The organism is Streptomyces sp. S07_1.15 (assembly GCF_020739505.1).
GTDB classification, from domain to species: Bacteria; Actinomycetota; Actinomycetes; order Streptomycetales; family Streptomycetaceae; genus Streptomyces; species Streptomyces xinghaiensis.
In genome coordinates, this window is sequence record NZ_JAJBZK010000001.1 from 621,670 (window position 1) to 734,260 (window position 112,591).

A 112,591-nucleotide genomic window follows, 5' to 3' on the forward strand; every position below is an offset into this window, starting at 1 on the left:
TCCTCCTCGGCCGCCATGTGGAGGCGCTGGTCCTGGACCCGGCCTACCGCGGTACGGAGGTGGAGACGGCGGCCCGCCGGCTGCCCTGCCCCGTCGCATGGCACGCCGGATTCCGGCTCACCGTAGAGGAGTTGCGGCGCCACCCGGACTACCGGGGACGGGAGTACGTCGAACTCGGCGCCGCGATCGCCGAGGACGGTCTCCTCGATCCCCGGATCATTGGTGACGCCGCCCGCACCGGACGCCACGGCCTCCAGGCGCTCAAGATGGTCTGGCACTGCCTGGCCCGGTTCGGCGCGCCGCTCGCTCCGGACGGGGACGGGCCGGGCGTCGCCACGTCCTCCCCCACGGCGGAAGTGGCGGGCCGCTGAGGGGTGGCTCGCCACCGCGGGCCGCCCGGGGCGCTCAGCGGGGGAAGACCTCGAAGACCGCGGCCGGGCGGCCGCCGAAGCGGAGGGAAGCGGCCTCGGCGTTGCCGGTCAGAAAGGCGCGGGCGTAGCTTTCCGGATCCTCGTCGGTCAGCCCTTCGATATAGGCCCGGTGCGCCAGCAGGGACCGCACGCCCTTCTCCAGCCCGTCGGTCACGTCGACCGCGTGGGTCGGCCGCGGGGAGGCGGCGACGGCGACCCAGCGCACCCCGGCCCAGGGCTGGAGCCCCCGCTCGGTCAGTTCGGGGAAGATCCAGCGGTTGCCGGCGTCGCCCACCGCGTCCAGGGTGGCCAGGCCGACGGCCCGGTGGTCCGGGGTGTTCCAGAAGGTGCCGCCGAAGGTCTCGCGGTGGTTGAGGGTGAGCACCAGCTCCGGCCGGTGCCGCCGGATCGCGGCCGCGATGTCCCGGCGCAGCGCCGTGCCGTACTCGATCACCCCGTCCGGGTAGCCGTCGAGGAACTCCACCGACGACACCCCGACCACGGCCGCGCTCTCCCGCTGCTCCCGCTCGCGCAGCGGCGCGCAGTCCGCGGGTGCCATCCCGTCGATGCCCGCCTCGCCGCGGGTGACCAGGAGGTACGACACCTCCGCGCCCCGGTCGACCCAGCCCGCGATGGCCGCGGCGGCCCCGTATTCGAGATCGTCCGGGTGGGCGACGACCGCCAGGCAGCGCTCCCAGGACTCCGGAAAGGCCGCGAGCTGCTCCGCCGTCTCCGGTTCTTCCGTCATCAACGTCTCCCCATCTGTTGTCGAACCCCCGATGCGCCGCCACGATGGTGACACTCCAGCTCCGCTCCGCTCATCCATTCCGGGAAGCCGCCGTGGTCAATCCTTGGGTCGCTCTCGAACCGGGCGCCGATCCCGCACAGCGGGCCGGCGCGATCCGCCGCGCGCACGACGCCTTCACCACCGGGCAGGCGGCAGGGGCCCCCGGCAGCGGGGGCCGGCCCGGCCCGCCCGGTTCGTCCGTGCGCTCGGTCGTCGCCGACTCCTGGCGGCGCTCCGCACGGGCCCGCGTCAGCCCGGACGGCACCGCGCCGGTCGAGCTGTCCGACGGCGACCTCGACGCCTACCGCGCCGAGCACCCGCTGGCGCGCGTCATGCCGCTGTTCCGCGATCTGATGGGCACCTTCGCCATGGACGGGGAGCATCTGCTCGCCGTCTGCGACGCACAGGGCAGGCTGCTGTGGGTCGAGGGCCACACGGCCGCCCGCCGCCGCGCGGACCGGATGAACTTCGTGCCCGGCGCGGCCTGGTCCGAGTCGGCCGTGGGGACCAACGCGCCCGGCACGGCCGTCGCCGTCGACCGCCCCGTACAGGTGTTCGCGGCCGAGCACTTCAACCGCACCGTGCACACCTGGACCTGCGCCGCCGCCCCCGTACACGACCCGCACAGCGGGCGCCTGCTCGGCGCCGTCGACATCACCGGCGGCAACCGGCTCGCCCACCCGCACAGCCTCGCCTTCGTCCAGGCCGTCGCGCGGGCCGCCGAGTCCCAGCTCGCGCTGCTCGGCCCGCCCCCGGCCGCATCGCGGACCGCCTCCCCCGCCGTGGAACTCCGCGCCCTCGGCCTGGACGAGGCCCTGCTCACCACGGGAGGCCGCACCCTCCGGCTCAGCCGCCGCCACAGCGAACTGGTGGTGCTGCTCGCCTGCCATCCCGAGGGCATGACCGGCGACGAACTGCTCGTCGCCCTCTACGAGGACGAGCACACCACCCCGGTCACCCTGCGCGCCGAGCTCTCCCGGCTGCGCCGCGCCCTCGGCGACGGACTCCTCCGCTCCCGCCCGTACCGGCTGACGGCACCCGTGACGGCGGACTTCGACACGGTGCTGCGCCACCTCGCGGGCGGGGCGCCCGCGGCGGCCGTCACCGCGTACCGCGGCCCGCTGCTCCCCTCGTCCCGGGCCCCGGCCGTGCTCCGGCTGCGCGACCGCGTCGACGGCCAGCTGCGCGCGGCCCTGCTGGCCCGCCGCGACCCGGAGCTGCTGAGCGCCTGGACGGGCAGCCCGTGGGGCGCGGAGGACCTGGAGGCGTGGGCGGCGCTGGCGGCCGTCCTTCCCCAGGGTTCGCCGCGCGCCCCGCTCGTCCTGCAGCGCGTCCGCGAACTGGACGCCGAACAGAGCGGTTTCCCCGTCCGCTGACGGGAGCGGTCCGGCCGCGTGGGGCGGCAGCCCGGATACCAGAGGCCGGCGCAACGTGGTTGCAACCTTCCGGTCACTAGCCTCCGCCGGACCGGCCGATGACAGCCGGTGCGAGCCCGCACGCGCATCCCAGGAGGCCATCGACATGACCCGCTACTCCGCGCCCGGAACCGACGGCGCGATCGTCTCCTACCAGCCCCGCTACGACCACTGGATCGGCGGGGAGTACGTCAGGCCGAAGCTCGGCCGGTACTTCGAGAACCCCAGCCCGGTGAACGGCCGCCCCTTCACCGAGGTCGCGCGGGGCACCGCCGAGGACGTCGAAGCCGCCCTCGACGCGGCGCACGCGGCCGCCCCGGCCTGGGGCCGGACCCCCGCGGCCGAGCGCGCCACCGTCCTCAACCGGATCGCCGACCGGATGGAGGCCCATCTGGAGGAGCTGGCGGTCGCCGAGAGCTGGGAGAACGGCAAGCCGGTCCGCGAGACGCTCGCCGCCGACATCCCGCTCGCCATCGACCACTTCCGCTACTTCGCCGGTGCGCTGCGCGCCCAGGAGGGCAGCCTCAGCGAGCTGGACGACGACACCGTCGCGTACCACTTCCACGAGCCGCTGGGCGTGGTCGGCCAGATCATCCCGTGGAACTTCCCGATCCTGATGGCGGTCTGGAAGCTGGCGCCGGCGCTCGCCGCGGGCAACGCGGTCGTCCTGAAGCCCGCCGAGCAGACACCGGCGTCGATCCACGTCCTGATGGGCCTGATCGCCGACCTGCTGCCGCCGGGTGTGGTCAACATCGTCAACGGCTTCGGCGTGGAGGCGGGCAAGCCGCTGGCCTCCAGCGCGCGCGTCGCGAAGATCGCCTTCACCGGTGAGACCACGACGGGGCGGCTGATCATGCAGTACGCCAGCGAGAACATCAAGCCGGTCACGCTCGAACTCGGCGGCAAGAGCCCGAACATCTTCTTCGACGACGTGTCGTCCGCGAACGACGACTTCTTCGACAAGGCGCTGGAGGGCTTCACGATGTTCGCCCTCAACCAGGGCGAGGTCTGCACCTGCCCCTCGCGGGCGCTGATCCAGCAGGGCCACTACCGGGAGTTCCTCGACGCGGCGGTGGCCCGTACGGAGAAGATCGTCCCCGGGCACCCCCTGGACACGGACACGATGATCGGCGCCCAGGCGTCCAACGACCAGCTCCAGAAGATCCTCTCCTATCTGGACATCGGCCGGCAGGAGGGCGCCAAGGTCCTCACCGGCGGCGAACAGATGTCCGCCGGCGGGGACATGGAGGGCGGCTACTACGTCCAGCCCACCATCTTCGAGGGCGGCAACCACATGCGGATCTTCCAGGAGGAGATCTTCGGGCCGGTCGTCTCCGTCACCTCCTTCAGCGACTTCGACGACGCCATGAAGACCGCCAACGACACGCTCTACGGACTGGGCGCCGGCGTCTGGACCCGCGACATCAACACCGCCTACCGCGCGGGCCGCACCATCCAGGCCGGCCGCGTCTGGACGAACTGCTACCACGCCTACCCGGCGCACGCGGCCTTCGGCGGCTACAAGCAGTCGGGCATCGGCCGGGAGAACCACCGGATGATGCTGGAGCACTACCAGCAGACGAAGAACCTCCTGGTGTCGTACTCACCGAAGAAGCTCGGCTTCTTCTGATCCCCGGGAAGGGCGCCTGAACAGGGCGATGGCCCGTCAGGCGCCCTTCGCGGCGTGCCGCCTCCCGCGCCCCGGACGCCCGCGCGTCGCCGAACGGGGCCGGGCACCGGGCCCCGCCCACGCGTTCCGCCGGCCGAGGCTGACGTGCTGATCGGCGCAGCGTACGGTGGGACGCGTGACCGGAGAAGAGTCGCTGCGACCGCAGTCCCTGATGCTGACCTTCCTCGGCGACCAGGTGCTCGGGCGGGACGTGTGCGTGTACTCCGGCAGCGTCATCGATGTCTTCGCCCGGGCCGGCGTCGGCGAACAGGCCACACGCTCCACCCTGACCCGCATGGTGAACCGCGGCCTGCTGCGCCGCCAGCGCGAGGGCCGCCGGATGTACTTCGGGCTGACCGAGCACTCGGCCACCGTCCTGCGCGACGGCGAGCGGCGCATCTGGCAGGCCGGCGCGGTCAACCGGCAGTGGGACGGCACATGGACCCTGCTCGGTTTCTCCCTGCCGGACTCCTGGCAGCGCCAGCGGCACGACCTGCGCTCGAAACTGACCTGGAGCGGCTTCGGCCCGCTGTTCAACGGACTGTGGATCGCCCCTGGCGAGGTGGACGTGTCGGACCTCGTCGACGAGCTGGGTCTCGCCGCGCACGTGAAGGTCTTCCGCGCGCACGCCGACCCGCGCACGGACGTCGGCGCGATGATCGAGGAGACCTGGGAGCTGTCCGGACTGGCCGCGCGGTACGAGGCGTTCGCCCGGCGCTGGGAGAAGTGGGAGGCCGAGGTGCCCGAGGCCGACGACGCGCTCGCGCTGCGGCTGGTCCTGCAGACGGAGTGGCTGCGGATCATCCGCCGGGACCCCCGGCTGCCGGTCGTGCACCTGCCGGACGACTGGCCCGCCGACGCGGCCGAGAAGACGTTCCGGACCGTGTTCGACCGGCTCGCCCCGCTCGCGCGGACCGCGGCGGAACGTCTCCTCGACCTCGTGCCCGTGCGGCACGCTCAGGCGTAGAACCGCGACAGGCTCTGCAGTACCGCGGCCGGCTTCGCGCCGCCCTCGATCTCGATCGTGCCCTCGACGGCGACCTGGACTCCGCCCGCCACGTCCGACACGTCCGCCAGCCGGCCGGCCAGCCGGATCCGCGAACCCGCCCGTACCGGGGCGGGGAAACGCACCTTGTTGAGGCCGTAGTTGACCTTCGTCGTCACGCCCCGGACGTCGAGCAGTTCGGTGAAGAGCGGGATGAAGAGGGAGAGAGTCAGATAGCCGTGCGCGATGGTCGCTCCGAAAGGTCCGTCCTTGGCCTTCTCCGGGTCGACGTGGATCCACTGGTGGTCGCCGGTGGCATCGGCGAAGGTGTTGATCCGTTCCTGGGTGACCTCGATCCATTCGCTGGTGCCCAGGTCGCTGCCGGCCAGCTTCTTCAGTTCGCCGAGACCGTTGACAGTGATGCTCATGTGGGGTCCTTGACGTCGGGTTGGTTGCCGAAACGGGAGCGCACCTGGGGCTTGAGGAGCTTTCCGGAAGCCGTGCGCGGGAGTTCGTCCGCGATCACCACGGACTTGGGGATCTTGTACCGGGCGAGCCGCCCGGCCAGTGAGCCGAGCACTTCCCCGGGGTCGAGGACGGCCCCTTCGCGCGGGACGACCACCGCCCGCGGCACCTCGCCCCACTTCTCGTCGGCCACGCCGATCACAGCGCATTCGACGATGTCGGGGTGCGCGAGCAGCGCGTTCTCGATCTCGGCGGGGTACACGTTCTCCCCGCCCGAGATGATCATATCTTTGAGGCGGTCGACGACGTAGACGTAGCCGTCCTCGTCGACGCGGGCCGCGTCCCCGCTGCGGAACCAGCCGTCCGCGAAGACCGCGGCGGTCTCCTCGGGCAGCCCCCAGTACCCGGGCATGACGTGGGGTCCCCGGACGACGATCTCCCCGGTCTCGCCCGCGTCGACCGGGGTGAAGTCCGGCCGGACGACCCGGACATCGCTGAAGAAGTGCGGTACGCCGGCCGATCCGGCCTTGCTCACGGCGTGCTCGGCATCCAGGAACAGGGTGCCGGGGGCGGCCTCGGTCATCCCGTAGCCCTGGAGGAAGGTGAGCCCCCGCGCCTGGTACGCGGTGATCAGCGGAGTCGGCACGGGCGAGCCGCCGCAGGTGAGCGTGCGCAGACTGGAGAGGTCGGCGTCGGCCCACCGCGGGTGCCGGGCCATCTGGTCGAACATGGCCGGTACACCGAACATGAACGTGATCGCGTGCCGCTCGACGAGGTCCAGCGTGGCACCCGGGTCGAAGGACTCGGCCAGGACGCAGGTGCCGCCCTTGAGCAGCACCGGGAGCGTCAGCATGTTCAGGCCCGCGGTGTGGAAGAGGGGGGCGGAGACGAGAGCGCGCTCGCCGGCGGTCAGATCCTGGTCGACGAGGACGTTGACCGCGTTCCACGTCAGATTGGCGTGTGTGAGCATCGCGCCCTTGGGACGGCCCGTCGTGCCCGAGGTGTACATGATGATGCAGATGTCGTCCGGGGTGACGGGCTCGTCGAGGGCCTCGGCGGAGCCGGCGGCGAGCGCCCGCTCGTACTCCGGCCCGACCTCGACGTACGTCCGGACGTCGAGGTCGTCCGGCAGCCCCGCCACCAGTCCGGCACACGACGGACCGTGGATGAGTGCCTTGGCACCGGAGTCGGCGAGTTGGTAGGCGATCTCGGGGCCGGCCAGGCGGATGTTGAGGGGGACGAAGACCGCGCCGAGGAGGCCGGTGGCGAACAGCGTCTCCAGGTAGGAGGGGTGGTTCGGGCCGAGGTAGGCGACGCGGTCCCCGCGCCGGATGCCCGCCGCGCGCAGGGCGTGGGCGAGACGGGTGGTGCGGGAGTGCAGGTCCGCGTAGGTGACGGTGACGTCGTCGTGGACCAGTGCGGGGCGGTGCGGGGTCTTGCGGGCCCGGCGCGCCGGCCAGGACCCCAGTCCCTCATTGCGCATCGGTCCGCCCCCGTCCGTGGTCGTGCGGGGCGGAGCGCGTGGGAGAGCACATGGGGTGCCCCTTCACGGTGTGGTGAGGCCGAGCAGGCGGGCGGCGTTCTCCTTGAGGATCTTCGGCCTGACCTCGTCCTTGATCGCCAGCTTGCCGAAGTCGGCGAGCCAGCGGTCGGGGGTGAGGACGGGGAAGTCGGAGCCGAAGAGGACCTTGTCCTTGAGCAGCGTATTGGCGTACTGCACGAGCTGCGGCGGGAAATACTTGGGCGACCAGCCGGACAGGTCGATGTGCACACCCGGTTTGTGCGTGGCGACGGCGAGCGCCTCGTCCTGCCAGGGGAAGGACGGGTGCGCGAGGATGATCTTCAAGTGCGGGAAGTCGGCGGCCACGTCGTCCACGTGCAGCGGGTTGGAGTACTTCAGGCGGATGCCGCCTCCGCCGGGGACGCCGGCGCCGATGCCGGTCTGCCCGGTGTGGAACAGGGCGATCGTCCCCGTCTCCTCGATGACCTCGTACAGGGCGTAGGCCACCGCGCGGTCGTTGGGGAAGAAGCCCTGGATGCTGGGGTGGAACTTGAAGCCCTTCACCCCGTACTCCTCGACCAGGCGGCGGGCCCGCCGTACACCCGCTCTGCCGCGGAAGGGGTCGATGGAGGCGAAGGGGATCAGCACGTCCGCGTTGGCGGCGGCGGCCTCGGCGACCTCCTCGTTGGGGACCGGCTCGGTGCCGGTGGCGGACTCGGCGTCCACCGTGAAGAGCACGGCGGCCATCCTCCGCTCGCGGTAGTACGCGGCCGTCTCCTCCAGGGTCGGCTTCCGCCTGCCCTCGACCTTGAAGTAGGCGGCGGAGGCGTCGTGCAGGTCGTCGTCCAGGGACGCGTGCCCGGTCGACGACACCTCGGCGTGCGTGTGGACGTCGATCGCGGCCAGTTCCTCGACGTTCATCATGCCTCCGGGATCCTGGGCGCGGGGATGCCGACGGTCTCGGGTTCGGCGCCGACCGACGTGTGCCAGGCGTCGGCCAGTGCCTCGGGGCGCCAGCCGCCGTCGGCGTAGGCGGCCCTGATCTCCCGGGGGTGGGACCAGAGCGTGACCCGGTCGCCGCCGATGCCGATGCACTGGCCGGTCACGTCGCGGGCCGCCTCGGAGGCGAGGAAGGGAACGAGGGCGGCGCAGTCCTCGGGGGTGCCGAAGCCCTCCCCCTTGCGCAGGAAGCCGGGCAGCGCTTCACCGTTCTTCATGGCCTCGATGTACGGGGCGAAGGCGGGGATGGTCTCCGTCATCGCCGTGGCCGCGACGGGCACGATCGCGTTGACGGTGATGCCGGCGCGAGCCAGCTCCATGGACCAGGTGCGGGCCATGGCGGCGATGCCGGCCTTGGCGGCGGCGTAGTTGGTCTGGCCGAAGTTGCCGCGCTGCCCGGCCGGGGAGCCGACCAGGACCAGGGTGCCGCCCCCGCCCTGTTCGCGCATGCGGACGGCGGCGGCCCGGGCGCAGGTGAAGGTGCCCTTGAGGTGGGTGGTGAGCACCGCGTCGAAGTCGTCGTCGGTCATCTTCCACAGCACCTTGTCGCGCAGGATGCCGGCGTTGGTGACGAGGATGTCCAGCCGGCCGAACTCGGCGACCGCACGGTTCACCAGCCGGTCGGCGGCCTCGGCCGTACCGACCGCGACGGCCTCGGCGACGGCGGTTCCGCCCGCCTCGGTGATCGACTTCGCGGCCTGCCCGGCCACGCTCTCGTCGATGTCGTTGACGACCACGGCCGCGCCGTGGGCGGCCAGAGCCCGTGCGTAGGCCAGGCCCAGGCCCCGGCCGCTGCCGGTGACGACGGCGGCCTTGCCGCTCAGATCGATCAGGTGCACAAGCGAGTCCCTTCACGGAGTGGTGCGGAGCGTGGAGACGCAGCGACCGCGCAATCGAAGCTAAGAGCAATGATTGTTGACGTCAATAGTTGTTGTCACTCGGCAAGGTGCGCGAGACTGCCCCCGTACGCCGCACACCCCGGACCCCGGAGCCCGCCATCACCCGCAAGCCGCACACCGAGAAATCCGCCGGCACCCCGATCGACGCGCACGAACCGTGGATGCGCGGACTGCACGCGGACACGGGCTACCTGCTCTATCGCCTGGGCCTGCGCTCGGGGCAGTTGTTCAACGCCTCCCTCCAGGAGTCGGGGCTGCGCCTGCGCCATTACGCACTGCTGCGCTTCCTGACCACCTGCGAGGGGGCCCTCCAGCGGGAGCTGAGTACCCGGCTCGGCTACGACCCCAGCGCGATCGTCGGGCTGGTCGACGACCTGGAGAAGCTGCACCTGGCCGAGCGCCGCCCGTCCCCCGAGGACCGGCGCAGCCGGATCGTGGCGCTCACCGAGGAGGGCCGCGCCTTTCTCCGCGACAGCGACGAGGCGAGCAGGCGCGTGACGGGCGATCTGCTGGCCCCGCTCACCACGGACGAGCGGGAGACGCTGCACGGCCTGCTGCTGCGCCTGGCCGAGGATCGGCTCGAATAATGTTGTGCAAATGATTGACGAGCATGTAATTGCTGCCTAGGTTCCTCGGGCATCCGGCCCCAGCCTCAGGAGCTCACCGTGCAGCCGTCCCCCTCTTCTTTCCCGGCCCGTCAGAACTCCGAAGACCAGCGGCAGTTGCGCCGCGTGGCCCTGTCGAGCATGCTCGGCACCGCCATCGAGTTCTACGACTTCCTCGTGTACGGAACGGTCGCCGCGCTGGTCTTCGGCGGCCTGTTCTTCCCCGGCGCCGACCCCGCCGTCGGCACGATCGCGGCCTTCGGCACCTTCGCCGCGGGCTATGTGGCCCGTCCGCTGGGCGGCATCCTCTTCGGCCACTTCGGCGACCGGATAGGCCGCAAGTCGATGATGCTGCTGACCATGACCCTGATGGGCGTCGCCAGCTTCCTCATCGGCGTCCTGCCCACCTATGACGCGATCGGCGTGTGGGCGCCCGTCCTGCTGGTCGCCCTGCGCGTGGTGCAGGGCCTCGCCATCGGCGGGGAGTGGGGCGGCGCGACCCTGATGGTCGTCGAGCACGCCGAGCGGACCCAGAGCTCCCGGCGCGGCCTCTGGTCCAGCGCCACCCAGCTCGGGGCCCCGCTCGGCTCGGTCCTCTCGGCGGGCGTGGTCACGCTGGTCGCCGCGCTGCCGGACGACGACTTCCGCTCATGGGGCTGGCGGGTGCCGTTCCTGCTCAGCATCGCACTGCTGGCCGTCGGCCTGTTCGTCCGCCTGAAGGTCGCCGAGAGCCCGCTGTTCGCCCGGACGAAGAGGGAACCCGCCACCCGGCCGCCGGTCGTGGAGGTGCTCCGCCGCCCCGCTCCGGTGCTGCGCGCGGCGGGCATCGGCATCGGCGCCTTCACGGCGCAGTCGCTGCTGACCAGCTTCATGATCTCCTACGCCGTCGACCAGGGCTACAGCCGCCCGCAGGTCCTCACCGGCGTCGTCCTCGCCTCGTGCACGGCCCTGCTCGTGCTGCCGGCCGCCTCCGCCCTGTCCGACCGGATCGGCCGCCGTCCTGTCGTGCTGGCCGGGGCCATCGCCTCCGCCGCGCTGGCTTTCCCGGTCCTCGCCCTGGTGAACTCCGGCTCCCCCGGCCTGCTGATTCTCGCCCTCGTTCTCGGCCACGGGATCGCCCAGTCCCTCATGTACGCACCTCTCGGCGCCCTGCTCAGCGAGATGTTCGGCACCCGCGTCCGCTACACCGGCGCCTCCCTCGGCTACCAGGGCGCGACACTGATCGGCGCGGGCTTCTCCCCGCTCATCGCCAGCAGTCTGCTCGCCTCGTCCGGCGGCGACAGCACTCCGGTCTCCCTGCTGCTGTGCGGCGGTGCGGCGATCACCGCGCTCACCGTGTGGCGGACGCGCGAGACGCGGACGAACACCCTCGGCGAGGCCCCCGCCACCCGTGCCCCCAGCCCGGAGGGAACCCCTCGCTGAACACCCGGCACGCGGCGCGGCAGGGGCATCCGGGCCGGCGGTGTGCGCACCGTGCGGCATGGAACCCGGCGGCACCGGGCAGCTCATCGGCAAGGCAACCCCTTGCCGATGCAGCGCCGAAGCCGCCGGGGAGGGCCCGCCGCCGTTCCCCGGCACGGGCGTGTCCCGCGGCGGCATCCGGCACCGGCGCACCGGGGGAAGGCGGCCGTCCCGCACCCCGCACCGGTTCCGGTCCCCGGCTCCCGGCCCCGTCACCCTCCGGCCGGGGGCGGCACCCGGGGCCCGGCACGGCCGAGCCCATCGGGCAAGCCGGGGCTTAAACGGAGAAGTCACCGGACATGATGATTCCCGTACGGTTGTCCGGGCGGCCGGCAGCCGTACGAGGTGCCGTCCGGTCTCCGGCGACGCCGCCGGCCAGGGGGAGGGGTTTGTCGTGCGCGTGCCCTTATATCTGCGACCACGACTGGAGCCACCACTCAGCTCACTGCTGGCGGACGCCGCCTTTCTGCACTCCCTCGCCGACGCCCTCGGCTCCCCGCTCAACCTGCTGCTCCCCGACCGGATCGCCGAGAACGCCGACCGTTTCCGCGGCGTCTACCGGGAGCACCGGCTCTCCGGACGGGTGTACTTCGCGCACAAGGCGAACCGGTCCGGTTCGCTGCTCCGCCGGCTGGCGGTGGCCGACCCGGCGGCGGTGGGCGTCGACGTCGCCTCCCTGGGCGAGCTGCAACACGCCCTCGCGTGCGGCGTCACCCCGGACCGGATCATGGCCACCGGCCCGAAGGACCCGGAGTTCCTGTGGCTCGCCGCCCGCACCGGCGCCGCCGTGAGCCTCGACTCGCCCACCGAACTCGGCCAACTGGCCGATCTGGTAAGGAAGTACACCCTGCCCCGGGTCGACGTCCTGCTGCGGCTGTCGGCGTTCGAGACCGCCACCGGGCCCGGCGTGTCCGGGGTGAAGGCGCTCTCCCGCCGCAGCCGCTTCGGTTCACCGCTGCGGGAGGCGGGCTCGCTCCTCGACGCGGCCGAACGGCACCGGGACGCGGTCCGGCTGACCGGTGTCGCCTACCACCTGGACACCACCGGCCTCGCGGAGAAGGCCGCCGCCCTGGAACAGAGCATCGCCGTCCTCGACGAGTGCCGCGCCCGCGGCCTGGATCCGCGCGTCGTCGACATCGGCGGCGGCTTCGGGGTCGGCTACGTCGCGGAAGCCGGCCAGTGGGAGCGCTACACCACCGAGCTGGCCAACGCGGTGCTGGGCGCCCGCCCCGCCCTGACCTGGCGCGGCCACGGCTACGGCCTGCGCAACGAGGGCGGCACGCTCCGCGGGGCGCTCGGGCTCTATCCGGCCCACCGCCCCACCGCCGGGCCCGGATACCTGGACGAGCTGCTCTCCCACCCCTCCCCCGCCTCGGGCCGCCCGCTCGCCACCCTCCTCCTGGAACACCTCTACGACCTCGTCTGCGAACCGGGCCGCGCGCTCACCGACCAGTGCGGGCTGTCGCTGGCACGGGTGACCGACGTCCGCCGCGCCGGCCACGACTCCGAGGACCTTCTGGTGCGCCTCGGCATGAACGCCGGGGACATGAGCCTGGAGGAGCACGGCGTCCTCGTCGACCCGGTCCTCGTCCCCCGGACTCCCCTGCCGGAGCAGGCGGACGGCGACGGACCCGCGGAGGTCTACCTGGCCGGAAACCTCTGCCTGGAAGCCGATCTGATCACCCGCCGGAAGGTGTTCCTGCCGAGGCGGCCCCACGCCGGCGACCTGCTGGCGTTCGCCAACACGGCGGGCTACGCGATGGACTTCCGCGCCCACCGGGCCCAGCGGCAGCCGGTCGCCCGCACTGTCGCCGTCACCCGGGAGGGGGCCTCCTGGCGCTGGTGCCCGGACGAGGACTACTGGCCGATCGCGGGAACGGGGGGACCGACGTCATGAGGTACGACAGCATCACCGAGGCCATCGGCAACACACCACTGGTGCGCATCGACCCGGCGGTGCACGGCCTGCGCCACACCGACCTCTACGCCAAGCTGGAGATGCTCAACCCCTTCGGCTCGGTCAAGGACCGGGCCGCCTGGAACATGGCACGGCCCGGTCTCGCCGATGCCGCGGAGCGCGGGGCGACGGTGGTGGAGCTGTCGAGCGGCAACACCGCCAAGGCCCTGGCCCTGCTCGCGGGGATGCACGGACTGCGGTTCAAGAGCGTCACCAACCGGATGCGGGTGCCGGAGATCAAGGAGCTGCTTCTCCTCTTGGGCGCGGAGATCGAGGAACTGCCGGGGCAGAGCGAGTGCCTCGACCCGACCGACACCGAGGACCCGCTGACCCGCTTCCACCAGGCGCTCGCGGGACCGGGCAACGCCCATCTCCACACCGACCAGTACTTCAACCAGCGCAACACCGAGGCGCACGCGTCGGGCACCGGCCCGGAGATCGTCAAGGACCTGGACGGGCGGGCCCCCGACTGGTTCATCGCCTGTGTGGGCACCGCGGGTTCCTCCACGGGGGTGGCCCGGGTCCTGCGCGAACACGACCCCGAGGTCCGCGTCCTCGGGCTGGTCTCCCACAAGTCGGACTTCATCCCCGGTATCCGCACGATCGACGAGGTCCAGCAGGTGGGGCTCTTCGACCCGGCGACGTATGACGCCATCGAGCCGGTGACGGCCGACGAGGCCATCGACGGCATGCTGACCCTGATCCGCCGCTGCGGCCTGCTGGCCGGGCCCACCGGCGGAGCCGCCTACCACGGCGCGGTGCGCCGTCTCCGCGCCCTCGACGAGCCCCCGGGCGGGCGCCGGACCGCGGTCTTCATCGTCTGCGACCGGGCCGAGAGCTATCTCGGCTACGTGCGGCAGCGCCGCCCCGAGCTCTTCGGCCGGCCGCCCCGGAAGAACTCGGCCGCGGCCCTGACCGAGGCCGAGATCCGGACGGAGGCCCGGACCGTCACGACCGGCGACGCCCGGCGGTGGATCGCCGGAGAGGATCCGCGGCCGCTGGTGATCGACCTGCGCGGTCCGCGGGCGTATGCCGCGCTGCACATCGAGGGGTCCGTCAACATCCCGGACGAGCTGTTCGACGAACTCGTCCGCGGCGGCCTGCCGTTCGGCACCCGCCAGCCGGTCCTGCTGGCCTGCCCGGTCGGCGAGAAGTCCGCCCGCTACGCCGCGCTGCTGCGCCGCATGGGCCATCCGGACGCGCGCAGCCTGTCCGGGGGCATCGTCGCGTGGCGGGACGCCGGCGCCCCGCTGGTCCGGGACTGACGCCCATGCCGGACGGACTGACGCCCATGCCCGACGCGCGGACGGACGGCACGCCGGGGGACACGACGGCGGACACCCTGGAGGAACTGAGCGGCTGGCAGCGGGAGCTGAGGGAGCAGTTCCCCATCATCACCGCCCACCCGGACCTGGTCTATTTCGACAGCGCGGCCACCTCGCAGAAGCCGCGGGCCGTCCTCGGCGCCGTGTCGGAGTACCTGACGACCTCCAACGCCAACGCCGGGCGGGGCGCCTACCCGTGGGCCAACCGGACGACGGCGATGGTCGAGCGGGCCCGGCGCCGGGTCGGGGAGTTCCTCGGCGACACCGGCCGGGAGGGCTCGGGCGTCCACTTCACCAGTGGCACCACGGAAGGGCTGCGGAGCGTCGCCCGCGACTGGCTCACCGGCCTGCTGGCCGACGGCGACGAGATCCTCGTCCCCTTCGCCGACCACCGGGCGAACCTGGAACCCTGGCTGGAGACCCAGCGGCTGCTGCGGCGGCAGGGCGTCGCCGTGCGTCTGCGCGGCCTGCCGTACCAGGAGGTGTCCGGTGACTACGACCACCGGGCGCTGGCCGCGGCGGCCGGACCGCGGACCCGCTTCGCCGCCGTCACCCACGTCCACCACGTCTACGGCGGTGACATGGACGTCCGCCGCGTCCGGGAGGCGGTCGGACCGGATGTGCCGATCTGCTTGGACGCCGCCCAGAGCATCGGCCATCTGCCCGTCTCCGTGCGGGAGCTCGACGTCGACTTCGTGGTCTTCTCCGGGCACAAGGCGCTGGCCCTGCCCGGTACCGGAGCCGTCTGGGCCCGCGACACCCGCGGCCCGGAGTTCCGGCCCGGCGGCTGGCGGGGCACCCCCAACACCGCGGGGATCGCCGCTCTGACGGCCGCCCTGGACTGGCTGGACGCGGCGGGCACGGACCGGATCGCCCGCTGGACCACCGCCCTGACGGCCCGGCTCACCGACCGGCTCCACCGGCTGTCCCCCTACGAGATCCTGGGCTGCCAGGCCAGTCTGCCGGCCGGCTCCGCCGTGCGGCGGCGCCACGGCATCGTCACCTTCCGGCACCGCGACATCCCCTCCGACGACCTCGGTTTCATCCTGTTCAGCCACGGGTTCATGGTGCGGGCGGACAGCCTGTGCCAGGCGGGGGCCGGGGACCGCGAGGGCTCGGTACGGGTCAGCCTGCACGTCTACAACACGGCGGAGGAGGTCGACCGCCTGCTGGCCCTGCTGGAGACACTGCGGTGAATGCGAATGGAAACCGTTTCCATCTGTAGATTACCGTAGGTCCCCGCACGGTGAGAGACGGAAGGGGCGGCACGGACCTATGGGCGTGAGCATGGCGACTGCCAGGCTGTGGGTGGAGCGCTGGGAGCACCAGCAGGAGCACTACGCCACCGACCGGGAAGAGCGGTTCACCGTGATCGCCGACGTCGTCGAGCACGTGACCGCCGGCCGCTCCCGGCCGTACCTCCTCGACCTGGGCTGCGGACCGGGCTCCCTCGCCGCCAGGCTCGCCGCGCGGCTGCCCCGCGCGGAGATCGTCGCCGTCGACATGGACCCCGTCCTGCTGGAGCTCGGCCGGGTCCACCACGCGAACACCGCGCGCTACGTGGACGCCGTGATCGGGGAGGACGGATGGACCGGCGCTCTCGGCCTCGACCGCCCGCTCGACGCGGCCGTGTCCACCACGGCCCTGCACTACCTCCCCGAACCGGATCTCCTGCGCACCTACCGGCAGCTCGCCGCACTGCTGCGTCCGGGCGGCGCCCTGGTCAACGGCGACCGCCTCCCCCCGGCGGATGCCCGCTGCGCCGCCCTCACCGCGCACGTGGGCCGCCGCCGGGCCGAACGCCGGCACACCTGCCACCACGAGGACTGGACGTCCTGGTGGACCGCGGCCGCGCGGGAGCCCGAACTGGCCGACCTGTTCAGCCGCCGTGAGCGGCGCCGCCCGGCCCTCGGCGGCAACGGCAACGGCCTGACACCGGCCCGCCACACGGAACTGCTGCGGCAGGCGGGTTTCCGCCGCGTCACGCCCGTCTGGCAGTTCGGCGACAGCCACGTCCTCACGGCACTCCGGGACTGAACGCGCCGGGCACCCGCCGGGCGGCCGTGACCGCGGGCCGGGGCGGACGGAACGGGTCAGTCCGCGAAGCGCCGGACGTACCGCCGCTGCCAGGGGGTCTCCACGGCGCGCCGGTCATAGGCGCGGCGTACGAACTCCACGGCGCGGCCGGCCGGTACGCCGTCCAGGACGGCGAGACAGGCCAGCGCCGTGCCCGTACGGCCCCGGCCGCCACCGCAGGCGATCTCGACGCGCTCACCCGCCTCTCCCGCACGCGTCCACGCCGCGCGGAGGACGGCCCGGGCCTCCGCCCGGTCGGCGGGCAGCCGGAAATCCGGCCAGCGCAACCAGTGCGCGTCCCACGGGACTTCGGGGGGACGACCGCCCAGCAGATACACGCCGTACGTGGGCTCCGGGCCGGCCGGAAGCGGCCGCCGCAGCCCCCGGCCCCGGACCGCGCGTCCGGAGGGGAGCCGCAGCACGCCCGCGTCCGTGGGCTGCCATGTCCGGGTCACCCGTCCACCGTATCCGCGGCCGGCGGCTCACGGGTGCGGAAGAAGGCGGTCCCCCGGCACGGTGACCGCCTCCTCCACGGCGTGCGGCCGGGGCGGCGGCCGCGCCGGAGGAACCGCCCCCGGCGCGGCCGGCTCCCGGCCGGGCGCCATGACGCCGTGCGGACCGCGGTGCGGCGGCTAGCCGTTCACCGAGGCGGAGAAGGACTGCACGCCCAGTCCGGCACCGCCGCTCCACGGTTCGAAGCCGGCCTGGATGCTGGTCATGTACCAGTTGTTGCCGGCCATGCCGCGGTTGACGGTCTCCTCGACGAAGTCCATGACGTCGAAGCTCCAGCTGGGGAGCGCGGACGGCGACACGAAGGAGATGACGTCGTTGCCGCCGTTGTTGCCGGTCCACACCTCCCAGCTCCGCCCGCCGACGTTCGCCGTGCCGGTCTGCGAACCGATGGGCTGGATCGGCCCCACCCGGTTGAACCAGATCATGATCTCCGTCCGGTTGACGCCGGTCCGCTTGGGCTCCGGGTCGAGCCAGATGTCGTAGGACGCGTTGTAGACCGCATCGGAGGTGAACTGGTACGAGATGCTGCTCGGCGCGCTGCTGATGGAGCCGATCTGCATCGGCAGTCTGGTGCCCGGTGAGCAGTTGGCGTAGTGGCAGCCGGTGTAGATCGACGGGTAGGACTTGGGCGCGCCGTCGGTCGAGACGCTGCCGTCGGCCTGGGTGAGCCGGAAGCCGTTGCCGGTGACGTCGATGCACTGAGTGGCGCTGGTGCCCCAGCGGTTGTTCTGCACGACGTACTGCCCCTGGACGGTGGAGGTCCCGTACTGGTCGCAGATCACCGGGTCCGCCGCGGCCGACGGCGCCGTGACCGCGGAGCCGGCCAGCAACCCGAGGGCCACCAGGAGCGCCGTTGCGGCGGAGCGTATGCGGAGTTTCATGAGATCCCTTCAGCGGTTGCGGATGGAGGGGGGTGGAGCGTGGGAGCGCTCCCATTCACATGCGCCGGAGCGGACTGTATGACTCCGGCGGAAGACTGGCAAGAGATGCCACCATGTGGCCCACACGGTCCCGCGCCGCGCGGCCGACCGCTCCGGCCGCCCGGAACCCCGCACCTCCGGACCGAGGGCGCGCCCCACGCTCGCGGGCCGGCCGTGCGGCCCCGCGGCGACCGCGGCCCGCACAACGGCCACAGCGGCCACAACGGCTCACCACGGCAAGGAGGCCGGCATGACCGGAGAGACCCGGGGCGAGACCCGGCGGGACGGCGTCCGGCTCGTCCACACCGCCCATCTGGACGCCGCCTCCCGGCGGGCCGCGCGAGCCCTGCTCGACGTGGTCTTCGAGGGGGACATGGCCGACGACGACTGGGAGCACGCCCTCGGCGGCTGGCACGCCCTGGTCTGGGAGAACGCCGAACTGATCGGACACGCCTCCCTCGTCCAGCGGCGGCTGCTCCACGGCGGCCGGGCGCTGCGCGCCGGATACGTCGAGGGGGTGGGCGTCCGCCCGGACCGGCAGGGCCGCGGCCACGGCTCGGCCATGATGACGGCGCTGGAGGGCGTGCTCCGCGGCGCCTACGAGCTGGGCGCCCTCGGCTCGACCGACGAAGGCGAGCGGTTCTACGCGAGCCGGGGCTGGCAGCGCTGGCTGGGCCCCCTCTCCGCGCTCACCCCGGACGGGGTCGTCCGCACCGAGGAGGAGGACGGCTGTGTGCACGTGCTGCCGCTCTCCACCCCGCTGGACCTCACCGGGGAACTCGTCTGCGACTGGCGCGACGGGGACGTCTGGTGAGCGGCCGGCCGGCGCCCCGGGCGCGGTGGGTACGAGACGGGGGCGCGGAGCCGTGGAACCGGCTCCGCGCCCGTCACCCCGCCGGGCGCGGCCGGCGCGCACGGCCGTGCCCAGCGGGGAGTTGCTGCTGTGCCAGATGGATCGGAAAGGCCCGTTCCGGTCAGTCGCGACGGCCGGGCGGGCCGGTGCCGTCCGGGGTGATCAGCCCTCAGTCGTCACCCGGCTCGCACCGCTTCCAGGCCATCTGGTAGGTGGTGTCGACGGAGCCGTCGGTGGAGTCCATCGTCATCAGACTGGTGGTCTCCTTGGTGTTGGACGTCCCGGCGTTGACCCGCAGCTCCGTGTTGATGTTGAAGTTGCGGATCTCGCCACACGGGGCCCAGACCAGCGCGGGCAGCTCGGTGGTGTGCGTGACCTGCCAGTTGTCGTCCAGCGGCCCGACGAACTGCTCCTGGCGGGAGTCCGTGTTGGACGCCCCCTGGAAGTAGTACGACGCCTTCTGCATCGCGTTGGCGCCGTCCTCGAGGTACGCGTAGCCGCGGTAGTCCACCTTGGCGATGGCGTACGTGAAGCCCTGCGGGACCTTCATCGCCAGGTTGAGCTGGCAGTTCTTTCTGAAGTCGGTCGGCTTGGCCCCGACACCGACCTGCGCGAGGTATTCGCTGTAGGTCACGGTGAAGGCCGTGTTGTCCTCGGAGACGGCGACGGCGGCCGTCCCCGCCGGGCAACCCGAGCCATTGACGGTCGCAACCGTAATGATCATCTTGTCGGTCGGCACATCCGTGAAATACGGCGGCGTCGCGATCGGGCCCGGAATGAATGAGGTGGCGAACAACGCTGTTGCCGCGCCGGCCGCTGCGAGTACACCGGACATGGTTCTCCAATCGGTCTGCTGTGGACCGCGCCGGGATACAGGGATGCCCCGGCGCCGTTTGCTGTATGGAACCCGCCGAACCCTTCGCCGGCTCCGCCACGGGATTTCCCGATTCCAATACTCGGAATGCGCTCGGGGAAGTCCTGTGCTTCGGCACGGAAAAGGGCTCGGAAGAGAAGACCCCGTGTTCTCGTATCGCATGGCCCGTCCCCTCCGCGAACCAAGGGCATTCCGAGGGGGTGGGGTGGTCCCCGCGCACCGACGGCAGCCGCCGTGGGGGCGCGGGGATGTCAACCCGGGCCGTTCGAGTTCCGCAACCGTGCGGCACCTGGGTTCCGCAGGTCCGGAGTGGGGGGTGCTGGTATCCGGTCACCAGTCCTCTGGTCTGGATCACCGGTTGTGCGTCCCGCGGTGTTCCTTCTCCCGCTCGTGAACCACGCCCCGTGGTCCACGGCCGGCTCCCGGGCCGTGAACCCCGGCGAGTGCCCGGGACGCCACCGCGCGGGGTGCGCGCGGAGCCCGTCAGCTACCGCATTCCTTCCAGGCCATGTGGTAGACCGTGCTGACCGCGGCGTCCGTGGAGTCCATGGTCATGAAGCTGGTCGTGCTCTTGGTGTCCGAGTCGCCACCGTCGACCCGCAGTTCGGTGTTGATGTTGAAGTTGCGCTTCACACCGCAGGGGGCCCAGACCAGCTCGCCGTACTCCTTGCTGACCGACGCCTGCCAGTTGTTGTCGAACGGGCCCTTGAACGTGCGCGAGGTCGTGCCCGTGTCGGAGGAGCCCTGGTGGTAGTACGACGCCTTCTGCAGGCCGGTGGCACCGTCCTCCAGGTAGCCGTAGCCGCGGTAGTCGACCTTCGCGATCGCGTAGGTGAAGCCCTGGGGCACGTACACGTCCAGGTTGAGCTGGCAGTTCTTTCTGAAGTCGGTCGGCGAGGCGCCGACGCCGACCTGAGCGAGGTAGTCGCTGTAGGTCACGGTGAAGGCCGTGTTGTCCGGGGAGACGGCGACGGCGGCCGTCCCGGCCGGGCAGCCCGAGCCGTTCACGGTGTTGACGGAGAGCTGGATCTTCTCCGGCGGGACGGTCTCCTCCTGAGCGGAGACGGTGGAAGCGGTGAGGGTGGAAGCGAGTAACGCTGCGGCAGCCCCACTTGCCAGAAGTACACCGGACATGATTCTCCAATCGATCGTCGTGGACCATGACGGAAGGGGGACGATCCCGAATCCGCCCACACTGAACGAGGCCCGGAGAGTCGCGGCGGAACGCCGGCGTGTCAGAGCCTCATCCGGGCAGCGCGCCGGCCCCGGGCAGCGACGCGACACGGCGCGTCACGGATCAGGGTGGGAAAGCTGGCGCTGCTGTCCGAACTCCCGGAGGTCCTCTGCGGAGACAGGGGCACGACGATACGGATCGGAACTCCGCGGCGGCCCGCTGGCGCATTCCGCCGGCCCGGCTGCCTCGACGCGACGGGGTGCCTTCAGCCCGGTTACGGATTCCACCGGTGCATTCGGCGCACCGCCAGGGGGTGCTGAGTTCCAAAACGTACGGCCTGCCGGATCGGGAGGCCAGGTGATGTCTTCAACCATTCCGGTGTCATTACCTGGCCTCCTGCTGACCCGTGGGGGGGCAGGGGTGGGAGCGCTCCCACAATAGGAGGTCCCCAGGACCATGACAAGGGTGCGCGTCTCACCCGGGAAACACGGCCGAAACAAAGCGATCCGGGGCCCGCAGGCAACTCAGGGGCCCGGCCGCATCGTCCGGTGAGGAGACCATGGCGTACCGGAATATGGCCACGCGGCTCACCGAAAGCCCCTTCCGGCGCCCTTTCGGCCGGAAACCGGTCAGTGAGTTCGCGCCACGGCCCGGAAGCGGCGGCCGGGCCATTCGTTCCATTCTGGATTAATGCAGTGGCCACCGAATCCGCTGAGCGAGTCGGGAAACGCGGGATGCCCTGCCCTCACAGGTCGTTGAACGGCCCGGCGTAGGTGAACGGCCCGCGCAGTGCGGGGTCGTAGGCCGTGAGGGCGCGGGCCTGGAAGTGCTCGGTCCACGCGGGGACGGGCGGGACGATGCCGTACTCGGCGGCCGGCCGGAAGCCGAAGCGCGGGTAGTACCCGGTGTGGCCGAGGAGCACGACGAGCGGCTCGCCGAGCGCGTCGGCGGCACCCAGCACGGCGTGCATCAGGGCGGATCCGACGCTCTGCCGCTGCAGGGCCGGCAGCACACCGAGCGGCCCGAGACCGAGAGCGGGAGCCGTTCCGACGCGGCCGCGGGTGCACACGACGTGTCCGGCCACCTCTCCCCCGGCGCCCACCGCCACCAGCGACAGCTCGGGGATCCATGCCCCGTCCACCCGCAACGCGTCCACCAGGCCCACCTCGACGGGCGGTTGGCCGGGTGCCGTGTCCGGCCCGGCGAAGGCGGCGCGGTGGACGGCACGAATGCCCTCGAGGTCTGCGGGTGTCTCGCGTCGGATCAGCATGTCCCGATCCTTTCCGGCGGCTGCCGGGCCCGGCAACGCATTTCCGCGCGGCCCGGCGTGCGCGGGGCTTGCCGCCCGGCCGTCGCCGGTGTGACGGTGGAACGGCGGCACCGTGCGGCACGGAGCCGCGGCCATCGGCGAGGGCCGTCCGGGGACTTGCCGAACCGACGACTGCGGAGCGGACATGAGCGACAGCACGGACACGGCCAGGGTGGAGCTGACCGGGCCGGCGGCGGACCTGCTGCGGCGCCTGCGCGAGGCTCACGGGCCGCTGATGTTCCACCAGTCGGGCGGGTGCTGCGACGGCAGCGCGCCGATGTGCTATCCGGCCGGGGAGTTCAGGACGGGCGGATCCGATGTGCTGCTGGCGGAGCTGGCGGTCGAGGGGGTGCCGGAGCGGGTGCCGTTCTGGATGTCGGCCAGTCAGTACGAGCGGTGGAGCCACACCCGGCTGATCGTGGACGTGGTGGAGGGCCGGGGCAGCGGGTTCTCGCTGGAGGCCCCCGACGGCGTCCGGTTCCTCATCCGGTCCCGGCTGCTGGCGGCGGAGGTCTGAGGAGCCGGGCGGGACGGACGCGGCCCTGGGGATGCGGAGGGACGGTACCCCTTTCGGGCGCGGGGCCCGGACCGGGGCCGTGAGGCGCCGCCCGGACCGCCCGCCGCCCGGCCCCCGACCGACCTGCGCCTTCCTGCTCGACCTGCGCCTTTTCGGGTTATCCACAGGCCCGGACGGATGTCCTCTCCTCGCGCTACGGTCGTCACCAAGAGTGATGAGGTGGATGCGCATCGGGAGGGCGGCGGCATGGTGGCGGAAGCGGACGTCCGGGGCCGGATGGGGCCATGGAGCCGGGGAACAGCGGCGAGCGGGCCCGGGGTGCCCTCCCGGGAGGGCCGGCCGGTCGCGCGGCGGGCTCCGCGGTCAGGGGCGGATGCCGCTGACGAGCTGCGCGGTGGCCGAGATCCCGTTGTACACGGAGGGGGCCACGCCGGTGCCCGCGATCAGGAATCCCACCACGGCGCACAGGATCGCGTGCGAGGTCTTGAGGGATCCGCTGCGCAGGAAGATCAGCGTGATGATCAGGAGCAGCAGGAGCACGGAGATGGATACGACCATCGAGGACAACCTCCTCGGCCGGCCACCCGCAGGTACGGCCGGGACGCGGTACGGAGCGGCTCTGGGGCGTCAGTGTGGCCCATGGCGCGCTCCGCACCGGCTGTCCGTCCGTCCGCCGATCGGGTGCTGACCGAGAGTTATCGCCGCTGTCCGGCGTGGCGGTCGAGGAACGCCTCCAGACCGGCCAGGTCATCGGTGTTGATGTGGTCCGCTCCCGCGGTGAGGAGTTCCGACCAGACGGCGTCGCGCGCCGGGCCCGGCGTGTCGGGGGTGGCCCAGAAGCGCACCCGTCGGCCTTCGCCGTGAGCGGCGGTGACGATCTCGTGGAGTCTTCCGCGCTCGGCGGCGGGCATCGGTCCCACCCCGCGCCAGCCGAAGCTCTGGGTCCAGTTGCTGCTGATCAGCGGGGCGAGCGAGGCCGGGGAGCCGCCCCCGAGGTCGTCGAGACGGCCGTCGTAGAAGGCGTACCGCAGACGCTGTGCCTCCAGGGGCCCGCGGGCCGCGCGGTCGCCGGAGATCACGGCGGTGACCGCGCCGGGGCGGACGCGGCCGTCCACTGCCACGCTCATCATCCGCCGGTAGCGCCGGAGCCGGCGGTGGAGTTCGAGATAGCTCGCCTCGCCGGTGTTCTTGAGGTCGACGAGGAGTTGCACGGGCCGGTGGTGGCCGGGATACACCGCGCCGTGGTGGGCGCGCACCCGGCGCATCAGAGGGTCGAGGTAGAGCGTCTCCAGGGTGCGTTCGGGGGTGAGGTCCTCCGCGTCGTGACCCACGAGGAGTTGTCCGTCGACGAGCCAGATATCGGCCTCGACGCTGGTGAACCGGTGATCGAGGGCGTCGAGAAGGGGGCGGGGATGTTCGTAGTCGTTGTGCGCGTGTGCCCGGCGCAGGGGCGCGGGGCCACGGCGGGCCGGGACCGGTGCGGCCGCCGCCCGTGCGGTGGCCGGTGCGGCGGCGGTGCCGGCGAGGGCGGCGGCGAAGGACGTGACGAGCGTGCGGCGGGTGGGGCGTACGAGGGCCATGGAGCCTCCCGGGCGGACGGCGCGGCGAACCGGCCGCGTGGCGGCCGCGGTTCGCGGTGCTCACGGGCCGGGGTCGGGTGTCGGGTGGACCGTGCCCGAGTATCGCCGCTCCGGTGGCTATCGGTCATCGCAACGTACCTGCCTCCACCGAGAGTTGATGCGCCGTTTCCCCGGTGGTGGCCCTGGGGTCGGACGCGGGCGGCGGACCGGGACGCCGCCGTGCGGGATGCGGCGGCGGGGGGAGGGCCCTCCCCCCGCCGGGGCCCTCCGCGCCGTGCCCGGCTCCGTCCGCTGTCAGTGGGACGGTGCGGGGAGGTCCACCAGGCCGGCGAGGGCCTCCCGGTGCCGTCCCGCGGTGCCGAGCGCCGTGGCGTCCGCCTTGGCCCGCTTGAGGTAGAGGTGCGCGGGGTGTTCCCAGGTCATGCCGATGCCGCCGTGCAGCTGGACGCACTCCTCCGCGGCGCGGACGGCCGTCCGCGAGCAGTGGGCCTGGGCGACGGCCACGGCCACGGGCAGGTCCGGGGAGCCGGTGGCGAGGGCGTCGGCCGCGTTGCGGGCCGCGGCACGGGCCGAGACGATGTCGAGCCAGAGCGCGGCGAGCCGGTGCTTGAGCGACTGGAAGGAGCCGACGGGCCGGTTGAACTGGTGCCGCTCCCGGGTGTGCCGGACCGTCTCGGTGAGGCACCATTCGGCGATGCCGAGCTGTTCCGAGGCGAGCAGTCCCGCTCCGGCGGACAGCGCGCGGCGGATGGCGGCCTCGGCCCGGTCCGGACCGGCGACGGGCCGGGCGGGCGCGTTGTCGAAAGCGGCGTCGGCGAGGGGGCGGGTGAGGTCGAGCGGCACCAGCGGGGTGATGGTGACGCCCGGCGCCGCCGCCTCGACGGCGTAGAGCCCGAGCCCCCCGGGCCCCTCGGCGGGGACGAGCAGCGTCCGGGCCTCGCCGGCGTCGGCGACACCGCGCACGGTGCCGGTGAGCGCCGCGCCGTCACCGGCCCGTACGGTCGTGGCGGGCCGCGAACCGGGGGCGGTGGACCAGGGCAGGGCCAGGGCCGCGGTGGACCGGCCGTCGGCGAGGCCGGCCAGCAGCGCCGCGGTGTCCGTGCCCTCCTCCGGTTCGGTGGAGAGCAGGGCCTCGACGGCGATGACGGCACTGGTGAGATAGGGGGACGGGGCCGCGGCTCGGCCGAGTTCCTCCAGGACGACGGCCGCCTCACGGGCGGAGGCGCCCTGACCGCCGAGGCTCTCCGGTACGAGCAGTCCGGCGGCGCCCATGCCGGCGCCGAGCGCTGTCCACAGGTCCGGGTCGTACGGCCGGCCGGTCTCGATCCGGGCGAGGACGGCGGCCGGCCCGCAGCGGTCGGTGAGCAGGGACCGTACGGCGGAGCGCAGGTCCTCCTCCGCCTCGGAGTACAGCAGGTCCGGTACGGGCTGCTCCGCGGGGGCGGTGGTGGCGTGACCGGTGGTGGCGGCGCTCATCGGGCGAGTTCCTTCCAGGGGACGTCCTTGTCGGTGCGCGGTTCGCCGGGCAGGCCGAGGACGCGTTCGGCGACGATGTTGAGCAGGACCTCGGAGGTGCCGCCCTCGATGGAGTTGCCCTTGGCGCGCAGATAGCGGTAGCCGGCGTCGCGTCCGGTGAAGTCGACGTGCTGCGGGCGGACCATCGTCCAGTCCTGGTAGGTGAGTCCCTCGTCGGCGAGGAGCTCGACCTCCAGACCGCTGATCTCCTGGGCGAGCCGGGCGAAGCCGAGTTTCATGGCCACGCCCTCGGGTCCGGGCTGGCCGGTGGCGAGCTGCTGCCCGAGGCGGATGGCGGCGAGGCGGGCCGCCTCGGCCTCGACCCACAGCCCGAGCAGTCGCTGGTGCAGGTCGTGGGTGCGCAGTTCGGGCCGTTCCCGCCAGCTGGCGGCGGCCTTGCCGATCATGCCGCCCTCACGCGGGATGCGTCCGCCGCCGATGGCGACGCGCTCGTTGTTGAGCGTGGTCTGGGCGACCTTCCAGCCATCGCCGATCTCCCCCAGCCGGTGGCTGTCGGGGATGCGCACCCCGGTGAGGAAGACCTCGTTGAACTCGGCCTCGCCGGTGATCTGGCGCAGCGGGCGCACCTCCACACCCGGGTCGGTCATGTCGCAGAGGAAGTAGGTGATGCCGCGGTGTTTGGGCTGGTCCGGGTCGGTGCGGGCGATGAGGATGGCCCAGCGGGCGACGTGGGCGCTGGAGGTCCACACCTTCTGGCCGTCGACCACCCAGTCGCCGGTGCCGTCCTCGCGCACGGCGCGGGTGGCGAGGGCCGCGAGGTCGGAGCCGGCGCCGGGCTCGCTGAAGAGCTGGCACCACACCTCCTCGCCGGTCCACAGCGGCCGCAGGAAGCGTTCCTTCTGCTCCTCGGTGCCGTACCGCAGGATGGTCGGCGCGGCCATGCCGAGGCCGATACCGATCCGGCGGGGGTCGTTGTCGGGGGCGCCGGCCGCCTCCAGTTCGGTGTCGACGACCCGCTGCAGGGAGCGCGGAGCGCCGAGGCCGCCGAGGCCTTCGGGGAAGTGCACCCAGGCGAGTCCGGCGTCGAAGCGGGCCCGGAGGAACTCCTCGCGGGGTGTGGTGGCGGGGTCGTGGGCGTCGAGCAGGTCCCGGACGCGGCGGCGCAGCCCGTCGGCGTCCGGTGCCGGCTGCGGTGCGGCGGCGTTGCGCGGCATGTCGCGGCTCCTTGCGGTCAGTTGGGGGTGATGACGACGCGGCCGGTGGTCAGGCCGTCGGCCACGCGCTGGACGGCCGCGGCGGCGCCGTCGAGCGGTACGCGCTCGCTGACCAGGGGTTTGATGGCACCCCGGGCGGCGAGTCCGGTGAGTTCCTCGTGGCAGGCGCGGACGGCGGCCGGGTCCTTGGTGTTGTAGAGCCCCCAGTGCAGGCCGAGGATCGAGTAGTTCTTGACCAGGGCGTGGTTGAGGCCGGGAGCGGGGACGGTGCCGCCGGCGAAGCCGACGACGATCACCCGCCCCTCGAAGGCGATGCATTTGACGGACTTGGCGTAGGCGTCGCCGCCCACCGGGTCGTAGACCACGTCGGCGCCCCGGCCGCCGGTGGCCTCCTTGACGGTGGCGACGATGTCGTCGGTGTGCCGGTCGATGACGAGGTCGCAGCCCAGTTCGCGGGCCACGGCGGCCTTCTCCGCTCCGCCGGTGACGCCGATGACGGTGGCTCCCGCCGCTTTGCCGAGCTGGACCGCGGCGCTGCCGACCCCGCCCGCGGCGGCGTGCACGAGCAGGGTCTCCCCGGGCTGGAGCCGGGCCCGGCGGTGGAGACCGAACCAGCCGGTCTGGTACCCGATGTGCAGGGCGGCGGCCTCGGCGTCGTCGAGTGCCTCCGGTGCGGGCAGCACGGTGGCGGAGTCGGCGACGGTGAGTTCGGCGAATCCGCCGCCGGGCAGCGGCGGCTGGGCGAGGACGCGGGCGCCGGGCCGGGCCCCGGTGGCGTCACCGGCGGCGACGACCTCGGCGCAGACCTCGACGCCGGGGGTGAAGGGCAGCGGTGGCCGGACCTGGTACTGGCCGCGGCAGAGCAGTGCGTCGGGGAAGTTGACGTTGGCGGCGCGGACCCGCAGCAGCAGCTGCCCCGGGCCGGGCACGGGGTCGGGCACCTCGTCGAGGCGCATCACCTCGCGCGGTTCGCCGTTCTCGTGTACGCGCCATGCCTTCATCCGGTGGCCTCCGTGAACCGTTCCGTACAGCGTCGACAAGTGACAGGGGACTGAGGGGGGCGGAAGCTGCGGACCACCCGCCAGCGGCATACTAAGCGGTCGCTCTGCTCCGGGAACAGAGGCGGGGCGAGATCCCTGCCACCATCCCCCGGCCGCCCCCGCCCACGGACGCCCGCCCGGCCGGGCCGCCGGAACACGCAAACCCCGCCCCGAACCGGCACGGCCGCCGTGGCGACAAGACGGGCAACACCGGCCAACACCCCTGACAGAGGGCCGCGTTCGGCCCCTGCCCGGAGAAAAAAAATGGTCTAGACCTTGACTGGTGTAGACCAGTGCGATTGAGTGCCTGACCAACCCCCCATCGGCCGGCCCGGCGGGCCGCCCGGCCGCGGCGCCCCCTGCCCGCGGCCCGAGGCGCGGACCCGTGCCGGGGCCGGCCCAAGGCGGCGCACTGCCGCATAAGGAGTGATCGCGTGTCGCGACGTCTTCTGGCGTCACTCACCACCCTGCTCGTCTGCGGCGGACTGGCCGCACCCGTGGCCGCCTCGGCCGCTCCCGGTTCCGCGGCCCGGACCGCGGCCTGCTCCGCGCAGAACTGGACGGCCGGGCAGTGGTACCCGGCGGGCTCGGTCGTCCGCTACACCGACGGCCGGTACTACCGCGCCGAGCACGACAACCCGGGATACGACCCGGTGATCAGCACCTGGTACTGGGAGCCGTACTCCTGCGAGGGCGGCGACCCGGCACCCAGCGGCTTCGTGGTGAGCGAGGCCCAGTTCGAGCGCATGTTCCCGAACCGGAACTCCTTCTACACCTACAGCGGTCTGAAGGCGGCGCTGAGCGCCTACCCCGGCTTCGCCAACACCGGCAGCGACACCGTCAAGCGGCAGGAAGCGGCCGCCTTCCTGGCCAACGTCGCCCACGAGACCGGCGGCCTGGTGCACATCGTCGAGCAGAACACCGCCAACTACCCGCACTACTGCGACACGTCCCAGCCGTACGGCTGCCCCGCCGGGCACGACGCGTACTACGGCCGCGGGCCCATCCAGCTGAGCTGGAACTTCAACTACAAGGCGGCCGGTGACGCCCTCGGCATCGATCTGCTGAACAACCCGTTCCTGGTGCAGAACGACGCGGCCGTGGCCTGGAAGACCGCCCTGTGGTACTGGAACACCCAGAGCGGTCCCGGCAGCATGACCGGCCACGCCGCGATGACCGGCGGTCACGGTTTCGGCCAGACCATCCGCAGCATCAACGGCAGCCTGGAGTGCGACGGGAGGAACCCGGCGCAGGTACAGAGCCGCATCGACAAGTACCGGCAGTTCACGGGCATCCTCGGCACCGACCCGGGCGGCAATCTCTCCTGCTGAGAGGCTGCCCGCCCACCCCCGTACGCCCGCCACGGCACACCGCCGCGGCGGGCGTACCGCTGTGCACGAGGCCTTCACCCCCATGCTCCGGGCCCGTGCAGCCCACGTCCCACCGGGCACTTCTCGTCAATTCTCTGTCCCCTTGAGGCAATCCGGGCCGCCGTACGTAGGTGATGGGTGAACAGGCGCACGGGGAGCCGAGCACCGCGACCGCTCGCGTCTGTCCGCACGGCAGGAGGACCCGCTCGCGGTGTCCGCCCCGCCGCAGCCCCACAAGCCGGACCGGCCGGACCCCCAGCGGCCGGTCCGCCCCCCGATGGAGGTCAGTCAGTTGAGCCACCGACGAGTCAACAAGCGGACGGGCGCCATAGCCGCGGCCTCCGCAGCCGCCCTCGCGGGAGCGGTGATCCTGCTGCCGAACGCGAACGCCAGTGACGAGAAGGAGGCCACCCCCAGAACGTTCGCCGGCCCGGCCGCGGCCAAGACCGGCACCGCCCTCGCGGCCGACCTGGGCGCCGACGCCGCTGGCTGGTACTTCGACGGCGAGTCCGGGCGGCTCGTCATGAACGTCCTGGACGAGGAAGCCGCGGAGACCGCCCGCGCCAAGGGCGCCGAGGCGCGGATCGTGGACAACAGCATGACCGAGCTGAAGGCGGCCACCCGGACACTCGGCGACAAGGCGTCGATCCCGGGCACCGCCTGGTCGATCGACCCCAAGACCAACAAGGTGTCCGTCCTCGCCGACCGCACCGTGACGGGCGACAAGCTCGCCGCACTGGAGCAGGCCACCGACGGCATGGCGGGCCTGGTGACCGTCAAGCGCAGCCAGGGCGAGTTCAAGCCCTTCGCCGACGGCGGCGACGCCATCTTCGGCGGCGGCTCGCGCTGCTCCCTCGGCTTCAACGTGGACGTGAACGGCGCCCCGGGCTTCCTGACCGCCGGTCACTGCGGCAACGTCGCCGCCGCCTGGACGAACGACCAGGCCGGCGCCGAGCCGCTCGGCACGACGGCCGAATCCGTCTTCCCCGTCAGCGACTTCGCCCTGGTGATGTACGACGACCCGGCGACGGAGGCCCCGAGCACGGTCGATCTGCAGGACGGCACCACGCAGGAGATCACGGAGGCCGCGGAGGCCAGTGTCGGCATGGCGGTGCAGCGCTCCGGCAGCACCACCGGTCTCAGTGACGGCACGGTCACCGGCCTCAACGCCACCGTCAACTACGGCAACGGCGACATCGTCAACGGCCTGATCCAGACCGATGTCTGCGCCGAGCCGGGCGACAGCGGCGGTGCCATGTTCTCCGGCAACGCGGCCGTGGGCCTCACCTCGGGCGGCAGCGGTGACTGCACCGTCGGCGGCGAGACCTTCTTCCAGCCGGTGACCACCGCGCTGGAGGCCGTGGGCGCGACGATCGGCGCCGGTGGCGCGGGAGCCGGCGGCGAGGCCGGCGAGGGAGCCGGTGCCGGTGACGAGGCCGGCGCGGGCGGCGAGGCCGGTGACGGCGCGGCCGGCGAGGAGGCCGGTGACGCGGGTGACATCGACGCCGGTGACGAGGGCCTCGGCGAGGAGGACGGCTTCGGCGGTGCCGCGGACGGCCGGGCCGGCCACGGCGCCCGGGACGACTCCACCGACACCCGGACGGGCCACCGCTCGTAACGGCGGTCCGGGGGCGTGGCCGCCGGCCGGCCGCCTCCCCGGGCCCCCTCGCACCTGACGCGTGATCCGGGCGCGGGGCCCGGGTACCTCTCCCCTGGTACCCGGGCCCCGCGCCCGTCTTCCGCTCCCACCACGGGGCCCTGCCGCAGAGCTTCCGCCCTCTCCCGGAGCCCTGCTCCCCGCCCGTTCGCCCGTGCCGAAAGTCCGCCGGTGCCGGGGGCGGGACTTCCCGCCGCTCACCGGGTGCCGGGAGACCACGCCGGCACGGCGGCACCTCCCCGCGCCGTCCCCCGTCCCGCAGCGCCCCCCGTCCCGCGGCGCCACCCCTCTCCGCCGCCCGGCGCGCCCCCGTCACGCTCCGTCTCCCCTCTCCCCCGGCCCCCGGGCCGCGCTTCCCGCCCTTGGGGAAGGAGGGCCGGAGAGGCACTCTTGAGTACATCCGCCGCAGCGGGTTAGGTGATGCGGGACGGCACCGGTTCACCTACCGTGAGCAGGTGCCGCCGCCACACCGGGAGGTACCGGACATGACCGATGTCTTCGACGCGCCCATCCCTCCGCCGGAGCCCCGCGCCCGGCCCGTCACCGCCGCCGAGGTCGACGCCCAGGTGCGTGGCGTCTGCTTCAAGACCGGGCCGCCGCGCAGGCTCGGGGTGGAACTCGAATGGTTCATCCACGATCCGCGCGATGCCCGCTCCGCCGTCGAGCCGTCCCGGCTCTCCGCCGCCCACGCCGCCCTGCGCGGCCTCACCCTCCGCTCCGCGCTCACCTTCGAACCCGGCGGGCAGATCGAGCTCAGCTCTCCCCCGGCCGGCTCCCTCGCCGCCTGCGTGGCGGACGCGGCCGCCGATCTGCGCCGCGTACGCACCGCCCTGGCCGCCCGCGGCCTGGCCCTCGCCGGGCACGGCCACGATCCGTGGAACCCCCCGCGCCGGCTGCTCACCGCTCCCCGCTACCGCGCCATGGAGGCGTACTTCGACCGCGCCGGTCCCGCCGGCCGGGCCATGATGTGCGCCACCGCCTCCGTCCAGGTGTGCCTGGACGCCGGTCACGAGGAGCCCGGCCCGCTCGGCCACGCCCGCCGCTGGCGGCTGGCGCATCTGCTGGGCGCCGTGCTCGTGGCGGCCTTCGCCAACTCCCCGCTCCGGCAGGGCGCCCCCACCGGCTGGCGCTCCACCCGGCAGGCCCTCTGGGCCGAGCTCGACCCCGGCCGCGCCCTGGCGCCCCCCGACGGTCCGGAGCCGCGCACCGCCTGGGCGTCGTACGCCCTCGACGCACCCGTCATGTGCGTCCGGTCCGACAACGGCGGGCCGTGGACCCTTCCCCCGGACGGGCTGACGTTCCGCCACTGGATCGCGGGCGGCGCCCCCCGGCCTCCGACCGCCGACGATCTCGCCTACCACCTGACCACCCTCTTCCCCCCGGTCCGGCCGCGCGGCCATCTGGAGCTGCGCATGATCGACGCGCAGCCGGGCGAGGACGGCTGGATGGTGCCGCTCGCGGTGACCGCCGCCCTGTTCGACGACCCGGCCGCCTCCGCGGCGGCCGCACGGGCCGTCGAACCGCTCGCCGCCACCGCCGGCACGGACCCCCCGCCCGGCAACCCGCTGTGGCGGACCGCGGCCCGCCACGGCCTCGCCGACCCCGCACTCCGGGCCGCCGCCGGGACCTGCTTCGCCGCCGCCCGCGAGGCGCTGCCCCGGCTCGGGGCACCGCCCGCCGTACGCGACGCGGTGGCCGATTTCGCCGAACGCTATGTCGCCCGGGGCCGCTGCCCCGCCGACGACCTGCTCGACCTGCACGGACAGCCGGCACCAGGGAAGGAGAGCCGCCCATGACGGCCACCGAACGGACCAGCCCCGCCGCCCGCGACACCGCGGAGAGCGTCCTCCCCGCGACCGCCCCGGACGCCTTCCGCCGCCGGGCCGCCGACGCCCTCACCGCCGCCCGCGACCGGACCGCTCTGCTCACCTCCTGCGTCGACGACCCCGAACTCACCGCGCAGCACTCGCCGCTGATGTCCCCGCTCGTCTGGGACCTCGCCCACATCGGCAACTTCGAGGACCAGTGGCTGCTCCGCGCCGTCGGCGGCCGCGAAGCGCTCCGCCCCGACGTCGACGCCGTCTACGACGCCTTCGAGCACCCGCGCGCCGAGCGCCCCTCCCTGCCGCTGCTGCCGCCCGGCGAGGCCCGCCACTACGTCGCCGACGTGCGGACCCGGGCCCTCGACGTGCTGGCGGACACCCGGCTGGAGGGCCGGGAACTGACCGACGCGGCCTTCGCCTTCGGCATGATCGCCCAGCACGAGCAGCAGCACGACGAGACCATGCTCATCACCCACCAGCTGCGCCGCGGCCCCGCCGCGCTGACCGCCCCCGCGCCACCGCCCGCCCCCGCCGACGCGGCCTCGCTGCCGGCCGAGGTCCTCGTGCCCGGCGGCCCGTTCACCATGGGCACCTCCGCCGAACCGTGGGCCCTCGACAACGAACGGCCCGCGCACCGGCGCGACGTCCCGGCCTTCCTCATCGACACCGTCCCCGTCGGCAACGGCGCCTACCTGCGCTTCATCGAGGACGGCGGCTACGAGGAACCGCGCTGGTGGGCACCGCAGGGCTGGGCGTACATCCGCGGACACGGCCTGCGGGCCCCCCTGTTCTGGCGCCGCGAGGGCTCCGGCTGGGTGCGCCGCCGGTTCGGCGTCACGGAACCCGTACCGCCCGGTGAACCCGTGCTCCACGTCAGCTGGTACGAGGCCGACGCCTACGCCCGCTGGGCCGGCCGGCGCCTGCCCACCGAGGCCGAGTGGGAGAAGGCCGCCCGGCACGACCCGGCCACCGGCCGCTCCCGCCGCTACCCCTGGGGCGACGCCGACCCGGGACCGGACCACGCCAACCTCGGGCAGCGGCACCTGCGGCCCGCGCCCCTGGGCAGCTGGCCGCGCGGCGCCTCACCGCTCGGTGTGCGGCAGCTGATCGGCGACGTGTGGGAGTGGACGGCGAGCGACTTCCTCCCCTACCCGGGCTTCCGCGCCTTCCCCTACCGCGAGTACTCGGAAGTCTTCTTCGGCCCGGAGCAGAAGGTGCTGCGCGGCGGCTCCTTCGCCGTCGACCCGGTGGCCTGCCGGGGCACCTTCCGCAACTGGGACCTGCCGGTGCGCCGCCAGATCTTCGCCGGTTTCCGCACGGCCCGCGACCTGCCGGAGAGCCTGTGACCGCCCGGCGCGGGCGGCCGCCCGCGACCGCCGTCGCCCCCCTCGGCCCGGCCCCGGGACGGGGGTGCCTCTGATGTGCCGGCATGTGGCCTACCTGGGACCCGGCGTTCCCTGGCAGGACGTCCTGGTGACCCCCGGGCACGGGCTGTACCGCCAGTCCTGGGCGCCGCGCCGCCAGCGGTACGGCACCGTCAACGCCGACGGCTTCGGCGTCGGCTGGTACGCGGACGGCGACCCGGTGCCGGCCCGCTACCGCCGCGCCGGGCCGGTCTGGGCCGACCAGTCCTTCGCCGACCTCGCCCGCGTCGTGCGCACCCGTGCGCTGCTCGCGGCCGTACGGGACGCGACCGAGGCCGGCGCCGACGGCGAGGCCGCCGCCGCGCCCTTCGCCGCCGGGCCCTGGCTGTTCAGCCACAACGGGGCCCTCACGGGCTGGCCCGCCTCGGCCGCCCCGCTCGCTGCCGGACTGCCGCCCGAGGACCTGCTGACGCTCCAGGCCCGCTGCGACTCGGCCTTCGTCTGGGCGCTCGTCCTCCACGCGCTGCGCCGCGGCGACGCCCTGGGCGACGCCCTCTCTGCCGCCGTCGAGCAGCTGGCCGCGGCGGCGCCGGGCTCCCGGCTCAACCTGCTGCTCACCGACGGCGGCACCGTGGCCGCCACCGCCTGGGGGGACACCCTCTGGTACCTGGCGGACCCGGCCGCGCGCCGCACCGTCGTGGCCTCCGAGCCCTACGACGACGACCCCCGCTGGGCCGAGGCACCCGACCGCACCCTGCTCACCGCCACCCGCACCGATGTTCTCCTGACCCCGCTCAAGGAGCCCGCGTGAGTCCGTTCGCCGTCACCCGCACCCTGCCCGCCGACGCCACCGCCGCCGCTCTCCGCACCGACGTCCTCCGCGGGCTGTCCCGCCGCCCCAAGGAGCTGCCGCCCAAGTGGTTCTACGACGCCCGCGGCAGCGAGCTGTTCGAGCGGATCACGCGGCTGCCCGAGTACTACCCGACCCGCGCCGAGCGGGAGATCCTCGCCGCCCGCGCGGACGCCGTCGCCGCGGCGAGCGGCGCCCGCACCCTGGTGGAACTCGGCTCCGGCTCCTCCGAGAAGACCCGCCATCTGCTGCGGGCCCTGGACGGCCTGCGGGCCTATGTCCCCGTGGACGTCAGCGAGTCGGCGCTGCGCCTCGCGGGGGAGAGCCTGCTCGCGGACCACCCGGAGCTCGACGTCCACGCCCTGGTCGCCGACTTCCAGCACGGGCTCCGGCTCCCGGACACCCCCGGCCCTCGCCTGGTGGCCTTCCTCGGCGGCACCATCGGCAATCTGCTGCCCGCCGAGCGCGCCGCGTTCCTGGCGGCCGTGCGCTCCCTGCTCACCCCCGGCGACACGCTGCTGCTCGGCACCGACCTGGTCAAGGACGAGCGGACGCTGGTGGCGGCCTACGACGACGCCCAGGGCGTCACCGCGGCCTTCAACAAGAACGTCCTGTCCGTCATCGACCGCGAGCTGGGCGCCGACTTCGACCCGGACGACTTCGACCACGTCGCGCTCTGGGACGCGGAGCACGAGTGGATCGAGATGCGGCTGCGCGCCCGGCACGCACTGACCGCGAAGATCCCCGCCCTGGACCTCGCCGTCACCTTCGACGCGGGCGAGGAGCTGCGCACCGAGGTCTCGGCGAAGTTCCGGCGCGAGGGCGTACGGCAGGAGCTGGCCGCCGCCGGTCTGGAGCTGCGCCACTGGTGGACGGACGACGAGGGCCGCTTCGCCCTGTCACTGGCGGGTCCGGCCGGGGACTGAGCGGACGGTCCGGGCGGGCCCGGCGCCTCACCGGCGCGGCCCGCCCCCGGCCGGCCCGGCCGCTTCTCCGGTGTCCCGCCCGGCCGTCGGCCCGCCCGCCTCCTCGGCCCGGATCCGGAGCAGCAGGTCCCGCCCCGTCCGGACTCCGCCGGCCCGGGCCCGTTTCCCCGCGCCCGGGCCGGGCACCCGTGGGTGTCGTAAGCACCCGGCGTCGCTGACGCCGGGACGAACCGACGGAAACCGGGCCCGGGAGGCACACCGTGGCTGACACATCGGCTCACATCTCCACCATCGAGCTCGACGCGCTCTGGGACGAGTTCCACCGCGTGGTGAACATGAACTCCGAGGAACTCGCCGCATGGCTGCGGACGGAATCCGCCGGCGAGGTCAGCGAGACCGAACCGGACCACTCCGGCACCGAGCTGGGCAGGCACGTCCTGCACATCCTGCAGAAGCGCCGCACCGACCTCACCGACGACGACATCCGGGTGATGCACAAGATCGTCGACCGGGTGACGGACCAGCGCCGCGAGGACATGGAACCGGTCGCCGGGCAGAGCTCCTGGCGGCACCGGCTCATGAACATGGGCCACGACCCGCTGAAGCCCCCGCGCGACACCGGGCGGTAGTCCGCTCCACCGCTCGGCCCCCTCGCCTCGCGCGGACGCCGCCGCCGGGGCACGGTGGGTCGTGACCACCCCGTCCCCGCCCCGCCCCCGCCCTTCACACAGCCAGGGAGAACCCCCATGACCAACCACGTCTACCGGGTGACCGAGATCGTCGGCTCGTCGCACGAGGGACTGGACGACGCGATCCGCAACGGCATCCGCCGCGCCTCCGAGACCCTGCGCCACCTGGACTGGTTCGAGGTGACCGAGATGCGCGGACAGATCAAGGACGGACAGGTCGAGCACTACCAGGTCGGCCTGAAGGTCGGCTTCCGGCTGGAGGAGGCGGGCTGACGGGCCCCCGGGGGTCCGTCCCGCCCCGGCGGCGCCCTCCCGTCCGTCCCCCGAACGGACCGCCGGGGTAACCCGGCCGGACCTCCCCGGCGGGCACGCCCTCCGCGTCTGGCGGAGGCTGTACGGAAGCGGGCCCGCGCCCGCCCTCCGAATCGTCCCGCAGGGGAGGACCCGACGTGCCCGTCAATATGGAAGAGATGCGCCGCTGCTCGGTCGCCGTGGACCTCGGCGCGTCGAGGACCCGGGTGTACGTCAAGGACACCGGCATCATCGTCGACGAGCCGAGCGTCGCCGCCGTCAACGTCCGCACCGGCGCACTCCTCGCCGTCGGCGAACTCGCCGAACGCATGACCGGGCGCACCCCCGACCACATCCGGGTGGTCCGCCCCGTGCAGGGCGGCACGGTCGTCAACGTCGACCTCGCCCGCCGCATGCTGCGCCACCTCATCGGGAGCAAACTGCGCCGCACCTGGATCCGCCGCCCCGGTATGCGGTTCGCCGCCTGTGTGCCGTACGACAGCGAACCCCTCGCCCAGCGCGCGCTGCACGAGACGCTCACCGCCGTCGGCGCCCGCCGGGTGGAGCTCGCCGACACCCTCATCTGCGCGGCCATCGGCTCCGGACTGCCGGTGGAGCACCCGGAGGCGGCGATGGTCGTGGTCTGCGGCGCGGGCACCACGCAGGTGGCGGTCCTGTCGCTCGGCTCGATCGTGGCCGCGGAGACCGTACCGGTCGGCGGCGACGCCATCGACTACGCCGTCATCGAGCACCTGCGCAGCCGCCACGAACTGCTGCTGCCCCACCCGGCCGTGCGCCCGCTGCGGATGATGCTGCACTCGGCGGACCCGGGCCCCGCCGTGGCCGAGGTGCACGGCCGCGACGTGACGACGGGACTGGCGCGGACCGTGACCGTGGACACCGAAAGCGTCCGGCAGGCCGTCGGCGGGCCGCTCACCGCCGTGCTGGACGCGATCCGCACCGTGCTCCGGCGCTGCCCGCCCGACCTCGTCGCGGACCTCTCCGAACGCGGCCTCGTCCTCGCCGGCGGCGGTGCCCTCCTGCCGGGACTCGACACGATGCTGAGCCGTGCGACCGGGATCCCGGTGCACACCGCCGAGGCCCCGGACACCTGTGCCGTGCGGGGGCTGGGCGCGATGATCGAGGGCAAGGTCGAGTCGATGCGCCTGGACCCGCTGGCCGGCTGACCGGCCCGCTCCGGCACGGCACACGCCCCCGGCGCGGGCGGCAACGCGGACGGCGACGCGGGCGGTGAAGCGGCGGTCCGTGCGGGGAACGGCCCGGGTGAGTGACAATCACCGGGTGCCGACGCCTCCGTATCCGTCCCTCGCCGCGCTCGACGCGCTCCTCGGCGCGCTGTCCGGCACCGGGGAAGCACGCCGGCGCCAGCTGAGCATGGTGCGAAGGGAGTTGGAGTCCGCTCTCCGGCAGGACGCACTGCCCGCACCGGCCCGGACCGGCCTGCGCCATCTCCTGGGCGAACAGGCCCTCGCCCCGTATCTGCGCCGGGCGGAGTCCGGCGCGCTGCGGCACCGCCTGATCGCCGGACGGCGCCCCCCGACCTCCGAGCACACCAACCAGACCCGGCTGGTCTGCCTCGACCTGCTGCGGGAAGCGGCCGGCCTCCCTTCTCTGCACCTGGCGGCCACCGGGGCCCCGGCGCTGCGGCCCGTCCCCGAACACGCCCAGCTCTCCGCGCTGCGCCGGCAGCTCGACCAGGACCTCGCCGGCCCGCTGTCCCCGGGGCGGACCCGGCTGACCGCCGTGCTCGCCCTGGTGCTGGACACGGCCGCGCGCTCCGGAGAACTGACCGGCCTGCGCACCACCCACCTGACCGGCGACCACGGCTCGGTGTATGTGGAGCGGCGCCCGCAGCACGGCACCACCGCGCCGGTCACGGGCGAGTGGCTGCCGCTGTCACCGCTCGCCCGCGCGGCTCTGGACCGCTGGCTGGCGGTCCGCGGGGAACTGGTCGCGTTCGCCCACGGCACCTCCCGCCTCTGGGTGTCCCTGCGCCCGAACCACGCCGGCCTCCCCGACGAGAACGGCAACACCGTGGGGCGGCCGGCCGGAATGCCGCTCGAGGAGAACGGGCTCATCACCTCCTACCGGCGCGGCCGCGCCCGCTACGGGCTGCAGCACCTGCTGCCGGAGAAACTGGAGCAACTGCGCCGCGCCGCCGAACAGCAGCGCGAGGCGCGTCCCGCGTAGCGGCGCCCCTCAGCCGGTCGCCGCCGTCCCGCGGCTGCGGGTTCTGCCGTTTCCGGTGGTGGAACGATGGGAGCCAAGGGCTTGTTATATGACTTTCTCATGGGCGCTGTGCCGCCTCCGGCCGCCGGGCACCTCGCCGGGATCGCCGCCCGAGGCAACCCGTCCGGGGTGTACGGCGGTCCTATCGGGCGCCGCTCCGGGGGAAGGGAACCCGGCGGCTCGTACCGGCCAGCGGGAAGGAGCATCGCCCATGGAGTTCGACCCCGGTCTCTGCCTGGACGTCCCGGAGGGTTTCGACGACTCGGACGCGGAGAGCCAGGTCCATCCGATGGCCAGGAAGCTGTTCTCCGCCACGACCGCCGCGGGAGTCTTCGGCAAGGCCCAGGAATGGGTGCGGGAGCACAACGTCCGTCTGGTGGACGTGTCCTGGGACTTCCTGTACGACGAGGACGAGCCCTACTGCCTGAACGTCTACTTCACCTTCGAGCTGGACCTCGAACAGGACCCCGGGGAGGGTCCTCGGCACGGCTCCGGGGACAACCCCGCGGAAGCCGCGCACTGACCGCCGGCCTGCTCCCCGTCCGCCGCCGGGGTCTCCCCCGGCGGACCGCGCGCAGCGGACGTCCCCCCGGGCGCGGCCCCGCGAGCCGTCCGGAGGATGGCCGGTTCACGCCCCCCGGGGAGCCCGCCGTGCCTCAGGTCGCGTCGGCCAGCGAGAGGGTGTGGAGCCGCTCGGGCGGACCGGGCCGGGCGTAGTACCAGCCCTGGGCGGTGTCGCAGCCGAGGACGCGCAGGTGTTCGGCCTGGACGCCGGTCTCGACGCCCTCCACGGTGACCGCGAGGTCGAGGGTGTGGGCGAGGGAGACGATGCCCTCCACGATCTTGATGTCGATGGGGTCGGCCGGATCCCGCTGCATGCCCCGGGTGAAGGACCGGTCGAGTTTGAGGGTGCTGAGCGGCATCCGGCGGAGGTTGGAGAGGTTGGAGTAGCCGGTGCCGAAGTCGTCGAGGGCGATGTCGACACCGAGGTCGGCCAGTTCGCGCAGCGGCTTCAGCAGGGTCTCGTCGGCGCCGATCAGCGCGCTCTCGGTGACCTCCAGGCAGAGCGAGGACGGCTCCAGGCCGGCCTCCTTGAGCACCTCCACCGTGTCCCGGACGAGATGCGGATGGTGGAGCTGGCAGGGCGACAGGTTGACGTTGACCCGCAGCGCCTTGCCGTCGATGTGCTGGAACTGCCAGTCGCGGGCCTGCCGTACGGCCTCCTCCAGCACCCAGCGGCCGAGCGGCACGATCAGGCCGGTGTTCTCCGCGAGGGGGATGAACTGGTCCGGTCCCAGCACCCCGCGCAGCGGATGGGACCAGCGGACGAGGGCCTCCGCGCCGTGCACCTGGCCGTCGCTGAGCCGGACCAGCGGCTGGTACTCGATGAAGAACTCGCCGCGCTGGAGCGCCATCGGCAGGCTGTTGGTGAGGCCGTGACGGGTGATGACCCGGGTGTCGGCCTCCGGGTCGGCGTGCTCGTAGCGGTTGCCGCCCGCGGCCTTGGCCCGGTACATGGTGATGTCGGCGCTGCGCAGCACTTCGGCGGCGCCGAGCTTGCCCGCCGGGCCGTCCACGATGCCGATGCTGCCCCGTACGGTCAGTTCCTTGCCGGCGATGGACACCGGGGTGGACAGGGCGTCGAGGATGCGTTCGGCGAAGTCGGTGACGTCCTTCTGCTCGGGCGGGTCGGTGATCAGGGCCACGAACTCGTCGCCGCCGATCCGTGCCACGAGCTGGCCGGGGGAGGTGACGCACGATTGCAGCCGGTCGGCGACGGCGACCAGCAGCTGGTCGCCGACGGCGTGGCCGAGGTGGTCGTTGACCGCCTTGAAGCCGTCCAGGTCCAGGTAGCAGAGGCCGAAGCGGGCGGTGCCGCCGCGGGCGGCGACCGCGGATTCCAGCCGTTCGAAGAAGAAGGTCCGGTTGGGGAGTCCGGTGAGGGCGTCGTGCGTCGCCTCATAGCGGAGGCGGAGGTTGAGCAGCCGGCGCTCGGTGATGTCCTCCATCAGCGCGAGCATGTAGCGGGGGGTGCCGTCCCGGTCGCGGAGGAGGGAGACCGTGAGGTTGGTCCACAGGACGGTGCCGTCATTGCGGTAGTACGGCTTGTCGACGCGGAAGTGGTCGCGTTCCCCGCGCATGAGTTCGGCCAGCATCCGCCAGACGCCCGGGCTGTCCTCGGGGTGGGTCCAGTCGGTCACCCGGCGGCTGCGCACATGGTGCTCCAGACCGCCGAACATCCGGGTCATGCTCTCGTTGATGTCGACGACCCGGCCGTCCATGTCGGCGATGCCGATGCCGATGGCGGCGCCCTCGAACACCGCCCGGAACCTCGCCTCGCTGCGGTGCAGGGCCTGTTCGGCGTCGGCCTGGGCGCGCAGCGCGGCGCGGGACATGGCCTCCTGCTCGGAGCGGGTCCGCTCGCGCAGGGCCTCGGCGAATCCGGCGGCGACGGCGTGCTGGAGCCGGGTGCAGCGGGCCCGGAGCTGCTCCACCGGCTGCGGTTCCTCGGGCGGGCAGTAGAGCGTCAGATAGGAATCGATCACGCCCAGCGTGTGCGGCAGGCTCCCGGGGTCGGTGCAGTGCGCCGCGACGAGCGCGGCCCCGACCTCCAGCCCCGCGCTCGGGTCGAACGGCCGGGTCCGCAGGGCGGCGGCCAGCCGCCGGGCCTGCGGGATCAGATGCTGTTCGAACTCGGCGCGGGTCATGGACGTGGCCGTGGCCGGGTAGATGGCCCGGCTCCAGATCGCGGCGAACCGTCTCAGTCTGTCGTCGGGCCCGTCCTCGGAACCGTCTGGGCCGGGGGCCCCGGGCCCGGGCGGCCGGGCCGTCACGCCTTGCGCCCCACGCCGGCGAACCCGGTGTAGACCACGGGGTCCTCCTGCTCACCGGGGGTGTCGGGCCGCCAGTCGGGCATCGAGACGAGGCCCGGCTCGACCATCTCGAAGCCGTCGAAGAACGGGGCGACCTCCCGGCGCGACCGCATGACCAGCGGGGAGGTCGCCTGCTGGTAGACCCCTTCCACTCCGTCGCCCTGGCGGGGCGTCAGGGGGCCGCCCTCCGTGGACGCGTGGGTGAGCGCCATCAGGCTGCCCGGCGGCAGCGCGTCGCGCAGTTCCGCGACGATGCGCCGCGGTTCGTCGTCGTCGGTCAGGAAGTGCAGGACGGCGACGAGGAGCAGCGCCACCGGTTTCCCGAAGTCGAGCATTCTCCCGGCCTCGGGACTGGACAGGATGGCCGCCGGCTCGCGCAGGTCCGCCGCGGTGATGACCGCGGACTCGTTGCCCTCCAGCACCGCCCGGCTGTGCGCCACGGCCACCGGGTCGTTGTCGACGTACACGACCTTCGCCTCCGGGGCCGCCGCCTGGGCGACTTCGTGGACGTTGCCGAAGGTCGGTATGCCGGAGCCTATGTCGAGGAACTGGGTGATGCCCTGTCCCACCGCGTACCGTACGACCCGCCGCATGAAGGCACGATTCGCCTGCATGATCTTGGGCAGGCCCGGCATGATCTCCATCGCCCTGCGCGCCGCCTCCCGGTCGGCCTCGAAGTTGTGCGAGCCGCCCAGGTAGAAGTCGTAGATCCGGGACACGCTCGGCACGGAAAGGTCGATGCCCTGGGGGGCCCAGGAGGGTCGCTCCATCGGTGGTCTCCAACTGTCGGCCAGGAGGGTCCGGCCATTTTTATGCCGGTGTATGCGCCTGAGGCTACTGATCGCTCCTCATCAGGGGAACCTCAAACGGAAATCTGCGATCCGTTCTGGTCACAAACCATGGGCATGTGCGCCGCGTTCCGGGAGTTGAGCCCCACGCGTCCCGCCCGTTCATTCAATACGGCCGAAGGACACGGCAACTGAGGGCACATCAGGCCGGATCGGGCATCGGATTCACGCCATGCGCCCCTCCCCCCGGATGTCCGGTGCGCGCCGGTCCGCCGGTCCGCGGGCGCGGTAAGCTGTCGGCGTCTATGGCCTCAGCCGCATGGAGCAGAAGGAGGGACGGGTGCCCGCGCCCTTCGAGCGCGGAACGGACGGCCCCAAGGTGATCGTCGCCGGGCTGGACGCTTCCGACTCCTCCTGGCGGGCCACCGCCTATGCCGCGGGGCTGGCCCGGCGGCAGAACGCCCTGCTCGCGGTCGTCCACGTCCAGCCGCTGCTGGTGGCCGGAGCCGCGCTGGGCGCCCCCACGGCGGCGATCACCGCCGACGCCGCCGAGGAGCTGGAGCGGGAGGCCCGCTCGGCGATCGGCCGGATGCCGGAGGCCGGCGGTCTGCGCTGGGAGTTCCACACCTTCCACGGTGACCCGTACACCGTGCTGGCCGAGGCGGCGGACGGGCTGAAGGCCGACGCCGTGGTCGTCGGCGCCTCCGAGCGTGCCGGGCACCGCCTGGCCGGCTCGGTCGCGGTGCGGCTGGTCAAGGCGGGCCACTGGCCGGTCACCGTGGTGCCGTAGGGCCGGTCCGGCCCGCCCCGCCGGGTCCCCGGCACCCGGCCCCGCCGCGGCGGTCACCCGGCCCCGGTCACCGGGTCACCGGGTCACCAGGAGGTCTCCTTGATCGTCGCCTTGTTCTGAGGCGTGGTGGTGGCGGTGATCTCCGACTCCCTCCGCTGCCCGGAGAACGTCACGGTCAGCACCGTCCGCTCGCGCTGCTCGGTCCGGACGGTGAAGCCCCGGACCGGAACGGCCGAGACCAGGCACACCCCGCGGTCGCCGAAACGGACCGTCGCCTGTCCCCCGGCCGACTCGATGGTGTGCACACCCGCCCCGCCCTCGCAGTCCGTGAAGGCGCCGGGACCACTCGGCGGCGCGGAGGTCGCCGGCGGCGGTGCGGTGCTCCGGCTCGGCCGGGGGGTCGCCCGGGGGGACGGCTTCCGGGTGGTCGCGGCACGGGACGGGGAGGCCGTGGGCGTGGGAGTGGCGGTGCGCTTGCCGCGGGACGGCCCGGGCTCGGCGCTCGGGCTCGGGGGGCGGCTCGTGGAGGAGGTGAAGACCGTCGGCGCCGACCGCGCCACCAGCGGCTTGGGCCGGGTCGACCCCACCACGAAGTGCACGGTCAGCAGCACCGCCGTCACGCTGACGGCGGTGCAGGAGAGCCACAGGAGGAGATAGCGGAGGTAGCGGGGCACGACACCATGGTGACGTACGGGATACCGTGCAGAGCCATGGCTTCCGTCCTGGTCGTCGAGGACGACCCCGTCATACGCACCGCGCTCATCGAGGTGCTCTCCGCGCACGGCCATGTGGTGCACAGCGCCGCCGCGGGCTTCGAGGCGCTGCGGGAGATCACCGCCCGGCCGCCGGACGTCGTCGTGCTCGACCTCGGGCTGCCGGACCTGGACGGCACCGACGTGCTGCGGATGATGCGGGGGATCTCCCGGGTGCCGGTGGTCGTCGCCACGGCCCGGGACGACGACGCCGAGGTCGTCAAGCTGCTCAACGCGGGAGCCGACGACTATCTGGTCAAGCCCTTCTCCGGCGAGCAGCTCGCCGCCCGGATCGGCGCGGTGCTGCGCCGTACCGCTCCCCCGGCCGCCGCGCTCCCCTCCCCCGGCTCCGACGCGGCCGGAGGGCTCCCGGGCGGGCTTCCCGGCGGCCCGGCGGCCGGCGGGGCCGCGGCGCGCACGGTACGGGTGGGTGACCTGGTGGTCGACCCGCCGGCCCGTACGGCCCGGCTGGCGGGGCGGGAGCTGCGGCTCACCCGGCGCGAGTTCGATCTGCTGGCCTATCTGGCGGCCCACGCCGACCAGGTCGTCTCCCGGCGCCGCATCCTCGCCGACGTCTGGCGGCAGCCGTATGTGGAGGACCAGACCATAGACGTCCATCTCTCCGCACTCCGCCGCAAACTGGGCGAACGGGCCTCGCAGCCACGCTATCTGCACACGGTGCGCGGCATCGGGATCAAGCTGGTGGCCCCGCGATGAGACGGGCCCTGGCCGGTGTCGCGCTGGCGGTGACGTCCATGGTGGCGCTCTCCTTCCTGATCCCGCTGGCGCTCCTGGTGCAGTCCGAGGCGCGGGCCCGCTCCACGACGGAGGCGGAACAGCGGGCCTCGGCCCTGGCTCCCGTGCTGGCGCTGACCACCCGCTCCCGCGATGTGCAGCAGGCCGTCTCGGGCCTGGACTCGGAGCGGCGGCTGGCGGTCCATCTGCCGGACGGCGAGGTGATCGGGGACCGGCACGCGCCGGCGTCCGCGCTGGCGCGTGCCGAGCGGGAGCGGGAGACGCTCGCCATGGACACCGACGACGGCTGGGTGTACCTGCAGCCGGTGATCCTCGCCGGGGACCGGGTCGCGGTCGTGGAGTCCTTCGTGCCGCGTTCCGCGCTCACCCGCGGCGTGGTGCTGTCCTGGGGGGTGATGTCGCTGCTGGCGGTGGGGCTGGTGGCGGGCTCGGTGCTGGTCGCCGACCGGCTGGGCGCCCGCGTCGTCCGGTCCTCCCGGGAGCTGTCCCGGGCCTCGAACGCGCTCGGCGAGGGGGACCTCGGCATCCGGGTGGAACCGGCCGGGCCGCCGGAGCTGAAGGAGGCGGGGCGGGCGTTCAACTCGATGGCGGACCGGGTGGTCGGGCTGCTGGCGACGGAGCGGGAGCTGGTGGCGGATCTGTCGCACCGGCTCCGCACCCCGCTGACGGCGCTCCGGCTGGAGGCGGAGCGGATGGGTTCGGCCCCGGGATCGGAGCGGCTGACGGCCGCGATCACGCATCTGCAGACCGAGATCGACTCGATCATCTCCGCCGCGCGCAGCCCGCTGGCGGTGGGGCCGCCGGGCGGCGGGGCGGCGGACGGTGGCGGGGACCCGAACGGAGACCCGAACGGAGACGGTGACGGGGGCGCAAGCGGGGACGGGGCCGCCGGGAGCCGCTGCGAGGTGTCCGGTGTGGTGCGGCGGCGGGTGGAGTTCTGGGCGGTCCTCGCCGGTCAGCAGGGCCGGCCCTGCGGGCTGGAGGTCACCGACGAGCCGACTCCGGTGCGGCTGCCGTACGACGATCTGGCGGCGGTCGTGGACGCGCTGATCGGCAATGTCTTCCAGCACACGCCGGAGGGGACGGCGTTCGCGGTGGAGGTGGAACGGACCGCGGGGTCGGTGGTCCTCTGCGTGGACGACGCGGGCCCCGGCATCGCGGACCCGGATCTGGCCCTGGAGCGCGGGGTGAGCGTCGGCGGCTCGACGGGCCTGGGGCTGGACATCGCGCTCCGGGCGGCACGGACGACACGCGGTGACCTCACGATCGGCCGCGGCCCGCTGGGCGGTGCCCGGGTGCGGGTCGAGCTCGGCCTGGCGGCCGCCGTGCCGCCGGCGGGCACGCCGTCCCGGGCCTCGCGGGCCGTCCGCGCGGCGGCGCGGCGGGGGAAGCGGACGACCCCGGACCGGGGCGGGCCGGCCGGCTGAGGCCCGCGGCCGGACGGCCCGCGCGGCGTACGCGGCGCGGGCCGTGCGCGGGACCGGGACGGTGCGGCGGCCGCCGGGAGGACATCGGGCCGGAGGACGCCGCCCCCGGGGTTGGGCGGCCCCGTCAGCGGCCGGTGGCGAAGACCTGGGTCCACCAGGGGCCGCCGCTCTCGTGGACACCGAGGCCCATTTCCTTGAAGTCGCAGTTGAGGATGTTCGCCCGGTGGCCTTCGCTGTTCATCCAGCCGTCCATGACGGCGGCCGCGTCCGGCTGGCCCTTCGCTATGTTCTCGCCGACGGCGGACCAGGTGTAGCCCTCGCGTTCGACGCGCTGGGCGACGGTCGACCCGTCGGTGCCGGTGTGCGAGAAGTTCCCGCTGGACGCCATGGCGCTGCTGTACTTCTCGGCGGCGCTGTCCAGCCGTTCGTCGGCGCTCACCGGCCCGCAGCCGGCGCTCGCGCGGGCTTTGTTGACGAGGCTCAGGACCTCTCCGGCGACGCCGGTCGCGGCCGTCTCCGGGGCCTTGGCGGGCTGCTCGGCGGTCTTCGCGGGCTCCGGCGCCCGGGTGGGGGTGCTCTTCCGCACGGTCTGCCGGTCCGCCTTCGCCGTCGTACGGTCCGGCCGCGGGGCGGCGGTGCTCTTGCTCTTCTCCGCCTTCGGCGACGGGCTGCGCCGGGTGGCGGACGGGGAGGGGGACGCCGTCGTCTCCCCGGCCGTGGGGGATGCCGGGGAGGCGTCGCTCCCGGCCGCGGACCGGGGCTCGGAGGCCACGGTCGCGGGGCCGTCGTCGTCCAGGGCGAGTCCCGCGCCGACGCCCGCCATGACCGTGAGCGCGCCGGTCGCCAGGGCGATGGGGCGCAGCGGTACGGAACGGCGCTTGCGGTGGCGGGATCTCATGGGGGGAACCTCCGGACCTGTTGTCCGGACGGCCCGCGCTCGCGTGCGCGGGCCGTACGGACCGGGACCGCCGGCGGTGACCTCGCCGACGCGTTCCCGACCCTAGGGCCCCGGTCGCGCGCAATCGCTCAGAGGAGCGATTCTTAAAGTACCCATAAGGAAACGCTCAAGGAGCGCTTGGAGAACCCGTGCTCCGCACAACCGTTCCCTTACGGAGAGTGATGAACCGCCGGTCGGACGAGGCTCCCCCAGCGCGGTGAACTGTGCGCCCGGGCACGCCCGTTCGCCGGAAAACGGGGTTCACGGCGGGGCCCGTTCCGCGGTCAGAGGCGGCGGTGCATGATGTGCAGCCCCACATAGCCCTTCACGGGATGGTGGAAGCCCTCGGGCAGGGTGCCCAGAATCTCGAAGCCCAGGGACCGCCAGAGCGCGACGGCCCGGGTGTTGCTCTCCACCACGGCGTTGAACTGCATCGCCCGGTAGCCCTCGGCGCGCGCCCACGCGATCACGTGTTCGCCGAGCGCGCGGCCCACACCCCGCCCGGCCGCCGCCGGGTCGACCATGAAGCTGGCACCGGCGATGTGCGAGGCGCCGCCCATGTGGTTGGGGTTCGTCTTGGCGGTGCCGAGGACGGCGCCGTCCTCGTCCACGGCCACGACGGTGCGGCCCGGCGGCCGGAGCATCCAGAGCTCGCGGGCCGCCGCCTCGTCGAGGTCGCGGGGGTAGGTGTAGGTCTCCCCCGCGGCGACGATCTCGCGCAGGAACGGCCAGATGGCGGGCCAGTCGTCCGGGGTGGCTTCTCTGATGTGCATGGACGCCATCATCACGCGGCGGCGCCCCGGACGGCGACCGCGTTTCCGTGCGCGGCGGCCGCCCGGGGCGCCGGAGGCGCCGGGCCGGACCCGGTCAGGCGTAGGTCCGTACCGGGAGTTCGGGCGAGGAGTTCTCCAGCGGCACCGCGTCGGAGCGGACCAGACCCATCTGCACCGCCTGCCGCGACAGGGCCGCGTCCAGCAGCCAGTCGGCGCCGGTACGGACCCGGTTGCCCGGCATCGCGGCCAGATGGTAGCCACGGGTGACGGCCTTGGCGACGGGCCCGGACAGCGGTACCCGGAGCGGGTTGGCCGCCGCCTGGAAACCGCCCAGGTCCACCACGAAGCCCAGGTCGCGGTGGCGGTACGGGCTGCGTTCGCCCTTGCCATAGGAGGCCGCGATGTTCTGCGCGGCGGTCTTCCCCTGCCGCCAGGCGTGCTGGGCGGTCATCGGGGTGATCTCGCCGGGCTGGGTGAGGTCGGGCACGGCCGCGGCGTCACCGCAGGCGAACACCTCGGGGTGGCCGGGGACGTTGAGGTACTCGTCGACACAGAGCCGCCCCTTCTCGGTGGGCAGGCCGAGATCGCCGACGAGCGGGTCGGGCCGGACGCCGACGCACCAGATCAGCGAGTGGGTCGGGACGAAGCGGTCGTCGGTGAGGCGCACGCCCTCCTTGGTGGCCTCGGCGACCGAGACGCCCATGGCGACCTCGACCCCCCGCCGCGTCAGCACCCGCTCCGCCGTCCCGGCCATGTGCCCGGGCAGTCCGGGCAGCACCCGCGGGGCGATGTCCAGGAGCATCCAGCGGGGCGGTTCGCGGTCGCGCAGCGAGGGCTGGTGCCGTGCGAGTTCGTCGGTGAACAGCTTGCCGTGGGAGGCGACCTCGGTACCGGTGTAGCCGGCGCCGACCACCACGAAGGTGCAGCGCGCGTCCCGTTCGGCGGGGTCGTCGGTGACGTCGGCCAGTTCGATCTGGCGGGTCATGTGATCGCGCAGATAGAGCGCCTCGGGCATACCGCGGAAGCCGTGCGCGTGTTCGGTGACCCCCGGGATCGGCAGCAGCTTGTTGACGCTGCCCGCGGAGAGCACGAGCCGGTCGTACGAGACCTCGCGGCGGTTGCCCTCCGGGTCGACCAGGCCGACCCGGCGCCCGTCCAGATCGACGTGGTCGGCCTCGCCGAGCATGAGCCGTACGTCCGGCAGCGTGCCCGGGATGGACACCGAGATCCGGCGCGGTTCGAGGATGCCGGTCGCCACTTCCGGCAGCAGCGGTACGTAGAGGAAGTAGTCGTGCGGGTTGACCAGCACGATCTCCGCCGCCCCCTTGGCGAGGCGGGAGAGCGTACGGGCGGTCTGGTAACCGGCGAAGCCGGCTCCGACGATGACGATGCGCGGTCGGCTCATGGTGGCGTCCAGTTCGCTTCCTGCTCGGCGTCACGGTTCGTCCTGCTCTGTTGCCTGCGGGTTCCCCCGACGGGCGGGGCGAATCCCCGCACGGCCGCGGCGGGGAGCCGGGCCCCGCGGCGCCGGCGGGGGCCCGGCCCGCTCAGCCCCGGTGCCGGCCGTTCCGCTCGCGCCGCCGCCGGCGCACCACGACCAGCAGGTCGAGCGCCGCGAGGACGGCGAGGACGGCGCAGATGCCGGCGATCAGGGCCAGCGACCCGCTGCTGGGCGTGGAGTCGGCATCGGCCGACGCCGACCAGAGGGCGAACAGGATCGCGCCGGCGAGGAAGAGCGGGGTGTAGACGGCGGCCAGCAGCAGCCGCAGGCCGAGCGCGCTGCGCGCCGTGACGGGTTCCTCGCCGGTGCGCTCCCAGCGCCGGCCGACGACACCGGAGCGGGACCGGGGCACCGGGCCCCCGTCCTCCGGACCCTGCCGGGTGCGGCCGCGGCCGCGGTCCTCCTGAGGCATGGTTCCTCCGTACGTTGTAGGGCGGCCCGGGAGGGCCGGCGGGTCCGGCCGGGACGGGGGTCAGCCCCGGGGGCCGCTCTCCCCGGCCCGCGCCTCGGGCAGCAGTTCGCCGATGTCGCGCGGGAGGACCGCCGTCAGCTTGTGCATCAGCTCCGGGCTGACGGCCGCGTCGAGCACCTCCAGGACAGCCGCCGCCTCCCGCAGCGCCTCCTCCTCGGAGTGCCCGCTGCGCCAGGCGACCCGCCCCGCGAACGAGGTGATGTCGAAGCGCTCGCCGTGGTCGCGGCTGTACTCGCGCTGCCGGGGCGCGGCCTCGTGCGCGGCGGTGATCCGCCGCACGGCCTCGGCGGCCCCTTCCGGGAACTGTGCCGCAAGGTGGTCGGCCAGCCCGTCCGGCACCCGTTCGGCAAGCGTTTCCAGGGTGGCCCCGAGGGCCCGCTCGGCCGACTGCCGGTCCGGGAGCCGGGCACTGGCCTGCACCTTTCCGGTGAGTTCTTCGTAGCGCATGGTGAGCACCGCCTTGTGACGATTCCTGAGGGTTCCGCGGCCCCGCGGACCGGAGCCGCTCACTCCTGTCCGGGTGACCGCCGCGGGCCCTTCCGTAACCCGTCCGGGGCGACCGGTCCGGCCCGGCCGGGGTCCGGCGGGGCCGGACCCCGGCCGGGCTCAGCCGACGTAGCGGCGGGCCGTGGAACGGCGCTGCTCCTCCTCCAGCAGGCGCAGTCCGCTCTCCACGGCCTCCGGTACGGTCCGCCGCTCGCGCAGGACCCACGGCAGCCCGGCGAGCGCCAGCCCGAACGCGCGCAGGGAGGGCCGGTCGCGCGGGACGGTCCGGGCCAGCTGGAGAGTGCGGCGCGCCGCGGCCGGCCAGGGCCGCCGGAGCCAGGAGAACCAGAGGGTGTTGCGGAGGCCGTCCACCCGGCGGCCGGTCGCGTCCCGCGCCGTGGACGGCGCGTGGTGGACGGTGGCCCGCTCGGCGTAGACGAGCCACCAGCCGCGGGCGGCCAGATCGGTGGCGAGCAGCTCCTCCTCGCCGCCGAGCCACAGCCGGGGCGAGAAGCCGCCTGCCGCGCGGAAGGCGTCGGTGCGGAGGGTGGTGGCGGCGGCGAGGAAGGAGCCGAGGGCGGGGCCGGGCAGCCAGTCCGGTCCGTCGAGGGGCGAGTCGCGCAGCTCGGCGACGATCGGGTCCTCGGTGCCGGCGGGTTCGACGACGATACGCGCCGTGACCCCGGCCAGCCCCGGGTGGGCGTCGAGGAGGTCCGCCGAGGCGGCGAGCGAGCCGGGGGCCCACCAGGAGTCGTCGTCGCAGAAGGCGACATAGGGGGTGCCGACCTCGCGCACCGCCAGATTGCGGCCCACCGCGCCCAGATTGCGCCCGGGGCGCAGCAGCCGTACCCAGGGGTGCTCCCGGGCGACGGCGCCGGCCGTGCCGTCCGTGGAACCGTTGTCGACGACGATGACCGGCGGCTCCTCGGGGAGCGCGGCCAGCCGGGCGAGGGTGTGCAGCAGTTCGTCCCGCCGGTCGCGGGTGATGACGACGACGGTGGTGCGCCGGTCGGCCCCGCGCCCGGGACGACGGCCGGACCGGGCACGGCCCGCGGTGCCCGGGGTCCCGCTCACGGCGTCCGGGGCCCCTCCGCCCGGCGCGCCGGGCGCGGTCTCCCCGCCCGCCGTGCCCTGGCGGGTGCCGCTCCGGCCTTCCGGTCCGGGCGGGGACGCCGGGGGCACCGCGGGCCGGCCGCCGTGGTGCGGGGTGTCCGGGGCGCCGGGGGTGGCGCGGTCGCGGGTCACGAGGCTCGCTGCCCCTCCAGCCGCCGGACGGCGCGCTCCAGGTACGGCGGCAGCGGATCACGGAACCGGAGGGAGGCGGGGAGCCGGGCGAGGGCGCCGCTCAGCGCCTCCCGTGCGGAGATGTCGGAGCGGGCCGCGACGGCGAGCCGGGCCGTGCGCCGCAGGGCCGTCGGCAGCGGGCGGCGCAGCCACGCGGTCAGCAGTTCGTTGCGGAGCACCCGGGCGCGGCGGCCGGCGCGCGGACCGCCGGCCGGGTGGTGGTGGGCCACCACCTCGGGGCAGTACGCCACCCCCCAGCCGCGGGCCGCCAGATCGTAGGCGAGCAGGGTCTCCTCGCCGCCGAAGAACAGCACCGGGTGGTAACCGCCGGCGTCGAGGTAGGCCTCCCGCCGGGTGACGGCGGCGCAGCCGAGGTAGCCGAGCACCTGCGGGCCGGGCAGGTCGTGGACGCGGCCCAGCGGGGAGGCGGCCAGGACGTCGTTGAGCGGGTCGGGTTCCTCGTCCGGCCCGACGAGGGTGCCGGCGGCGATCAGGCCGAGCCGGGGATGCGCGTCCAGGATGCGGGCGGCGCGGGCGAGGGAGCCCGGGCGCCACCAGGAGTCGTCGTCGCTGAAGGCCACATAGGGCGTGTCCAGGGCGCGTACCCCGTCGTTGCGGGCGAGGGCGCCGCGGTTGACCGCCAGCGGCAGCGTCCGGACCTCCGGGAAGCGCTCGGCGACCATGGCCAGGGTGTGGTCGGTGGAGGCGTTGTCCACGACCACGATCTCCGGGCGTTCCGGCAGGTCGAGCAGGTTCCGCAGGGTCACGGCGAGGGAGTCGGCCCGGTTGCGGGTGGCGATCACCACGCCCACCGCGGGGGTGGCCGCGGTGCCCTCCGCCCCGTCTCCGGCGGTGGCTTGCGTCATCCCTGCCGTCCTTCCTTCCGTCGGGGCCGCGTCCGGCACCTCCCCGCGTACCCCCGTTCCGTCACCGGACACGGCGGGCGGGCGTACCCGACCGGACCGGACCGGCAGGTGTGAGACGGCGATCCCTGCGCACTCGGTGCGCATGAACCACAGGAAGCGGAACCAGGACCCCGACCCCCGGAGCACCACCGGTCTGGAGCCCGGCGGCGGTGTGCCGCCCGGGGAGACGCCGCCCGTGGAGGGCGGCCTCTCCGAGACCGGGCCGGCGGATCTGCCGCACAACCCGTCGAAGGGCTGGGGCAAGGGCCCGATCATCCTCATCGGGGCGGTCGTGCTGCTCTTCGCCGTCTTCATGGTGGTGCGCGCCGCTGCTCTCTGGGAGTGAGCCGGGTGGGGGCACAGGGCTCCCGCCGCCCGGCCCGCGCCCGGTGGGTCAGGGCCGCTCGCCGACGCCCGTCGCCACCTCGGCGGCCCGGCCGCCGCCGGGCAGGCTCGGCGCGAGCGGCGCCGTGTCCATGCCGCGCTCCTCCCGCAGCCCGTCCACGAAGGCCATGAGCGCCTCCCGGGCGGTGTACCGGGGGTGCCAGCCCAGTTCCTCCACGGCGCGCCGGGTGTCCATGAGCGGCAGCCGCAGGACCGCGTCGAAGAGCTGCGGGGAGGCGGGCACGAGATGCAGCCGCCAGGCCGCGGCCAGGCCGGACCGCACGGGCCAGGCGGGCATCCGTACGACGCGGGCGCCGAAGAGCTCCGCGAGCATCGGGGCGTCGACCGGCGGGTCCGCGGCCAGGTTGTACGCGCCGTGCGCGGCCGGTGAGGTGACGGCGAGGCGGTAGGCCTCGGCCGCGTCGTCGGTGTGCAGGGCCTGGAAGCGGAGACCGGGCAGGTCGGGGACGACGGGCAGCAGGTCGGGGCGGGCCATCCGCCGGGAGAGCAGGGGTCCGGCGAAGAGCCGGCGCTGCTGGGGGGCCGCCTCGGGCTTGAAGAGGAAACCGGGCCGCATGCGCACGACCCGCATATGCGGGTGCTCGCGCTCGTGGACGTCGAGCGCCCGTTCGATATATGACTTCTCGCGGCAGTAGGCGGCCTCCGGCCAGCCGTGCGTGGGCCAGCTCTCGTCGACGGGGCGGTCCTTGGGCCCGGCCGAGTAGGCCCCGACGGAGGAGGCGTACACCAGGGCGGGGACGCCCGCCGCGGCCGCCGCCTCGAACACCCGGAGACTGCCCAGGACATTGGTCCGCCAGGTGAGCGCGGGGGTGTGCGTCGGCTGGAACAGCCAGGCGAGGTGGACGACGGCGTCGGCGCCCCGGAAGTGCCGGGTGAGGTCGCCCAGGGCGGCGTCCTCGCCGATGTCGACCGCCGCCCACCGGGTGCGCGGCGGCGACCAGCCGGGCAGGCGCCGGGCGAGCCCGAGCACGGACCCGACGGCCGGGTCCTCGCTCAGGGCGCGCACCACACTCGTCCCGACATTCCCGGTGGCCCCGACGACCACAACGCGCAGGCCGCCACCGGCGCCGTCACCCCCCTTCCCGCCGGTGCCGGTGGTGCCGGTGCCGTCACTGCCGCCGTGCGGAACGCTGCTCATCGGCGCTGCTCCTCAACAGGTCGAGAACGAATGGGAGAAGGGGGAAGGGGGCCGGGGAGGCGGAGGATCAGCCGGCCGAGGCCACCAGCCGCCGCGCGGCCGCGGTGATCGCCTCCCGGTCGATGCCGGCGGCGGCGAGCTGCTCCTCGGCGGTGGCGGAGTCGGGCATGGTGCGGACCCCGAGGCGGGCCACCCGCGGTACGGGCCTGCCGTCGGCGAAGGCCTCCAGCACGGCGTCGCCGAGCCCGCCCTCGGGCCGGTGGTCCTCGACGGTCACGATCCGCCCGGTGTCGCGGGCGGCCTCGTGCAGCGTCTCGGCGTCGACGGGCTTCACCGAGTAGAGGTCGATGACGCGGGCGGCGATGCCCTCCTCGGCGAGCCGGTCGGCGGCGGCCAGCGCCTCGTGGACGGTGACCCCGGCGGCGGCCAGGGTCACCTGGTCCTCACCGGAGGAGCGGAGCACCTTGCTGCCGCCGATGGCGAACGGCTCCTCGGGCCCGTAGAGCCCCGGGTAGGCGTCGCGGGACGTGCGCAGATAGCTGATGCCGGGCCGGTCGCACATCGCCGAGACCAGGCGGCCGGTCTGGTTCGGGTCGCAGGGGTACAGGACGGTGCTGCCGTGGACCGCGCGGAGCATGGCGAGGTCCTCCAGCGCCATCTGGGAGGGGCCGTCCGGGCCGATGGCCACCCCGGCGTGCGAGCCGGCGACGCACAGCCCGGCCCCGCTGACCGCGGCCATCCGCAGGAAGTCGTGGGCGCGGGTGAGGAAGGCGCCGAACGTGGAGACGTACGGGACCCAGCCGCGGGCCCGGACGCCGACGGCCGCCGCGACGAGCTGCTGTTCGGCGATGTAGCACTCGATGAACCGGTCCGGGTGCTCCTGGGCGAAGAACTTGGCCCGGGTGGAGTCGCTGACCTCGCCGTCGAGGGCGACGACATCCCCGCGCGCCGTGCCGAGCGCCGCCAGGGCGCGGCCGTAGGCGTCGCGGGTGGCGACCTCCTCGCCCGGCTCGTAGCCCGGCAGCCGCAGGTCGGCGAGGGGGCGTTCCGACTCGCGGACCTCGGGGGGCGGCTGGACGTCGACCCGCAGGGCGCGCGGCCCGCCCAGTTCGGCGATGGCCTCGGCGGCGTCCGGCAGCGGCTTGCCGTGGGCGCCCTCGCGGTCCTCCACGGCGTCCACGCCCTGTCCCTTGAGGGTCCGGGCGATGACGGCGGTGGGACGGTGCGGGGTGGCCTTCGCCTCGGCGTAGGCGGCCTCGATGGCCGCGGGGTCGTGGCCGTCGATCTCGACGGTGTGCCAGCCGAAGGCCTGGATGCGCCGGGCGTAGGCGTCGAGGTCCCATTCGTGGCGGGTGGGGCCGCGCTGGCCGAGCCGGTTGACGTCGACGATCGCGGTCAGGTTGTCCAGGCCCTCGTGGCCGGCGTATTCGAACGCCTCCCACATCGAGCCCTCCGCCAGCTCGCTGTCCCCGCACAGCACCCAGGTGCGGTACGGCAGCCGGTCCAGGCGCTTGCCGGCGAGGGCCAGGCCGACGCCGACCGGCAGGCCCTGGCCCAGCGAGCCGGTGGCCACGTCCACCCAGGGCAGCCGGGGCGTGGGGTGGCCCTCCAGGCGGCTGCCGTGCCGGCGGAAGGTCAGGAGTTCGTCGTCGCCGATGGCGCCGGCCGCCTTGAACAGGGCGTAGAGCAGCGGCGAGGCGTGGCCCTTGGAGAAGACCAGGTGGTCGTTGCCGGGGTGGTCCGGCCGGTCGAAGTCGTAGTGCAGGTGGCGGGCCAGCAGGACGGCCATCAGGTCGGCGGCGGACATCGAGGACGTGGGGTGGCCGGATCCGGCGGCGTCGGCGGCCCGGACGGCGTCGACGCGCAGTTGCTGCCCCAGTTCGTGCAAGTGGTCGAGATCCATGTCGCCTTCCTCGTCGGGTTCCCCGTCGGGAACGTTGCGGATCGGGTTGGGACGTCCACGCTGGGTACCCCGCATCCGGCCCGGCATCCACCGCCGTACGGCGGGATTCCTCACGCCGTGCGGCAGGCGTGCGGATCCACCGCGCGTGGCAGGGGAGGAGTGATGCCCTACACACCCCGTATGCCGCACAGCCGTATGCCGCACAGCCGTTCCCCGCACGCCCCCTCGCCGTCCCGGTTCCTCCGCGCGGAGGCGGCCGCCGTGGCACGGTCCGCCCGCCGGGCCTGGTCGGGGCCCGGACGCGAACGGGATCTTCTCGTCCAGTCCCTGAAGTCCGCGCTGGCCGCCGTCCTCGCCTGGCTGCTGTCGTCCTGGCTGCTGCCGGACACCCTCGCCCTGATGGCGCCCTGGGTGGCCCTCGTCCTGGTGCAGGCCACCGTCTTCCGGTCGATGGCGCGGGGCGCGCAGCAGCTCGCGGCGATCGCACTCGGCACCGTGCTGGGCACCGCCGCCCTGGCGCTGCTCGGCCATCCGGTGGCTGCGCTGGCCGTCGTGCTGCCGCTGACCATCCTCGCCGGCAACTGGCCCCGCCTGGGCGACCAGGGCATCTACAGCGCGACCTCGGCGCTGTTCACGGTGACCGCCTCCGGGGAGGCGACGGCGGTGGTCGCCGGGGAGCGGGTGCTGGCCGCGCTGCTCGGCGCCGGTGTGGCCGTCGCCGTCAACGCGCTGCTGCGCCCGCCGGCGTATCTGCGGGACACCCGCAAGGCCGTACGGAATGTGGTGGACGAGGCGGCTGACGCCCTGGAAGCGGTCGCGGACGGTCTGGGTGAGCCGCTGGAGTACGACCGGGCCCGCGGCTGGTACGACCGCGCCCGCCGGCTCCCCCGGCTCATCGGCGATGTGCGGTCCTCGGTCGCGTGGACCCGGGAGAGCGCGTGGTTCAACCCCGAGCGGCGCAAGCGGGCGGAGGCTGTCCGGCTCGCGCCGTGGTACGACGAGACGCTGCACACCCTGGAGGAGGTGTCCGGCCACCTCACCGCCCTGACCGCCATCCTGCTGGACGCCGCCGACGAGAAACGGCCGAGCCCGCGGCCGGACGCGGGGGTGGCGGAGCCCTACGCCGCCTTCCTCCGCCAGGTCGCGGGGGTGCTGCGGGCCTACGGCCGGTGGGTGGCCGAGGAGAACGGCGGACGGCGGGAGCGGGAGCTGGACGAGACGGCGGCCGCGGTCGGCGAGACGCACGACCGGCTGCGCGCCGAACTGCCGCGCTGGGCCACCGGAAGCCCGGACTCCGTGGCGTTCTTCGGCTCGCTGCTCCGGCACGCCGGGGGTCTGACGGATCATCTGGCACCCGGCCGCCGCCCCGAGGAGCCCTCCGGGACCGAGCGGCCGGACGAGTGATCCCCGGACCGGGCCGGGGACGCGCCCCCGCCGGCACCGGGTGAACGGCCGGCCCCCGGCCCGTCCCGGCCGGCCGGAGCGGCGGCAACGGGGGCTTCGCACCGGCGGATTCGCGGCCGTTGTTCGTACGGGTCCGGGAACAGCGGATACGGTGATCCGGTGGCGATGATCGGGGACGGAACGGTACCGGGGGCCGTGCTGCTGCTGGCGGCGGCACCCGTGGGGCGAGGCCGGCTGGTGGACGCGGCGTCCGCGCTGCCCGCGCTGGCGGCGGTGCGGCCGGAGGTGCTCACGGGCACGGCCGCGGCCGGCGTCGTGGAGCTGGTGGAACCGGCCGACCCGCAGGTGGTGCTGGTCCGGCTGCGCAGCGCGGCGGCCGCTCCGGGACCGCTGCTGGTCCTGCTCATCGGGCAGCTCACCCTGGACCGGCGGCAGCAGCTGCCGCATCTGGCGCTGGCGCGCACCACGGCGGCGACCGCCCGCTACACCGCGCTGCCCTGGCACTGGCTCTCCGCCGAACTCCAGTTCCGGCCCCCGGGCACCACCACGGTGCTGGCCGATCTGACGGCCGACCAAGCCGCCTGGGAACGGCTGCCGCCGCTTTCCGCGCTGGCGGTGGCCGGGGCCGGTCTGTACGGGGCGGTGTCCCCGCCGCCGGGCCGCCGGGCCCCGGCGGAGCCGCTCTACAGCCGGGCCGTCGCCGGGCTGCTCCGGTCCGCCACGGGCCGGCCGTCCCCGGCGGAGCTCCACGATCTCGCCGTCGCCCGCGCCGGGCTGCCCGCCGAGGCCCGGCTGCTGACCCCGCTCACGACGGGGTCCGCGAGCGCGTACCCGGGGCTGCCCGTTCTCCCCTCCGGCGTGGCGCCCCCGCCGCCCTCCCCGGGCCGGCCGGCACCGCCCGCGCCCGCCGGTGCGGGCTCACCGCACCCCGCCGCCCCGCCGGTGTCCGCGCCGGGCACCGGCGGCCCGGCCGCCCCCGCCCCAGCTGAGAACCCGGCGCCGCCGGGCGGATCACCGCACAGCCCGCACAGCACGGACCACCCGCACGACCCGCACAGCACGGACCGCCCGCACGCCGCGCCCGGCGGCGGCACCGCCGCGACTGCCGCCGCCCCTCCGGACAGCTCTCCCCTGCCGGACGTTCCCCCGGGGAACCCGGCACCCGCCGCCCCGGCCGGCCCCACCGCGCCGGACACCTCCGCGCCCGGCCCGGCGCACCCCCCGGAGGCGGGCACCCCGGCGGGGGCATCTCCCGCGCCGCCCACCGGAGTCCGGCACGGCACCGCCGCACCGGAGGCCCGGTCCGGGGCGGCCGCGCCCGCCCCGGCCGGCTCCCCCGTCCCGCCGGCCCGGCCGGCTCCGGAGACCCCGGCGCCGCCCCGGCCGTCCCGTCCCCCGGCGCCCGCCGTTTCCACCGCGCCCGCCTCCGCCGCGCCGGAGGACCCGCATCCGGCCATCCTCGCCGCCGCGCACGAGGGGAGGCACGGCGAGGCGGCCGCCATGGCCGCCGCCTGGGAGCAGCACGCGCTGCGCCACCACGGCCCGGACTCCGCCGAGGCGGTGCACTGGCTGGAGGTGCGGGCCGATCTCGCCCGTCTCGCCGGGGACTTCGGCCGCTCCTGCGAACTCTGGCTGTCCGCGGCCTCCGCCCGGCTCGGCGCCGGGGAGCCGGAGGACGGGCCGGACGTGGTGGCCGCGGTGGACCGCGCGCACCACTGCTGGGAGCAGTTGGGCGACGGTGATACGGCCCGGAGTCTCGTTTCACGGCTTGCCACCCTGCGTCACCGGGTACCCGGACCACGTCCCGGTGCCGTCGAGGCGCTGGAACGCCGTATCGAGACCCTCGGCGCCGTCGGCGCGAACTGAGGGACGCAGCAGGAGGAGCCGCCCCGATGCCCCACGCCTATGAGCCGCCCACCGGACGCGACGAGACGAAGGAGGAGCAGGCCGACCGGAAGTGGGGCGAGCTGCTGCAGGAGGTGCGGGTCGCGCAGACCGGCATCCAGATCCTTCTGGCCTTCCTGCTCACCTCCGCGTTCTCCCCGCGCTTCCCGGATCTCGACCCGTTCGGCAAGGACCTCTACGTCTTCACGATCATGTGCGGGGCGGGGGCCACGGGGGCGCTGATCGCCCCGGTCACCCTGCACCGCATGGTCACCGGCTACCGGCTCAAGCCGCAGACGGTGGTGTGGGCCTCGCGGTTCACCATGGTCGGGCTGGTGCTGCTGCTGGTCACCGTGGGGGCCGCGCTGGCGCTGATCCTGCGGTTCGTCATGGAGGACACGGTGGCGGTCTGGCTGGCGTCCGCCGTGCTGCTGTGGTTCGCGGGCTGCTGGTTCCTGCCCGCGGCCTGGCTGCGGCACAAGCGGCGCGAACTGTGCGAGGGCCCCGGCGACACGGACGTCAAGCGGGTGTCCGACGGCGGGTGACGGCGGCGGGAACGGCGCACGGGCGGGCCCGGCGGGCCGGATCACCGGCCGCCGGGCCCGCCCGTGCGCGGAGGGCCCGTCCCCGGTCCGCCGTCAGACGGCGCCGGGGCGGAAGAGGGTCTTGACCATCCCGTCGCCCTTGTCCTGGAAGGTCCTGTAGGCCTTCGGCGCGTCCTCCAGGGGCAGGGTGTGGGTGGCAAAGCTCTCCACGCCCAGCGGGTCCTCGTCGGTGAGCAGCGGCAGGATGTCGCCCACCCAGCGGTGCACATTGGCCTGGCCCATCCGCAGCTGCACCTGCTTGTCGAACAGCGTGAGCATCGGCAGCGGGTCGGCCATCCCGCCGTAGACGCCGCTGAGCGAGATCGTGCCGCCGCGCCGCACCGCGTCGATGGCCGTGTAGAGGGCGGCGAGCCGGTCGACCCCGGCGCGGCTCATCAGCTTCTCGGCGACGGCTCCGGGCAGCATCCCGACCATCTGGTGGGCCAGCTTGGCCGCCGACGCCCCGTGCGCCTCCATGCCGACGGCGTCGATGACGGCGTCGGCGCCCCGGCCGCCGGTGAGTCCGCGGACGGTGTCGCCCAGGTCCTTGCCGTGCTCGTCCAGGCCGAGCACCCGCACACCGCGGTCCTCGGCGCGCCGCAGCCGCTCGGGGACCCGGTCGACGCCGATGACGTTCTCCACGCCCAGGTGGCGGGCGATCCGGCAGGCCATGTCGCCGATCGGGCCGAGGCCGAGGACGAGCAGGCTGCCGCCGGGCGGCACGGCCGCGTAGTCGACGGCCTGCCAGGCGGTGGGCAGGACGTCGGAGAGGTAGACGAACCGCTCGTCCGGCGGCCCGTCCGGGACCTTGATGGGCAGGGTGTTGCCGAACGGCACCCGCAGGTACTCAGCCTGGCCGCCGGGCACCTGCCCGTAGAGCTTGGTGTAGCCGAACAGGCTTCCGCCGGTGTTCCGGTCGCGGTTCTGGGTGGCCTCGCACTGCGAGTGCAGCCCCTGCCCGCACATCCAGCAGGTGCCGCAGGAGACGTTGAACGGGATCACGACGCGGTCGCCCGCCTTGACGGCGGTGACCTCGGAGCCCGTCTCCTCCACCACGCCCATGGGTTCGTGGCCGAGGATGTCGCCCGGTTCCAGGAACGGCCCGAGGACTTCGTAGAGGTGCAGGTCCGAGCCGCAGAGGCCGGTGGAGGTGATCCGGACGATGACGTCCGTGGGGTCCTGGATGACCGGGTCGGGGACCGTCTCCACCCGCACATCGCGCTTGCCGTGCCAGGTCAGGGCTCTCATGGTCGTTCTCTCCCTACTCGCGGTGGTGCCGGTCCGCCGGCGGGACGGCCGGACCGGTCGTGCGCGGGGGCACCGGCCGTGGGTCCCCCGTGCGGCCGCGGCGCCTCCCCGGGGACGCCGGCCGGTGCCGCGGGCCGTTCCGCGGGCGGTGGCCGTCGTGCGCGTCCGGGTCTTCCGGTGCGGGCCGTCCGGCCCGTCCCGGCCGCCCGTGCTGTCAGCGCCCCGTGCTGTCCGTGCTATCCGTGTTGTCCGTCTTGCCCGTCCCGGGCGCCGGAATCCCCGTCGGCCCCTCCGGCCACCCGGGCGGCGGCCTCGGCCGCCCGCCGTTCGCGCCGTTCCCGCTGCGGGACGACGGTGTACGCGGGGTCCTCCGCCGAGGCGATGCCCGCGTGGAACACCCCGAAGCGGGTGCAGGCCGAGCCGGCGAGCAGCGCGAGGCCGCTCACGGCCGCCGCGCTCTGGTACCGCCGGCCGAGCACCGCGGCGCCCAGCGCCCCGCCCGCGGTGAGGAGTTCGGCGGCGCGCATCAGCTTTCCGGCCTTCCCCCGTTCGTAGGTCTCGGCGATCATGCCGAGCCGGCGGCGCTTCAGCCGCACGGCCGCGGCCTCGCCCGCGGCGGCGAGCAGGGCCGCGCGCCGGGCCGGGGCGTTCTCCCGGACCGGGGCGGCGGCCAGCGCCATGCCGGAGGCGGCGGCCGTCGCCGAGGAGACGAAGACGTACGGCAGTTCGCGGTGGGCCTCGTGCCAGGCGGGAACGGCGGTGTCGGCGGCCAGTACCGCGGTGTACGCGGCGACGACGGGCCCGAGCAGCGCCGCGGTGCCGGTGGCCGCCGCGTTGATCCGCGGCAGGCGTCCGGTGGTCTCCAGGACGGCGGCGGCGCCGGCGGCGGGCCCGTAGGCGGCGAGCAGCCAGGAGCCGACGCTCATCGGGGAGGTCGGTTTGAACACGCGGAGCATGTTGGCGAACCGCTCCGGCCGGCCGAGGTCGTGGATGAGGGCGGCGGTGGAGGCCGTGACGGCCGCCAGCGAGGAGAGCTTCATCGCCTTCGCGGTGGCGGGGCGCCCGCTGAGCTGAGCCCCGGCGGCCAGTACGGAGCCGGCCCCGGCGAGCCCACCGGCGAAGAAGTAGCCGGCGATGTCCGTGGCCTCCCAGCCCGGTGCCTTGATGACGGGACGGCCGTAGTAGGACCCGAACTCGGCGCGGGGCACCATCGGTTCCTCGCCGCGCCGCTTGCCGCGGCGCCGCTTCCGGTCCCTCTCCCCGGCGGCCGCCGGGCCGGAGCGCTCCGCCGGGGTGCCGCCGGGCCGCAGGCTGTCCGGGACGGCCTCGCGGCCCGCGCGCTCGCCCCGGACGCCGTCCTTGGTGACGTCGGAGTCCGTCATCGGCCCAGTCCCCTTCCGAAGACGCCGGTACGTGCGGTGCCCGTGCCCCGGCGCGCGGCCGGGGACGTCAGGAAGGCGGTGGCGATCCCGCCGAGGAGGGAGAGCGCGGCCACCCCCGCGTGGGTCCACATCCGCGGCAGGTCGCGGGTGGTCACGACCGGGTCCGGTGGCAGGCCGTAGACCTCGGGCTCGTCGAGGAGGAGGAAGAAGGCGCCGTCGCCGCCGACCCCGTCCTCCGGGTCCTCGCCGTAGAGGCGGGCGTCCGTGACGCCGGCCTCGCGCAGCTGCTCCACCCGCCCGGCGGCGCGCTCGCGGAGTTCGTCCAGCGGGCCGAACTGGATGGAGTCGGTGGGGCAGGCCTTGGCGCAGGCCGGCTCCATGCCCTCGCCGAGCCGGTCGTAGCACATCGTGCACTTGAACGCCCGACCGTCGCTGGGCCGTTGCTCGATGACCCCGTACGGGCAGGCGGGCACGCAGTAGCCGCAGCCGTTGCAGATGTCCTCCTGCACGACGACGGTGCCGAACTCGGTGCGGAAGAGCGAGCCGGTCGGGCAGACGTCGAGGCAGGCGGCGTGCGTGCAGTGCTTGCAGACGTCGGAGGACATCAGCCAGCGCAGCTCGGTCCGGCCGCCGGGATGCGGTACCTCGGCCCCGGGCGTCCCGGGGCCGGCGGGCTCCGGGGGCGCGGGGGCGCGGGTGACGGCGCTCTGCTCGATGAACGCGACGTGACGCCAGGTGGAGCCACCCAGCCCTCCGGTGTTGTCGTACGACATGCCGGTCAGCGACAGGCCGTCCTCGGGGATGGCGTTCCACTCCTTGCACGCCACCTCGCAGGCCTTGCAGCCGATGCAGACGGAGGTGTCGGTGAAGAAGCCGACCCGCTCGGGGTGGCCGGTGTGCCCGGCCGCGCCGGCCGGGTCGGCCTCCGGTCCGGACAGCAGGTCCCTCAGGTCGATCTCGGTCATGACCGGGCCTCCGTACCGGTGTGGGCGGTGATGCCGGCGCGTCCGCGGTGGCCGGCGACGAGCCGGGGCGGAACCGACTGGACGGCCCGGTCCGCCGTGGCGGTCCGGGCCGTCAGCTGTTCGCTGTGCCGGGATCGGGCGGCTGCGCCGCGCCCCCGTGGGTCCTTTCCGGTGAGTTGCCGGTACACCGGCCATTCGAGCATCCGGCTGCGCACGCCCATCCGTTCCTCCGCCGTCCGCCGTTACTGCAGTGCAGATCCGCTGAGCTGATCATCGGGACGGGCCTCGGGTGCCCCCGGAAGCGGGCGTGAAACGCGAGGACCCGCCGGGCAGGGTGCTCCCGGCGGGTCGTCGGCGGCCGTACGGGGACGGCCTGCGGCATCAGTCGATGCCGCGGAGGATGTGGGATTCGGCCGGGTCGTCGTCGTAGCCGGCGAGCCGGATGGGGGCGACCCTGGACCACACGTCCAGATTGCGGGGCTCCTTCTGGGGGGCGGCCGGGTACTCCTCGGGTTCCGCCAGAAGCTGGTTGGTCTTCTTCTCGGTTGTCACCGCGCACTCCTTAGTGTCGGGTGCACCGAACGCCGTATGCCCGGGAAACTGCGCAGCCAGAGGCACGTGGCCGGGCGCCGGCGCCCGATGGGGCTAGTGGAAAGTCACTGCGGGCGCGGTGGCGCCGGAGATGCGGACCGGGAGTGCGGCCATGGTGGCTGGCCTGTCCCGGGACGGGCCGAGGGTCTCGGTGCTTCATTTACCGGAAGGCTGTCCGTCTGCTGTCCACCCTACCTCCACCTGCGCGGAAGCGCTCGCGGATATCCGGATCCGGATACCGGAGACGGCTGGGGCGGCCCGGCGTCCGTGCGGCGGGACGCCGGGCGGGCGGGAAATCCGGACGGCGCGGGGAGCGCCGGAGGGCCCGGGCGGCCGGCCGGCCCCACCCCTCCGGGTGAGGGCGCGGGGAGGAGGCGAAGGCGCGAGGACGCGAGCCCTCGGGAACGCGGGGGCGCAGGGGCGCGGGGTACGCGGGAACGCCCCCGGCCGCCGGACCCGGCTCACCAGCCGGAGGGGGCGTAGTCCTTCAGGAAGCAGCCGTACAGGTCCTCGCCCAGTTCACCGCGGACGATGGGGTCGTAGACCCGGGCCGCGCCGTCGACCAGGTCCAGCGGGGCGTGGAAGCCGGCCTCGGCCAGCCGCATCTTGTCCGGGTGCGGGCGCTCGTCGGTGATCCAGCCGGTGTCGACGCTCGTCATGAGGATGCCGTCGGTCTCCAGCATCTCCTGGGCGCTGGTGCGGGTGAGCATGTTCAGCGCGGCCTTCGCCATATTGGTGTGCGGATGTCCGGCGCCCTTGTAGCCCCGGCCGAACACCCCTTCCATGGCGGAGACGTTGACCACGTACTTGCGGCGCGCGGGCGAGGCGGCCATCGCCGGGCGCAACCGGCTGACCAGGATGAACGGCGCGGTGACATTGCAGAGCTGCACCTCCAGCAGCTCGACCGGCTCCACCTCGCTCACCGTCTGGATCCAGCTGTTGGTGTCGGCGAGGTCCGGGATGAGCCCGCCCGCGTCGATGGCGTTGCCGGCCTCGATCCGCGCGGGCGAGGCGGAGCCGCTGGTCAGCGCCAGGGTGGCGAGGGAGTCCGGGGTGATGCCGGCGCGGTCCCCGGCGGCGGGCAGCGCCTGCTGGGCGCCGCTGCCGAAGCTGCCGAGGACGAGGGGCTCCGCGAGACGGCCGCCGGACGGCAGCGGCGCGGTCTCGCCGGCCACCAGCTCGGCGTAGGACTCCGGGGAGCGGCGCACGGTCTGGGCGGCGTTGTTGATGAGGATGTCCAGCGGGCCCTCGGCGCTCACCGCGTCCGTCAGCGCCACCACCTGCGCCGGGTCGCGCAGATCGATCCCGACGATCTTGAGCCGGTGGAGCCAGTCCCCGCTGTCGGGCATCGCCGAGAAGCGGCGGGCGGCGTCCTTGGGGAAGCGGGTGGTGATGGTGGTGTGCGCGCCGTCACGGAGCAGCCGCAGCGCGATGTACATGCCGATCTTGGCCCGGCCGCCGGTGAGCAGGGCGCGCCGCCCCGTCAGATCTGTCCGGGCGTCGCGGCGGGCGCGGTTCTCCTTGGCGCAGGACTGGCAGAGCTGGTGGTAGAAGGCGTCCACCTCGCGGTACCGGGTCTTGCAGATGTAGCAGGACCGGGGGCGTTCCAGGACGCCGACGATCTCCGTGGCCGCGGAGGCGGCGAGGGGGATGCCGGCCGTCTCGTCGTCGATGCGGTCGGCGGATCCGGTGGCGGTGGCCTCGGTGACGGCCTTGTCGTTGGCCGTCTTGGCGGCCCGGCGCTCCTGGCGGCGGCGCTGCTTCACCGTGCGGTAGATCCCCGCGGTGGCGCGGCGCACCGTGATGGCGTCGGGGTGGTCCAGCGGCAGGTCGTCGAGTTCCGCGAGCACGCCGAGACACGCGGCCAGCCGCTCCGGGTCGATGCCGGGGTGCTCCTGCCCGGCCTGCTCGGTCCGCTCCGCCGGCTCGGCCCGGCCGTCGTCTGTCACCGTCATCGCCGCTGCCGCTTCCGTTCCCGCTCCGGTGCGTCCGGGTGCGCACACTCCGGCGGCACTTTACGGAGCACCGGGCGGCTCCGCCAAACCGGGCCGGACCCGCGGGAGGAACGTCACACCTGCCCTCCGGAGGTGACGGGACGGGACCGTCGCGGGACGGTCCCGGGTCGGGTCCGGGCGTCGCGGACGGTGCCGAGGCCGGGAGCGGGGCCCGGGTCAGGGGCAGGGGCGGAGCCAGGCGTCCAGGGAGAGGTTCTTCCGGAGAGAGCTCAGCCGCAGCCGCCGGCTCTCGGCACAGTAGTCGTCCGGGTCCAGCGCGTACTCGGCGTGGAAGACCGCCTTGTCCTGCTCGACGAAGGGGGTGAGGGCGGCGCACTCGCCGAACTCGGCGCACTCCTCGTTCACCGCGAAGTCGAAGGAGCCGACGAGCTCGGGGATCTGCGGGAGGTCGTTCTTGAGCCCCACGGCCAGGCCCCGCTCATGGGCGAGCTCCGCCAGCATCCGGTTGTAGGCGAGCTGGTGGCGGGCGGTGAGGGGGAAGCCGGTGCGGTTGAGGTAGCCGTCCATGAGGTCGGGCTCCACCGCGTCGAAGCCCTTGTCCCGGCACATGTCCATGCGGCGGGCCATCAGCGGGCGCAGCACGGCGGTCCGCCGGATGTCCAGCCAGCGCTCCCCCGGCCAGCCGTTGCCGCGGCCCCGTACCGCGCGGGGGAAGTCGTCACGGTCGGGACGGAAGTCCTCCCAGGCGCCCGCGTTGATGTAACAGATGACCTTGCGGCCGTCGGCGTGCAGCCGGGCGACGGTCTCCGCGTCGTTCTCGAAGCCGTCGATGTCGTAGACGGGGACGTCGACGCTCGTGTCGACCCGCCCGCTGAGCTGCCACTGCCAGGGTGTGCCGGGCTCCGGCCGCCAGTGCCCCGCCCCCTCTTCTCCTCCGGTGGCGGCGGACGGGGCGCGGGACCCGGCGCCCGGTGCGGAGCCGTCGGCCGGCGGCCGTGCCCCCGGGCCGGAGCAGCCCGCCGGCCCGGCCGGCAGGAGGAGCAGCACGGCGGTGAGGAGGAGGGCGGCGCGCGAACGGGTGCGGGTGCCCGTGCCGGAGCTCCGGCCAGGACGCGGGTGCGGGTGCCGGCGAAGGCGCTGACGGAGGTGCGGGACGCCGGTGGTCCGGCCGGCGCGGCGGTTTCTCATGACTGGTCGGTCTCCTCGGCTCCCCGTCGGGCTCCCCAGTCTCGCGGGTCGCCGCCGCCCCGTGCGACCGGCTGCGGACGGGGCCGGGGTTGGCACCCGGCTTCCGGGGCACCCGGGCACGGTCCCGGCGGGCACCTAGTGCGCGCCGGGAGGACCCTGCACGTTTCCCCGGCACCTGCACCCTGCACGACCGAGCGGAGAGAGCCATGCCGTCCGCGGAGCCCACACCCCCCGCCCCGTACACCGGATTCGACCGCATGTTCCTCGCGGGCCGCTGGCAGCCCGGCAGTTCCGGCAGCGTGGGGACGGACTCGGACCCGTACACCGGTGAGACGCTCACCGAGATCCAGCTCGCGGCCCCGTCCGACGTGGATCTGGCCTACGGCGCGGCCCGGGAGGCGCAGCCCCGCTGGGCGGCCCTGCCGGAGGAGGAGCGGGCCGCCGTCCTGGACCGGGCGGCGCGGATCATGGCGGCGCGGCGGGCGGAGACCGGCGGCTGGCTGACCCGGGAGGCGGGGGCCACCGCCGCCCGGGTCGGCATGGAGCTCGGCATCCTCGAAGCCGTGACGCGGCTCGCGGCCGACCACCGGGAGCCCGCCCCGCCGGAGGTGCCGGCGGACGTCCCGGGCAAGGAGAACCTGATCCGCCGGCGGCCCGTGGGGGTCGTGGCGGTGATCAGCCCGTGGAACTTCCCGGCCTTTCTCTCCAACCGCTCGGTGGCTCCCGCGCTCGCGGCGGGCAACGCCGTCGTCCTCAAACCGGCCGGTGACACCCCGGTCACCGGTGGTCTGCTGCTGGCGAAGATCTACGAGGAGGCCGGACTTCCGCCGGGCCTGCTCAGCGTGCTCGTGGGCAGCGGCGGTGAGATCGGCGACCGGATGGTGGAGCACCATGTGCCGCGGGTGGTGTCGTTCACCGGTTCGACGCCGGTGGGGCGGCGCATCGCCGCCCGGGCGGGGCTGAAGAAGCTCGCCCTGGAGCTGGGCGGCAACGGCCCGATGGTCGTCCTCGACGACGCCGATCTGGACTCCGCGGTGGACGCCGCCCTCTACGGCAGCTACTTCCACCAGGGGCAGATCTGCATGGCCACCAACCGCGTCGTCGTCGACGGGTCCCGTTTCGACGACTTCGCCGGTCTCTTCACCGAACGGGCCCGCGCCCTGCGCGCCGGGGACCCGCGCGACGAGCGGACGCAGATCGGCCCGCTGATCAACGACTCCCAGCTGGCGGGTGTGCGCGACAAGGTGGCCCGCTCCGTCACCCAGGGTGCCCGGGTGGTCCTGTCCGGCGAGCCGTCGGGCCCCACCGGGCGGGTGCTGCCGCCGCATGTGGTGATCGGCCGCAATGACGTCGCCACCGCGGCCGAGGAGGTCTTCGGCCCGGTGGCCACGCTGGTGCGGGCGGACGGCGAGGAGGACGCCCTGCGGCTGGCCAATGACACCGAGTACGGCCTGTCGAGCGCGGTGTTCACCGCCGACCCGGAACGGGGCCTGCGGTTCGCCTCCCGCGTCGAGGCCGGCATGACGCATATCAACGACACCACCGTGCACGACGACGTCCGCGCGGCCTTCGGCGGCGAGAAGGCGTCCGGGCTGGGGCGGTTCGGCGGCGAGTGGGTCTTCGAGGAGTTCACCACCCCGCACTGGATCACGGTCCAGCACGCTCCGCGTGACCTGGCGTTCTGACCCGCCGCCCCAACGGGTTTGCCCGGTAAGGGCGTTGGCCTTAACCGGACGGATGTACCCCTCTAGGATGTGAGCGCGTCGCATCGCACACGCGAACGCGCGGACGAGACTGTGAGGGGTCGGATGGGCCAGACACAAGAGCCGCTGCCCAAGGGGATCGATGTCAACGTTCCCAGTGTGGCTCGGATGTACGACTACTTCCTCGGCGGCAAGGACAACTACGCCGTCGACCGGGAAGCCTCCGACGAGCTGCTGAAGGTGGTCCCGAGCACCAGGGAACTGGCGCTCAACAACCGGCAGTTCCTGGCCCGTGTGGTCCGGCGGCTGGCCGAGGACCACGGCATCCGCCAGTTCCTGGACCACGGTTCCGGCCTGCCCACCCAGAACAACGTCCACCAAGTCGCCCAGAGCGTGGACCCCTCCTCGCGCGTGGTCTACGTCGACAACGACCCGATCGTCCTCGCCCACGGCCGCGCGCTGCTGGAGGAGAACGAGAACACCGCCGTCATCACGGCGGACATGCGCGACACCGACGGGATCTTCAGCCACCCCGAGGTCGAGCGGCTGATCGACTTCGACGAGCCGGTGGCCGCGCTGTTCGTCTCGGTGCTGCACTGCATCAAGGACGAGGACGACCCGGCCGGCCTCATCCGGACCGTCAGGGACCGGCTGGCGCCCGGCAGTTTCATGGTGATCTGCCAGTTGGTGAGCGAGGACGCCGCCACCCGCGATTTCGTCACCGACTTCATGGACAAGAGCACCCACGGCAACTGGGGCCGGGTGCGGCAGCAGCGGGACCTGGAGCAGTTCTTCGAGGGCCTGGAGATCCTGGAGCCGGGCCTGGTGGAGGTCTCCACCTGGCGGCCGGACACCGACCTCGCCCCCCGGCAGCGCACCCAGGAGTGGATCGAATACGGCGGCGTCGGCCGGCTGCCCTGAGCCCGGGCCGCCACGCCACCACCCCGCTCCACAGGAGCGGTTGACCAGCAGGGCCCGTCCCGCACGGTGGATACCCACCGGCCGGGGCGGGCCTTCCGCCGTCCGTTCGCGTCCGACCGTGTCCGCTCTGTCCCCGCCGCCCGCCGGGAGGTCCGCGGAGCCTTTTCCCGCCGATTTTCCGGCAGGCGCGCTTGTTCACGGGAAACCCGGGAAACCGGGAAAGGCGCACGTCCGCCGGGAGCGGCGGGACGGGCTCAACGGGACCGTCGAATACCGGACATGACCGCGGCTGTTCCGCGGCCGTTCTCCCGGAGAGCGAATGCCGTCATAAAATCCTCTATTCACTCATCCATCCCCCCCGCGGAATTTCCTAATGCGGCGTCTTCCGTTCAGAAGCGAGCACGAATAGTCCATTCCGACCCATTGTCTGTCGGATGCGGTAGGCCCGATCGCATCGCCCGGGCGCGCGGCCGGGGTTAAGGATCTCCGCGACCGGGGCAGGTTGGGGGCGCCGTGCGCCGGGAGGCGCCGGACACCCCCTCCCCCACGTCCTGGACGACTCCTCAGCCCAGCCACAGGAGGCCGAATATGACAGACGCAGCCGACAGCATCACGGGCACCGGTCATGCCCCCGGCCGCGGCGGTCTCGTCATCGATCCGCCGAGACCCCGGGAACCCGCGCTCGGCGAGGCGGCGTTCGGAGAGGGAGCCCCGTTCGGCGGGGAAGCCCCGTTCGACGAGGCCGAGGTACCCCTGTACTACTCCCGGAAGACCGCCGACATCCTGCACAAGTACGGTCCCGGGCCGCGCGTCCACTTCCATCTGGGCATGTTCGAGTCCACACCGAACACCACCGTCGCCCAGCACCTCATCCGCCGCCGGATCACCGACTCCCAGGAAGCCGTGATCCGCCACGCGGCCGCCACCTGGGGCGCCGCGGACCACCCTCCGGCCGCCCTCCTCGACATCGGCTGCGGCCTCGGGGGCGGGTCGATCTACTGGGCCCAGGAGCACGGCAGCACCGTCACGGGCCTCACCATCACGGCCGATCACATACCGGTCATGGACCACCTGGTCCGCCGGGCCGGGGTCCGCGACCGCGTCACGCCCCTCCTGGGTGATGCCCACGCGTTCCGGGAGGAGCGGGCGTACGACGCCGCCGTGGCCGTGGAGAGCGCCGTGCACATGGACCGGCGGCGGCTCTTCGCCGTGGCCGCCCGGGCCCTGCGGCCCGGCGGCTGGTTCGGCCTCCAGGATCACTTCCTGTGCCGGCCGGAGGTCGCCGGCTTCGTGAACGGCTATTACCGGACGCGGCTGGGCACCCTCGACGAGTACGTCCGCGCCGCACGCGAGGCGGGGTTCACCCTGGAACGGGACGAGGACATCACGGACCCGGTCTCGGAGTTCTGGGTACAGTCCATGGCCTGGACCGCGGCGGAACTGGACCGGACGGCAGGGGCGGCCGAGCCCTCCCCCATCGCCCGTGAGCGGCTGATGGACTCGGCCGTCGGGCACGGCAGGCTGTTCCGGATCTGGCGCGACCACGCCGTCGAGACCCGGCTGCTCCTCTTCCGCCTCCGGACGGACTGAGCCGGTGGCGGACACCACCACCGGCACCCCCGCGGCCGCGGCCTCCACCGCCGGGGGAACGCCTCCGGGAGGACTGCCGCCCTTCTGGTGCCCCGTGGAATCGGCCGTCCACCCCGCGGTCCGCAGGATCGAGGAGCGGGCCGTCGCCTGGCTCGACGCGAGCGGTGTCTTCACCGACGCGGCCGACCGGGCCTGGAACCTGGCCAGCAACGCCGCGGAGTTCAGCTGCCGCCTCGCCCCCCGTGGCGACGAGGAACGCCTGCTGCTGTTCGCCCAGTGGACGTACTGGCTGTTCGCTCTCGACGACACCCGGCTCGACGCCGGGCCGTCGGCGGACCGGAGCCCGGACGTCGCCGGCCTCGGTCTGCGGCTGGTCCGCTCCCTGGAGGCCCCCGGCTCCGGGATGCTCGGCTCCGGCCCGATGGCCCGCGCGCTCGACGACCTGGTGATCCGCACCCGGGCCGTGGCCGGGCCCGTACAGTTCCAGCGGCTGGCCGACGGGGTCCGCGATCTGCTGCTGGGCGCGGCCTGGCAGCAGGCCAACGCCGGCCGCGGTGTCGTGCCGGGCCCCGCCGAGTACGCCGCCGGGCGCATCGCGGACGTCGGAACCCGGTTCGACGCCGCCTTCGTCGAGATCGCCAACGGTGCCGGGATCCCCGGCGACCGGCTCCACTCCGGTCCCGTCCGCGCCCTGACCGAGGCCACCGGTTTCATCGCGGCCTGCGACAACGATCTGCTCTCCGCGGCCAAGGAGGCCGGGGAGAAGACCGCCGCCCCGAACCTCGTGCGGGTCCTCGCCCATCACCACCGCTGCTCGGAGCGGCAGGCCCTCGCCGCCGCGCTCTCCCTGCGAGACCGGGCGATGACCCTCTTCCTCCGTCTGCGCGAGCGGACCGCGCGGGGGGCCGACGGGGCTCTGCGTCGCTATCTCGACGACCTGGGCCACTGGATCGCGGGGAACATCCGCTGGTCCGACACCGCTCCGCGCTACGCCAGCCCGCGCCATCTCCACCGCCTGCCCGTGCCCGGGGCGACGCTGGGGGTCACCCGGCGCCCGGGCCCGGCCGACGCGCGGCCGGGCCCGCCGGGGCTCCCCACCATCGACTGGTGGTGGGACCAGCTCGGTGCCTGACGCACGGACACCCGGACGTCTCACCGGCCGGCGAACCACCGCGCCAGCCGCCGCCACCACGGGGCGGACGCCCGCAGGGGGGACGGGCCGGTCCCCGCGGCCAGGGGATCGGCGACCCCCGCGAGGACCGGGGCCGCCGTCCGCTTCCGCGCCACCGCGGACCCGGTCCCGTCCCCGGTCGCGGCCTCTCCGGGCAGTGGCGCCCGCCGGGAGGGCGCCGGTACGGCCACGGACAGGGACGGCTCCTTCGGCTCGGGCCGCTGCGGAGTGAACTCGACGGGCAACGCGATGAGATGACGTGTCATCAGGGCCGAGACCCAGCTCAGCTCCGTCTCGTCCACGGCCAGCCGCAGATCGGGGAGGCGTGCCAGCAGGGCCTCGACGCCGGTGTCCGCGATGGCCCGGCCGATGTCCTGGCCGGGGCATTCGTGCGGGCCGCCGCTGAAGGCCAGGTGTGAGCGGTTCCCGTGGACGGGGACGCTGGGGTCCGGGCGGATGGCCGGGTCGAGATTGCCCGCGGCCAGCCCGAGGATCAGCAGGTCACCGGCGCGGATGGACTGGCCGCCGAGTTCCGTGTCCCCGGTGGCCCACCGCCCCACGGCCGTCATCATCGGCGGTTCGTCCCACAGCACCTGTTCCATGGCGTCGGGAAGCGTCATGTGGCCGCCGGCCAGGTCGGCGCGGAAACGGCGGTCGGTGAGGACCATCCGCAGCATGTTGATGATCAGGTTCGCCGTGGTCTCGTAGGCCGCGATGAGGACCACCCGCAGGTGCTGCACCACCTCGTCGTCGGTGAGCCCGGCGGGATGCTCGATCAGCCAACTCGCGAAGTCCTGGCCCGGGGAGGCGTGTTTGCGCGCCACCAACTGGCGCAGGGCGCGCAGGACGTAGTCGTTGCTGGCGACCGCGGTCTCCGTGCCCTTCAGCAGGTCACGGGCCGCCTCCACCAGCTTGGGGCCGTAGGACTCCGGCATGCCCAGGAGCTGCGTCATCACCAGCATGGGCAGGTGCTCGGAGAACTGCTGGACCAGCTCCGCCCTGCCCTCGGCGCAGAACCGGTCGATCAGTACCTGCGCGGAGCGGGTGACGGTGCGCCGGATACCCCGGCGGTCGAAGCGGTCGAGGCCGTCGATGACGGCGCCGCGGAGCCGTTCGTGCTCCCGGCCGTCGACATGGGTGCACATCGGCTGCCACGCCACGACGGGGGCCAGGGGGTGGTCCGGGGCGACGCGGCCCTCCCGCGCGAGGCGCCAGTGGCGGGAGTCGCGGGAGAAGCGGGAGGGGGTGCGGGCCACGTCGAGGTTCTCGCGGTAGCCGAGGACCAGCCAGGCCGGGAGGTCGCCGTGGAGCAGGACCGGGGCGACGGCTCCGTACTGGGCGCGCAGCCGTTCGTAGAGGCCCATCGGGTCGGTCTCGGCCTCGGGCCCGTAGAGCCGGATCAGGCCGCCGGGCCCGTAGGCGTGGGCCGGGCAGCCGGGCGGCGGCGCGGACTCGGCGGCGGGAGGCACGGAAGAGGGGGGCTCGACGGTGACGGTACGGGGGTCCGTGGCGGTACGGCGCCGGGGGCCGGCGGGGTGGGGTGGCGGGACGGTCACGAGGACTCCGGGGTTGCGGTGGCGAGGGTGTGCAGATAGCGCATGAGCGTCAGCAGGGCGTCCCGGCAGGAGCCGCGGTCGCGGGCGTCGCAGGTGACCATCGGCACGGAATCGGGCAGGTCCATCGCCGCGCGCAGCTCGGACACCGGGTAACGGGGCGACTCGGGGAAGTCGTTGACGACGACCACGAAGGGGACGCCGCGCTCCTCCAGCCGGCCGACGACGTCGAAGCTGACCTCCAGGCGGCGGGTGTCGATGAGGACGAGCGCCCCCAGGGCCCCTTCGAAGAGGCCGTTCCAGAGGAACCAGAAGCGCTCCTGGCCGGGGGTGCCGAAGAGGTACAGCACCAGTTGTTCGTTGATGCTGATCCGGCCGAAGTCCATGGCGACGGTGGTCTCGGTCTTCCGTTCGACACCGGCGATGTCGTCGACGCCGACCCCGGCCTGGGTCATCGTCTCCTCCGTGGTGAGCGGGCGTATCTCGCTGACCGAGCCGACCAGGGTGGTCTTGCCGACGCCGAAGCCGCCGACGATGACCACCTTGACCGCGGACGTGGCCGTGGCGGGGAGGGCGTCCTCGCTGCGCGGGCCGGGGAGCGTGTCAGAGGTTCTGTAGTCCATGCATCACCGCCTTGAGGAGGTCCGCGTCGGGCAACGCGGCGGTGGGGATCGGGGCGCGGGCCTCCATGCGCCCGTCGGCCAGCAGGTCGGTGAGGAGCGCGGTGACCGTGCTGACGGGCAGCACCAGATGGGCGGAGATCTCGGCCACGGAGAGCGGGTAGTGGCACATCCGCAGCATGGCCGCGTGCTCGGGCTGCAGGCCCGGCTTCGGCACGTCCCGGGACACGATGAGGGTGACCAGGTCGAGGTCGGCCGTCCTGCCGCGGGCCCGGCCGCGGCCGCCGGTGAGTACGTACAGCCGCTCGGGGGCGCCTTCCTCCCAGTCCTCGCCGGGCCCGCTCATGTGATCTGCTCGTCCACGCGCGGCGGGCTGCTGAGATGCTCGCCGATTCTGGCGACCAGGTCGCGCATGCGCTGCCCCATCAGCCCGGCGTCGACGCCGTCGTCGGCCAGCACGGCCAGATAGGCGCCGGCGCCGGCCGCCATGAGGTAGAAGAAGCCGCCGCTGACCTCGATGACGACCAGTCTCATCTGCCCGGTGCCGTGCGGGAACTCGGCCGCGATCGCGCCGGACAGGCTCTGCAGTCCGGCGCAGGCGGCGGCGAGCCGGTCGGCGGTGTCGCCGTCGGTGCCGTGCTGCGCCATGCACAGGCCGTCCGCGGAGAGCACCACGATGTGCCGGGTCTGCGGGACGCTCGTGGCGAGATCCCTGAGCATCCAGTCCATGTTGAGCCGCTGCTGTGTCACGTTCCTACCCATCCCTGTCCACCGAGTCGTCACTGTTCGGACGCGCGGCCCGCGGCGCCGGCGCCTCTCCGTTGATGCCGCTCTGGAAGGCGGCCAGCCACAGACCCGGCTTGACCTGCTCCGCTGCCGCGGGCGGCCGGGGCGGAGCGGCCGACCGGGCGGGCGCCGCGGCCCGGGGGGCGACGCCGGGGTGCCGGCGGCGGCGCTGCGGCAGCCCGTTGGCGTTGCGGCCGACCGCCGCGGGGTCCTCCTCCATGGCCGCTCCGTTCGGCCGGGGCAGCGGCGTCGGCGTGGGCCGCGTCCTGCGCTTGGGCGGCGGAAGAGTGGCGGCACGGGCCACGGAGCCGCCGGGGGTGGGCGTGGCGGTGATGAGGTCCTGCGGGACGATCAGGACACAGCGGACGCCGCCGTAGGCCGAAGGGCGGAGCGACACCTGGAAGGCGTGGGTCTGCGCCAGCCGGCCCACCACGGCGAGGCCCAGCCGGGGGGTTTCGCCGAGGTCGTTGAGGTCGATGCCGGCGGACGCCTGGGCCAGGACGCGTTCGGCGCGGCGGCGGGCCTCCTCGGTGAGGCCGACGCCGGCGTCCTCGATCTCGACGGCGATGCCGGACTGCACCTCGACGGCGGTGAGGTGGACCCGGGTCTGCGGGGGCGAGTAGCGGGTGGCGTTGTCGAGCAGCTCGGCCAGGGCGTGGATGAGGGACTCGACGGCGGGTCCGACGATGGCGGCCTCGGCGACGGAGTGCAGGTCGACCCGCTGGTAGTCGATGATGCGGGACATGGCGCCGCGCAGGACGTTGAAGAGCGGGACGTTCTGCTGCCACTGGCGGCCGGGACGGGAGCCGCCGAGGACGGCGATGCTGTCGGCGAGCCGGCCGATGAGGGCGGTGCCGTGGTCGAGGTGGAGGAGGTCGCCGAAGAACTCGGGTTCGTTGCCGTGCCGGTCCTCCATCTCCCGCAGGTCCTGGGCCTGCTGGTGGACGATCGCCTGGACGCGGCGGGCGATGTTGACGAAGGCGCGGTGGGCGGATTCGCGCAGGTCCTCCTCGGCGCGGACCGCTTCGAGGACGGAGCGGAGCACGGCCTCGTGGGCGGCGTGGAACCGGGGGTCGGTGCCGGGTGTGTAGGCGACGCCCTCCAGCACCTCCTCGACGGAGGCTCCGCGCTGGAGTCGTTCGACGGCCACGGGCAGCAGTTCCCCGGCGAGCCGTTCGGTCTCGGCCTCCTGTTGGGTGAGGCGGCGGCCGAGCGCGGCCTCCTGTTCGGCGGCGCGCCGCCGCAGTGCGTGGATCAGGCGTCCGCGCCGTACCGCCTCGGCCGCGGCGATCGCCACGGCGGCGGTGGCGACGGCGCCGCACCAGGCGACCGGGGCGCGGGCCCCGCCGGGGACGCCGAGGACGGCGACGACCGCGCAGAGAGCCGTCACGGCGGGTGGGAACAGCCACAGGAGTGCGGAGGCGGGCCGCCGACCTCCTGGTGACGAGCCGGCACGAACCATCAATGTCTCAAACCCTTGCGGAAGGAATAGGGGTGTCGGCCGGTGCGTCGGGGCACCGGCGGGGGCCGCCGCCGCAATCCGCGTTCCCGGGGAAGGGCGGCACCGCGGCAGCCGGGGGCGGCCTGCGGAAATCGCCGCAACCCGCCTGCGAGACATGGAGCATAGCCCTTTCATTCTTCCCGACGGGATGAAGATGTCCTTTTCTCAGGAATATGCTGTTGGACCTTTCACATCACATAAAAAAGTGGTCGGACTTTTGCACCGGGATTGCTTTACCGATCCATTCCGTCCGGTAATTCCTGGCTGACCTGCGGGAATACCCGGGTCCCCCGGACGGCGCCGTCCCGGTTCCTCCGGCTGCCCCGCCCGAGTGGTGAGCGGACGCACCCCGCCACAGGCTGGTGATCGCCTGTCTGTCCCCATCCGGCACCCCCTTCGACGTGCGGCGAGGTCCGGCCATGCAGCCACCACCGGTCACCGGCACCCGGGACGAGCGGCCGCGGCGGCGGCCGCGGCGCACACCGGGGCGGATCCCCTGGCTCCGGTCGCGGCGCGCCCCGCGCGGCGCCCCGGCCGGCGGCGCCGTGCCCGGGGCCGCGCCCGGGGCCGTCCCGCCGGGGGCCGCCGTGCCCGGAGCCGCCCGGCCCGGGACCGCCGTCTCCGGCAGCGCCCGCGCCGGGTGGGCCGCCCGCGCCGTGCCGCACGGTCCCGCCGCCGTCGCCGTCCTCTTCACCCTGGTGCAACTGACGCTGGTCGTCCCCGGCAGCGGCCTCGGCTGGGACGAGACCGTGTACGTCAGCCAGGTCAGCTCCCACGCACCGGCGGCGTTCTTCAGCGCCCCGCGCGCCCGCGGCATCAGCTATCTCGCCGCGCCGGTGGCCGCCCTCACCGACGCCGTCCCGCCGCTGCGCGTCTGGCTCGCGCTGCTCAGCGGGGCCGGGCTCTTCCTCGCCCTGCGGGTGTGGCGCGGTCTGCTGCCGGCGGCGGTGCTCACCCTGGCCGGGGGCCTCTTCGCCGGGCTCTGGGTCACCCTCTTCTACGGGCCGCAGGTGATGCCCAACCTGTGGGTCGCGCTGGGTGCGCTGTTCGCCACGGGCTGTCTGCTGCGCGCCCTGCGGGACCCGGCCTCCCGGTGGGCTCCGGCCGGGGTCTGCGCGGGTGTCGCCCTCACCGCCCTGATGCGCCCCTCCGACGCGCTCTGGCTCGCCCTGCCGCTGGGTGCGGCCCTGCTGCTGGTCCGCTCCTGGCGCCGTCCGCTGCTGCTGGCCGCCCTGGCGGCGGGCGGCGCGCTGGGCAGCGCGGAGTGGATCGCCGAGGCGTACACCGCGTACGGCGGCCCGGCGGCCCGGCTGCGGCGGGCCAGCGAGATCCAGGGCCATCTCGCCCCGTACTTCTCCGTGGACGACCACATCCGCGCCCTCGGCGGCCGCACCCTGTGCCGGCCCTGTGACGTACCGTGGCGGAACCCCGCCACCGGTCTGTGGTGGTTCGCCCTCCCGCTGCTCGCCACCGGGGGTGTCCTCGCCGCGCGCCGCACCCGGTACCGGGCCGAGATCCTGCTGCCCGCGCTGGCGGGGCTCGGGCTCGCCCTCCCGTATCTGTTCCTGGTCGGCTACGCGGCGCCGCGCTTCCTGCTGCCCGCGTACGCCCTGCTCTCCCTGCCGGTCGCCCACGGCCTGCTCCGGCTGACGCACCGGGTGCGTGTGGCCCGGCCCCGGCTGCGCCCGGCCGCCGCCGCGCTGTCCGTGACGGTGCTGGGGCTGCACCTGGCCGTGCAGTTCACGGTGCTGGACTCCACCCTCACCTCCTTCCGGCACAACGGCGAGACGCTGGACCGGATGGCCGCCGAACTGGGCCGGCAGGGCGTCCGGCCCCCCTGCGTGGTCTCCGGGCCGGACGCGGTGCGGATCGCCTTCCGCGCCGGCTGCTCCTCGCGGCAGGTCGGCGGGCACGACGGCAGCATCACGCACGCGGCCCTGCGGGCGGCGGCGGAGACGCGGCCCGTCGCCGTGCTGGTGACGAACGGGGCCGAGCCGCCGCCGTACGCGCGTGCCTGGCGCTCCCGGCCGCTGCCGGACCTGGGGCCGTGGCGGTTCCGCGCCTATCTGTCACCGGCGGCCCGGCCGGACACCGGACCGGTGACGGCCCGGGACTGACCGGCGGCGCACAGCGAAAGGCGGCCCTCCGGGACAGCCATGAGGCTGTTCCGGAGGGCCGCCCTGGTGCGGTCGCTCCCTCGGCGCTGTCCGTCAGAGGGTGACGCCGCGCTGCTTCAGGAAGGCCACCGGGTCGATACCGGAGCCGTAGTTCGGCGTGGTGCGGGTCTCGAAGTGCAGGTGCGGGCCGGTGGAGTTGCCGGTGGAACCGACCTTGCCGATCTCCTGCCCGGTGGTCACCTGGGTGCCGACCGGAACGGTGATCTTCGACAGGTGGGCGTACTGGGTGAAGGTGCCGGCGTCGTGCTTGACCACGATGTTGTTGCCGTACGCGCCACCCCAGCCGGCCTGGACCACGGTGCCCTCGTGCACGGTCTTCACCGAGGTACCGGTCGGCGCGGCGAAGTCCTGGCCGGAGTGCTTGTTCGCCCAGCGGTCACCACCGATACCGAAGGTGGAGCCCTTCACATAGCTGTCCACCGGCTTCACCCAGGAAGCGGGAGCCTTCGCGGCGGCCTGGGTGACGGTCTGGCGCTTCGAACGGTCGGCGGCCTCCTGGCCGGCACGCTCGGCGGCGGCGGCCTCGGCCGCGGCCTTGCCCTCGGCGGCCTTCTTCTGCGCCTCCGCCTGGGCCGTGACGGCCTCGGCGGCGCGCGAGTCGGCGGCCTCGGACGCGGTGGTCCCGGTGGCGGGGTTCTCGGTCTCGCCCTGGGTGCCCAGCGCGACTCCGGTCCCCAGCACGGCGGTGGCTCCGACACCGGCGGCCATGAAGGCGGCGCGGCGGCGCAGGGGAGTCATGTCGGTGAGGATCTGAGCGTGCTTGAACATCAGGAGTTACCTCCGAAGTGGGGGGTTTGCGCATTTCGCGGATTTCGTCCGCTTGCGCCCTACCTTGGTAACCCGCCCCGCCCAGGGGTTCAAGCACCCCCACTCCTACCGGAGGCCGTAGCCGGCACCCCCGCACGCCACCGGAGGAACCCCGCCGCCGGCACGCCGCCCGCGTCCGGCGCACGCCGCTCCCCGTACGGGAGGAACCGGCCCGCTCCCCCGCGCCCCGCCCCGTAAACACCCCGTTTGTGCCACCCCCTGCTCACGCCGCGCGCCTGCGGCGTCCAGCGGCTGCCCGCGCCCGGAACGGGGCCGCCGGGCCGGGCCTCCTATCCCCCGTAGTACGTGAGGCGGGCCACGTGCGGCAGGTCACCGGAAACCAAGGTCATCGACTTCTCGGCGGGCTTTCCGGGGGCCCCGCGAGCGGTGTTCGGCCGGCCCGCGCGGCCGACCGGGAGCCACCGGGCGGGCACTCCGCGCAAGGACCGGGGCCCGGGAGCGGCCGGGCGGGGCGGGACAGCCGGCCCGGCGCGCGGACGGCCGGCGCCCGGCGGCCCAGCGGCCCGCAGCGGAAGGAGAAGAGGGAAGAGCGGCCACGCCCCCGGCCCACGCGCCGGACGCCGCCCCGCCCCACCCGGCAGGGGCAGGAGCCGGGGCTGGGGACGGGGGCGGGGCCGGGGCCGGGGCCGGGGCCGGGAGACCGGGCCCCGTCCGGCTCAGCTCTCCGTCCGGCTCAGTTCTCCCCGCCCTCCAGATCGCCCTCGGTCTCCAGGAAGGTCTTGCGGAGCTCTTCGAGCACGGCCGGGTCCGGCTCCGCCCACATGCCGCGGCTCTCGGCCTCCAGCAGGCGTTCGGCCATGCCGTGCAGCGCCCAGGGGTTCGCCTCGCGGAGGAAGTCGCGGTTCTCCGGGTCCAGCACATAGGTGCGGGCCAGCGTGTCGTACATCCAGTCGGCGACGACGCCGGTCGTGGCGTCGTAGCCGAAGAGGTAGTCGACGGTGGCGGCGAGCTCGAAGGCGCCCTTGTAGCCGTGGCGGCGCATCGCCGCGATCCACCGCGGGTTGACGACCCGCGCCCGGAAGACCCGGGAGGTCTCCTCGGTGAGGGTGCGGGTGCGGACCGTTTCCGGGCGGGTGCTGTCGCCGATGTACGCGGCGGGGGCGGTGCCCCGGAGCGTACGGACGGCGGCGACCATGCCGCCGTGGTACTGGAAGTAGTCGTCGGAGTCGGCGATGTCGTGTTCGCGGGTGTCGGTGTTCTTGGCGGCCACGGCGATCCGCCGGTAGGCGCTCTCCATCTCGTCGCGCGCCGGGCGGCCGTCGAGCCCGCGGCCGTAGGCGTAGCCGCCCCAGACCGTGTAGACCTCGGCGAGGTCGGCGTCGGTGCGCCAGTCGCGGCTGTCGATGAGCTGGAGCAGGCCCGCCCCGTAGGTGCCGGGCCGGGAGCCGAAGATGCGGGTGGTGGCGCGGCGTTCGTCGCCGTGCTCGGCGAGGTCGGCCCGGGCGTGGGCCCGGATGTGGTTGTCCTCGTCGCTCTCGTCCAGCGAGGCCGCCAGCCGCACCGCGTCGTCCAGGAGCCCGATGACATGGGGGAAGGCGTCGCGGAAGAAACCGCTGATGCGCAGGGTGACGTCGACGCGCGGGCGCCCGAGGTCGGCGAGCGGTACGGCTTCGAGTCCGGTGACGCGCCGGGAGGCGTCGTCCCACACCGGCCGGATGCCGAGCAGGGCGAGCGCCTCGGCGATGTCGTCGCCGGCGGTGCGCATCGCGCTGGTGCCCCACAGGGAGAGGCCGACGGACTCGGGCCAGCGGCCGGTGTCGGCGCGGTAGCGCTCCAGGAGGGAGTCGGCGAGCGCCGATCCGGTCTCCCAGGCGAGCCGGCTGGGGACGGCCTTGGGGTCGACGGAGTAGAAGTTGCGGCCGGTCGGCAGCACGTTGACGAGTCCGCGCAGGGGTGAACCGGACGGCCCGGCGGGGACGAAGCCGCCGGCGAGGGCGTGCACGGAGTTCCGTATCTCGTCGCCGGTGGCGGCCAGCCGGGGCACCACCTCGCGGGCGGCGAAGCGCAGTACGGCGGCGACGGCGGCGGGGTCCTCGCGCGGGCCGTCCGGGGGACCGGGGGCCGCGTCGGCGGTCTTCCCCGCGTCCGCGCCGGGCGTGGCCCCGCCGCACACCCGTGCGACCGCCGGCTCCACGGCGGCGGGGTCCCAGTCCGCTTCCTCCATGGCCTCGACCAGGGCGCGGGCCCGCTCCTCGGCCTCGTCCGCCCCGGTGCGGGAGGCCGCCGACTCGTCCAGGCCGAGGGCTTCGCGCAGCCCGGGCAGCGCGGTGGTGCCGCCCCAGATCTGCCGGGCGCGGAGGACGGCGAGGACGAGGTTGACCCGCTCCGGCCCGGCCGGTGCCTGCCCGAGCACATGGAGCCCGTCGCGGATCTGCGCGTCCTTGACCTCGCACAGCCATCCGTCGACATGCAGCAGGAAGTCGTCGAAGCCGTCGTCGTCCGGGCGGTCGTCCAGGCCGAGGTCGTGGTCGAGCCGGGCCGCACGGATGAGGGTCCAGATCTGGGCGCGGATGGCGGGGAGCTTGGCGGGGTCCATCGCGGAGATGGACGCGTATTCGTCCAGCAGTTGTTCGAGGCGGGCGATGTCCCCGTAGGACTCGGCCCGCGCCATGGGCGGTACGAGGTGGTCGACGAGGGTGGCGTGGGCCCGGCGCTTGGCCTGGGTGCCCTCGCCGGGGTCGTTGACGAGGAACGGGTAGACCAGCGGCAGGTCGCCGAGTGCGGCGTCGGGCGCGCAGTCCGCGGAGAGCGCCGCGTTCTTGCCGGGCAGCCACTCCAGGTTGCCGTGCTTGCCGAGGTGGACCACGGCGTCGGCGCCGAAGCCGCCGTCCCCGGCGCGGGCGGCGATCCAGCGGTAGGCCGCCAGGTAGTGGTGCGAGGGCGGCAGATCGGGGTCGTGGTAGATCGCGACGGGGTTCTCGCCGAAGCCGCGCGGCGGCTGGATCAGGACCAGCAGGTTGCCGTGGCGGAGGGCGGCGAGGACGATCTCGCCGTCCGGGTCCCGGCCGCGGTCCACGAACAGCTCGCCGGGCGGCGGCCCCCAGTGCTCCTCGACGCGCTCGCGCAGCCCGCGCGGCAGCTGCTCGTACCAGCGGCGGTAGTCGGCGGCGGGGATGCGGACGGGGTTGCGGGCGAGCTGCTCCTCGGTGAGCCAGTCCTGGTCGTGCCCGCCGGCCTCGATCAGGGCGTGGATCAGTTCGTCACCGTTCCCGGAGGCGAGCCCGGGGAGGGCGCCGGGCCCGTCGGCCGGGCCGAGGTCGTAGCCCTCCGCGCGCAGGGCGCGCAGCAGGGCGACGGCGCTGGCGGGGGTGTCGAGGCCGACGGCGTTGCCGATCCGGGAGTGCTTGGTGGGGTACGCGGAGAGCACCAGCGCGAGGCGTTTGCGCGCGGCCGGGATGTGCCGGAGCCGGGCGTGGCGCACGGCGGTCCCGGCGACGCGGGCCGCGCGTTCGGGGTCGGCGGCGTAGACGGGGAGCCCGTCCTCGTCCACCTCCTTGAAGGAGAACGGCACGGTGATCAGCCGGCCGTCGAACTCGGGTACGGCGATCTGTGTGGCGGCGTCCAGCGGTGAGAGCCCCTCGTCGCTCTCCTCCCAGGCGGAGCGCGGACCGGTGAGGCAGAGCGCCTGCAGGATCGGTACGTCGAGGGCGGCGAGGGCGCCCGCGTCCCAGGACTCGTCGTCCCCGCCGGCGGAGGCCGCGGCGGGCTTGGTGCCGCCGGCGGCGAGGACGGTGGTGACGACGGCGTCGGCCGTGCCCAGCGCCTCGATCAACTCGGGTTCGGGGGCGCGGAGGGAGGCCACGTACAGCGGCATGGGGCGTCCGCCGGCCTCTTCGACGGCCCGGCAGAGGGCTTCCACGAAGGCGGTGTTGCCGCTCATGTGGTGGGCCCGGTAGTAGAGCACGGCGATGACCGGACGGCCGTCGTCCCCCGCGGTGGCGTCCCCGGCGGTGGCGGGAGCCGGCGCGGGCGCGGGGGTGCGCTCCAGCGGGCCCCAGCTCGGGGCGGGTTCGGGCGGGGCGAAGCCGTGGCCGGTCAGCAGCACCGTGTCGGAGAGGAACCGGGCGAGCTGCCCGAGGTTCGCCGGGCCGCCGTGGGCCAGATAGGCGTGGGCCTCCGCGGCGATGCCGACGGGGACGGTGGAGGCCGCCATCAGCTGGGCGTCGGGGGCCTGTTCACCGCTGAGGACGACGACCGGGCGCTCCCCGGCGAGCAGCGCGTCGAGCCCGTCCTGCCAGGCGCGGATGCCGCCGAGCAGCCGCACGACGACGAGGTCGGTGCCCTCCAGCAGCGCGGGCAGGTCGTCGAGCCGGAGCCGGGCCGGGTTCGCCGGCCGGTACGGGACGGGGCCCCCGGCGGCGCGGGCGCTCAGCAGGTCGGTGTCGGAGGTCGACAGCAGCAGGATCACGGGCACTCGCTTCGCGGTGTCGTGGCGGACCGGCGGGCGGGCCCGGCCTGCCGGAGGGGATCGGCGGTGCTCCGGGCCCGGGCGGGGCGCGACCGGAGGCGGGCGGACCCGGCGGAATCCGGCCGGGCGGAGTCCGGCCGGGCCGGGTGGTGCGGGGCCGTCGCGGGCCGGGCCCGGGAGACCGGCACCGGGGAGCGCGGCGTGCGGAAACGCGGAGTGCGGGACCACGGGGTCCGGGACGGAGCCCTGAAGGGGGTCCGGGAACGACGGAACCGGGGGCGGCGGAGCCGACCACGGCAGGGCCGAGAGCGCATGCGGCAGCGTGCCTTCCTCGGGGTCCTCGCCCCGGGTCGGTGGCGGACGGCGGGAGTTCCTGACTCACGCGGCGGTGCTGCTGCCGCGCTCACAGTGGCGGGACCGTGCCGGATTCACACCGGCTTCCTCCCCTGGCGCCGTCCATGGCGTCGCCGGACCCGCTCGGGGCCCGACGGTGAGCATAGTAAGGGCAGCGGGGCGGCTCGCGGCACGGTGCCTCCGCGGCCGGCCGGCCGTGACCGAGAGAACACCGGCCGCCGCGGACCTCCGGAACACCGGCGCGCATCGCACCATCCCGGTCCAAACCGGAAAGGTCTCCGGCTCCGCGCACGAGCCGTCCGGCCACGGCGGCGCGGACGCCGATGCCGGGCCGGCATCCGCCCCTGACCAGGGATTCCCGGGGCCGCGGAGGGGCCCGTGCGGACGGCGCCGGCCCCCGGCCACCGCCGTCCGCCCGCACCCACGAGACCCCACCGGAGCCGCCCGCGGGCATCTGTATGCTCGCCGCCATGCCCTCCCCCGCCACACCCTGCCCCGGCGTGCCCGGACCACCCCGGCGCAGCCGCGACGACGCCTGCCCCGGTGCTTTGCGTCTGCACACCGCGGATGACGGCGCCTTGGCGCGCATACGCCTGCCGGGCGGTGTTCTGACGAGCCGTCAGGCACACTGCCTCGCCTCCATAGCGGAGGATCTGGGGAACGGGGAACTCGAACTGACCTCCCGCGGCAATGTGCAGGCGCGCGGGCTTCCCGGTGATTGCGGTCGCCAACTCGCCGACCGGCTGCGCCCCGTGGGGCTCCTCCCCTCGGACACCCATGAGCGCGTCCGGAATGTGGTGGTCTCCCCGCTGACCGGACTCGACGGCAGGGGCTGCGCGGACGTCGGGGGGTGGGTCCGCGAACTGGACGCGCTGCTCTGCGCCGACCCGGGCGCGGCGGCGCTTTCCGGACGTTTTCTCTTCGCCGTGGACGACGGGCGCGGGGATGCCGCCGCGCTCGGCGCGGATGTGACGATCATCGCAACGCCCGGCGGCGGTGCGGAGCTCCGCACCGGGGCGGGCGGCCCCCGGCTGCGGGTCGCGGCCGAGGACGCGGCGCGGGCGGCCGTAGCCGCGGCCGAAGCGTTTCTGCACGCCGCGGCGGAGAGCGGCACCCGGGCCTGGCGCGTGGGGGACCTTCCGCGCCGGGACGCCGGACCCGGCGCGGGCGAAACCGGTGAATCCGGTGGGCCCGGCGGGCCCGGCGGGCCCGGCGAACGCACCGGACCGCCTTCCGCTTCCTCGGCGTCCTCCGCTGCCCCGGGCCGGCCCGCCCTGGACGAGGCTCTGCTGGGGCGCCACCTCTCCCGTGCGGGTGTCGCCTGGACACCGGCCGGGCAGCCGCCGGCCGGCCCCGGCCCGCGCAAGGGCGGCGGCCCGGCGGCCGGCCCCGCGCCCGGGCTGATCCGCGCCCCCGGCTCCGGCGACCGGTGCGCCCTGTCCGTGTCCGCGCCCCTGGGCCGGTACACCGCCGCCCAGTGGCGGCTGCTGGCGGAGACGGCCGACCGCTCGGGTGACGCGGAGATCCGCACCACCCCGTGGCGCGGGGTCGTCGTCCCGGGCCTCTCGCGGGACGCGGGCCCCGCCGCCCTGCGACGACTGGCCGGCGCGGGCCTCGTCACCGCCCCCGACTCCCCCTGGTACGCGATCGGTTCCTGCGCCGGGCGGCCCGGCTGCGCCAAGTCCCTGGCGGACGTACGGACCGACGCCGCGCGGGCCGTGGGAACGGGCCCCGCGGAGCGCGCGGCGGTTCCCGGCGGCCCGGTCGCGGCACCTGCCACGGACGGGCCGGCCCGGGCTCCGCAGCCCGCGGCTCCCGCACCGGACACCTCGGCCGGCACAGCCGGCGTCCCCGCTCCCCCGGCCGGCGCCTCCGGTCGCCCGGTTGACGCCTCCGCCGCTCCGGCCGCCGCCGCGTCCGGTGACGGCACGGCGGCGCCCCTGCCCGTGTACTGGTCCGGCTGCGAGCGCCGCTGCGGTCGTCCGGGCGACGGCGGCGCCTGGATCGACGTCCTCGCCACCGGCGACGGCGCCTACCGGGTGGCCGTCAACGGCGCGCTGCCGGGGGGCCGTACGGCGCCGCGACCGGTGCGGGTACCGCCCGGGCGGACCGCCGCCGCCATCGCGGCGGCCCGCGCGGCGAGCACCGCCGGCACCGCGCGCCCGGCGCACGCCACCGGCGCGGCGGACGGAACGAGCGCCACGCAGGGCGGGGCGGACGGTACCGCCGGCTCCCGCGGCAAGGACGGGCCCCAGCGGCCCGGGCACCCCGGCACTCCGGACGGCACCGGCGGTCCGGACGGCACGACACGAGCGAGGACCCCGTGACCGGTTACGCGTACGAGAAGGACGGGGCGGCCATCTACCGCCAGTCCTTCGCCACCATCCGCGCCGAGGCGGACCTCGGCGGCCTGCCCGCGGACGTGTCCCGGGTCGCGGTCCGGATGATCCACGCCTGCGGCATGACCGATCTCGTCGGCGACCTCGGCTACACCCCCGGGGTCGTGGCCCGCGCCCGCGAGGCGCTGCTCGCCGGGGCACCGGTGCTCTGTGACGCGCGGATGGTCGCCAGCGGGGTCACCCGCAAACGGCTGCCCGCGGACAACGAGGTGCTGTGCACCCTCTCCGACCCCGCCGTCCCCGCGCTGGCGCGCGAACTCGGCACCACGCGCAGCGCCGCCGCCCTGGAGCTCTGGCGCGACCGCCTGGACGGCGCCGTGGTCGCCGTCGGCAACGCGCCGACGGCCCTCTTCCGGCTGCTGGAGATGGTGGCGGAGGGGGCGCCGCGCCCGGCGGCGGTCATCGGCGTACCGGTCGGCTTCATCGGCGCGGCGGAGTCCAAGGAGGCCCTGGCCGCGCACCCGTCGGGCCTCGAACACCTGGTGGTGCGGGGGCGGCGCGGCGGCAGCGCGATGGCCGCCGCCGCGATCAACGCGATGGCGAGTGAAGAAGAATGAGCGAGCAGCAGGAGCGGCACACGGCACCGGAGGCGGCCACGGGCCGGCTCTACGGCGTGGGCCTCGGCCCGGGCGATCCGTCCCTCATGACCGTGCGGGCCGTGGAGGTCGTCGCCGGGGCGGACGTCGTGGCGTACCACAGCGCCCGGCACGGCCGGAGCATCGCCCGCTCCATCGCCGGGCGCCATCTGCGTCCGGACCACATCGAGGAGCGGCTGGTCTACCCGGTCACCACGGAGACCACCGACCACCCGGGCGGCTACCGGGGCGCCCTGGAGGAGTTCTACGAGGAGGCCGCCGCCCGGCTCGCCGCCCATCTGGACGCGGGGCGTTCGGTGGCGCTCCTCGCCGAGGGCGATCCGCTCTTCTACGGCTCGTACATGCACATGCACAAGCGGCTCGCGCACCGCTACCCCACCGAGGTCGTCCCCGGTGTCACCTCGGTGAGCGCCGCCGCGGCGCGGCTCGGCACCCCGCTGGTGGAGGGCGAGGAGGTGCTGGCGGTCCTCCCCGGCACCCTGCCGGAGGAGGAGCTGACGGCCCGGCTGGCGGCCGCCGACGCGGCCGTCGTCATGAAGCTCGGCCGGACGTTCCCGACCGTGCGGCGCGCGCTGGAGCGGTCGGGACGGCTGGCCGAGGCCCGGTACGTGGAGCGGGCCACGATGGCGGCGGAGCGCACGGCGCCGCTGGCGGAGGTGGACCCCGGCTCGGTGCCGTACTTCTCGATGGCGGTCCTGCCCAGCCGGGTGGGCGCACCGCACGGGGGTCCGGCGCCCGGCGGTCCGGCAGCGACGGCGGACGCGGCCGTCACGGCGGGCCCGGCCGCGGCCGCCGCCCGCCCGGAACCCCCGGCCGCCGCGCCGCCCGCCGGCGGGGTCGTCGTGGTCGGGCTCGGCCCGGCCGGGCCGCTGTGGCTGACGCCGGAGGCGCGCGGTGCGCTGTCCGCCGCCGAGGACCTGGTGGGCTACACCACGTATCTCGACCGGGTGCCGGTGCGGCCCGGGCAGCGGCGCCACGCCTCCGACAACAAGGTGGAGTCCGAACGGGCCGAGTTCGCCCTCGACCTGGCGCGCAAGGGCCGCCGGGTCGCCGTGGTCTCCTCCGGGGACCCGGGGGTGTTCGCGATGGCGACCGCCGTCCTGGAGGTGGCCTCCGCGGACCCGTACCGCGAGGTGCCCGTCCGGGTGCTGCCCGGGATGACGGCGGCGCACGCGGCCGCCGCCCGCGCGGGCGCGCCCCTCGGCCACGACTACGCGGTGGTGTCGCTCTCCGACCGGCTGAAGCCCTGGGAGGTGATCGCCGGGCGGCTGCGGGCCGCGGCGGCGGCCGACCTGGTGCTGGCCCTCTACAACCCCGGCTCGCGCAGCCGCGTCCACCAGGTGGGCAAGGCCCGCGAACTGCTGCTGGAGCACCGGGCCCCGCACACGCCGGTCGTGGTGGCCCGGGACGTGGGCGGCCCGGAGGAGAGCGTCCGGATCGTACGGCTGGCCGAACTCGACCCGGACGAGGTCGACATGCGCACCATCCTGCTGGTCGGCTCGACGCAGACCCGCGCGGTCACGCGCGGTGACGGCCAGGAGATCGTCTGGACCCCCCGCCGGTACCCGGACCGGTGACGACCCGGGAGACCGTGGTGGGCGGGCCCGGGAGCACGGACCCGCGCGGGGCACCGCACCGGGGGCGCGCCGCGCCCGCGCCGGGCGGCGGCCGGCGACCGCGGGCCCGCCGCCGTCCGGGCGACGGCGGGCCGCACGGCGGCTCCCGTCACCCCGTACGGCCCCGCAGCCACGCGACCGCTCCGGCCACGTCGGCCACCGCCGGCACCCCCACCGGAACCTCCGGACGCCGCACGACGACCACCGGCAGCCCGGCCCGCCGGGCCGCCGTCAGCTTGGCGGCGGTGGCCCCGGCCCCGCTGTCCTTCGTCACCAGCACGTCGATGCCGTACCGGCGCAGCAGCTCCGCCTCCCCCTCCACCGTGAACGGCCCGCGCGCCAGGAGGACTTCGGTCCGGGGCGGGACGGGCGGCTCGGGGGCGTCCACGGAGCGCACCAGGAACCACAGCCCGGTGAGGTCCGCGAAGGCGGCGAGCCCCATCCGCCCGGTCGTCAGGAACACGCGTTCCCCGAGGGCCGGGAGCAGCGCGGCGGCCTCCCCCAGGGAGGCGACGGGGTGCCAGTCGTCGCCCGGTCCGGCCGTCCAGCCGGGCCGGCGCAGGGCGAGCAGGGGAACACGGGTCCCGGCGGCGGCCCGGGCCGCGTTGCGGCTGATGGTGCCGGCGAAGGGATGGGTGGCGTCGATGAGCGCGTCCACCCGGTGCTCGCGGAGCCACCGGGCCAGGCCCTCCGCGCCCCCGAATCCGCCGACGCGGACCTCGCCGGCGGGCAGCCTCGGCCGTGCGACCCGCCCGGCCAGCGAGCTGGTGACCCGCAGCCCCGGATCGGCGGCCAGTTCCCCGGCGAGCCGCCTCGCCTCACCGGTACCGCCGAGGATCAGCACATGGCGTCGCATCCGTCCCCTCCCGGCTCCCGCGCTCCCTACGCCCGCGCCGCGGACGGCGGCGCCGGGACATCATCTCCCGGCCGCCTCCCGACCGCTTCGCGCGGGTACGGCCGGGGTCCCGGCGGGGCGGTCGGTCTCCGCACGCGTGCCCCGGCACCGGAGAGCTGCACGGCGGCAGGGCCCGCCGGCCGTCGCGGAGCACCGGCTGGCGGACCATCCGGCATCCATGCGCCCGGCAACCGCCCGCCCGGCAACCGGCCGTGCGTCCGGGCCGCTGTCCGCACGCCTCCCGGGCCGCGCGGATGGCACGATCGCACGGGCGTGCGCGTCTCCCGCCCACGCCCGTCCGTCCGCCCGTCCGCCCGTCCGCCCGAAGCCGCATGGACCACACCGCCGGACGCCCTCCGGCCGCTTGTCTCTCCGCCAACTCCCCGCCGCCCGGAGCACCGCATGACCACGCCCGACCCGCCCCGCGCCACCGGCTCCGCGGACAACCCCGGACCTCCCCCCGGGAGTCCGGGCGGTTCCCCCGAAGCCCCCGGCGGCCGCACCGCACAGCTCGCGCGGACCGGCCTGCGCCCCGGCTGGACCACCGGTGCCTGCGCGACCGCCGCCGCCACCGCGGCGTACACCGCGCTGCTCACCGGCCGCTTCCCGGACCCGGTGGTCATCACCCTGCCCCGGGGCGAGACCCCGGCCTTCGCCCTGGCCGCCGAGGAGCTGCGGCCCGCGGAGGGCCGGGCGGCGGCCGGTGTCGTGAAGGACGCGGGCGACGACCCGGACGTCACCCACGGCGCCCTGGTCCGCGCCACCGTGCGCCTGCTGCCGCCGGGCAGCGGTGTCGTGTTCCGGGCCGGTCCGGGCGTCGGCACGGTGACCCGCCCCGGTCTGCCGCTGGCCGTCGGGGAGCCGGCCGTCAACCCCGTGCCCCGGCGGATGATGAGCGAGCACATCGCCGAGGTCGCGGCCCGGCACGGCGGCTCCGGTGACGTGGAGATCGAACTCTCCGTGGACCACGGCGAGGAGATCGCCCGCTCCACCTGGAACCCGCGGCTCGGCATCCTGGGCGGGCTGTCGATCCTGGGCACGACCGGCGTCGTGGTGCCCTACTCGTGCTCCGCGTGGATCGACAGCATCCGGCGCGGCATCGACGTCGCGCGGGCGGCCGGGCGCACCCATGTGGCGGGCTGCACCGGTTCCACCTCCGAGCGGACCGCCGTCGCGGAGCACGGCCTGCCGGAGGACGCGCTGCTGGACATGGGCGACTTCGCGGGGGCCGTGCTCAAGTACCTGCGGCGCCACCCGGTTCCGCGCCTCACCATCGCGGGCGGTTTCGCCAAGCTGTCGAAGCTGGCCGCCGGCCATCTGGATCTGCACTCGGGCCGCTCCCGGGTCGACAAGGACTTCCTCGCGGACCTCGCCCGGCGGGGCGGCGCGGACGAGGAACTGGCCGCGGCCGTGGCCGGGGCCAACACCGGCCTGGAGGCGCTCCAGCGCTGCGCGGCGCGCGGTGTCCCGCTGGGCGATCTGGTGGCGGAGGCCGCCCGCGGGACGGCGCTCGGGGTGCTGCGCGGCGAACCGGTCACCGTGGACGTGCTCTGTATCGACCGTGCGGGCGGGGTCGTCGGGCGCGCGGCACCGGAGGGGCCGTCCCGCGCCCGCCCCCCGGGGCCCTGACCGGCCGTCCCGGCGCGGGGCGCACCGGTTACGCCCGCCCCGCGCGCCGGGCGCGGCCGGTCACCGTCCCGGTGCGCTCCCGCCGGCCCGGGGCCGGGGACCGTCCGGGGCGGCGGTGCCGCACCGGTCGCGCTCCGCCGAGTACAGATGGCTGTCCGGGAACTGCTCGGCGCCCAGGGCGCGGCCGACCATGATGACCGCCGTGCGCGTCACCCCGGCCGCCCTGACCCGGTCGGCGATACCGCCCAGCGGTCCCCGGAGCACCAGTTCGTCCGGGCGGCTCGCCATCGCCACCACCGCGGCGGGGCAGTCGGCCCCGTAGTGCGGCAGCAGTTCGGCGACGACCCGGTCCGCGTAGCGGGCGGCCAGGTGCAGTACGAGCAGCGCGCGGCTGCGTCCCAGGGTGGCCAGGTCCTCGCCGTCCGGCATCGGGGTGGCCTGCTGGGCGACGCGGGTGAGGATCACGGTCTGGCCGACGGCCGGCACGGTCAGCTCCCGTCCCAGCGCCGCGGCCGCCGCGGCGAACGCCGGTACGCCGGGGACCACCTCGTACGGCACGCCGGCCGCGTCCAGCCGCCGCATCTGCTCCGCGACCGCGCTGAACACCGAGGGGTCCCCGGAGTGCAGCCGGGCCACGTCGTGGCCCGCGCGGTGCGCGTCCGCCAGCTCCGCCGTGATCTGGTCCAGGTTCAGCCGCGCCGTGTCCACGAGCCGCGCGTCCGGCCGGCACGCGGCGAGCAGTTCGCGCGGCACCAGGCTGCCCGCGTACAGGCAGACGGCGCACGACTCCAGCAGCCGCTGCCCGCGCACGGTGATCAGGTCGGCGGCGCCGGGACCGGCACCGATGAAGTACACCGTCATCGTTCTCTCCTCGGTCCGGCCTCCCGGCCGGCATGCGCTCCGCGGACGCCGGCCCCGCCGGTGGCCGCCCTGCTGATGTCCGGTCCGCCCGCGTCACTCCGCCGGCGCCCGCTGTTCCTCCGGCCGCTGTTCCTCCGGCGCCCACTCTCCCGGCGTCCGCTCCCCCGGCTTGGTCACCGCCCACTGCGTGACCGGCATCGCCTGCCGCCAGCCGGTGAACCCGCCGACCGGTACGGCGCTGGAGACGGCGATCCGTACCAGCTCCCCGCCGTGCCGGCGGTACCACTCCGCCAGCAGTGCCTCGGACTCCAGCGTCACCGTGTTGGCGACCAGCCGTCCTCCGCCGGGCAGCGCCGCCCAGCACGCCTCCAGCAGTCCGGGGGCGGTGAGCCCGCCGCCGACGAACACCGCGTCGGGCGGCCCGAGTCCGGGACCCCGCCCGTCCGCGGGCCGTCCGTCCGCGGGCCCGTCCGCGAGTCCGTCCAGGGCCTCCGGGGCGGCCCCGGTGACCACCCGCAGCGCGGGCACCCCGAGCCGCTCCGCGTTCCGCCGGATGCGCGCGGCCCGTACGGGGTCGCGCTCCACGCTCACCGCGCGGCAGCCGCGTCCGGCGCGCATCCACTCGACCGCGATGCTGCCGGAGCCGCCGCCGATGTCCCACAGCAGTTCGCCCGGTGCCGGGGCGAGCGCGGCCAGCGTGGCCGCCCGCACACGGCGCTTGGTGAGCTGCCCGTCGTGCTCGTACGCCTCGTCCGGGAGCCCCGGGACCGCGGACAGCCGGTGGCCGTCCGGCTCGGGCCGGCACTCGACGGCGACGACGTTCAGGGGATCGCCCGGCGGATGCGGCCAGCCGGCGGCGGTGCCCTCGAACCGGCGTTCCCGCGCGCCGCCGCCCAGCTGTTCGAGCACCGTCATCCGGCTCGGTCCGTAGCCGCGGTCGCACAGCAGTGCCGCCACCTCGCCCGGGGTTCCGGCGCCCGCGCTCAGGACGAGGAGCCGTCGGCGCGCGTGCAGGGCGGCGGCCAGGGCCGCGGCGGGCCGGCCCACCAGGCTGACCACCTCGGTGTCCTCCACCGCCCAGCCCAGCCGGGCACAGGCGTACGACGCCGAGGAGGCGTGGGGCAGCACCCGCAGCCGCTCCGCGCCGACGGCCGCGGCCAGGGTCCGCCCGATGCCGTGGAACATCGGGTCGCCGCTGGCCAGGACGGCCACCCGCCGTCCGGCGTGCTCGGCGAGCAGCCGGGGCACGGCGGGGCGCAGCGGTGACGGCCAGGGCACCCGTTCCGCCGTGCAGCCGGGCGGCAGCAGGGCGAGCTGGCGGGGGCCGCCGATGACGGTCCCGGCACGGTGCAGCGCCTCCCGGGCGTCCCGCCCGAGCCCGTCCCAGCCGTCGGCGCCGATGCCGACCACGGTGACGGTGTCCGGCATGCGGCCCGCGCCGGGGCACGGCACGTCGTCGTCGCTCATCACGAACCTCTTCCTGGGGTGTCCTCGCCCCGGGTGCGGCGGATCGGCGACGGGCCAGTCTCCTGGCTGCCGGATCGGCGCTCGCCCCGGCCTTCCGGCCCGCGGGGGGCCGTGGCTCGGATGGGGTCCGCTCCCCGGTCACAGTGGCGGGACCGCGCCGGATTCGCACCGGCTTCCTGGTTCCCGTCGCCTCGTTGGGCAGCATCCTCCCGCATCGGTGCGGGCAGGTGTGCGACGGCCTCCGTTCTTCTGTACGACACCCGCTCTGAGCTGCGATATGACGAAATGCATGGCTCATACATGGGTCTATGCTCCGTCCCGTGGACCCGAGACTCCCGCCGTTCCGGCCTCCCCTCCCCCGCCCGTTTCCCGGCCACGGGCGCCCGCGCCGGCCCGGCCCGGCCTGCCCGGCGTACCCCTCGAATCGATGTGCCCGGTGCCGTACCGCGCACAACGGGCCCGCGGCGGCGGCAGCGGCCGGTAGAAAGAGGGCCGCGGAGCGCCGCCCGGCGGCTCCGGGCCCCGCCGTCCGCGGCACGGCGGCGCCCGGACGCCAGGACGGCCGGGCGGCCGGACGAGTCGGCCGCCGCCCGGCGGCAGACCTCATACCGGGGGCCTCGCCCCGTGTGCGGGCCTCCGTCATCCGCCGTCCGTCCCTTCCCAAGGTGTGCCATGGTTCGACCCTCGATCGCTTCCTCCACGTTCCGCCGCCGCTTCGTCCGCCCGGCCGCGATGCTCCTGGCCGCCGTAGCGGTCACGGACCCGTGGGCGCTGGGCGGGGTGGGCGCCGGCTGGGCCGTGGCCTGCCACGTCCTCACCGCGGCCCTGCTGGTCGGTCTCTTCGAGCGGCTGCAGAGCGCGCTCCGCGCCTGTGAGCGCGAGACGCTGGCCGCGCGGGAGGAGGCCGCACGGCACGACACCGAGTGGCGTGAGTTCTGCACCCACCAGGACGCCCGGCGGGAGGAAACGGTCCGGCATCTCGCCGATGTCCGGCTCCCCGCCGCCCTGGCGGGCGAACCGGTGCCGGTCCCGCAGCCCCCGGAGAGCCACCCGGGCACGGCCCGGGAGTACGAGCGGGTGCTGGCGGCCGCCGGCGCCGCCGTGCGGACCGTCCGCGAGCGGGAGGAGTCACTGCGCCTGGTCGTCGTGGCCCTCGCCCGCCGGGTGCAGGCGTCCTCGCACCGCATCCAGGAGGAGATGGCCGCCCTGGAGGCCCGCCACTCCGCCCACCCCGACGTCCTGGAGGCGAGCATGCGCGGCGACCACGCCGCCGCGCAGCAGGCCCGGATCGCGCAGAGTCTCGCGGTGCTGTGCGGCGAGTGGCCGGGGCAGCAGTGGCAGAAGCCGCACGCGCTGGTGGACGTGGTCCGCGCGGGGGCCTCCCGGATCGTGTCGTACCAGCGCGTCAAGGTCTGCGGCGACCAGGACATCGCGGCGGTGGCGACCGTCGTGGAGCCCCTGGTGCACGTCGTGGCGGAGCTCCTCGCCAACGCCACCCAGTGCGCGCCGCCGACCACCCACGTCGAGGTGACCGTCCGCACCGTGACCCGGGGCGCCGTCATCGAGATCGACGACGCCGGTCTCGGCATGGACGAGTACGCCCTCGAACAGGCGCGGGAGATCGCCGCCGGGCGCCGGCTGCTGGGCTTCGCCGACCTCGGCGAGATCCCGCAGACGGGGCTCGCGGTCGTCGGCCGGTACGCCGAGCGGCACCGGCTCAAGGTCGACCTGCTGCCCTCCCCGTACGGCGGGGTCCGCGCGGTGGTCCTGGTGCCGGGCACCCTGCTGCAGACCCTGGAGCCGCCCGCCGTGCCCGCCTCCCGGCGCCCCTCGGCCGGCGAGACCGCGTACGCCGGGGGCGGCACCGTGCCGGCCGGCGCGACGGCCGTCACCGGCACCGTCCCCGTACCGCCGTCCGCCGCCACAGGCGGTCCGGGACTGCCGCAGCGGCGCTCCAGCCGCCACCGCGCCGCCGTCCCGCCCCTCTCCGAGCTGACCGGTACCGGGAAGCTGCCCCCTCCTCCGCCGCCGCCCTCCCCCGAGCGGGCCGGGGCCTGGATGGGTGCCCTCTTCGCCGGCAGCCGCGCGGGCGCCGCCCGGACACGGGCGGCGGAAACGGAGGACGCGGCGGAGACGACCGGGACGAGCGGGACGGCCGGGACGGCGGAAGCGGCCGGGACCGGGCCGGAGACCCCGGAGCCGGGGCCGTCCGCCACGCCCCCCGGAGGTCCGTGGCAGCGCGTGGCAGCCACCGGCCCCGGCACGGCCCCCGGTCTGCCCGGCCCGCCCGGTCTGCCCGGCCACGGCGGCTCCCCCGGCCGAGACGGCCGCCCGCACCGCGACGACGATGACGCCGAAGGACACCTCTCATGACGATGCATCAGATGAAGAGCCCGGCCGGCCGCGACTGGATGGTGGCGGACGTCGCCTCCGTCTCCGGTGTCCGGCACGTGGTGGTGCTCAGCACCGACGGCCTGCTGATGGCCCGTTCCGAGGGGACCGGACGGGACAGCGCCGACCGGCTCGCGGCCGCCTGCTCCGGTCTGCAGTCCCTCGCCAAGGGCCTCGGACGGGAGTTCGGCACCGGCAGCAAGGCCGTGATACAGCAAATGGTCGAATTCGACGGCGGCTTCCTCTTCATGGTCGCCGCCGGCCAGGGCTCGTATCTGGCCGTCGTCACCGACGCCGCGGTCGACCCGCAGCTGATCGCCCAGCAGATGCGCATCCAGGTCAACCGCATCGGCAGCCATCTGTCCAGCCCGCCGCGGCAAGGCGCCGTCTCATGACGGCCCCCGGGGAGTATCTGGACACCCCCCTGCGGCCCTATGTGCTCACCGGCGGGCGGGCCCGCCCCAGCCGCAACACGGTCGCGCTCGACACCCTGCTCGTCGCCTCCGCGCGGGAACAGGACCTGCCCGTCTCCGCCAGCCGCCAGGAACGCGCCCTGGTACGGATGTGCGGCCGGCTGCTGTCCCTGGCGGAGGCGTCGGCGCACCTCGGGCTGCCGGTGAGCACCGTGACCGTCCTGGCCTCGGACCTCGTCGACTCGGGCCACCTCACCGCGCGCACCGGTATCCCCCCGGCCGCCCGCACGGACCGCGACCTGCTCCAGGAGGTGCTCGATGGTCTCCGCAAGCTCCGCTGACCCCCGCCTGGCCGCGGGGCGCGCCCTCCCGCCCGGCGGGCGGTATCTGCCCGACACCGTGGAGCGGGCGGTGAAGCTCCTGGTCGTCGGCGCGTTCGGGGTCGGCAAGACGACCCTGATCGGCTCGGTCAGCGAGATCACACCGCTGCGCACCGAGGAGGTCATGACGGAGGAGAGCGCCGGCGTCGACGACCTCGCCGGCCTGGCCGGCAAGACCACCACGACCGTGGCGATGGACTTCGGCCGCATCACCCTCAACCCCGGCCTCGTGCTCTACCTCTTCGGCACCCCCGGCCAGCGGAGGTTCTGGGATCTGTGGGAAGGGCTGGCCGAGGGGGCGCTGGGGGTGCTGGTGATGGTCGACACCCGCCGTCTGGAGGACAGCTTCGAGGTGCTGGAGCAGCTGGAGCTGCGCGGCCTGCCGTTCGCCGTGGCGGTCAACCACTTCCCCGACACCCCGCGCCACCACACCGTGGAGGACCTGCGCCGCGCCCTCGACCTGCTGGACGAGACCCCCGTCGTGATGTGCGACGCCCGCCGGCGCCGCGCCTCCCGCGACGCCCTGATCACGCTCGTGGAGTACGTCTCCGCCACCGCCGCACAGGAGGTGCCCCGATGACCGTCCCCGCCGTGCCCCCGGGCTGCCCGGCCCACGGGATCACCACCGGTCTGACCCCCCTGGTCTCCGCGGCCGGCGCCGACGCCCGGCACGTCTACGAACGGCTGCGCGCGGAGTGGGGCAGCGTCGCCCGCGTCGAACTGGAACCCGGCGTGCCCGGCTGGCTCGTTCTCGGCTACCGGGAAGTGCTCACCGTGACCCGGCAGGAGAAGACCTTCTCCCGCGACGCCCGCCACTGGCGCGACCTCAACGACGGTGTCGTCCGGCCCGATTCGGCGCTGCTGCCGATGATGGCGCACCGCGACAACGTCATCGGCCACGACGGCACCGAACACCAGCGGCTGCGCCGCCCCCTCGTGGACGCCGTGGCCGGCGCGGACCAGCGGCGGATGCGCCGCTCCGTGGAAGCGGTGTGCGCGGGGCTCCTCGAAGCCTTCTCGGGGCGCGGCACCGCCGACCTGGTGTCCGAATACGCCCGGGTGGTGCCGCTGCTGGCCATCGGCGGCCTGTTCGGCCTGGAGCAGACGGAGGGACGCGAACTGCTGCGCGCCCGCGCGGCCCTGCTCTCGGGCGACGGCCGGCCGCGGCCCGGCGGAAACGGCTTCGAGGAGATCCTCTCCGCCGTGCTCCGGGACCGCCGCGAGCATCCCCGGTCCGACCTGACCTCGGCCTTCCTCGCGCATCCCGACCTCCACGACGACGCCGAGGTGCTGCGCTCCGTGATCGTCATGATCTCGGCCGGCAACGAGACGACGACCGCCTGGATCGCCAACACCCTCCGGCTGATGCTGACCGACCCCCGCTTCCGGGGCCGGCTGCACGGCGGACGGCTCGGCGTCGACGAGGCCCTCGACGAAGTCCTCTGGCAGGACCCGCCGATGGCCAACTTCCCCGCCCGCTACGCCCTCCACGACACCGAACTCGGCGGCCGGACGATCCGCTGCGGGGACGTCCTGGTGCTCGGCCTCGCCGCCGCCAACGCCGATCCGGCCGTGCGCCCGTCCGACCCGTACGACATGCTCGGCAACCGGGCGCACCTCGCTTTCTCCTCCGGCGCGCACGCCTGCCCGGCGCAGGTGCCCGCCCGGCTGATCGCCAAGACGGCCGTCGAGACGGCGCTGCGCGGGCTGCCCGAGGTCCGGCTGTCGGTACCCGACGGGGAGCTGCCCTGGCGGGCCTCCCCGTGGACCCACTGCCCGGCCTCCCTGCCGGTGACCTTCGCCCCGGCGGCGGAGCGGACGGCGGCGTCACGGCCCGGGCCCTCCTCCGGGACGGCTTCCCGGAGCGGGGCCTCCCCGGGCGAGGCGTCCCCGGACGGGGTGCCCGGAGCGGGTACTGCCGGGGCGCCGCCCGGAGGGGCGTCCCCCGCGGCGGAGACCCCGGTGGGGGGACCGCCTGCCGGAGCTCCTTCCCCGCGGGACTCCCGTCGCGCGAACACCGGCCCTCCGCCCGGCAGGGTTCCGGCTCCTCCCCGGATCGCGGCCGTCGCCGCCGGCCGGACCACCCCGGCCGCACCGGTCCCCCCTGCCGCGCCGCCCGGACGCACCGGCCCCGCCGCTCCGTGAACGGCCGGAGGGCCCGGCCCCGGCCCATCGCTCCGGGCCGGAGTCCACCGGCATGGCGGGTACCGGACGCGCGGTCCGGAATGGCACCGTATCCCTGCGATACGGCGCCATTGCCGCTTTTCACCCCGGCTCCCCCGCCGCGGCTCCGCGGTACTCCGCGCCGCTCCGCGCCCGCACCACCTCCGTTCCCCGCCGACTCCGCCGATCCGGGAGGGCCCGCCGTATGTCCGAGTGGGAGCACGAGCCCGGGAGGGACACCGGCACACTGCCGGAACCGGCACCGCGGCACCCGGCACCGCGGCACCCGGCACCGGAAGGCGGCCCCGGCCCGGCGCCGGAGTCCGCCCGCCGCGCGGCCCGGCCCGCTCCGGGCGGTTCCGCCGCCCCGGCGCCGGAGCACCCCGTCCCCCCGGGGTCCGCCCCCGTGGTGCTGGTGACCGGCGCCTCCTCCGGCATCGGCGCGGCGGTGGCCCGGCGGATGACGGCCACCGGGGACCGGCGGCTGCTGCTGAACGGCCGGGACCGGGAGCGGCTGGCCGGGGTCGCGGCGGCCTCCGGAGGGACAGCCCTCCCCGGCGACCTGGCCACGGCCGAGGGCTGCCGCGCGCTGGCACGGCAGGCTCTCGAAGCGGCCGGGCGGGTGGACGTCCTGGTCGCGAACGCGGGCGTGGGCTACGAAGGCCCGTTCGAGACGATGCCCCCCTCGGCCCTGGATGAGGTGATCGCCGTCAACCTCATCTCGCCCCTGCGTCTCGTGCACGCCCTGCTGCCCGCGATGGTGCGGCGCGGCAGCGGCCATGTGGTGCTGGTGGCCTCCGTCGCGGGGGCTGTCGCGGTCGGCGGGGAGAGCGTGTACTCGGCGGCCAAGGGCGGCCTGTGCGTCTTCGCGGACAGCCTGCGCCACGAGGTGCGGTCGTCGGGGGTGTCCGTCTCGGTGGTGCTGCCCGGCGTCGTCGACACCCCCTTCTTCGAACGCCGGGGCGCCCCGTACCGGCGCCGGGTGCCGAGGCCGGTCCCCGCCGAGCGGGTGGCCGAAGCCGTCTGCCGGGCGGTCGAACGGCGGCAGCGGGAGGTCTTCGTCCCGCGCTGGCTGCGGATCCCGGCCCGGTTGCGGGGCGGAGCGCCGGCGCTGTACCACCGCATGGCCTCCCGGCTCGCCTGACCGGCGCGCGGACGTGCTCGTCGCCATCCCCGCCGCGCTGGCCGCGGGACTGTGCTTCGCCCTGGCCGGGGTGCTCCAGCAGCGGTCCGCGAGCGCCCGGCCCGCCGATGAGTTCCTCTCCTTCCGGCTGCTGCTGGACCTCGCGCGGAAGCCGCTGTGGGTGTCCGGCATCGCGCTGGCCGTCCTGGCGTACGGCTGCCAGGGGCTCGCTCTGGCGTACGCGCCGCTCACGCTGGTGCAGCCGCTGATCGTGAGCGAACTGCTGTTCGCCATTCCGCTTTCCGCGCTGGTGCTCCGGATGCGGCTGCGCCGCCGCGAGTGGTGCGGGGTGCTCGCGGTGAGCACCGGCCTCGTCACCGCGCTCGCCGCCGCGCGGCCCCGGCCGGCGGAGGCGGTGGCCGATCCGGGCGCCTGGCTGGTGATGCTCGCCGGCGTCGGGGCCGCCGCCGCCCTCGCACTGGTCGCCGGGCGCCATGCCGGGGGGACGGCGAAGGCGTCGCTGATCGCGCTCGCGGCCGGGCTGGTGATGGGGACGCAGTCCGTCCTGCTGGCCGCGACCGTCGAGCGGTTCGACGGGGGAGCGGCCGCCGTCTTCACGGCGTGGCAGACGTATCTGCTGGTGGGAGCCAGTATCGGCGGGCTGCTGCTGATCCAGAGCGCCTTCCAGGCCGGGCCGCTGGCCGCCAGCATGCCCGTCATGGACGCCGTCGAGCCCGCCGTCGCCATCGCGGCGGGCGTCACCCTGTTCGGCGAGTCGGTGCGCACCGGCTGGCCCGCGGGCGGGGTGGCGCTCGCCGGGCTGCTGCTGCTGTTCGCCGGCATCGTCCTGCTCGACACCTCTCCCCTGCTGAAGGCGCTGTACCGCCGCGAGACCGCCGACCGCGACCCGGGAGGGGCCGGGCGCGCGGCCGGGGGCGGAAGCGGGCCGGGCGAGGGGAGGCGCCGCGGCTGACGGCGGGGCGGGTCGGGGGCACCAACCACCCCCGCGTGGGCGCCCCGCTCACACGGCGGTACGGGCCGCCGCACCGTGGCGCGGGGAGACCGCGTACCAGTGCGGCAGCAGGTCCTCGCGCAGCACCCGGTCCCAGGAGCGGTGGTGGAGCCGCGCGGTCCCGGCCGCCCGCTGTCCCATCGCGGTGCGCACCTCCGGCCGGTCGACCAGGCCGGCCAGGGCGCGGGCCCAGCCCGCGGCGTCGTCGTCGGCGACGAGCAGCCCGTCCGCACCCGGCGCCGCCAGCCACCGCCGGGTACGGGCCCCGGCCGGGAGGACGACCGGCAGCCCGCAGGCCATCGCCTCGGCGACGACGTTGCCGGCCGTCTCCGACCGGGAGGGGAACGCCAGCACGTCACAGCCCGCGTACACCTGGGCCAGCCGCTCCTGGGGCACGGTGCCGAGCAGCGTCACACCGGGCCCCAGCAGAGCTCTCACCCGCGGGGAGTCGGCGCCGGTCCCCGCAACGACCAGGTGGACGGGGCGGCCCGTGTCGAGGAGCCGGCGCACCGCCTCGGCGAGCACCATCACCCGCTTGGAGGCATCGACCCGGCCGGCGAACACCACGGCCGTGCCGTCGGCGGGCACCCCGTGGGTGCGCGCCAGCCGGCCGCGCGCCCCGGGGTCCGGGCGGAAGCGTTCGTGATCGATGCCGCGCCCGAACAGGGACACCCGGTCGGGGCCCAGCAGGGCGCCCATCTCGCTCCGCTCCTCGGGCGTGGAGACGAGCACCCGGTCGCAGGCGCGCAACAGCCGGTCCCGCCGGTGCCGCGCCAGCCCGGCGGCGAGCGCCTCGGGCGACATGCGCGCGGGGTGCGCCGCGGACGGGGAGAGCGCCGCGAACGGGGCGCGGGCGGGCGCGGCGGGACGGGAGGATGCGGGCGACCACGGGGCCGGGCTCCGCGCGGGCCCGTGCGCGGCCGGCCGGAGGCCCGCCGCCACGGGCCGCGCGGTGTGCAGGCGGTCGGTGAGCTGGCGCAGATAGGCCGCCGTGAGCGCCGGTACGTCCGTGTGGACGGAGCCGACGAGGCCGTGCGGGCGGCCCGCGGCCGGGTTCCGTCGCGCGTTCCGCCGCTCCCGGTGGGCCATCCGGACCGCCGTCGCGGCGAAGGCGAAGGTGTGGGTGAGGTGCCAGACGTCGTGCCGGGGCAGCAGCCGGGCCAGCGCCGGGTGGTAGGGGGCGAGGTCGGAGGCGTCCGTCCGGCCGAGGGCCGGCGCCAGCGGGGCCGAACTGATGACCGGGCGCAGCACGACGAACCGCACATGGGGCGACAACGGCTCGACCCGCTCCCGGTCGCCGAGGACGTACACGGTCAGATCGACGCCGGCTCCGGGCGGTGCCCCGTCCCTCCGCCCCCCGGGGCCGCCCGCGCCGGAGCCCAGCCGGGCAGCGGCTTCCGCGAACCGCTCCCAGCACTTGAGATGCCCGCCCGCCAGGGCGTTCCACTCCAGCTCGACGAGGACCGCGACCGATGGCCCGCCGGGGCCGGGGCCCGCCGGACCCGCCGAAGAAGCACACATAAGACGCGAATACCCCCATAAAGCCCACCCTCACCGCCCGGACCGCCCCGACCACCGGTGCCGCCGCGGTCATGCGTCGTCCAGTTCCGCCCGCAGCCGTGCGGCGATCCGCGCCGGCTCCTCCTCGTCGGCGTAGCGGTGGCGGGGCCAGAAGAAGCCCCGCAGCCCGTCCTTGGGATTGCGGGGGACGACGTGGACGTGCAGATGGGGCACGGACTGGCTGATCCGGTTGTTCGCGGCGACGAACGACCCGGCCGCGTCCGTGCCGCGCTCCACCGCGCCGGTGATCCGCCGTACCCGGAGGAAGAACGGCCCGGTCTCCTCCGCCGTCAGGTCCGTGAGGGTCCCGGCGTGCCGCCGCGGCACCACCAGCACATGGCCGGGGAAGAGCGGACGGCGGTCGAGGAAGGCCACCGCAACCTCGTCCTCGTGGATCCGGTGGCTCGGCAGCCGGCCCGCGACGATCAGGCAAAAGGTGCAATCCACCCCTCAGTGAACACCGGCCGGGGGCACCGGGCAGACCCCCTCCCCGGGAGCGCACCGTTGCGACCGGCGATAATCGCACCAGCGGCCGTCCGCGGCCGCCGCACGGCGGTCCCCCGGCCGCGACGTCCCGGTGACGGGACGGCGCACCGGCGGAGACGGCATGACGCACGCGCGCATCGGCACCCGCACGCCGTACGCCCCGTAAAAGGAGCCCGATCTGATGGAGCCCCGCACCTCCACGCTCGTCCAGAACCACCCAGGCCAGGATCGCGTGATCGAACAGCTGTACGCGAAGATCCTCCGGCGGAACCCCGGCGAAGCGGAGTTCCACCAGGCCGTCCGGGAAGTCCTGGAGACGCTGGGCCCGGTTCTCGCCCGGCGGCCGGAGTTCGCCGAAGCGAAGATCATCGAGCGTATCTCCGAGCCCGAGCGGCAGCTGATCTTCCGTGTCCCGTGGACGGACGACTCGGGCGAGGTCCACGTCAACCGCGGCTTCCGGGTGGAGTTCAGCAGCTCTCTCGGCCCCTACAAGGGCGGCCTCCGCTTCCACCCCTCGGTGAACCTGGGCATCGTCAAGTTCCTCGGCTTCGAGCAGATCTTCAAGAACGCCCTCACCGGCATGCCCATCGGCGGCGGCAAGGGCGGCAGCGACTTCGACCCGAAGGGCCGCTCCGACGCCGAGGTCATGCGCTTCTGCCAGTCCTTCATGACCGAGCTGTACCGCCATCTGGGCGAGTACACGGATGTCCCCGCCGGTGACATCGGCGTGGGCGGCCGGGAGATCGGCTACCTCTTCGGCCAGTACAAGCGCATCACCAACCGCTACGAGTCGGGGGTCCTCACCGGCAAGGGCCTCGGCTGGGGCGGCGCCCAGGCCCGCACCGAGGCCACCGGGTACGGCTGCGTCCTGTTCACCGCCGAGATGCTCAAGGCGCGCGGTGACGACCTGTCCGGGCGGCGCGTGGCGGTCTCCGGCTCCGGCAACGTCGCCCTCTACGCGACCGAGAAGGCGCAGCAGCTCGGCGCGGAGGTGATCACCTGCTCCGACTCCAGCGGCTATGTCGTGGACGAGAAGGGCATCGACCTCGATCTCCTCAAGGAGATCAAGGAGGTCGGCCGCGGCCGGGTCTCCGAGTACGCCGAGCGGCGCGGGCCCGGGGCCCGTTTCGTCAGCGGTTCCAGCGTCTGGGAGGTGCCCTGTGACGTCGCGCTGCCCTGCGCGACCCAGAACGAGCTCACCGCCCCCGACGCGGCCATCCTGGTGCGGAACGGCGTCCGCGCCGTCGCCGAGGGCGCCAACATGCCCACCACCCCCGAGGCCGTGCGGGTGCTCCAGGAGGCGGGCGTGGCGTTCGCCCCCGGCAAGGCGGCGAACGCGGGCGGTGTGGCGACCAGCGCCCTGGAGATGCAGCAGAACGCCTCCCGGGACTCCTGGACCTTCTCCCACACCGAGGAGCGGCTCGCCGAGATCATGAAGCACATCCACGACTCCTGCCACGACACGGCGGAGCGCTACGGCCGGCCCGGCAACTACGTGGTCGGCGCCAACATCGCCGGCTTCGAGATCGTCGCCGAGGCCATGCTGGCGCAGGGCCTGATCTGAGCCGGCGCGGGCCGCTGCAAGAACACGGCCCGGGTTCGGCGCGTCCGGCCCGCGGGCCCCGGCCGCGAGCCGCCGCCGCCCCGCGGTGCGGCCCCGCCCCATACGAGAACACCCCATAACGGCCCGTAACGGACGCCCGGCCGGTCCGTCCCTCATCGGGGACGGACCGGCCGGGCGTGCTGCTCGGGGCCTCGGGGGCAACCCGGCCCCTTTGTTCGGGCGTACCGTGCACATGCACGGGGGCGGGCAGCTACGCTCAGCCACCAAGCATTAGGACAACCGTTCAACTACCCATGATGAAGCAGGTGTTATGACGGATCAGAATGCCGCCCCTGCGGGCATCGACACCAGCGTCGCCCACTCCGCCCGTATGTACGACTACTGGCTGGGGGGCAGCAGCAACTTCGAGGCCGACCGGGAACTGGGCAAGGCCTTCGAGACCGCCATCCCGGGCATCCGCACGATGGCCCGGGAGAACCGCAGGTTTCTGGGCCGCGCGATTCGCCAGATGGCCGGGGAAGGGGGCATCCGCCAGTTCCTCGACATCGGGACCGGTGTGCCGGCCGCCGGTGACACCCATTCCGTGACGGAGATCGTCGCCCCCGACAGCCGCGTCGTCTGCATCGACAACGACCCGATCGTGCAGGCCCACGCCAAGGCCCTGATGGAGAAGTCGCCGGAGGGGAGGACCGTCTACGTCCAGGCCGACCTGCGGAAGCCGGGAGAGCTGCTGGCGCACCCCGAAGTGGCCGGGCACCTGGACTTCGAACGGCCGGTGGGGCTGCTACTCGTGGCGGTCCTGATGCTCCTGAAGGACCAGGACCGTCCCTGGGCCACGGTCGCCGCCCTGCTCGACGCCATGCCGCCGGGCAGCCATGTCGCCATCACCCACCCCACGCAGGACTTCAACCCGGAGGCGATGTCCGAGGTCGTCGAGGCCGCCGCCCGCGGCCAGATGACGCTGGTGCCGCGCACCCGGGCGCAGGTCTCGGAGTTCTTCGGCGACTGGGAGCTGCTGGAGCCGGGCGTGGTGCCGGTCATGGGATGGCGCCCGGAGGAGCCCCCGGCCGACCCGAGGGCGGCCTACTACTGGGGTGGCGTGGCCCGGAAGAAGGGATGAGGCACCGGGGAGGCCGGGCCGGAGCGGGGGCGGCCGGGGCGGCGCGGCGGAGCCGGCCGCGCGGCGTGGGGCGGACGCGTACCGCCCGGCCGGCGGGTGTGCCGCGCGGGTGACGGCCCCCGTCCCTCCGCCGCATCACCCCCGACCCGACCCCGCCGGGAGAACGGCACCGGCGTCCCCGCGCGTGGCAGGCTGGCGGCATGAGCGAACCGGAGGTGTGCCTGCGCTTCGACCCCGGTCTGCGGATGCTGCTGACCCCGCGCCACCGGGGCGCGGAGGTGCGGGTCGCGCCCGACGGCACGTCCTCCCTGGGGCATGTGGTGGAGTCGCTCGGGGTCCCGCTGCCCGAGGTCGGCGAACTGCTCGTCGGCGGGCGCCCGGTGGAGACGTCCCGCCGGCCGCGCGCGGGGGACGTCGTGGAGGTGCGCGAGGTGCGGCGCCCCCAGCCGCTGCCGGACGGCGGCTCTCCCCGCTTCCTGCTGGACGTCCATCTCGGCGCGCTGGCCCGGCGCCTGCGCCTCGTCGGCGCGGACACCGCCTACCGCAACGATCTCGACGACCCCGCGCTGGTGGAACGGGCGAACGCCGAGCGGCGGGTGCTGCTGACCCGGGACCGCGGCCTGCTGCGCCGCCGGGCCCTGTGGAGCGGGGCCTTCGTCCGCGGTTCCCGTCCGGACGAGCAGCTCACCGATGTGCTCGACCGGTTCGCGCCGCCGCTGGATCCCTGGACGCGCTGCACCGCCTGCAACGGGCCGCTCGCGCCGGTCGCCAAGGAGGAGATCGAGCACCTGCTCGACCCGGGCACCCGGCGCACCCAGGACCTGTTCACCCGGTGCCGCGACTGCGGCCGGGTGTACTGGCCGGGCGCCCACCACCGGCGCCTCGAAGAGGTCGTGGCGGCCGCGGCGCGTACGGTCCGCCGCCGGCCGCACCGCTGACCGCGGGACGGGGCCCCGGGCGCGCGCCGCCGCCTCCCGTCCCCCGCCCGGACGGCACCCCCGCCCGGACGGCACCTCCGCGTGCCGCCGTTCACCACCGCATCCGGACCTGTTCGGCCCAGCCGAGGAGTCCCTCGACGCGGATGCCGGTCCCCCCGTCGGCCCGGACGGTGCCCGTGTAGTGGCCGAAGGACTGGTGGGTGTCGTTCAGGATCACCCCGGTGTTCGTCCGGTCCTCGCGCACGTGGAACGGGGTGAAGCTGAGATCGACCGCGTCCGAGCCCGGGGTGCGGATGGTCCACGGCTCCCCGAAGTCGTCGTAGTGCCACTCCAGTTCCTCACCGATCTTGGTGAGTCTGCCGTCGACGCAGAGGGCGTTCTCCGTCATCCCCGTGCCGGCCGTCCACCGGCCGCCGAACTGCAGGCCGACCACCCGGCCGTCGGTGCTGCCCGAGGCCGCGCCCCAGTTCCAGCGGGTGTCGTAGGGCCAGCGGCCCCGGCCGTGGTCGAGCACACCCCAGCCGCCCTGGAAGTCGTAGGCGGTGCCGCCGATCCGCACGGTGCCCTCGGCCGGGCGCGCGGTGTGCTTGGAGGTGTACTGGAAGCGGCGGTCGCTCCAGGGGATGACGACGCTCATCGTCTCGTGGCCGGGCGGCATGGCCACGAACAGGTCGCCGTCGAGCGGCCCTTCCGCGGTCCGGCAGCGGAAGCGCAGGCGGGTGCCGTCGCGCTCCTGGCGCATCCCGATCCGTACGGGCCCGGCCGCGACCGCCGCCTCGCCCCGCTCGCCGTCGCCGCCCGCGCCGCCCGCGCCGCCCGCGCCGCCGGTCCCGCCGCCGAGGCTGTGCGGCAGGCGGACGCCGTGGGCCAGGGGCAGCAGGGCGGTCCGCGAGATCTCCCGCCGTATGGTGCCCAGATTCCCGGTGCCCGCCCGGCCGCCGCCGCCCGGCCCAGCGCCCGGCCCGGTGCCCGCGCCGCCGCCGTCCCGGCCGTTCCCCCTGCCGTACTCCAGGAAGTACACGGACCCGAGGCCGAGGTAGTCGATGTCGGCGACGGTGACGGCGACCAGATGCGTGGGGGTGGTGACGCACCAGTACTCCCACCGCTTGGTGCGCCCCCAGCCCCGCAGGCCGCACCGGTGGAGCGGGGTCCTCGACCAGCCGACCGCGGCCCTGTCGAGCCGGCGGCCGCCGGGGAGGCAGAGGTCGGCGGGCCGGGTGATCTCTCGTTCGTGGGTCGGCATGCGAGGAGCCTACGGACCCGGGACGCCCGGTAGGCATGATCCCCCCTTCCGGGGACACTGGGATCGCACCCAACTCCCGTGCAGCGTGGTGCCGTTGTGCGGGATAACAGCCCACACCACCACAGAGCGCCGCCCGGCTCCGCACCGCATCACGCGTCACCCGTGCTCCGCCCGCACCGCTCCGGTCACCGTCCGAGGAGGTCCCGTGCCCGTACGCGTCCGCTCCCTCGGCGCGCACGCGCCGCGGACCCCGGCCGCCGACGGCCACCGCCCCGGCCCCGGCGTCCCCCGGACCGGTGCTCCGGACCGGCCCGCCGGCTCCGGCCGGCGCCCTGTGCGCACCCCGCCCTCCGGCTCCGGCCGGACGGCGGTTCACCCGCCCATGCACATCAGTACCGGAAGGCACTGATCATGAAGAGATGGACATCCGTCCTCAACCTGGTCGTCGCGGGAACCCTCGCGGCGACCGCCGCCGTGACCTCGCCCGATGTCTCCGGGGCGCGGCAGGCAGCGGCGGCGAGCGACACCTCCGCGCCGGCCGTCGCACAGGTGTCGGAGGAGACGCGGGACCACCGGCCCGGGAAACGCCCGAAGCGGCCGGCCGCCGGGGACCGCTGGGTCAACTCCTGGACCTCGATGCCCCAGTTGACCGAACCGCACAACATGCCGCCGGCACCGTTCACCCAGGACGGTCTCGTCCTGGCGGACAGCACCCTGCGGCAGACCATCCACACCACCATCGGGGGCGAGCGGCTGCGGCTGCGCTTCTCCAACGCCTTCGGCGGCGCGGTCCTGCCCATCACCTCGGTCGAGGTGGCGCTCCCGCAGGGCGGGAAGGCCGGGGTCCCGGCGATCCGCCCGGGCAGCTCGCGGCCGGTCACCTTCCACGGGAAGCGCTCGGTGAGCATCCCGGTCGGCGCCCAGATGGTGTCGGACCCCCTGGACTTCACGGTGGCGCCCGGCTCCGAGCTGACGGTGACGCTGTACCTCGCGGAGGGCCAGGCGTCCAACGCCATCACCTCGCACCCCGGTTCGCGGACCACCTCCCATCTGCTCGCCGGTGATCACACCGAGGCCGCGGACCTGCCCGGGGCGACCCCCACCGACCACTGGTACTTCCTCAGCGGTCTGGAGGTGACGGCCGGGAGCGCCGCGTCGGCTGTGGCCGTCCTGGGCGACTCGCTCACCGACGGCCGCGGCTCCACGACGAACGGGAACGACCGCTGGCCGGACCTGCTGGCCGAACGGCTGCGCGCCGGCAAGGGAACGTCCGATGTCGCCGTTCTGAACCAGGCCGCCGGCGGCAACCGGGTACTGCAGGACGGCCTGGGGCCGAACGTGCTGGCCCGGATGGACCGGGACGTGCTGGCGCAGAGCGGCGTCGAGTGGCTGATCGTGCTGGAGGGCATCAACGACATCGGTACGGCCCAGCCCACGCAGGCGGCCCAGCGCGCGGTCGTGGACCAGCTCATCGCGGCGTACGACCAGATCGTCACCCGCGCCCACGCGCAGGAGATCCGGGTGTACGGCGCGACGATGCCGCCCTTCGGCGGCAACGAGATGTACGACGACCCGGCCGGGCACCGGGAGGCGTCCCGGCAGGCCGTCAACGAGTGGATCCGGGACAGCGGCGCCTTCGACAGCGTGATCGACTTCGACGCGGCGACCCGTGACCCGCGGCAGCCGGAGCGGCTGCTGGAGACGTACGACACCGGGGACCACCTGCACCTCAACCCGGCGGGTTACCAGGCCATGGCGGACGCCGTCCCGGCCCGGCTCTTCCGGTAACGGCCGGCTCCCGGCCGGCCGCGGAGCCGGCCGGGAGCCGGACCCCGCGGGCGGGGCGGCGTCGCAGGAAGCGCCGTCCCGCCCGCGGGAGCGGGTCAGCCGGCCCCGCCGAACAGCCGGGCCGCGGGCAGCGCGCGGCCGTCGTAACCGAAGAGGGCCTGGTTCTCCCAGGCGTTGCCGGAGCCCGGGTCGGCCGGGTCCCAGCCGCTGCCCGGCACGGCCGTCCAGGCCGGCTCCCAGTAGACGACTCCCAGGCCGCGCCCGTCCGGCACGTCCGCGACGGCGGCCATCACCTCGCGGAGCTGGGCCGCCTGCCCCTCGGGCGTGGCGGGGTATCCGGGGACGAGCTGGTCGCCGCGGGCGATGATGTTCTCCAGCGCGTCGTCGTTGCGGAGCGTGTGGGCGTAGGCGGTCTCGGCGACGAGCACGGGCTTGCCGTAACGGCTCGCGGAGGCGTTCAGATTGGCCCGCAGGTCGGCCAGGGTGCCGTGCCAGTAGCCGTAGTAGGACAGGCCGATGACGTCGAACGGGACGCCGTGGGCCACCGCCTGGTCGAACCACCAGCGGGTGCCCTCCAGGTCGCCGCCCTCCGCCAGGTGCAGCACGACGCGGGTGCCCGCGGACACCGACTTGGCGGCTTCCGCGCCGGCTTTCAGCAGCCCCGCGAGCCGGGGCCAGTTGTCGGTGGAGCCCTCCGGCCAGAGCATGCCGCCGTTGATCTCGTTGCCGATCTGCACCATGTCGGCCGTGGTGCCCTGGGCCTTGAGGGCGTTCAGGACGTCGTGGGTGTGGTCGCGGACGTCCCGCCTCAGCTGCTCGTAGCCGTGGGAGGACCAGGCGGCGGGCTTGTTCTGCTTCCCCGGGTCGGCCCAGGCGTCGGAGTAGTGGAAGTCGACCAGCAGCTTCATGCCCTGCGCCTTGGCGCGCCGGGCCATGGCCAGGACGTTGTCCTTGTCGTTGTAGCCGTCGGCCGGGTCCACCCAGACCTTCAGCCGTACGTAGTTCATCCCGGCCGAGCGGAGGATGGCGAGGGCGTCGCCGGCGGTGCCGTCCTCGTACCGGTAGGAGGCGCCGAACGCCTCGTTCTTGGGCAGGCTCGACAGGTCGCCGCCCCGGACCGCGAGCGGCGCGGCGGCGGGGCCGGGCTTGCGCGCGGCCGGGGCACCGTGCGCGGCGGGGGCGGCGGCGGGCAGGGCGACGGCGGCCAGCAGCAGCGAGCCGAGGGCGGAGAGGGCGGCTCTGCGGGTGCGGGTGGCGCGGGTGGGGTCCGGGGTGCGCCGGGGGCGCGGGGTGGTGCCTCGTGGGTGGAGCATCGTCGACATCCCTTCGGCCATGACGGATGAGGCGGAGTGGTGGTGCGGTGGTGCAGCGGTGCGGTGGTGCGGTGGTGCGGTCGGGGGGCGGTACCGGCGCGCGGAGGCGCGGAGGTACGGGGGTGCTGCGCGGGAGGGTTCGCCCGCGCGGAGGTACGGGGACGGAGGGCGGCCGCGGGAGCCGGCGCGCCGGGAGGACGGCCCGGGCCTGCTCACTCCTGGAGCCGGACCACGGCGACCCCTCCCCCGGCCACCGCGAGCCGTCCGGAGACGGGTTCGCCGGACAGCAGTTCGGTGCCGGCGGCCCGGCCGGGCAGGGGCACCTTGGCCTCGGCCCCGGTGTGGTTGATGACGAACAGGTACTCGCCCGTGCCGCCGGCGCGCCGT

At 74.7% G+C, this 112,591-nt stretch carries 97 protein-coding genes, 2 pseudogenes and 2 riboswitches (2 of these 101 running past the window's edge); of the genes and pseudogenes, 50 read left to right on the forward strand and 49 right to left on the reverse strand.

Annotation, left to right across the window (positions count from 1 at the left end; all coding sequences use genetic code 11):
- A protein-coding gene (locus LIX60_RS02645) for a DUF3626 domain-containing protein (protein ID WP_227957014.1) crosses the window boundary here: on the forward strand, positions 1–371 show its 3' portion. The gene continues 535 nt to the left of window position 1, outside the view; the window shows 371 of its 906 coding nt (coding positions 536–906); its start codon lies off the left edge, out of view; the stop codon is at positions 369–371.
- 34 nt (positions 372–405) lie between these two features.
- Here LIX60_RS02645 and LIX60_RS02650 read toward each other — a convergent pair whose 3' ends face one another.
- Complete coding sequence (locus LIX60_RS02650; protein WP_227957015.1) at positions 406–1,158, reverse strand: PIG-L deacetylase family protein; 753 nt, start codon at positions 1,156–1,158, stop codon at positions 406–408.
- Positions 1,159–1,250: 92 nt separating this feature from the next.
- Here LIX60_RS02650 and LIX60_RS02655 point away from each other — a divergent pair, with 92 nt between their 5' ends.
- The 3 genes from LIX60_RS02655 to LIX60_RS02665 all read left to right on the forward strand — a co-directional run bounded on the left by LIX60_RS02655 (position 1,251) and on the right by LIX60_RS02665 (position 5,248).
- On the forward strand, positions 1,251–2,573 hold the full coding sequence (locus LIX60_RS02655) for a GAF domain-containing protein (protein ID WP_227957016.1): 1,323 nt from the start codon (positions 1,251–1,253) through the stop codon (positions 2,571–2,573).
- Between the two features lie 145 nt (positions 2,574–2,718).
- Positions 2,719–4,242, forward strand: coding sequence for an aldehyde dehydrogenase family protein (locus tag LIX60_RS02660; RefSeq protein ID WP_227957017.1), 1,524 nt, complete (start codon positions 2,719–2,721; stop codon positions 4,240–4,242).
- 175 nt (positions 4,243–4,417) lie between these two features.
- A complete protein-coding gene (locus tag LIX60_RS02665; RefSeq protein WP_227957018.1) occupies positions 4,418–5,248 on the forward strand; it encodes a PaaX family transcriptional regulator C-terminal domain-containing protein in 831 nt (276 codons plus the stop codon).
- Here LIX60_RS02665 and LIX60_RS02670 read toward each other — a convergent pair.
- The 4 genes from LIX60_RS02670 to LIX60_RS02685 form a co-directional block, all read right to left on the reverse strand.
- A complete protein-coding gene (locus LIX60_RS02670) occupies positions 5,239–5,694 on the reverse strand; it encodes a MaoC family dehydratase (protein WP_227957019.1) in 456 nt (151 codons plus the stop codon). The genes LIX60_RS02665 and LIX60_RS02670 overlap by 10 nt on opposite strands.
- Positions 5,691–7,214, reverse strand: coding sequence for a long-chain fatty acid--CoA ligase (locus LIX60_RS02675; protein WP_227957020.1), 1,524 nt, complete (start codon positions 7,212–7,214; stop codon positions 5,691–5,693). Before LIX60_RS02675 ends, LIX60_RS02670 begins: the two co-directional genes overlap by 4 nt.
- Before the next feature lie 63 nt (positions 7,215–7,277).
- A complete protein-coding gene (locus LIX60_RS02680; protein WP_227962593.1) occupies positions 7,278–8,153 on the reverse strand; it encodes an amidohydrolase family protein in 876 nt (291 codons plus the stop codon).
- On the reverse strand, positions 8,153–9,070 hold the full coding sequence (locus LIX60_RS02685) for an SDR family oxidoreductase (protein ID WP_308101077.1): 918 nt from the start codon (positions 9,068–9,070) through the stop codon (positions 8,153–8,155). Before LIX60_RS02685 ends, LIX60_RS02680 begins: the two co-directional genes overlap by 1 nt.
- Positions 9,071–9,291: 221 nt before the next feature.
- Between LIX60_RS02685 and LIX60_RS02690 the strand changes: the two genes are divergently transcribed.
- The 6 genes from LIX60_RS02690 to LIX60_RS02715 all read left to right on the forward strand — a co-directional run bounded on the left by LIX60_RS02690 (position 9,292) and on the right by LIX60_RS02715 (position 16,515).
- The gene (locus tag LIX60_RS02690; protein ID WP_227962595.1) at positions 9,292–9,717 is read left to right on the forward strand and encodes a MarR family winged helix-turn-helix transcriptional regulator; all 426 of its coding nucleotides are present in this window, start codon (positions 9,292–9,294) and stop codon (positions 9,715–9,717) included.
- Positions 9,718–9,795: 78 nt separating this feature from the next.
- Positions 9,796–11,157: an MFS transporter gene (locus LIX60_RS02695; protein WP_374117784.1), complete on the forward strand. Its 1,362-nt coding sequence runs from the start codon at positions 9,796–9,798 to the stop codon at positions 11,155–11,157.
- 433 nt (positions 11,158–11,590) lie between these two features.
- The gene (locus LIX60_RS02700; protein WP_227957021.1) at positions 11,591–13,093 is read left to right on the forward strand and encodes a Y4yA family PLP-dependent enzyme; all 1,503 of its coding nucleotides are present in this window, start codon (positions 11,591–11,593) and stop codon (positions 13,091–13,093) included.
- Positions 13,090–14,418 carry a pyridoxal-phosphate dependent enzyme gene (locus tag LIX60_RS02705; protein WP_227957022.1) on the forward strand — a complete coding sequence of 443 codons (1,329 nt, stop codon included), beginning with the start codon at positions 13,090–13,092 and terminating at the stop codon, positions 14,416–14,418. Before LIX60_RS02700 ends, LIX60_RS02705 begins: the two co-directional genes overlap by 4 nt.
- Before the next feature lie 26 nt (positions 14,419–14,444).
- Positions 14,445–15,674 carry an aminotransferase class V-fold PLP-dependent enzyme gene (locus LIX60_RS02710; RefSeq protein ID WP_227957023.1) on the forward strand — a complete coding sequence of 410 codons (1,230 nt, stop codon included), beginning with the start codon at positions 14,445–14,447 and terminating at the stop codon, positions 15,672–15,674.
- Positions 15,675–15,753: 79 nt separating this feature from the next.
- Positions 15,754–16,515: a trans-aconitate 2-methyltransferase gene (locus LIX60_RS02715; RefSeq protein ID WP_227957024.1), complete on the forward strand. Its 762-nt coding sequence runs from the start codon at positions 15,754–15,756 to the stop codon at positions 16,513–16,515.
- Between the two features lie 56 nt (positions 16,516–16,571).
- Here LIX60_RS02715 and LIX60_RS02720 read toward each other — a convergent pair whose 3' ends face one another.
- Together LIX60_RS02720 and LIX60_RS02725 are read right to left on the reverse strand one after the other, a co-directional pair.
- Positions 16,572–17,009 (reverse strand): protein-tyrosine phosphatase family protein, encoded by a 438-nt coding sequence (locus tag LIX60_RS02720; protein WP_227957025.1) that lies wholly within the window; start codon positions 17,007–17,009, stop codon positions 16,572–16,574.
- A gap of 183 nt (positions 17,010–17,192) precedes the next feature.
- Positions 17,193–17,948, reverse strand: a pseudogene (locus LIX60_RS02725) (glycosyl hydrolase family 5); the annotation flags it as partial.
- Positions 17,949–18,237: 289 nt separating this feature from the next.
- Here LIX60_RS02725 and LIX60_RS02730 point away from each other — a divergent pair.
- A complete protein-coding gene (locus LIX60_RS02730) occupies positions 18,238–18,801 on the forward strand; it encodes a GNAT family N-acetyltransferase (RefSeq protein WP_227957026.1) in 564 nt (187 codons plus the stop codon).
- 208 nt (positions 18,802–19,009) lie between these two features.
- On the opposite strand, the gene LIX60_RS02735 is transcribed toward LIX60_RS02730, so the two are convergent.
- From LIX60_RS02735 to LIX60_RS02745, 3 genes are all read right to left on the reverse strand, one after another.
- Positions 19,010–19,675: a DUF4360 domain-containing protein gene (locus LIX60_RS02735; RefSeq protein ID WP_227957027.1), complete on the reverse strand. Its 666-nt coding sequence runs from the start codon at positions 19,673–19,675 to the stop codon at positions 19,010–19,012.
- Between the two features lie 522 nt (positions 19,676–20,197).
- Complete coding sequence (locus tag LIX60_RS02740) at positions 20,198–20,848, reverse strand: DUF4360 domain-containing protein (RefSeq protein ID WP_019708030.1); 651 nt, start codon at positions 20,846–20,848, stop codon at positions 20,198–20,200.
- A 785-nt stretch (positions 20,849–21,633) separates the two neighbouring features.
- Positions 21,634–22,158, reverse strand: coding sequence for a GNAT family N-acetyltransferase (locus LIX60_RS02745; RefSeq protein ID WP_227957028.1), 525 nt, complete (start codon positions 22,156–22,158; stop codon positions 21,634–21,636).
- 184 nt (positions 22,159–22,342) lie between these two features.
- Between LIX60_RS02745 and LIX60_RS02750 the strand changes: the two genes are divergently transcribed.
- Entirely contained in the window at positions 22,343–22,714 is a 372-nt protein-coding gene (locus LIX60_RS02750; RefSeq protein WP_227957029.1) for a DUF779 domain-containing protein, read from the forward strand.
- A 363-nt stretch (positions 22,715–23,077) separates the two neighbouring features.
- Here LIX60_RS02750 and LIX60_RS02755 read toward each other — a convergent pair whose 3' ends face one another.
- From LIX60_RS02755 to LIX60_RS02775, 5 genes are all read right to left on the reverse strand, one after another.
- A complete protein-coding gene (locus LIX60_RS02755) occupies positions 23,078–23,272 on the reverse strand; it encodes a hypothetical protein (RefSeq protein WP_019708027.1) in 195 nt (64 codons plus the stop codon).
- A 137-nt stretch (positions 23,273–23,409) separates the two neighbouring features.
- Positions 23,410–24,294: a phosphatidylinositol-specific phospholipase C/glycerophosphodiester phosphodiesterase family protein gene (locus LIX60_RS02760; protein ID WP_227957030.1), complete on the reverse strand. Its 885-nt coding sequence runs from the start codon at positions 24,292–24,294 to the stop codon at positions 23,410–23,412.
- Positions 24,295–24,588: 294 nt separating this feature from the next.
- On the reverse strand, positions 24,589–25,770 hold the full coding sequence (locus LIX60_RS02765; RefSeq protein ID WP_227957031.1) for an acyl-CoA dehydrogenase family protein: 1,182 nt from the start codon (positions 25,768–25,770) through the stop codon (positions 24,589–24,591).
- Positions 25,767–26,984 (reverse strand): acyl-CoA dehydrogenase family protein, encoded by a 1,218-nt coding sequence (locus tag LIX60_RS02770; RefSeq protein ID WP_227957032.1) that lies wholly within the window; start codon positions 26,982–26,984, stop codon positions 25,767–25,769. The genes LIX60_RS02765 and LIX60_RS02770 overlap by 4 nt, the downstream gene beginning before the upstream one ends.
- A 17-nt stretch (positions 26,985–27,001) precedes the next feature.
- Positions 27,002–27,985, reverse strand: coding sequence for an NADPH:quinone oxidoreductase family protein (locus tag LIX60_RS02775; RefSeq protein ID WP_227957033.1), 984 nt, complete (start codon positions 27,983–27,985; stop codon positions 27,002–27,004).
- A 473-nt stretch (positions 27,986–28,458) separates the two neighbouring features.
- Here LIX60_RS02775 and LIX60_RS02780 point away from each other — a divergent pair, with 473 nt between their 5' ends.
- From LIX60_RS02780 to LIX60_RS02830, 11 genes are all read left to right on the forward strand, one after another.
- On the forward strand, positions 28,459–29,355 hold the full coding sequence (locus tag LIX60_RS02780; RefSeq protein ID WP_227957034.1) for a glycoside hydrolase family 19 protein: 897 nt from the start codon (positions 28,459–28,461) through the stop codon (positions 29,353–29,355).
- A 331-nt stretch (positions 29,356–29,686) separates the two neighbouring features.
- On the forward strand, positions 29,687–31,012 hold the full coding sequence (locus tag LIX60_RS02785; protein WP_227957035.1) for a S1 family peptidase: 1,326 nt from the start codon (positions 29,687–29,689) through the stop codon (positions 31,010–31,012).
- A gap of 524 nt (positions 31,013–31,536) precedes the next feature.
- Positions 31,537–32,847 (forward strand): ergothioneine biosynthesis glutamate--cysteine ligase EgtA, encoded by a 1,311-nt coding sequence (egtA, locus tag LIX60_RS02790; protein ID WP_227957036.1) that lies wholly within the window; start codon positions 31,537–31,539, stop codon positions 32,845–32,847.
- On the forward strand, positions 32,844–34,220 hold the full coding sequence (gene egtB, locus LIX60_RS02795) for an ergothioneine biosynthesis protein EgtB (RefSeq protein ID WP_227957037.1): 1,377 nt from the start codon (positions 32,844–32,846) through the stop codon (positions 34,218–34,220). The genes egtA and egtB overlap by 4 nt, the downstream gene beginning before the upstream one ends.
- 73 nt (positions 34,221–34,293) lie before the next feature.
- Entirely contained in the window at positions 34,294–35,049 is a 756-nt protein-coding gene (gene egtC / locus LIX60_RS02800) for an ergothioneine biosynthesis protein EgtC (RefSeq protein WP_227957038.1), read from the forward strand.
- A complete protein-coding gene (gene egtD, locus LIX60_RS02805; protein WP_227957039.1) occupies positions 35,046–36,014 on the forward strand; it encodes an L-histidine N(alpha)-methyltransferase in 969 nt (322 codons plus the stop codon). The genes egtC and egtD overlap by 4 nt, the downstream gene beginning before the upstream one ends.
- A gap of 260 nt (positions 36,015–36,274) precedes the next feature.
- The gene (locus LIX60_RS02810) at positions 36,275–36,643 is read left to right on the forward strand and encodes a DUF3140 domain-containing protein (protein ID WP_019706616.1); all 369 of its coding nucleotides are present in this window, start codon (positions 36,275–36,277) and stop codon (positions 36,641–36,643) included.
- A gap of 117 nt (positions 36,644–36,760) precedes the next feature.
- On the forward strand, positions 36,761–36,976 hold the full coding sequence (locus LIX60_RS02815) for a dodecin (protein ID WP_019706615.1): 216 nt from the start codon (positions 36,761–36,763) through the stop codon (positions 36,974–36,976).
- A 176-nt stretch (positions 36,977–37,152) separates the two neighbouring features.
- Positions 37,153–38,181, forward strand: a complete 1,029-nt coding sequence (locus tag LIX60_RS02820) for a rod shape-determining protein (RefSeq protein ID WP_227957040.1) — start codon at positions 37,153–37,155, stop codon at positions 38,179–38,181.
- 115 nt (positions 38,182–38,296) lie between these two features.
- Positions 38,297–39,205 carry a hypothetical protein gene (locus LIX60_RS02825; RefSeq protein ID WP_227957041.1) on the forward strand — a complete coding sequence of 303 codons (909 nt, stop codon included), beginning with the start codon at positions 38,297–38,299 and terminating at the stop codon, positions 39,203–39,205.
- Between the two features lie 250 nt (positions 39,206–39,455).
- Entirely contained in the window at positions 39,456–39,767 is a 312-nt protein-coding gene (locus LIX60_RS02830) for a hypothetical protein (RefSeq protein ID WP_227957042.1), read from the forward strand.
- A 133-nt stretch (positions 39,768–39,900) separates the two neighbouring features.
- Here the strand turns inward: LIX60_RS02830 and LIX60_RS02835 are convergent, their stop codons facing one another.
- Together LIX60_RS02835 and LIX60_RS02840 are read right to left on the reverse strand one after the other, a co-directional pair.
- Positions 39,901–42,078, reverse strand: a complete 2,178-nt coding sequence (locus LIX60_RS02835) for a bifunctional diguanylate cyclase/phosphodiesterase (protein ID WP_227957043.1) — start codon at positions 42,076–42,078, stop codon at positions 39,901–39,903.
- Positions 42,075–42,887 (reverse strand): SAM-dependent methyltransferase, encoded by an 813-nt coding sequence (locus tag LIX60_RS02840; RefSeq protein WP_227957044.1) that lies wholly within the window; start codon positions 42,885–42,887, stop codon positions 42,075–42,077. Before LIX60_RS02840 ends, LIX60_RS02835 begins: the two co-directional genes overlap by 4 nt.
- Positions 42,888–43,224: 337 nt before the next feature.
- On the opposite strand from LIX60_RS02840, the gene LIX60_RS02845 reads away from it, so the two are divergent.
- On the forward strand, positions 43,225–43,695 hold the full coding sequence (locus LIX60_RS02845; protein WP_227957045.1) for a universal stress protein: 471 nt from the start codon (positions 43,225–43,227) through the stop codon (positions 43,693–43,695).
- Positions 43,696–43,778: 83 nt separating this feature from the next.
- Here LIX60_RS02845 and LIX60_RS02850 read toward each other — a convergent pair whose 3' ends face one another.
- The gene (locus LIX60_RS02850) at positions 43,779–44,369 is read right to left on the reverse strand and encodes a hypothetical protein (protein ID WP_227957046.1); all 591 of its coding nucleotides are present in this window, start codon (positions 44,367–44,369) and stop codon (positions 43,779–43,781) included.
- 36 nt (positions 44,370–44,405) lie between these two features.
- On the opposite strand from LIX60_RS02850, the gene LIX60_RS02855 reads away from it, so the two are divergent.
- Both LIX60_RS02855 and LIX60_RS02860 read left to right on the forward strand, forming a co-directional pair.
- Entirely contained in the window at positions 44,406–45,164 is a 759-nt protein-coding gene (locus LIX60_RS02855) for a response regulator transcription factor (RefSeq protein WP_227957047.1), read from the forward strand.
- Entirely contained in the window at positions 45,161–46,630 is a 1,470-nt protein-coding gene (locus tag LIX60_RS02860; RefSeq protein ID WP_227957048.1) for a HAMP domain-containing sensor histidine kinase, read from the forward strand. Before LIX60_RS02855 ends, LIX60_RS02860 begins: the two co-directional genes overlap by 4 nt.
- A 124-nt stretch (positions 46,631–46,754) precedes the next feature.
- Here LIX60_RS02860 and LIX60_RS02865 read toward each other — a convergent pair whose 3' ends face one another.
- The 7 genes from LIX60_RS02865 to LIX60_RS02895 form a co-directional block, all read right to left on the reverse strand.
- The gene (locus LIX60_RS02865; protein ID WP_227957049.1) at positions 46,755–47,528 is read right to left on the reverse strand and encodes a CAP domain-containing protein; all 774 of its coding nucleotides are present in this window, start codon (positions 47,526–47,528) and stop codon (positions 46,755–46,757) included.
- Positions 47,529–47,851: 323 nt separating this feature from the next.
- Complete coding sequence (locus tag LIX60_RS02870; protein WP_227957050.1) at positions 47,852–48,340, reverse strand: GNAT family N-acetyltransferase; 489 nt, start codon at positions 48,338–48,340, stop codon at positions 47,852–47,854.
- Between the two features lie 94 nt (positions 48,341–48,434).
- Positions 48,435–49,745: an NAD(P)/FAD-dependent oxidoreductase gene (locus LIX60_RS02875; protein ID WP_227957051.1), complete on the reverse strand. Its 1,311-nt coding sequence runs from the start codon at positions 49,743–49,745 to the stop codon at positions 48,435–48,437.
- Positions 49,746–49,887: 142 nt separating this feature from the next.
- On the reverse strand, positions 49,888–50,253 hold the full coding sequence (locus LIX60_RS02880; RefSeq protein ID WP_227957052.1) for a DUF6343 family protein: 366 nt from the start codon (positions 50,251–50,253) through the stop codon (positions 49,888–49,890).
- Between the two features lie 60 nt (positions 50,254–50,313).
- Positions 50,314–50,760, reverse strand: a complete 447-nt coding sequence (locus tag LIX60_RS02885) for a DUF2267 domain-containing protein (RefSeq protein ID WP_227957053.1) — start codon at positions 50,758–50,760, stop codon at positions 50,314–50,316.
- Between the two features lie 159 nt (positions 50,761–50,919).
- Complete coding sequence (locus tag LIX60_RS02890) at positions 50,920–51,786, reverse strand: glycosyltransferase family 2 protein (protein ID WP_374117953.1); 867 nt, start codon at positions 51,784–51,786, stop codon at positions 50,920–50,922.
- 254 nt (positions 51,787–52,040) lie between these two features.
- A complete protein-coding gene (locus LIX60_RS02895) occupies positions 52,041–52,949 on the reverse strand; it encodes a glycosyltransferase family 2 protein (protein ID WP_227957054.1) in 909 nt (302 codons plus the stop codon).
- 142 nt (positions 52,950–53,091) lie between these two features.
- Between LIX60_RS02895 and LIX60_RS02900 the strand changes: the two genes are divergently transcribed.
- On the forward strand, positions 53,092–53,334 hold the full coding sequence (locus LIX60_RS02900; RefSeq protein ID WP_125625637.1) for a DUF6480 family protein: 243 nt from the start codon (positions 53,092–53,094) through the stop codon (positions 53,332–53,334).
- Between the two features lie 48 nt (positions 53,335–53,382).
- Here LIX60_RS02900 and LIX60_RS02905 read toward each other — a convergent pair whose 3' ends face one another.
- On the reverse strand, positions 53,383–54,531 hold the full coding sequence (locus LIX60_RS02905) for an NAD-dependent epimerase/dehydratase family protein (RefSeq protein WP_227957055.1): 1,149 nt from the start codon (positions 54,529–54,531) through the stop codon (positions 53,383–53,385).
- 67 nt (positions 54,532–54,598) lie between these two features.
- Complete coding sequence (locus LIX60_RS02910; RefSeq protein WP_227957056.1) at positions 54,599–56,434, reverse strand: transketolase; 1,836 nt, start codon at positions 56,432–56,434, stop codon at positions 54,599–54,601.
- 162 nt (positions 56,435–56,596) lie between these two features.
- Here LIX60_RS02910 and LIX60_RS02915 point away from each other — a divergent pair, with 162 nt between their 5' ends.
- The 3 genes from LIX60_RS02915 to LIX60_RS02925 all read left to right on the forward strand — a co-directional run bounded on the left by LIX60_RS02915 (position 56,597) and on the right by LIX60_RS02925 (position 60,267).
- Entirely contained in the window at positions 56,597–57,838 is a 1,242-nt protein-coding gene (locus tag LIX60_RS02915; protein ID WP_227957057.1) for an aromatic acid exporter family protein, read from the forward strand.
- 165 nt (positions 57,839–58,003) lie between these two features.
- Complete coding sequence (locus LIX60_RS02920) at positions 58,004–59,704, forward strand: hypothetical protein (RefSeq protein WP_227962598.1); 1,701 nt, start codon at positions 58,004–58,006, stop codon at positions 59,702–59,704.
- 26 nt (positions 59,705–59,730) lie between these two features.
- Positions 59,731–60,267, forward strand: a complete 537-nt coding sequence (locus tag LIX60_RS02925; RefSeq protein ID WP_227957058.1) for a DUF6328 family protein — start codon at positions 59,731–59,733, stop codon at positions 60,265–60,267.
- A gap of 93 nt (positions 60,268–60,360) precedes the next feature.
- Here LIX60_RS02925 and LIX60_RS02930 read toward each other — a convergent pair whose 3' ends face one another.
- From LIX60_RS02930 to LIX60_RS02960, 7 genes are all read right to left on the reverse strand, one after another.
- A complete protein-coding gene (locus tag LIX60_RS02930; protein ID WP_227957059.1) occupies positions 60,361–61,554 on the reverse strand; it encodes an alcohol dehydrogenase catalytic domain-containing protein in 1,194 nt (397 codons plus the stop codon).
- 236 nt (positions 61,555–61,790) lie between these two features.
- The gene (gene nrfD, locus LIX60_RS02935; protein WP_227957060.1) at positions 61,791–62,936 is read right to left on the reverse strand and encodes an NrfD/PsrC family molybdoenzyme membrane anchor subunit; all 1,146 of its coding nucleotides are present in this window, start codon (positions 62,934–62,936) and stop codon (positions 61,791–61,793) included.
- Complete coding sequence (locus tag LIX60_RS02940) at positions 62,933–63,901, reverse strand: 4Fe-4S dicluster domain-containing protein (protein ID WP_227957061.1); 969 nt, start codon at positions 63,899–63,901, stop codon at positions 62,933–62,935. Before LIX60_RS02940 ends, nrfD begins: the two co-directional genes overlap by 4 nt.
- A complete protein-coding gene (locus tag LIX60_RS02945) occupies positions 63,898–64,122 on the reverse strand; it encodes a hypothetical protein (RefSeq protein ID WP_308102117.1) in 225 nt (74 codons plus the stop codon). Before LIX60_RS02945 ends, LIX60_RS02940 begins: the two co-directional genes overlap by 4 nt.
- Before the next feature lie 160 nt (positions 64,123–64,282).
- A complete protein-coding gene (locus LIX60_RS02950) occupies positions 64,283–64,453 on the reverse strand; it encodes a hypothetical protein (RefSeq protein ID WP_227957062.1) in 171 nt (56 codons plus the stop codon).
- A 500-nt stretch (positions 64,454–64,953) separates the two neighbouring features.
- Positions 64,954–66,447: an SDR family oxidoreductase gene (locus tag LIX60_RS02955; RefSeq protein ID WP_227957063.1), complete on the reverse strand. Its 1,494-nt coding sequence runs from the start codon at positions 66,445–66,447 to the stop codon at positions 64,954–64,956.
- Between the two features lie 216 nt (positions 66,448–66,663).
- A complete protein-coding gene (locus LIX60_RS02960; protein WP_308101078.1) occupies positions 66,664–67,635 on the reverse strand; it encodes an endo alpha-1,4 polygalactosaminidase in 972 nt (323 codons plus the stop codon).
- A gap of 206 nt (positions 67,636–67,841) precedes the next feature.
- On the opposite strand from LIX60_RS02960, the gene LIX60_RS02965 reads away from it, so the two are divergent.
- The 4 genes from LIX60_RS02965 to LIX60_RS02980 all read left to right on the forward strand — a co-directional run bounded on the left by LIX60_RS02965 (position 67,842) and on the right by LIX60_RS02980 (position 72,981).
- On the forward strand, positions 67,842–69,320 hold the full coding sequence (locus LIX60_RS02965; protein WP_227957064.1) for an aldehyde dehydrogenase family protein: 1,479 nt from the start codon (positions 67,842–67,844) through the stop codon (positions 69,318–69,320).
- A 123-nt stretch (positions 69,321–69,443) separates the two neighbouring features.
- Entirely contained in the window at positions 69,444–70,259 is an 816-nt protein-coding gene (locus LIX60_RS02970) for an SAM-dependent methyltransferase (RefSeq protein ID WP_227957065.1), read from the forward strand.
- A gap of 588 nt (positions 70,260–70,847) precedes the next feature.
- Positions 70,848–71,849: a cyclopropane-fatty-acyl-phospholipid synthase family protein gene (locus tag LIX60_RS02975; RefSeq protein WP_227957066.1), complete on the forward strand. Its 1,002-nt coding sequence runs from the start codon at positions 70,848–70,850 to the stop codon at positions 71,847–71,849.
- Between the two features lie 4 nt (positions 71,850–71,853).
- A complete protein-coding gene (locus LIX60_RS02980) occupies positions 71,854–72,981 on the forward strand; it encodes a hypothetical protein (protein WP_227957067.1) in 1,128 nt (375 codons plus the stop codon).
- A gap of 20 nt (positions 72,982–73,001) precedes the next feature.
- Here LIX60_RS02980 and LIX60_RS02985 read toward each other — a convergent pair whose 3' ends face one another.
- From LIX60_RS02985 to LIX60_RS03005, 5 genes are all read right to left on the reverse strand, one after another.
- Positions 73,002–74,489 (reverse strand): cytochrome P450, encoded by a 1,488-nt coding sequence (locus LIX60_RS02985; RefSeq protein ID WP_227962600.1) that lies wholly within the window; start codon positions 74,487–74,489, stop codon positions 73,002–73,004.
- Positions 74,490–74,572: 83 nt separating this feature from the next.
- Positions 74,573–75,196, reverse strand: a complete 624-nt coding sequence (locus LIX60_RS02990; RefSeq protein WP_227957068.1) for an ATP/GTP-binding protein — start codon at positions 75,194–75,196, stop codon at positions 74,573–74,575.
- Positions 75,177–75,539, reverse strand: a complete 363-nt coding sequence (locus LIX60_RS02995; protein ID WP_043461383.1) for a DUF742 domain-containing protein — start codon at positions 75,537–75,539, stop codon at positions 75,177–75,179. The genes LIX60_RS02990 and LIX60_RS02995 overlap by 20 nt, the downstream gene beginning before the upstream one ends.
- On the reverse strand, positions 75,536–75,922 hold the full coding sequence (locus LIX60_RS03000; protein ID WP_210988074.1) for a roadblock/LC7 domain-containing protein: 387 nt from the start codon (positions 75,920–75,922) through the stop codon (positions 75,536–75,538). The genes LIX60_RS02995 and LIX60_RS03000 overlap by 4 nt, the downstream gene beginning before the upstream one ends.
- A 25-nt stretch (positions 75,923–75,947) precedes the next feature.
- Positions 75,948–77,441 carry a sensor histidine kinase KdpD gene (locus LIX60_RS03005; RefSeq protein WP_227957069.1) on the reverse strand — a complete coding sequence of 498 codons (1,494 nt, stop codon included), beginning with the start codon at positions 77,439–77,441 and terminating at the stop codon, positions 75,948–75,950.
- A gap of 458 nt (positions 77,442–77,899) precedes the next feature.
- Between LIX60_RS03005 and LIX60_RS03010 the strand changes: the two genes are divergently transcribed.
- Positions 77,900–79,597, forward strand: coding sequence for a hypothetical protein (locus LIX60_RS03010; RefSeq protein WP_227957070.1), 1,698 nt, complete (start codon positions 77,900–77,902; stop codon positions 79,595–79,597).
- Between the two features lie 93 nt (positions 79,598–79,690).
- Here LIX60_RS03010 and LIX60_RS03015 read toward each other — a convergent pair whose 3' ends face one another.
- Complete coding sequence (locus LIX60_RS03015; protein ID WP_227957071.1) at positions 79,691–80,425, reverse strand: M23 family metallopeptidase; 735 nt, start codon at positions 80,423–80,425, stop codon at positions 79,691–79,693.
- A gap of 733 nt (positions 80,426–81,158) precedes the next feature.
- A complete protein-coding gene (cobN, locus tag LIX60_RS03020; protein ID WP_227962601.1) occupies positions 81,159–84,893 on the reverse strand; it encodes a cobaltochelatase subunit CobN in 3,735 nt (1,244 codons plus the stop codon).
- 367 nt (positions 84,894–85,260) lie between these two features.
- Positions 85,261–85,337, reverse strand: a riboswitch (cobalamin riboswitch).
- Between the two features lie 410 nt (positions 85,338–85,747).
- Between cobN and LIX60_RS03025 the strand changes: the two genes are divergently transcribed.
- From LIX60_RS03025 to LIX60_RS03035, 3 genes are read left to right on the forward strand one after another with little or no spacing between them, the layout of a single operon-like run.
- Positions 85,748–87,574: a nitrite reductase gene (locus LIX60_RS03025; protein WP_308101079.1), complete on the forward strand. Its 1,827-nt coding sequence runs from the start codon at positions 85,748–85,750 to the stop codon at positions 87,572–87,574.
- The gene (locus LIX60_RS03030) at positions 87,571–88,203 is read left to right on the forward strand and encodes a precorrin-8X methylmutase (protein WP_019707985.1); all 633 of its coding nucleotides are present in this window, start codon (positions 87,571–87,573) and stop codon (positions 88,201–88,203) included. The genes LIX60_RS03025 and LIX60_RS03030 overlap by 4 nt, the downstream gene beginning before the upstream one ends.
- On the forward strand, positions 88,200–89,819 hold the full coding sequence (locus LIX60_RS03035) for a precorrin-2 C(20)-methyltransferase (RefSeq protein WP_227957073.1): 1,620 nt from the start codon (positions 88,200–88,202) through the stop codon (positions 89,817–89,819). Before LIX60_RS03030 ends, LIX60_RS03035 begins: the two co-directional genes overlap by 4 nt.
- A 148-nt stretch (positions 89,820–89,967) precedes the next feature.
- Here LIX60_RS03035 and LIX60_RS03040 read toward each other — a convergent pair whose 3' ends face one another.
- Positions 89,968–90,714, reverse strand: a complete 747-nt coding sequence (locus tag LIX60_RS03040) for a cobalt-precorrin-6A reductase (protein ID WP_227957074.1) — start codon at positions 90,712–90,714, stop codon at positions 89,968–89,970.
- 441 nt (positions 90,715–91,155) lie between these two features.
- Between LIX60_RS03040 and LIX60_RS03045 the strand changes: the two genes are divergently transcribed.
- Complete coding sequence (locus LIX60_RS03045) at positions 91,156–92,382, forward strand: cobalt-precorrin-5B (C(1))-methyltransferase (protein ID WP_227957075.1); 1,227 nt, start codon at positions 91,156–91,158, stop codon at positions 92,380–92,382.
- Between the two features lie 60 nt (positions 92,383–92,442).
- Here LIX60_RS03045 and cobM read toward each other — a convergent pair whose 3' ends face one another.
- Together cobM and cbiE are read right to left on the reverse strand one after the other, a co-directional pair.
- A complete protein-coding gene (cobM, locus tag LIX60_RS03050; RefSeq protein ID WP_227957076.1) occupies positions 92,443–93,243 on the reverse strand; it encodes a precorrin-4 C(11)-methyltransferase in 801 nt (266 codons plus the stop codon).
- Positions 93,244–93,336: 93 nt separating this feature from the next.
- Positions 93,337–94,710, reverse strand: coding sequence for a precorrin-6y C5,15-methyltransferase (decarboxylating) subunit CbiE (cbiE, locus tag LIX60_RS03055; protein ID WP_227957077.1), 1,374 nt, complete (start codon positions 94,708–94,710; stop codon positions 93,337–93,339).
- Positions 94,711–94,765: 55 nt separating this feature from the next.
- A riboswitch (cobalamin riboswitch) is annotated at positions 94,766–94,892 on the reverse strand.
- Positions 94,893–95,382: 490 nt separating this feature from the next.
- Between cbiE and LIX60_RS03060 the strand changes: the two genes are divergently transcribed.
- From LIX60_RS03060 to LIX60_RS03090, 7 genes and pseudogenes are all read left to right on the forward strand, one after another.
- Positions 95,383–97,083, forward strand: coding sequence for an ATP-binding protein (locus LIX60_RS03060; protein ID WP_227957078.1), 1,701 nt, complete (start codon positions 95,383–95,385; stop codon positions 97,081–97,083).
- A gap of 2 nt (positions 97,084–97,085) precedes the next feature.
- Positions 97,086–97,496 carry a roadblock/LC7 domain-containing protein gene (locus LIX60_RS03065; RefSeq protein ID WP_176743598.1) on the forward strand — a complete coding sequence of 137 codons (411 nt, stop codon included), beginning with the start codon at positions 97,086–97,088 and terminating at the stop codon, positions 97,494–97,496.
- The gene (locus tag LIX60_RS03070) at positions 97,493–97,855 is read left to right on the forward strand and encodes a DUF742 domain-containing protein (protein WP_019710531.1); all 363 of its coding nucleotides are present in this window, start codon (positions 97,493–97,495) and stop codon (positions 97,853–97,855) included. The genes LIX60_RS03065 and LIX60_RS03070 overlap by 4 nt, the downstream gene beginning before the upstream one ends.
- A complete protein-coding gene (locus tag LIX60_RS03075; RefSeq protein WP_227957079.1) occupies positions 97,833–98,474 on the forward strand; it encodes an ATP/GTP-binding protein in 642 nt (213 codons plus the stop codon). Before LIX60_RS03070 ends, LIX60_RS03075 begins: the two co-directional genes overlap by 23 nt.
- Positions 98,471–99,727 (forward strand): annotated as a pseudogene (locus LIX60_RS03080) (cytochrome P450); the annotation flags it as partial. The gene LIX60_RS03075 and the pseudogene LIX60_RS03080, both read left to right, overlap by 4 nt.
- 736 nt (positions 99,728–100,463) lie before the next feature.
- Positions 100,464–101,201, forward strand: a complete 738-nt coding sequence (locus LIX60_RS03085) for an SDR family oxidoreductase (protein WP_227957080.1) — start codon at positions 100,464–100,466, stop codon at positions 101,199–101,201.
- Between the two features lie 13 nt (positions 101,202–101,214).
- On the forward strand, positions 101,215–102,153 hold the full coding sequence (locus LIX60_RS03090; protein ID WP_227957081.1) for a DMT family transporter: 939 nt from the start codon (positions 101,215–101,217) through the stop codon (positions 102,151–102,153).
- A gap of 48 nt (positions 102,154–102,201) precedes the next feature.
- On the opposite strand, the gene LIX60_RS03095 is transcribed toward LIX60_RS03090, so the two are convergent.
- Together LIX60_RS03095 and LIX60_RS03100 are read right to left on the reverse strand one after the other, a co-directional pair.
- The gene (locus LIX60_RS03095; protein WP_227957082.1) at positions 102,202–103,713 is read right to left on the reverse strand and encodes a glycosyltransferase; all 1,512 of its coding nucleotides are present in this window, start codon (positions 103,711–103,713) and stop codon (positions 102,202–102,204) included.
- Positions 103,714–103,782: 69 nt separating this feature from the next.
- The gene (locus tag LIX60_RS03100) at positions 103,783–104,199 is read right to left on the reverse strand and encodes an HIT family protein (protein WP_227957083.1); all 417 of its coding nucleotides are present in this window, start codon (positions 104,197–104,199) and stop codon (positions 103,783–103,785) included.
- 220 nt (positions 104,200–104,419) lie between these two features.
- Between LIX60_RS03100 and gdhA the strand changes: the two genes are divergently transcribed.
- The 3 genes from gdhA to LIX60_RS03115 all read left to right on the forward strand — a co-directional run bounded on the left by gdhA (position 104,420) and on the right by LIX60_RS03115 (position 107,860).
- Positions 104,420–105,802: an NADP-specific glutamate dehydrogenase gene (gene gdhA, locus LIX60_RS03105; RefSeq protein WP_227957084.1), complete on the forward strand. Its 1,383-nt coding sequence runs from the start codon at positions 104,420–104,422 to the stop codon at positions 105,800–105,802.
- Between the two features lie 310 nt (positions 105,803–106,112).
- Complete coding sequence (locus LIX60_RS03110; protein WP_227957085.1) at positions 106,113–106,922, forward strand: SAM-dependent methyltransferase; 810 nt, start codon at positions 106,113–106,115, stop codon at positions 106,920–106,922.
- A 200-nt stretch (positions 106,923–107,122) separates the two neighbouring features.
- Positions 107,123–107,860, forward strand: a complete 738-nt coding sequence (locus LIX60_RS03115) for a Mut7-C ubiquitin/RNAse domain-containing protein (protein WP_227957086.1) — start codon at positions 107,123–107,125, stop codon at positions 107,858–107,860.
- Positions 107,861–107,951: 91 nt separating this feature from the next.
- On the opposite strand, the gene LIX60_RS03120 is transcribed toward LIX60_RS03115, so the two are convergent.
- Complete coding sequence (locus tag LIX60_RS03120; protein ID WP_227957087.1) at positions 107,952–109,103, reverse strand: DUF2804 domain-containing protein; 1,152 nt, start codon at positions 109,101–109,103, stop codon at positions 107,952–107,954.
- Between the two features lie 411 nt (positions 109,104–109,514).
- Between LIX60_RS03120 and LIX60_RS03125 the strand changes: the two genes are divergently transcribed.
- Positions 109,515–110,891 (forward strand): SGNH/GDSL hydrolase family protein, encoded by a 1,377-nt coding sequence (locus LIX60_RS03125; RefSeq protein ID WP_227957088.1) that lies wholly within the window; start codon positions 109,515–109,517, stop codon positions 110,889–110,891.
- 95 nt (positions 110,892–110,986) lie between these two features.
- Here LIX60_RS03125 and LIX60_RS03130 read toward each other — a convergent pair whose 3' ends face one another.
- On the reverse strand, positions 110,987–112,204 hold the full coding sequence (locus tag LIX60_RS03130) for an arabinogalactan endo-1,4-beta-galactosidase (protein ID WP_227957089.1): 1,218 nt from the start codon (positions 112,202–112,204) through the stop codon (positions 110,987–110,989).
- 212 nt (positions 112,205–112,416) lie between these two features.
- A protein-coding gene (locus tag LIX60_RS03135) for a beta-galactosidase (protein ID WP_227962602.1) crosses the window boundary here: on the reverse strand, positions 112,417–112,591 show its final stretch. The gene runs 1,931 nt beyond the window's last position; the window shows 175 of its 2,106 coding nt (coding positions 1,932–2,106); its start codon lies off the right edge, out of view; it ends in the stop codon at positions 112,417–112,419.

What these genes read in the sequence shown, in the direction of transcription:
- LIX60_RS02930 (WP_227957059.1), bottom strand. Translation starts at nt 61,554, where the DNA reads ATGAGAGCCCTGACCTGGCACGGCAAGCGCGATGTGCGGGTGGAGACG.
- LIX60_RS02730 (WP_227957026.1), top strand. Translation starts at nt 18,238, where the DNA reads ATGACCGGAGAGACCCGGGGCGAGACCCGGCGGGACGGCGTCCGGCTC.
- LIX60_RS03000 (WP_210988074.1), bottom strand. Translation starts at nt 75,922, where the DNA reads ATGGACTGGATGCTCAGGGATCTCGCCACGAGCGTCCCGCAGACCCGG.
- LIX60_RS02770 (WP_227957032.1), bottom strand. Translation starts at nt 26,984, where the DNA reads ATGCCGCGCAACGCCGCCGCACCGCAGCCGGCACCGGACGCCGACGGG.
- LIX60_RS03125 (WP_227957088.1), top strand. Translation starts at nt 109,515, where the DNA reads ATGAAGAGATGGACATCCGTCCTCAACCTGGTCGTCGCGGGAACCCTC.
- LIX60_RS03130 (WP_227957089.1), bottom strand. Translation starts at nt 112,204, where the DNA reads ATGCTCCACCCACGAGGCACCACCCCGCGCCCCCGGCGCACCCCGGAC.
- LIX60_RS02925 (WP_227957058.1), top strand. Translation starts at nt 59,731, where the DNA reads ATGCCCCACGCCTATGAGCCGCCCACCGGACGCGACGAGACGAAGGAG.
- LIX60_RS02970 (WP_227957065.1), top strand. Translation starts at nt 69,444, where the DNA reads ATGGGCCAGACACAAGAGCCGCTGCCCAAGGGGATCGATGTCAACGTT.
- LIX60_RS02995 (WP_043461383.1), bottom strand. Translation starts at nt 75,539, where the DNA reads ATGAGCGGGCCCGGCGAGGACTGGGAGGAAGGCGCCCCCGAGCGGCTG.
- LIX60_RS02750 (WP_227957029.1), top strand. Translation starts at nt 22,343, where the DNA reads ATGAGCGACAGCACGGACACGGCCAGGGTGGAGCTGACCGGGCCGGCG.
- LIX60_RS03060 (WP_227957078.1), top strand. Translation starts at nt 95,383, where the DNA reads ATGGTTCGACCCTCGATCGCTTCCTCCACGTTCCGCCGCCGCTTCGTC.
- gdhA (WP_227957084.1), top strand. Translation starts at nt 104,420, where the DNA reads ATGGAGCCCCGCACCTCCACGCTCGTCCAGAACCACCCAGGCCAGGAT.
- LIX60_RS02765 (WP_227957031.1), bottom strand. Translation starts at nt 25,770, where the DNA reads ATGAGCGCCGCCACCACCGGTCACGCCACCACCGCCCCCGCGGAGCAG.
- LIX60_RS03040 (WP_227957074.1), bottom strand. Translation starts at nt 90,714, where the DNA reads ATGCGACGCCATGTGCTGATCCTCGGCGGTACCGGTGAGGCGAGGCGG.
- LIX60_RS02990 (WP_227957068.1), bottom strand. Translation starts at nt 75,196, where the DNA reads ATGGACTACAGAACCTCTGACACGCTCCCCGGCCCGCGCAGCGAGGAC.
- LIX60_RS02945 (WP_308102117.1), bottom strand. Translation starts at nt 64,122, where the DNA reads ATGGGCGTGCGCAGCCGGATGCTCGAATGGCCGGTGTACCGGCAACTC.
- LIX60_RS03010 (WP_227957070.1), top strand. Translation starts at nt 77,900, where the DNA reads ATGCAGCCACCACCGGTCACCGGCACCCGGGACGAGCGGCCGCGGCGG.
- LIX60_RS02900 (WP_125625637.1), top strand. Translation starts at nt 53,092, where the DNA reads ATGAACCACAGGAAGCGGAACCAGGACCCCGACCCCCGGAGCACCACC.
- LIX60_RS02650 (WP_227957015.1), bottom strand. Translation starts at nt 1,158, where the DNA reads ATGACGGAAGAACCGGAGACGGCGGAGCAGCTCGCGGCCTTTCCGGAG.
- LIX60_RS02975 (WP_227957066.1), top strand. Translation starts at nt 70,848, where the DNA reads ATGACAGACGCAGCCGACAGCATCACGGGCACCGGTCATGCCCCCGGC.
- egtB (WP_227957037.1), top strand. Translation starts at nt 32,844, where the DNA reads ATGACGGCCACCGAACGGACCAGCCCCGCCGCCCGCGACACCGCGGAG.
- LIX60_RS02705 (WP_227957022.1), top strand. Translation starts at nt 13,090, where the DNA reads ATGAGGTACGACAGCATCACCGAGGCCATCGGCAACACACCACTGGTG.
- LIX60_RS02915 (WP_227957057.1), top strand. Translation starts at nt 56,597, where the DNA reads ATGCCCTACACACCCCGTATGCCGCACAGCCGTATGCCGCACAGCCGT.
- LIX60_RS03015 (WP_227957071.1), bottom strand. Translation starts at nt 80,425, where the DNA reads ATGTTCAAGCACGCTCAGATCCTCACCGACATGACTCCCCTGCGCCGC.
- LIX60_RS02845 (WP_227957045.1), top strand. Translation starts at nt 43,225, where the DNA reads ATGGAGCAGAAGGAGGGACGGGTGCCCGCGCCCTTCGAGCGCGGAACG.
- LIX60_RS03115 (WP_227957086.1), top strand. Translation starts at nt 107,123, where the DNA reads ATGAGCGAACCGGAGGTGTGCCTGCGCTTCGACCCCGGTCTGCGGATG.
- LIX60_RS03120 (WP_227957087.1), bottom strand. Translation starts at nt 109,103, where the DNA reads ATGCCGACCCACGAACGAGAGATCACCCGGCCCGCCGACCTCTGCCTC.
- LIX60_RS03065 (WP_176743598.1), top strand. Translation starts at nt 97,086, where the DNA reads ATGCATCAGATGAAGAGCCCGGCCGGCCGCGACTGGATGGTGGCGGAC.
- LIX60_RS02880 (WP_227957052.1), bottom strand. Translation starts at nt 50,253, where the DNA reads ATGCCTCAGGAGGACCGCGGCCGCGGCCGCACCCGGCAGGGTCCGGAG.
- LIX60_RS03070 (WP_019710531.1), top strand. Translation starts at nt 97,493, where the DNA reads ATGACGGCCCCCGGGGAGTATCTGGACACCCCCCTGCGGCCCTATGTG.
- LIX60_RS03035 (WP_227957073.1), top strand. Translation starts at nt 88,200, where the DNA reads ATGAGCGAGCAGCAGGAGCGGCACACGGCACCGGAGGCGGCCACGGGC.
- LIX60_RS02675 (WP_227957020.1), bottom strand. Translation starts at nt 7,214, where the DNA reads ATGCGCAATGAGGGACTGGGGTCCTGGCCGGCGCGCCGGGCCCGCAAG.
- LIX60_RS02755 (WP_019708027.1), bottom strand. Translation starts at nt 23,272, where the DNA reads ATGGTCGTATCCATCTCCGTGCTCCTGCTGCTCCTGATCATCACGCTG.
- cobM (WP_227957076.1), bottom strand. Translation starts at nt 93,243, where the DNA reads ATGACGGTGTACTTCATCGGTGCCGGTCCCGGCGCCGCCGACCTGATC.
- LIX60_RS02875 (WP_227957051.1), bottom strand. Translation starts at nt 49,745, where the DNA reads ATGAGCCGACCGCGCATCGTCATCGTCGGAGCCGGCTTCGCCGGTTAC.
- LIX60_RS02775 (WP_227957033.1), bottom strand. Translation starts at nt 27,985, where the DNA reads ATGAAGGCATGGCGCGTACACGAGAACGGCGAACCGCGCGAGGTGATG.
- LIX60_RS03095 (WP_227957082.1), bottom strand. Translation starts at nt 103,713, where the DNA reads ATGTGTGCTTCTTCGGCGGGTCCGGCGGGCCCCGGCCCCGGCGGGCCA.
- LIX60_RS03110 (WP_227957085.1), top strand. Translation starts at nt 106,113, where the DNA reads ATGACGGATCAGAATGCCGCCCCTGCGGGCATCGACACCAGCGTCGCC.
- LIX60_RS02960 (WP_308101078.1), bottom strand. Translation starts at nt 67,635, where the DNA reads ATGAGAAACCGCCGCGCCGGCCGGACCACCGGCGTCCCGCACCTCCGT.
- LIX60_RS02920 (WP_227962598.1), top strand. Translation starts at nt 58,004, where the DNA reads ATGATCGGGGACGGAACGGTACCGGGGGCCGTGCTGCTGCTGGCGGCG.
- LIX60_RS02940 (WP_227957061.1), bottom strand. Translation starts at nt 63,901, where the DNA reads ATGACCGAGATCGACCTGAGGGACCTGCTGTCCGGACCGGAGGCCGAC.
- LIX60_RS02660 (WP_227957017.1), top strand. Translation starts at nt 2,719, where the DNA reads ATGACCCGCTACTCCGCGCCCGGAACCGACGGCGCGATCGTCTCCTAC.
- LIX60_RS02760 (WP_227957030.1), bottom strand. Translation starts at nt 24,294, where the DNA reads ATGGCCCTCGTACGCCCCACCCGCCGCACGCTCGTCACGTCCTTCGCC.
- LIX60_RS02860 (WP_227957048.1), top strand. Translation starts at nt 45,161, where the DNA reads ATGAGACGGGCCCTGGCCGGTGTCGCGCTGGCGGTGACGTCCATGGTG.
- LIX60_RS02715 (WP_227957024.1), top strand. Translation starts at nt 15,754, where the DNA reads ATGGGCGTGAGCATGGCGACTGCCAGGCTGTGGGTGGAGCGCTGGGAG.
- LIX60_RS02815 (WP_019706615.1), top strand. Translation starts at nt 36,761, where the DNA reads ATGACCAACCACGTCTACCGGGTGACCGAGATCGTCGGCTCGTCGCAC.
- LIX60_RS02680 (WP_227962593.1), bottom strand. Translation starts at nt 8,153, where the DNA reads ATGAACGTCGAGGAACTGGCCGCGATCGACGTCCACACGCACGCCGAG.
- LIX60_RS02740 (WP_019708030.1), bottom strand. Translation starts at nt 20,848, where the DNA reads ATGTCCGGTGTACTTCTGGCAAGTGGGGCTGCCGCAGCGTTACTCGCT.
- LIX60_RS02905 (WP_227957055.1), bottom strand. Translation starts at nt 54,531, where the DNA reads ATGAGCAGCGTTCCGCACGGCGGCAGTGACGGCACCGGCACCACCGGC.
- egtC (WP_227957038.1), top strand. Translation starts at nt 34,294, where the DNA reads ATGTGCCGGCATGTGGCCTACCTGGGACCCGGCGTTCCCTGGCAGGAC.
- LIX60_RS02690 (WP_227962595.1), top strand. Translation starts at nt 9,292, where the DNA reads ATGCGCGGACTGCACGCGGACACGGGCTACCTGCTCTATCGCCTGGGC.
- LIX60_RS02745 (WP_227957028.1), bottom strand. Translation starts at nt 22,158, where the DNA reads ATGCTGATCCGACGCGAGACACCCGCAGACCTCGAGGGCATTCGTGCC.
- LIX60_RS02830 (WP_227957042.1), top strand. Translation starts at nt 39,456, where the DNA reads ATGGAGTTCGACCCCGGTCTCTGCCTGGACGTCCCGGAGGGTTTCGAC.
- LIX60_RS02895 (WP_227957054.1), bottom strand. Translation starts at nt 52,949, where the DNA reads ATGACGCAAGCCACCGCCGGAGACGGGGCGGAGGGCACCGCGGCCACC.
- cbiE (WP_227957077.1), bottom strand. Translation starts at nt 94,710, where the DNA reads ATGAGCGACGACGACGTGCCGTGCCCCGGCGCGGGCCGCATGCCGGAC.
- nrfD (WP_227957060.1), bottom strand. Translation starts at nt 62,936, where the DNA reads ATGACGGACTCCGACGTCACCAAGGACGGCGTCCGGGGCGAGCGCGCG.
- LIX60_RS02735 (WP_227957027.1), bottom strand. Translation starts at nt 19,675, where the DNA reads ATGTCCGGTGTACTCGCAGCGGCCGGCGCGGCAACAGCGTTGTTCGCC.
- LIX60_RS02870 (WP_227957050.1), bottom strand. Translation starts at nt 48,340, where the DNA reads ATGCACATCAGAGAAGCCACCCCGGACGACTGGCCCGCCATCTGGCCG.
- LIX60_RS02865 (WP_227957049.1), bottom strand. Translation starts at nt 47,528, where the DNA reads ATGAGATCCCGCCACCGCAAGCGCCGTTCCGTACCGCTGCGCCCCATC.
- LIX60_RS03005 (WP_227957069.1), bottom strand. Translation starts at nt 77,441, where the DNA reads ATGGTTCGTGCCGGCTCGTCACCAGGAGGTCGGCGGCCCGCCTCCGCA.
- LIX60_RS02965 (WP_227957064.1), top strand. Translation starts at nt 67,842, where the DNA reads ATGCCGTCCGCGGAGCCCACACCCCCCGCCCCGTACACCGGATTCGAC.
- LIX60_RS02910 (WP_227957056.1), bottom strand. Translation starts at nt 56,434, where the DNA reads ATGGATCTCGACCACTTGCACGAACTGGGGCAGCAACTGCGCGTCGAC.
- LIX60_RS02855 (WP_227957047.1), top strand. Translation starts at nt 44,406, where the DNA reads ATGGCTTCCGTCCTGGTCGTCGAGGACGACCCCGTCATACGCACCGCG.
- LIX60_RS03045 (WP_227957075.1), top strand. Translation starts at nt 91,156, where the DNA reads ATGACCACGCCCGACCCGCCCCGCGCCACCGGCTCCGCGGACAACCCC.
- LIX60_RS03075 (WP_227957079.1), top strand. Translation starts at nt 97,833, where the DNA reads ATGGTCTCCGCAAGCTCCGCTGACCCCCGCCTGGCCGCGGGGCGCGCC.
- LIX60_RS02710 (WP_227957023.1), top strand. Translation starts at nt 14,445, where the DNA reads ATGCCCGACGCGCGGACGGACGGCACGCCGGGGGACACGACGGCGGAC.
- LIX60_RS02840 (WP_227957044.1), bottom strand. Translation starts at nt 42,887, where the DNA reads ATGGAGCGACCCTCCTGGGCCCCCCAGGGCATCGACCTTTCCGTGCCG.
- egtA (WP_227957036.1), top strand. Translation starts at nt 31,537, where the DNA reads ATGACCGATGTCTTCGACGCGCCCATCCCTCCGCCGGAGCCCCGCGCC.
- LIX60_RS02885 (WP_227957053.1), bottom strand. Translation starts at nt 50,760, where the DNA reads ATGCGCTACGAAGAACTCACCGGAAAGGTGCAGGCCAGTGCCCGGCTC.
- LIX60_RS02670 (WP_227957019.1), bottom strand. Translation starts at nt 5,694, where the DNA reads ATGAGCATCACTGTCAACGGTCTCGGCGAACTGAAGAAGCTGGCCGGC.
- LIX60_RS02955 (WP_227957063.1), bottom strand. Translation starts at nt 66,447, where the DNA reads ATGACGGTGACAGACGACGGCCGGGCCGAGCCGGCGGAGCGGACCGAG.